Annotated in this window: 92 protein-coding genes, 3 rRNA genes and 1 pseudogene (2 of these 96 only partly in view); 33 read left to right on the top strand and 63 right to left on the bottom strand. The window is 63.1% G+C overall.

The window, feature by feature from the left end; translation table 11 throughout:
• Nucleotides 1–222 carry the 5' end (the start) of a cob(I)yrinic acid a,c-diamide adenosyltransferase gene (locus tag D8W71_RS22795; RefSeq protein WP_121116833.1) on the bottom strand. The gene continues 357 nt to the left of window position 1, outside the view, so 222 of the gene's 579 nt are visible here — the first part of the coding sequence; the start codon lies at nt 220–222; its stop codon lies off the left edge, out of view.
• A gap of 55 nt (nt 223–277) precedes the next feature.
• On the opposite strand from D8W71_RS22795, the gene murA reads away from it, so the two are divergent.
• Nucleotides 278–1,531 carry a UDP-N-acetylglucosamine 1-carboxyvinyltransferase gene (gene murA, locus D8W71_RS22790; protein ID WP_121116831.1) on the top strand — a complete coding sequence of 418 codons (1,254 nt, stop codon included), beginning with the start codon at nt 278–280 and terminating at the stop codon, nt 1,529–1,531.
• Here murA and pdxR read toward each other — a convergent pair.
• On the bottom strand, nt 1,524–2,891 hold the full coding sequence (gene pdxR, locus D8W71_RS22785; RefSeq protein WP_236077577.1) for a MocR-like pyridoxine biosynthesis transcription factor PdxR: 1,368 nt from the start codon (nt 2,889–2,891) through the stop codon (nt 1,524–1,526). The genes murA and pdxR overlap by 8 nt on opposite strands.
• Nucleotides 2,892–2,997: 106 nt before the next feature.
• Between pdxR and D8W71_RS22780 the strand changes: the two genes are divergently transcribed.
• The 5 genes from D8W71_RS22780 (at nt 2,998) to D8W71_RS22760 (ending at nt 11,059) form a co-directional block, all read left to right on the top strand.
• Nucleotides 2,998–3,699, top strand: coding sequence for a pyridoxamine 5'-phosphate oxidase family protein (locus D8W71_RS22780; RefSeq protein ID WP_236077576.1), 702 nt, complete (start codon nt 2,998–3,000; stop codon nt 3,697–3,699).
• Nucleotides 3,700–4,267: 568 nt separating this feature from the next.
• Nucleotides 4,268–5,781, top strand: a 16S ribosomal RNA gene (locus D8W71_RS22775).
• A 346-nt stretch (nt 5,782–6,127) separates the two neighbouring features.
• Nucleotides 6,128–9,289: ribosomal RNA gene (locus D8W71_RS22770) — 23S ribosomal RNA — on the top strand.
• A gap of 141 nt (nt 9,290–9,430) precedes the next feature.
• A 5S ribosomal RNA gene (gene rrf, locus D8W71_RS22765) occupies nt 9,431–9,547 on the top strand.
• The 16S, 23S and 5S rRNA genes sit together here, the layout of an rRNA operon.
• A gap of 630 nt (nt 9,548–10,177) precedes the next feature.
• Nucleotides 10,178–11,059, top strand: a complete 882-nt coding sequence (locus D8W71_RS22760; protein WP_121116825.1) for an alpha/beta fold hydrolase — start codon at nt 10,178–10,180, stop codon at nt 11,057–11,059.
• Between the two features lie 106 nt (nt 11,060–11,165).
• Here D8W71_RS22760 and D8W71_RS22755 read toward each other — a convergent pair whose 3' ends face one another.
• Nucleotides 11,166–14,417 carry a DEAD/DEAH box helicase gene (locus D8W71_RS22755; protein ID WP_121116823.1) on the bottom strand — a complete coding sequence of 1,084 codons (3,252 nt, stop codon included), beginning with the start codon at nt 14,415–14,417 and terminating at the stop codon, nt 11,166–11,168.
• A gap of 241 nt (nt 14,418–14,658) precedes the next feature.
• On the opposite strand from D8W71_RS22755, the gene D8W71_RS22750 reads away from it, so the two are divergent.
• Entirely contained in the window at nt 14,659–16,377 is a 1,719-nt protein-coding gene (locus D8W71_RS22750; protein ID WP_121116821.1) for a metallophosphoesterase family protein, read from the top strand.
• A gap of 17 nt (nt 16,378–16,394) precedes the next feature.
• Here the strand turns inward: D8W71_RS22750 and D8W71_RS22745 are convergent, their stop codons facing one another.
• The 4 genes from D8W71_RS22745 to D8W71_RS22730 all read right to left on the bottom strand — a co-directional run bounded on the left by D8W71_RS22745 (nt 16,395) and on the right by D8W71_RS22730 (nt 22,022).
• On the bottom strand, nt 16,395–17,060 hold the full coding sequence (locus D8W71_RS22745) for an SIMPL domain-containing protein (protein ID WP_121116819.1): 666 nt from the start codon (nt 17,058–17,060) through the stop codon (nt 16,395–16,397).
• A gap of 66 nt (nt 17,061–17,126) precedes the next feature.
• Nucleotides 17,127–20,342, bottom strand: coding sequence for a helicase HerA domain-containing protein (locus D8W71_RS22740; RefSeq protein WP_121116817.1), 3,216 nt, complete (start codon nt 20,340–20,342; stop codon nt 17,127–17,129).
• On the bottom strand, nt 20,342–21,028 hold the full coding sequence (locus D8W71_RS22735) for a hypothetical protein (RefSeq protein WP_236077575.1): 687 nt from the start codon (nt 21,026–21,028) through the stop codon (nt 20,342–20,344). The genes D8W71_RS22740 and D8W71_RS22735 overlap by 1 nt, the downstream gene beginning before the upstream one ends.
• Complete coding sequence (locus tag D8W71_RS22730) at nt 21,018–22,022, bottom strand: endonuclease domain-containing protein (RefSeq protein WP_161965500.1); 1,005 nt, start codon at nt 22,020–22,022, stop codon at nt 21,018–21,020. The genes D8W71_RS22735 and D8W71_RS22730 overlap by 11 nt, the downstream gene beginning before the upstream one ends.
• Before the next feature lie 356 nt (nt 22,023–22,378).
• Between D8W71_RS22730 and D8W71_RS22725 the strand changes: the two genes are divergently transcribed.
• Nucleotides 22,379–23,476 (top strand): DNA polymerase IV, encoded by a 1,098-nt coding sequence (locus tag D8W71_RS22725; RefSeq protein ID WP_121116813.1) that lies wholly within the window; start codon nt 22,379–22,381, stop codon nt 23,474–23,476.
• Here the strand turns inward: D8W71_RS22725 and D8W71_RS22720 are convergent.
• From D8W71_RS22720 to D8W71_RS22600, 25 genes are all read right to left on the bottom strand, one after another.
• Nucleotides 23,434–24,429 (bottom strand): MBL fold metallo-hydrolase, encoded by a 996-nt coding sequence (locus D8W71_RS22720; protein WP_121116811.1) that lies wholly within the window; start codon nt 24,427–24,429, stop codon nt 23,434–23,436. The genes D8W71_RS22725 and D8W71_RS22720 overlap by 43 nt on opposite strands.
• A gap of 128 nt (nt 24,430–24,557) precedes the next feature.
• Complete coding sequence (locus D8W71_RS22715; RefSeq protein WP_121116808.1) at nt 24,558–24,965, bottom strand: CoA-binding protein; 408 nt, start codon at nt 24,963–24,965, stop codon at nt 24,558–24,560.
• Between the two features lie 9 nt (nt 24,966–24,974).
• Nucleotides 24,975–25,367 (bottom strand): DoxX family protein, encoded by a 393-nt coding sequence (locus D8W71_RS22710; RefSeq protein ID WP_121116806.1) that lies wholly within the window; start codon nt 25,365–25,367, stop codon nt 24,975–24,977.
• A gap of 36 nt (nt 25,368–25,403) precedes the next feature.
• Nucleotides 25,404–25,871, bottom strand: a complete 468-nt coding sequence (locus tag D8W71_RS22705) for a heme-degrading domain-containing protein (protein WP_236077574.1) — start codon at nt 25,869–25,871, stop codon at nt 25,404–25,406.
• On the bottom strand, nt 25,868–26,920 hold the full coding sequence (gene mgrA / locus D8W71_RS22700; protein WP_121116805.1) for an L-glyceraldehyde 3-phosphate reductase: 1,053 nt from the start codon (nt 26,918–26,920) through the stop codon (nt 25,868–25,870). The genes D8W71_RS22705 and mgrA overlap by 4 nt, the downstream gene beginning before the upstream one ends.
• 13 nt (nt 26,921–26,933) lie before the next feature.
• A complete protein-coding gene (locus D8W71_RS22695; protein WP_121116803.1) occupies nt 26,934–27,545 on the bottom strand; it encodes a bifunctional 4-hydroxy-2-oxoglutarate aldolase/2-dehydro-3-deoxy-phosphogluconate aldolase in 612 nt (203 codons plus the stop codon).
• Complete coding sequence (locus D8W71_RS22690) at nt 27,533–28,276, bottom strand: IclR family transcriptional regulator (protein WP_121116801.1); 744 nt, start codon at nt 28,274–28,276, stop codon at nt 27,533–27,535. The genes D8W71_RS22695 and D8W71_RS22690 overlap by 13 nt, the downstream gene beginning before the upstream one ends.
• 32 nt (nt 28,277–28,308) lie before the next feature.
• Complete coding sequence (locus D8W71_RS22685) at nt 28,309–29,220, bottom strand: sugar kinase (protein WP_121116799.1); 912 nt, start codon at nt 29,218–29,220, stop codon at nt 28,309–28,311.
• Nucleotides 29,213–30,718: a tripartite tricarboxylate transporter permease gene (locus D8W71_RS22680; protein ID WP_121116797.1), complete on the bottom strand. Its 1,506-nt coding sequence runs from the start codon at nt 30,716–30,718 to the stop codon at nt 29,213–29,215. Before D8W71_RS22680 ends, D8W71_RS22685 begins: the two co-directional genes overlap by 8 nt.
• Nucleotides 30,715–31,224, bottom strand: a complete 510-nt coding sequence (locus tag D8W71_RS22675; RefSeq protein ID WP_121116795.1) for a tripartite tricarboxylate transporter TctB family protein — start codon at nt 31,222–31,224, stop codon at nt 30,715–30,717. Before D8W71_RS22675 ends, D8W71_RS22680 begins: the two co-directional genes overlap by 4 nt.
• The gene (locus D8W71_RS22670) at nt 31,221–32,183 is read right to left on the bottom strand and encodes a tripartite tricarboxylate transporter substrate binding protein (RefSeq protein ID WP_121116793.1); all 963 of its coding nucleotides are present in this window, start codon (nt 32,181–32,183) and stop codon (nt 31,221–31,223) included. The genes D8W71_RS22675 and D8W71_RS22670 overlap by 4 nt, the downstream gene beginning before the upstream one ends.
• A gap of 165 nt (nt 32,184–32,348) precedes the next feature.
• Entirely contained in the window at nt 32,349–33,407 is a 1,059-nt protein-coding gene (locus D8W71_RS22665; RefSeq protein ID WP_442972063.1) for a YbfB/YjiJ family MFS transporter, read from the bottom strand.
• 141 nt (nt 33,408–33,548) lie between these two features.
• Complete coding sequence (locus D8W71_RS22660) at nt 33,549–33,956, bottom strand: VOC family protein (RefSeq protein ID WP_121119781.1); 408 nt, start codon at nt 33,954–33,956, stop codon at nt 33,549–33,551.
• 70 nt (nt 33,957–34,026) lie between these two features.
• Nucleotides 34,027–34,896, bottom strand: a complete 870-nt coding sequence (locus D8W71_RS22655) for a sucrase ferredoxin (RefSeq protein WP_236077573.1) — start codon at nt 34,894–34,896, stop codon at nt 34,027–34,029.
• Entirely contained in the window at nt 34,893–36,152 is a 1,260-nt protein-coding gene (locus D8W71_RS22650) for a cupin domain-containing protein (RefSeq protein WP_121116786.1), read from the bottom strand. Before D8W71_RS22650 ends, D8W71_RS22655 begins: the two co-directional genes overlap by 4 nt.
• Nucleotides 36,149–36,403, bottom strand: a complete 255-nt coding sequence (locus tag D8W71_RS22645) for a BatC protein (RefSeq protein ID WP_121116784.1) — start codon at nt 36,401–36,403, stop codon at nt 36,149–36,151. Before D8W71_RS22645 ends, D8W71_RS22650 begins: the two co-directional genes overlap by 4 nt.
• A 118-nt stretch (nt 36,404–36,521) precedes the next feature.
• Complete coding sequence (locus tag D8W71_RS22640) at nt 36,522–37,118, bottom strand: hypothetical protein (RefSeq protein ID WP_121116782.1); 597 nt, start codon at nt 37,116–37,118, stop codon at nt 36,522–36,524.
• An 83-nt stretch (nt 37,119–37,201) separates the two neighbouring features.
• Complete coding sequence (locus D8W71_RS22635) at nt 37,202–38,038, bottom strand: methylamine utilization protein (RefSeq protein WP_121116780.1); 837 nt, start codon at nt 38,036–38,038, stop codon at nt 37,202–37,204.
• Between the two features lie 27 nt (nt 38,039–38,065).
• Nucleotides 38,066–38,374: a biphenyl 2,3-dioxygenase gene (locus tag D8W71_RS22630; RefSeq protein WP_121116778.1), complete on the bottom strand. Its 309-nt coding sequence runs from the start codon at nt 38,372–38,374 to the stop codon at nt 38,066–38,068.
• A complete protein-coding gene (locus D8W71_RS22625; RefSeq protein ID WP_121116776.1) occupies nt 38,371–38,709 on the bottom strand; it encodes a cupredoxin domain-containing protein in 339 nt (112 codons plus the stop codon). The genes D8W71_RS22630 and D8W71_RS22625 overlap by 4 nt, the downstream gene beginning before the upstream one ends.
• Nucleotides 38,710–38,719: 10 nt before the next feature.
• Nucleotides 38,720–40,285: a multicopper oxidase family protein gene (locus D8W71_RS22620; RefSeq protein WP_121116774.1), complete on the bottom strand. Its 1,566-nt coding sequence runs from the start codon at nt 40,283–40,285 to the stop codon at nt 38,720–38,722.
• Nucleotides 40,286–40,305: 20 nt separating this feature from the next.
• Nucleotides 40,306–41,619: a hypothetical protein gene (locus tag D8W71_RS22615; RefSeq protein ID WP_121116772.1), complete on the bottom strand. Its 1,314-nt coding sequence runs from the start codon at nt 41,617–41,619 to the stop codon at nt 40,306–40,308.
• On the bottom strand, nt 41,616–42,299 hold the full coding sequence (locus D8W71_RS22610) for a methylamine dehydrogenase light chain (protein WP_121116770.1): 684 nt from the start codon (nt 42,297–42,299) through the stop codon (nt 41,616–41,618). The genes D8W71_RS22615 and D8W71_RS22610 overlap by 4 nt, the downstream gene beginning before the upstream one ends.
• A gap of 31 nt (nt 42,300–42,330) precedes the next feature.
• Nucleotides 42,331–42,942: a redoxin domain-containing protein gene (locus D8W71_RS22605; protein WP_121116768.1), complete on the bottom strand. Its 612-nt coding sequence runs from the start codon at nt 42,940–42,942 to the stop codon at nt 42,331–42,333.
• A 27-nt stretch (nt 42,943–42,969) separates the two neighbouring features.
• On the bottom strand, nt 42,970–43,572 hold the full coding sequence (locus D8W71_RS22600; protein WP_236077572.1) for a MauE/DoxX family redox-associated membrane protein: 603 nt from the start codon (nt 43,570–43,572) through the stop codon (nt 42,970–42,972).
• A 303-nt stretch (nt 43,573–43,875) separates the two neighbouring features.
• Here D8W71_RS22600 and D8W71_RS28445 point away from each other — a divergent pair, with 303 nt between their 5' ends.
• The 4 genes from D8W71_RS28445 (at nt 43,876) to D8W71_RS22585 (ending at nt 46,626) form a co-directional block, all read left to right on the top strand.
• Entirely contained in the window at nt 43,876–44,013 is a 138-nt protein-coding gene (locus tag D8W71_RS28445) for a hypothetical protein (protein WP_442971990.1), read from the top strand.
• Between the two features lie 3 nt (nt 44,014–44,016).
• Nucleotides 44,017–45,375, top strand: coding sequence for an APC family permease (locus D8W71_RS22595; protein WP_442971989.1), 1,359 nt, complete (start codon nt 44,017–44,019; stop codon nt 45,373–45,375).
• Nucleotides 45,376–45,476: 101 nt separating this feature from the next.
• The gene (locus D8W71_RS22590) at nt 45,477–46,175 is read left to right on the top strand and encodes an IclR family transcriptional regulator (RefSeq protein ID WP_268959875.1); all 699 of its coding nucleotides are present in this window, start codon (nt 45,477–45,479) and stop codon (nt 46,173–46,175) included.
• Between the two features lie 19 nt (nt 46,176–46,194).
• The gene (locus D8W71_RS22585; RefSeq protein ID WP_121116762.1) at nt 46,195–46,626 is read left to right on the top strand and encodes an EVE domain-containing protein; all 432 of its coding nucleotides are present in this window, start codon (nt 46,195–46,197) and stop codon (nt 46,624–46,626) included.
• 59 nt (nt 46,627–46,685) lie between these two features.
• On the opposite strand, the gene D8W71_RS22580 is transcribed toward D8W71_RS22585, so the two are convergent.
• Nucleotides 46,686–46,973, bottom strand: a complete 288-nt coding sequence (locus D8W71_RS22580) for a hypothetical protein (RefSeq protein WP_121116760.1) — start codon at nt 46,971–46,973, stop codon at nt 46,686–46,688.
• A gap of 13 nt (nt 46,974–46,986) precedes the next feature.
• Nucleotides 46,987–48,693 (bottom strand): sodium:solute symporter family protein, encoded by a 1,707-nt coding sequence (locus D8W71_RS22575; protein ID WP_442971988.1) that lies wholly within the window; start codon nt 48,691–48,693, stop codon nt 46,987–46,989.
• A gap of 168 nt (nt 48,694–48,861) precedes the next feature.
• On the opposite strand from D8W71_RS22575, the gene D8W71_RS22570 reads away from it, so the two are divergent.
• Genes D8W71_RS22570 through D8W71_RS22555 form a run of 4 tightly spaced genes read left to right on the top strand, consistent with a single transcriptional unit; the run spans nt 48,862 to nt 54,140 of the window.
• On the top strand, nt 48,862–49,644 hold the full coding sequence (locus D8W71_RS22570) for a DeoR/GlpR family DNA-binding transcription regulator (RefSeq protein ID WP_121116758.1): 783 nt from the start codon (nt 48,862–48,864) through the stop codon (nt 49,642–49,644).
• The gene (gene galT, locus D8W71_RS22565) at nt 49,641–50,723 is read left to right on the top strand and encodes a galactose-1-phosphate uridylyltransferase (protein ID WP_121116756.1); all 1,083 of its coding nucleotides are present in this window, start codon (nt 49,641–49,643) and stop codon (nt 50,721–50,723) included. Before D8W71_RS22570 ends, galT begins: the two co-directional genes overlap by 4 nt.
• Nucleotides 50,720–51,814: a galactokinase gene (locus D8W71_RS22560; protein WP_121116754.1), complete on the top strand. Its 1,095-nt coding sequence runs from the start codon at nt 50,720–50,722 to the stop codon at nt 51,812–51,814. Before galT ends, D8W71_RS22560 begins: the two co-directional genes overlap by 4 nt.
• Before the next feature lie 49 nt (nt 51,815–51,863).
• Entirely contained in the window at nt 51,864–54,140 is a 2,277-nt protein-coding gene (locus tag D8W71_RS22555; protein ID WP_121116752.1) for a helicase-associated domain-containing protein, read from the top strand.
• Nucleotides 54,141–54,210: 70 nt separating this feature from the next.
• Here the strand turns inward: D8W71_RS22555 and D8W71_RS22550 are convergent, their stop codons facing one another.
• The 3 genes from D8W71_RS22550 to D8W71_RS22540 are packed head-to-tail and all read right to left on the bottom strand — an operon-like array spanning nt 54,211 to nt 57,113.
• Nucleotides 54,211–55,014, bottom strand: coding sequence for an ABC transporter substrate-binding protein (locus D8W71_RS22550; RefSeq protein WP_236077570.1), 804 nt, complete (start codon nt 55,012–55,014; stop codon nt 54,211–54,213).
• A 46-nt stretch (nt 55,015–55,060) separates the two neighbouring features.
• On the bottom strand, nt 55,061–55,693 hold the full coding sequence (locus D8W71_RS22545) for a hypothetical protein (protein ID WP_121116748.1): 633 nt from the start codon (nt 55,691–55,693) through the stop codon (nt 55,061–55,063).
• Nucleotides 55,694–55,736: 43 nt separating this feature from the next.
• Nucleotides 55,737–57,113 (bottom strand): NAD-dependent succinate-semialdehyde dehydrogenase, encoded by a 1,377-nt coding sequence (locus D8W71_RS22540; RefSeq protein ID WP_121116746.1) that lies wholly within the window; start codon nt 57,111–57,113, stop codon nt 55,737–55,739.
• A gap of 193 nt (nt 57,114–57,306) precedes the next feature.
• Between D8W71_RS22540 and D8W71_RS22535 the strand changes: the two genes are divergently transcribed.
• Nucleotides 57,307–58,599 (top strand): DUF4185 domain-containing protein, encoded by a 1,293-nt coding sequence (locus D8W71_RS22535; protein ID WP_442971987.1) that lies wholly within the window; start codon nt 57,307–57,309, stop codon nt 58,597–58,599.
• A gap of 18 nt (nt 58,600–58,617) precedes the next feature.
• On the opposite strand, the gene D8W71_RS22530 is transcribed toward D8W71_RS22535, so the two are convergent.
• The 10 genes from D8W71_RS22530 to D8W71_RS22485 form a co-directional block, all read right to left on the bottom strand.
• Nucleotides 58,618–59,376 (bottom strand): GolD/DthD family dehydrogenase, encoded by a 759-nt coding sequence (locus D8W71_RS22530; RefSeq protein ID WP_121116744.1) that lies wholly within the window; start codon nt 59,374–59,376, stop codon nt 58,618–58,620.
• 94 nt (nt 59,377–59,470) lie between these two features.
• On the bottom strand, nt 59,471–60,511 hold the full coding sequence (locus D8W71_RS22525; RefSeq protein ID WP_121119773.1) for a substrate-binding domain-containing protein: 1,041 nt from the start codon (nt 60,509–60,511) through the stop codon (nt 59,471–59,473).
• A gap of 47 nt (nt 60,512–60,558) precedes the next feature.
• A complete protein-coding gene (locus tag D8W71_RS22520) occupies nt 60,559–61,578 on the bottom strand; it encodes an ABC transporter permease (protein WP_121116742.1) in 1,020 nt (339 codons plus the stop codon).
• Entirely contained in the window at nt 61,575–63,143 is a 1,569-nt protein-coding gene (locus tag D8W71_RS22515; protein ID WP_121116740.1) for a sugar ABC transporter ATP-binding protein, read from the bottom strand. Before D8W71_RS22515 ends, D8W71_RS22520 begins: the two co-directional genes overlap by 4 nt.
• Complete coding sequence (locus tag D8W71_RS22510; RefSeq protein WP_121116738.1) at nt 63,140–64,195, bottom strand: zinc-dependent alcohol dehydrogenase; 1,056 nt, start codon at nt 64,193–64,195, stop codon at nt 63,140–63,142. Before D8W71_RS22510 ends, D8W71_RS22515 begins: the two co-directional genes overlap by 4 nt.
• On the bottom strand, nt 64,189–64,953 hold the full coding sequence (locus D8W71_RS22505) for an SDR family NAD(P)-dependent oxidoreductase (protein ID WP_121116736.1): 765 nt from the start codon (nt 64,951–64,953) through the stop codon (nt 64,189–64,191). The genes D8W71_RS22510 and D8W71_RS22505 overlap by 7 nt, the downstream gene beginning before the upstream one ends.
• A complete protein-coding gene (locus D8W71_RS22500; protein WP_121116734.1) occupies nt 64,950–65,993 on the bottom strand; it encodes an NAD(P)-dependent alcohol dehydrogenase in 1,044 nt (347 codons plus the stop codon). The genes D8W71_RS22505 and D8W71_RS22500 overlap by 4 nt, the downstream gene beginning before the upstream one ends.
• Nucleotides 65,990–66,622 (bottom strand): hypothetical protein, encoded by a 633-nt coding sequence (locus D8W71_RS22495; RefSeq protein WP_121116732.1) that lies wholly within the window; start codon nt 66,620–66,622, stop codon nt 65,990–65,992. The genes D8W71_RS22500 and D8W71_RS22495 overlap by 4 nt, the downstream gene beginning before the upstream one ends.
• Nucleotides 66,619–68,103 (bottom strand): xylulokinase, encoded by a 1,485-nt coding sequence (xylB, locus tag D8W71_RS22490; RefSeq protein ID WP_121116730.1) that lies wholly within the window; start codon nt 68,101–68,103, stop codon nt 66,619–66,621. The genes D8W71_RS22495 and xylB overlap by 4 nt, the downstream gene beginning before the upstream one ends.
• The gene (locus D8W71_RS22485) at nt 68,100–68,741 is read right to left on the bottom strand and encodes an SIS domain-containing protein (RefSeq protein WP_121116728.1); all 642 of its coding nucleotides are present in this window, start codon (nt 68,739–68,741) and stop codon (nt 68,100–68,102) included. Before D8W71_RS22485 ends, xylB begins: the two co-directional genes overlap by 4 nt.
• Nucleotides 68,742–68,870: 129 nt before the next feature.
• On the opposite strand from D8W71_RS22485, the gene D8W71_RS22480 reads away from it, so the two are divergent.
• Complete coding sequence (locus tag D8W71_RS22480; RefSeq protein WP_121116726.1) at nt 68,871–69,818, top strand: sugar-binding transcriptional regulator; 948 nt, start codon at nt 68,871–68,873, stop codon at nt 69,816–69,818.
• A 70-nt stretch (nt 69,819–69,888) separates the two neighbouring features.
• Here the strand turns inward: D8W71_RS22480 and D8W71_RS28095 are convergent, their stop codons facing one another.
• The 3 genes and pseudogenes from D8W71_RS28095 to D8W71_RS22470 all read right to left on the bottom strand — a co-directional run bounded on the left by D8W71_RS28095 (nt 69,889) and on the right by D8W71_RS22470 (nt 70,922).
• Nucleotides 69,889–70,140: a DUF3253 domain-containing protein gene (locus tag D8W71_RS28095; RefSeq protein WP_236078118.1), complete on the bottom strand. Its 252-nt coding sequence runs from the start codon at nt 70,138–70,140 to the stop codon at nt 69,889–69,891.
• A gap of 15 nt (nt 70,141–70,155) precedes the next feature.
• A pseudogene (locus tag D8W71_RS28090) lies at nt 70,156–70,284 on the bottom strand (DUF2256 domain-containing protein); the annotation flags it as partial.
• A gap of 20 nt (nt 70,285–70,304) precedes the next feature.
• Nucleotides 70,305–70,922: a TetR/AcrR family transcriptional regulator gene (locus D8W71_RS22470; protein ID WP_201265164.1), complete on the bottom strand. Its 618-nt coding sequence runs from the start codon at nt 70,920–70,922 to the stop codon at nt 70,305–70,307.
• Between the two features lie 86 nt (nt 70,923–71,008).
• On the opposite strand from D8W71_RS22470, the gene D8W71_RS22465 reads away from it, so the two are divergent.
• Nucleotides 71,009–72,361: a cytochrome P450 gene (locus tag D8W71_RS22465; protein WP_121116722.1), complete on the top strand. Its 1,353-nt coding sequence runs from the start codon at nt 71,009–71,011 to the stop codon at nt 72,359–72,361.
• Here the strand turns inward: D8W71_RS22465 and D8W71_RS22460 are convergent.
• From D8W71_RS22460 to D8W71_RS22440, 5 genes are all read right to left on the bottom strand, one after another.
• Complete coding sequence (locus tag D8W71_RS22460; RefSeq protein WP_121116720.1) at nt 72,354–73,217, bottom strand: alpha/beta fold hydrolase; 864 nt, start codon at nt 73,215–73,217, stop codon at nt 72,354–72,356. The two genes, D8W71_RS22465 and D8W71_RS22460, sit on opposite strands and share 8 nt — an antisense overlap.
• 126 nt (nt 73,218–73,343) lie before the next feature.
• Nucleotides 73,344–73,640: an antibiotic biosynthesis monooxygenase family protein gene (locus D8W71_RS22455; protein WP_121116718.1), complete on the bottom strand. Its 297-nt coding sequence runs from the start codon at nt 73,638–73,640 to the stop codon at nt 73,344–73,346.
• A gap of 83 nt (nt 73,641–73,723) precedes the next feature.
• Nucleotides 73,724–76,132 carry an ATP-dependent Clp protease ATP-binding subunit gene (locus tag D8W71_RS22450; RefSeq protein WP_121116716.1) on the bottom strand — a complete coding sequence of 803 codons (2,409 nt, stop codon included), beginning with the start codon at nt 76,130–76,132 and terminating at the stop codon, nt 73,724–73,726.
• A gap of 193 nt (nt 76,133–76,325) precedes the next feature.
• Nucleotides 76,326–77,198 carry an SCO6745 family protein gene (locus D8W71_RS22445; protein ID WP_121116714.1) on the bottom strand — a complete coding sequence of 291 codons (873 nt, stop codon included), beginning with the start codon at nt 77,196–77,198 and terminating at the stop codon, nt 76,326–76,328.
• Between the two features lie 27 nt (nt 77,199–77,225).
• Nucleotides 77,226–79,493, bottom strand: coding sequence for an ATP-binding cassette domain-containing protein (locus tag D8W71_RS22440; protein ID WP_121116712.1), 2,268 nt, complete (start codon nt 79,491–79,493; stop codon nt 77,226–77,228).
• Nucleotides 79,494–79,630: 137 nt separating this feature from the next.
• Between D8W71_RS22440 and D8W71_RS22435 the strand changes: the two genes are divergently transcribed.
• Complete coding sequence (locus tag D8W71_RS22435) at nt 79,631–80,152, top strand: DUF2231 domain-containing protein (protein ID WP_236077569.1); 522 nt, start codon at nt 79,631–79,633, stop codon at nt 80,150–80,152.
• Nucleotides 80,153–80,154: 2 nt separating this feature from the next.
• Here the strand turns inward: D8W71_RS22435 and D8W71_RS22430 are convergent, their stop codons facing one another.
• A complete protein-coding gene (locus D8W71_RS22430; protein WP_121116708.1) occupies nt 80,155–81,024 on the bottom strand; it encodes a TIGR03619 family F420-dependent LLM class oxidoreductase in 870 nt (289 codons plus the stop codon).
• A 212-nt stretch (nt 81,025–81,236) separates the two neighbouring features.
• Between D8W71_RS22430 and D8W71_RS22425 the strand changes: the two genes are divergently transcribed.
• Complete coding sequence (locus D8W71_RS22425; RefSeq protein WP_121116706.1) at nt 81,237–81,830, top strand: TetR/AcrR family transcriptional regulator; 594 nt, start codon at nt 81,237–81,239, stop codon at nt 81,828–81,830.
• A gap of 1 nt (nt 81,831) precedes the next feature.
• On the opposite strand, the gene D8W71_RS22420 is transcribed toward D8W71_RS22425, so the two are convergent.
• The 4 genes from D8W71_RS22420 to D8W71_RS22405 form a co-directional block, all read right to left on the bottom strand.
• The gene (locus tag D8W71_RS22420; RefSeq protein ID WP_121116704.1) at nt 81,832–82,518 is read right to left on the bottom strand and encodes a TerD family protein; all 687 of its coding nucleotides are present in this window, start codon (nt 82,516–82,518) and stop codon (nt 81,832–81,834) included.
• Between the two features lie 75 nt (nt 82,519–82,593).
• Nucleotides 82,594–83,259, bottom strand: a complete 666-nt coding sequence (locus D8W71_RS22415) for a response regulator (RefSeq protein WP_121116702.1) — start codon at nt 83,257–83,259, stop codon at nt 82,594–82,596.
• A complete protein-coding gene (locus D8W71_RS22410; RefSeq protein ID WP_161965499.1) occupies nt 83,253–84,128 on the bottom strand; it encodes a sensor histidine kinase in 876 nt (291 codons plus the stop codon). The genes D8W71_RS22415 and D8W71_RS22410 overlap by 7 nt, the downstream gene beginning before the upstream one ends.
• Nucleotides 84,129–84,526: 398 nt before the next feature.
• On the bottom strand, nt 84,527–85,456 hold the full coding sequence (locus D8W71_RS22405; RefSeq protein WP_153275427.1) for a UbiA family prenyltransferase: 930 nt from the start codon (nt 85,454–85,456) through the stop codon (nt 84,527–84,529).
• Between the two features lie 223 nt (nt 85,457–85,679).
• Between D8W71_RS22405 and D8W71_RS22400 the strand changes: the two genes are divergently transcribed.
• The 12 genes from D8W71_RS22400 (at nt 85,680) to D8W71_RS22345 (ending at nt 112,892) form a co-directional block, all read left to right on the top strand.
• The gene (locus tag D8W71_RS22400; protein ID WP_153275426.1) at nt 85,680–85,862 is read left to right on the top strand and encodes a hypothetical protein; all 183 of its coding nucleotides are present in this window, start codon (nt 85,680–85,682) and stop codon (nt 85,860–85,862) included.
• A gap of 89 nt (nt 85,863–85,951) precedes the next feature.
• Entirely contained in the window at nt 85,952–94,519 is an 8,568-nt protein-coding gene (locus D8W71_RS22395; protein ID WP_121116694.1) for an AMP-binding protein, read from the top strand.
• Entirely contained in the window at nt 94,516–95,430 is a 915-nt protein-coding gene (locus D8W71_RS22390; protein ID WP_121116692.1) for a TauD/TfdA family dioxygenase, read from the top strand. The genes D8W71_RS22395 and D8W71_RS22390 overlap by 4 nt, the downstream gene beginning before the upstream one ends.
• Nucleotides 95,427–97,490, top strand: a complete 2,064-nt coding sequence (locus tag D8W71_RS22385) for an AMP-binding protein (RefSeq protein WP_161965498.1) — start codon at nt 95,427–95,429, stop codon at nt 97,488–97,490. The genes D8W71_RS22390 and D8W71_RS22385 overlap by 4 nt, the downstream gene beginning before the upstream one ends.
• Nucleotides 97,487–101,812 (top strand): non-ribosomal peptide synthetase, encoded by a 4,326-nt coding sequence (locus tag D8W71_RS22380; protein ID WP_121116688.1) that lies wholly within the window; start codon nt 97,487–97,489, stop codon nt 101,810–101,812. The genes D8W71_RS22385 and D8W71_RS22380 overlap by 4 nt, the downstream gene beginning before the upstream one ends.
• On the top strand, nt 101,809–103,422 hold the full coding sequence (locus tag D8W71_RS22375) for a cyclic peptide export ABC transporter (protein ID WP_121116686.1): 1,614 nt from the start codon (nt 101,809–101,811) through the stop codon (nt 103,420–103,422). Before D8W71_RS22380 ends, D8W71_RS22375 begins: the two co-directional genes overlap by 4 nt.
• A gap of 49 nt (nt 103,423–103,471) precedes the next feature.
• A complete protein-coding gene (locus D8W71_RS22370) occupies nt 103,472–103,672 on the top strand; it encodes an MbtH family protein (protein ID WP_121116684.1) in 201 nt (66 codons plus the stop codon).
• Nucleotides 103,672–104,997, top strand: coding sequence for an aminotransferase class III-fold pyridoxal phosphate-dependent enzyme (locus tag D8W71_RS22365; protein ID WP_121116682.1), 1,326 nt, complete (start codon nt 103,672–103,674; stop codon nt 104,995–104,997). The genes D8W71_RS22370 and D8W71_RS22365 overlap by 1 nt, the downstream gene beginning before the upstream one ends.
• Nucleotides 104,994–106,814 (top strand): non-ribosomal peptide synthetase, encoded by a 1,821-nt coding sequence (locus D8W71_RS22360; protein ID WP_161965497.1) that lies wholly within the window; start codon nt 104,994–104,996, stop codon nt 106,812–106,814. The genes D8W71_RS22365 and D8W71_RS22360 overlap by 4 nt, the downstream gene beginning before the upstream one ends.
• Nucleotides 106,808–108,976 (top strand): MMPL family transporter, encoded by a 2,169-nt coding sequence (locus D8W71_RS22355; RefSeq protein WP_121116678.1) that lies wholly within the window; start codon nt 106,808–106,810, stop codon nt 108,974–108,976. The genes D8W71_RS22360 and D8W71_RS22355 overlap by 7 nt, the downstream gene beginning before the upstream one ends.
• 69 nt (nt 108,977–109,045) lie before the next feature.
• Nucleotides 109,046–110,524, top strand: coding sequence for a serine hydrolase domain-containing protein (locus D8W71_RS22350; RefSeq protein WP_121116676.1), 1,479 nt, complete (start codon nt 109,046–109,048; stop codon nt 110,522–110,524).
• 130 nt (nt 110,525–110,654) lie between these two features.
• Nucleotides 110,655–112,892: an NADP-dependent isocitrate dehydrogenase gene (locus D8W71_RS22345; protein WP_121116674.1), complete on the top strand. Its 2,238-nt coding sequence runs from the start codon at nt 110,655–110,657 to the stop codon at nt 112,890–112,892.
• 226 nt (nt 112,893–113,118) lie between these two features.
• Here D8W71_RS22345 and D8W71_RS27420 read toward each other — a convergent pair whose 3' ends face one another.
• The 3 genes from D8W71_RS27420 to D8W71_RS22325 form a co-directional block, all read right to left on the bottom strand.
• The gene (locus D8W71_RS27420) at nt 113,119–113,715 is read right to left on the bottom strand and encodes a hypothetical protein (RefSeq protein ID WP_153275425.1); all 597 of its coding nucleotides are present in this window, start codon (nt 113,713–113,715) and stop codon (nt 113,119–113,121) included.
• Entirely contained in the window at nt 113,706–114,320 is a 615-nt protein-coding gene (locus tag D8W71_RS22330) for a hypothetical protein (RefSeq protein ID WP_121116668.1), read from the bottom strand. Before D8W71_RS22330 ends, D8W71_RS27420 begins: the two co-directional genes overlap by 10 nt.
• A gap of 209 nt (nt 114,321–114,529) precedes the next feature.
• On the bottom strand, nt 114,530–115,343 hold the 3' portion of the coding sequence (locus D8W71_RS22325; protein ID WP_121116666.1) for an adenylate/guanylate cyclase domain-containing protein. The gene runs 2 nt beyond the window's last position; the window shows 814 of its 816 coding nt (coding positions 3–816); only part of the start codon is in view: it crosses the right edge, with 1 base visible at nt 115,343; its stop codon occupies nt 114,530–114,532.

The following is a 115,343-nucleotide window of genomic DNA, read 5'->3' as shown; positions in this document are numbered from 1 at the left end:
GCCGGCGTCGAACAGATCGCTTTGAACAGTGCGGATGACCTCGACGATGTTCTCCGGTGGATTGCCAAGGGCAAGAACAACTCCCAAGCTGGCGTTGGTTTCGTCGCAGTCCGCGTACGCGACCACGCGTACGTCGTTCTTCGGTACCCGGGAGAAGTCGCTCAGCCCTGTCGTCCCGTCATCGCCGGTGCGGGTGTAAATCCGAGTCAAGTGCACAGCCATGGCGCTACGGTACCGCTCGGCTGGGACCGCACGAGCCTGGCTACGCTGTCGAACTGTGAGTGAACGCTTTTTGGTATCCGGTGGTAACCGACTCGTCGGCGAGGTGTCGGTCGGCGGTGCGAAGAACAGCGTCCTCAAGCTGATGGCTGCTGCCCTGTTGGCGGAGGGGACCAGCACCATCACCAATTGCCCCGACATCCTCGACGTCCCGCTGATGGCGGAGGTGCTCCGAGGACTCGGATGCGATGTGGTTCTCGAAGGATCGGTCGTGCACATCACGACGCCGGCAGAACCCAAGCATCACGCCGACTTCCCGGCGGTCACGCAGTTCAGGGCGTCGGTGTGCGTCCTCGGACCGCTCGTGGCGCGGTGCAGGCGCGCCGTGGTGGCGTTGCCTGGTGGCGACGCGATCGGATCGCGCCCGCTCGATATGCATCAGTCGGGTCTTCGTCTGCTCGGCGCTACCAGCGAGATCCAGCACGGTTGCGTCGTTGCCGAGGCAGAAGAGCTGCGAGGAGCGAACATCCGGCTCGCGTTCCCGTCGGTGGGGGCCACCGAGAACATTTTGATGGCTGCTGTTCTTGCCAAGGGTGAGACGGTCATCGACAACGCAGCCCGCGAACCGGACATCGTCGATGTGTGCAACATGCTCAACGAGATGGGAGCTCAGGTCAGCGGAGCCGGCACGTCGACGTTGACGATCAAGGGTGTCGCGGCCCTGAAGCCGACGACGCACAGAGTGATCGGTGACCGAATCGTCGCGGCGACGTGGGGTATCGCTGCTGCGATGACGCGCGGTGACGTTCGAGTTCGAGGCGTCAATCCCAAGCATCTGTCGCTGGTGTTGGACAAGTTGCGTTCGGCGGGATCGGAAGTGACGTCGGAGGCCGACGGCTTCAGGGTCGTGCAGCACGAGCGACCGACGGCCGTCAACTTCGCGACGCTTCCGTTCCCCGGATTTCCGACGGACCTTCAGCCGATGGCAATCGGCCTCGCTGCCGTGGCGAACGGTACCTCGATGATCACCGAGAACGTGTTCGAGGCTCGGTTCCGCTTCGTCGAGGAGATGATCCGTCTGGGTGCGGATGCCCGAACCGACGGACACCATGCGGTGGTTCGTGGCGTTCCCCAGCTATCGAGCGCTCCGGTGTGGTCCTCGGATATTCGAGCGGGCGCCGGACTGGTGCTCGCGGGTCTCTGCGCGGACGGCGTCACCGAGGTGCACGACGTCTACCACATCGACCGTGGCTACCCCCGGTTCGTGGAGAACCTGACTGCCCTCGGCGGAAGTATCGAACGAGTCAGTTGACGGACCGGAGTGCATCCGTCAGGACGTCCAAGCCGTAGGCGAGCTCGTCCTCGGAAACCGACCCGTACCCGACGATCAACCCCGTGACGGGGGAGTCGGTGCGAGTCGATTCCGCGAGGGTGTCGATGTCGACACCTTCAGCAGCCGCGCGGGCTGCAACTGCGGTTGCGACGCCGGGGTCGAGAAGCAGAGTGGTGTGCATTCCTGCGCCGACTCCGCGGAGCTCTCCGAATTCGGCCAGTCTCGCAGCCACGCGGCGGTCGCGTTCTCGGTAGAGCCTGCGGGCTGCCCGGACCGTTCTGTCCCATTCGCCGTCCCGGAGCAACGATGCGGTGGCGTGCTGGACGGGGAGTGACGGATAGTCGCCCAGATCAGTTCTGACGTCGACGATCCGATCGAGCACGTGGCGCGGCGCGACCAGCCACCCGATCCTGATTCCACCGCCCAGCGTCTTCGCTACAGTTCCGAGGTAGACGGTGCGGTCAGGTGCGAGTTCTGCCACGGTCGGCAAAGGCGCTACGCCGTAACGGAATTCGGAATCATAGTCGTCCTCGATGATCATGAGGTCACGTCGTCGGGCTACGTCGGCGAGCGCGCGACGGCGGCCGACAGGTAGCAATCCGCCGGTCGGATATTGATGTGACGGGGTCACGTACACGGCCCTGGTGTTGCTCGGTGCGCGGTTCAATTCGTCGATGACCATGCCGTCGGCGTCGACGGAGACATCGTGAACCGACCAACCCCAGCGGGTGGCTGTGGTGGTGGCGACGCGGTAACCGGGGTTTTCGTGTGCAAGCCCCGGAGAGGACGAGGAATCCGCGAGGGCCGGAAGCGCGAGGGCCATTCCGTGCATGCTCCCGGTGGTGATGATGACCGACTCAGCATCGGTTTTAAGACCTCGAGCGCGTCCGAGCAGGTCGGCGACCGCAGCTCGGAGGTGCGGCTCGCCGCGAGGATCCGGGTATGACTGAGGGGGTGGAGCGGTGCCGACCTCACGCCACGCGCGTCTCCATGCCGCAGAGACCCTCGGTGAAACCCACGGGGTGCCGGTCGCCAGCCGAACCCTTCGTTCGGGAGTGTGCGGGGTCGAGGCGGCGGATCGTGTGGGTCGGGAGGTGACGGACCGTTCTGCCGGGATGCGGCGGACGTAAGTTCCTGCCCCGTGCCGAGCGTCGATCCAACCCTCTGCGGTCAGTTGGTCGTATGCATTCTCGACGTTGGCGCGTGCGACTCCAATTTCATCGGAAAGCGCTCTGCTGCTGGGCAATCGAGCGCCGAATTCGATATGCCCGCCGTCGATTGCCGCACGAATACAGTCGGCAATCTGCACTGCAAGTGTGCGCCCTGCTGAACGATCCACCGAAATGACTAGCGAAGACGGCAGCATTGCGTTCTCCAATTGGCCTAGTGGTCTGACGTCTGAATGGCCCACGACACTAGGCCAATTGTCGTCGATGATACCGAGTGTGAGTAGCGAAACGAGTAGCGAAACGAGTAGCGAACTGTCACCCACTGAGCGGACGACGATCAAACGCGGGCGTGCTAGGTCGCGTTCCGACAGGGCCGAGTTGGTCGATGTGCTGGCGTCGGCGCGAATCTGCCACCTGGGAGTGACGGTGGACGGGACGGTCAGAGTGCTGCCGACGGTGTACGGCGTCGACTTCGACGGTCCCGACCTCGACGGGACTCTCTACCTGCACGGCTCGGTTGCTGCACGGAGCCTGGTCCAGGCGCCGGATCTCGAGATTTGTGTGACCGTCACGGTGCTCGACGGGTTGGTGCTCGCCCGCTCTGGTTTCAATCATTCGATGAACTACCGAAGCGCGGTCCTACTCGGCCGCCCGAGAGTGGTGACCGAAGACGCCGAACTCGGTCGCGCGCTCGACGCGATAGTCGACCAAGTTGTCGAGGGCAGGAGTAAGCACCTTCGATCGCACACCAAGAAAGAACTCGCAGCGACGGTGGTCCTCGCGTTGCCGTTGTACGAAGCGTCGGTGAAAGCGCGCAGCGGGGGCCCTGAGGACGATGATCGCGACGTGGCCGCCGGTGGTGTGTGGGCGGGTGTGGTTCCGGTGTCGGAATGTCTGGGCGAATCGATTGCAGCAGACGATCTGACGCCCGAAATCGCTGTGCCCCAGCATGTTCTGGCACTATCAGGCGGGCGCTGACGGAAGTATGTCGGGCGTCACACTGGGCGACTTCTGTCGCGCGGCGCTGTCCGGCGGAACGTGACGTGCCCTCACCTGGGCGAATTCGAACGGCGGACCGTTCTACCTGCCGATTTGCGCGTGCCCCTCTGCTCGCGTAACTTTTGTCGAGTCAGAGCGACACGGACACCGACCAGGTCTTCACGGACATGGCAACGAGGTTGTACGGAGTAGCTGACAGAGCATAGTAAGACAGTCTTTCCCCCAAGAGTCGGGCCTTGCGTCCGAGACCAAGCTGGGATAGGCTGGAACAGTTGCCTCGGGCACCTTGAGAACGTGGTTTCCTTGTGTGTTCGGTGTGTGCGTGTTCTTTGAGAACTCAACAGTGTGTCGATGAATGTCAGTGCCGAATGTTTTTGGTGCTCATGCCTTTCGGGGTGTGGGTGTGACATCTTCTTGCTTCATTCTTCCCGTCTGGGGTGAGGAGATATTTTGTTTTGCTAGTTGAGTTTTTTTGCTAGTGATTTGGCTCTTTTGGTTTATGACTGATTAGGTGGTGCCTTTTGGGTGCTGCTGATATCTAGAGTCTTTTACGGAGAGTTTGATCCTGGCTCAGGACGAACGCTGGCGGCGTGCTTAACACATGCAAGTCGAGCGGTAAGGCCTTTCGGGGTACACGAGCGGCGAACGGGTGAGTAACACGTGGGTGATCTGCCCTGCACTCTGGGATAAGCCTGGGAAACTGGGTCTAATACCGGATATGACCGCATGATGCATGTTGTGTGGTGGAAAGCTTTTGTGGTGCAGGATGGGCCCGCGGCCTATCAGCTTGTTGGTGGGGTAATGGCCTACCAAGGCGACGACGGGTAGCCGACCTGAGAGGGTGACCGGCCACACTGGGACTGAGACACGGCCCAGACTCCTACGGGAGGCAGCAGTGGGGAATATTGCACAATGGGCGGAAGCCTGATGCAGCGACGCCGCGTGAGGGATGAAGGCCTTCGGGTTGTAAACCCTTTCAGCAGGGACGAAGCGTGAGTGACGGTACCTGCAGAAGAAGCACCGGCTAACTACGTGCCAGCAGCCGCGGTAATACGTAGGGTGCGAGCGTTGTCCGGAATTACTGGGCGTAAAGAGTTCGTAGGCGGTTTGTCGCGTCGTTTGTGAAAACCCGGGGCTCAACTTCGGGCTTGCAGGCGATACGGGCAGACTTGAGTGTTTCAGGGAGACTGGAATTCCTGGTGTAGCGGTGAAATGCGCAGATATCAGGAGGAACACCGGTGGCGAAGGCGGGTCTCTGGGAAACAACTGACGCTGAGGAACGAAAGCGTGGGTAGCAAACAGGATTAGATACCCTGGTAGTCCACGCCGTAAACGGTGGGCGCTAGGTGTGGGTTCCTTCCACGGGATCTGTGCCGTAGCTAACGCATTAAGCGCCCGCCTGGGGAGTACGGCCGCAAGGCTAAAACTCAAAGGAATTGACGGGGCCCGCACAAGCGGCGGAGCATGTGGATTAATTCGATGCAACGCGAAGAACCTTACCTGGGTTTGACATACACCGGAAAGCCGTAGAGATACGGCCCCCCTTGTGGTCGGTGTACAGGTGGTGCATGGCTGTCGTCAGCTCGTGTCGTGAGATGTTGGGTTAAGTCCCGCAACGAGCGCAACCCTTGTCTTATGTTGCCAGCGCGTTATGGCGGGGACTCGTAAGAGACTGCCGGGGTCAACTCGGAGGAAGGTGGGGACGACGTCAAGTCATCATGCCCCTTATGTCCAGGGCTTCACACATGCTACAATGGCCAGTACAGAGGGCTGCGAGACCGTGAGGTGGAGCGAATCCCTTAAAGCTGGTCTCAGTTCGGATCGGGGTCTGCAACTCGACCCCGTGAAGTCGGAGTCGCTAGTAATCGCAGATCAGCAACGCTGCGGTGAATACGTTCCCGGGCCTTGTACACACCGCCCGTCACGTCATGAAAGTCGGTAACACCCGAAGCCGGTGGCCTAACCCCTTGTGGGAGGGAGCCGTCGAAGGTGGGATCGGCGATTGGGACGAAGTCGTAACAAGGTAGCCGTACCGGAAGGTGCGGCTGGATCACCTCCTTTCTAAGGAGCCTCTTCTCGCTCGGACCGTCACACAGGTGACGGGGAGTGAGACAGAAACCGTTTCGGATGCATACGTCATCCGGCGGTGCTCACGGGTGGAACACTGACAACGAGACATCGCGTATCGGTACGTCTTCAATGATGTACTGGCGGCGTCTATATCGGCATACTGTTGGGTCCTGAGAGAACACGCGAAAGCATGTTTCTTTCAAGGCAAGACATATACAGGTGGGAGATCGTATCCCTATCGCGGAATGGTGGTGACATTGTTCTGGTCTGATGGATGCATGTTGGTTTTCTGCGTGTGTGTTGTTTGAGAATTGCACAGTGGACGCGAGCATCTTTGTTGTAAGTAATGAAGAGCGTACGGTGGATGCCTTGGCACCAGGAGCCGATGAAGGACGTAGGAGGCTGCGATAAGCCTCGGGGAGCTGTCAACCGAGCTGTGATCCGAGGGTGTCCGAATGGGGAAACCCAGCACGAGTGATGTCGTGTTACCTGCACCTGAATATATAGGGTGTGTGGAGGGAACGTGGGGAAGTGAAACATCTCAGTACCCACAGGAAGAGAAAACAATTGTGATTCCGTGAGTAGTGGCGAGCGAAAGCGGAGGAGGCCAAACTTTGTGCGTGTGATACCCGGCAGGGGTTGCGTATGGAGGGTTGTGGGGGTTTGCTTTGTCGATTCTGCCGGATCGGCCGACAGTTAGAAATCATGGTGTTAGTCGAAGTGGTCTGGAACGGCCTGTCGTAGAGGGTGAGAGTCCCGTAGACGAAAATACTGTGACTGTTGTAGTGGATACCCAAGTAGCAGCGGGCCCGTGAAATCTGCTGTGAATCTGTCGGGACCACCCGATAAGCCTGAATACTCCCTGGTGACCGATAGCGGACTAGTACCGTGAGGGAAAGGTGAAAAGTACCCCGGGAGGGGAGTGAAATAGTACCTGAAACCGTGCGCTTACAATCCGTCAAAGCCTTCGAGTGACTTGTCACTGGGGGTGATGGCGTGCCTTTTGAAGAATGAGCCTGCGAGTTAGTGGCATGTCGCGAGGTTAACCCGTGTGGGGTAGCCGTAGCGAAAGCGAGTCCGAATAGGGCGTATCACCGTTTGGTGTGTAGTGGCGTGTTCTAGACCCGAAGCGGAGTGATCTACCCATGGCCAGGTTGAAGCGACGGTAAGACGTCGTGGAGGACCGAACCCACTTAGGTTGAAAACTGAGGGGATGAGTTGTGGGTAGGGGTGAAAGGCCAATCAAACTCCGTGATAGCTGGTTCTCCCCGAAATGCATTTAGGTGCAGCGTCACGTGTTTCTCATCGGAGGTAGAGCTACTGGATGGTCTAGGGGGCTTACCGGCTTACCGAAATCAGCCAAACTCCGAATGCCGATGAGTGAGAGCGTGGCAGTGAGACTGCGGGCGATAAGGTTCGTAGTCGAGAGGGAAACAGCCCAGATCGCCAGCTAAGGTCCCTAAGCGTGTACTAAGTGGAAAAGGATGTGGGGTCGCGAAGACAACCAGGAGGTTGGCTTAGAAGCAGCCACCCTTGAAAGAGTGCGTAATAGCTCACTGGTCAAGTGATCCTGCGCCGACAATGTAGCGGGGCTCAAGTACACCACCGAAGCTGCGGCACTCACACAATAGCCCGCATTGTTCCTACGGGGATGATGCCAGGTGTGTGGGTGGGTAGGGGAGCGTCGTGCAGCCGTGGAAGCATCGGAGTGATCCAGGTGTGGAGGCTGTGCGAGTGAGAATGCAGGCATGAGTAGCGAAAGACGAGTGAGAAACTCGTCCGCCGAATGACCAAGGGTTCCTGGGCCAGGTTAATCCGCCCAGGGTGAGTCGGGACCTAAGACGAGGCCGACAGGCGTAGCCGATGGACAACGGGTTGATATTCCCGTACCCGTGTGAACGCGCCCATGGTGAATCAGTGATACTAACCACCCTGAATCTGCGTGACCGATCTCTTTCGAGAGTGAGGCGTGTGGTGGATGCGTGGGACCTGATCTGGTAGTAGCCAAGCGATGGGGTGACGCAGGAAGGTAGCTGGGCCAGTCAGTGGTTGTACTGGTGTAAGCCTGTAGGGCGAACGGTAGGCAAATCCGCCGTTCACATAAGCCTGAGAGGTGATGCGTAGCCGATTGAGGCGAATTCAGTGATCCTATGCTGCCGAGAAAAGCCTCTAGCGAGCTTTCACACGGCCCGTACCCCAAACCGACACAGGTGGTCAGGTAGAGAATACTAAGGCGATCGAGATAACTATGGTTAAGGAACTCGGCAAAATGCCCCCGTAACTTCGGGAGAAGGGGGACCTCGTCCGGTGATCACTCTTGCAGTGTGAGCTGGGTGGGGTCGCAGAGACCAGTGAGAAGCGACTGTTTACTAAAAACACAGGTCCGTGCGAAGTCGTAAGACGATGTATACGGACTGACGCCTGCCCGGTGCTGGAAGGTTAAGAGGACCGGTTAACTGCCCTCGTGGTGGTGAAGCTGAGAATTTAAGCCCCAGTAAACGGCGGTGGTAACTATAACCATCCTAAGGTAGCGAAATTCCTTGTCGGGTAAGTTCCGACCTGCACGAATGGCGTAACGACTTCTCAGCTGTCTCAACCATAGACTCGGCGAAATTGCATTACGAGTAAAGATGCTCGTTACGCGCGGCAGGACGAAAAGACCCCGGGACCTTCACTATAGCTTGGTATTGGTGTTCGGTTCGGTTTGTGTAGGATAGGTGGGAGACTGTGAAGCGGTGACGCCAGTTACTGTGGAGTCGTTGTTGAAATACCACTCTGATCGTATTGGATACCTCAACCTCGGACCATGATCTGGTTCAGGGACAGTGCCTGGTGGGTAGTTTAACTGGGGCGGTTGCCTCCTAAAATGTAACGGAGGCGCCCAAAGGTTCCCTCAGCCTGGTTGGCAATCAGGTGTCGAGTGCAAGTGCACAAGGGAGCTTGACTGTGAGACTGACAAGTCGAGCAGGGACGAAAGTCGGGACTAGTGATCCGGCACCGGCATGTGGAAGCGGTGTCGCTCAACGGATAAAAGGTACCCCGGGGATAACAGGCTGATCTTCCCCAAGAGTCCATATCGACGGGATGGTTTGGCACCTCGATGTCGGCTCGTCGCATCCTGGGGCTGGAGTAGGTCCCAAGGGTTGGGCTGTTCGCCCATTAAAGCGGCACGCGAGCTGGGTTTAGAACGTCGTGAGACAGTTCGGTCTCTATCCGCCGCGCGCGTAAGAAACTTGAGGAAGGCTGTCCCTAGTACGAGAGGACCGGGACGGACGAACCTCTGGTGTGCCAGTTGTTCCACCAGGAGCACCGCTGGTTAGCTACGTTCGGAAGGGATAACCGCTGAAAGCATCTAAGCGGGAAGCCTGTTCCAAGATGAGGTTTCTCACCCCCTCGAGGGGGTAAGGCCCCCCGGCAGACCACCGGGTTGATAGGCCAGAACTGGAAGTCGGGTAACCGATGCAGGTGACTGGTACTAATAGGCCGAGGACTTACCACAAAGAAGCTACGCGTCCACTGTGCAATATCTGAAACAACACACGAAGTGTATTTTCGGTACACAACTAGATAGAACCAAGAACGAACACACAATTGTGTGTGTCTCCGACTTCGGTTCGCTCGTGACACTGTTTCACAGAGTTACGGCGGCCATAGCGGAGGGGAAACGCCCGGTCCCATTCCGAACCCGGAAGCTAAGCCCTCCAGCGCCGATGGTACTGCACTCGACAGGGTGTGGGAGAGTAGGACACCGCCGAACACATATTCCAGAACACCCCCGACCACCATGGTCGGGGGTGTTCTGCATTCCACAACTAATTTCCGCGCCCCACCAACACATTCCGCAGTCGACGACTCCCCAAGTGCTCCGCATTCCAGCAGTGCCTCAAGTGGCGAGCACCCGAGTGATTCGTGCGCATCCGGTCCCGAACACCGGACCGCCACATGCCAGACGCTCACCCACATGCCAGACGCACCGGCAAGAGCTAGCACCTCACCGTGCACCTGACCATTGGCGTGCATCTCGAATCAGGAACGTCGCCCCACCACGGATCCACCCCCACGATGTACGCGCAACACCCTCCCCAGCGCACATTACGAGGGTAAATCCACCCAGACGTACGCCGCCGGTCGCCGAACAACGGATCTACTCCCACGATGTACGCCCACACCCCCCCGACACCACACAACACGAGGGTAAATCCGCTCAGACAGACCACCCGCACCCGCTCGGGATCGCCGACTCCCTCCCAAGTGTTCAACCAATCCGTCTGCACCGCGCGCAGCGATCCGGTTGTGACGGTAGGTTCACCCGATTCGGACGATGCGTGAACAGCCGTAGGAAATTACGTTTGCTATCGACCGTCGATGTTGTAGGAGGAGTCGAGTCATGGCTGAGCTGGCAGATGTGAAGATCACCGACACTGCGCGCGGACCTATCGAGTACGCGATCCGCGGGACTGGCGTCCCAGTGTTGGTTCTGCACGGTTCGCCAGGAGGAATCGACGCGGCCGAAGCCATGTCGCGATTCCTCCCAGTCGAGGAGTTCCAGGCGATTCTGTTGTCTCGTCCGGGTTATCTGGGCACCGAATTGGGGGATCGGCTCACACCGACCGATCAAGCTGACCTATACGCTGCGCTGCTCGACGACCTTGGAGTCGACAAGGTCGGTGTGCTCGCATGGTCCGGAGGAGGTCCGTCTGCGTTCGCGTTCGCAAGTCGGTACCCCGGCAGGACCCATTCTTTGGTAGCTGTTGCGTGTCTGAGCGATCAGTGGGTCAATCCGACTCCCGACTTTTCCTCGCGCATCTTCCAGACGACCAGAATCGGTGACTGGCTCATGAAAAAACTCGTCGCCCATCAGCCCTTGCAAGTGATCCAGGGTGCGGTGTCCGACGAGAGTTCGCTCTCCGGCGAAGAGTTCGACGAACATGTCAAGTACATCGAGTCCGACGAGACCAAGAAGCAGTTCGTGCTCGATATGGCTCTCACCGCGTCGCAGGTCGGCAGTCGCAAAGCAGGATGGGACAACGATCTGGTCCAGTTCGCCAAGAGTTCCGATCCGGGGTGGGGAGCCATCGGTGCTCCGACGCTGCTGGTGCAGGGCACCGCAGACTCAGATGTATTGCCGGAGAACAGCGAGAAGGCGCATGCCGGTATCGCCGGCTCCGAGCTCCTGACGTTGGATCGCGGTACGCACTTCGCGTTCTACACTCATCCCGAGTCCGACTCGGCTCAGGCGAAGGCCATCGAGTATTTGCGCCGTACGTAACCACGGGTCGCGGACGACTCGCCGACACAAGTCGTTCCCTACTGCAGGATTGGGGTTTCGACTCGAGCCATAGGTCGTGTGTAGCGCGGCTCCCGTCGAACACCGATCACGCGAGCAAGGCGCGTATGTCGTCTGCGGTCAGGCCACCTGCGAACGAGCCGCCGTCGTCCATAATGCTGGAGAACAGCTTGGCCTTCCTCTCCTTCAATTCCATTACCTTCTCCTCGATGGTGCCTGTGGCGATGTAGCGGTGCACGAACACGGTTCGAGTCTGACCGATCCGGTGTGCACGATCCACGGCCTGTGCTTCGGTAGCGGGATTCCACCATGGGTCGAGGACGAAGCAGTAGTCGGCTTCGGTGAGGGTCAGCCCGACGCCGCCCGCCTTGAGGCTGATGAGAAAGACCGTCGCACCGCCCGTCCGAAACTGCTCGACCGCGGAGGCGCGGTCGCGGGTGGACCCATCCAGGTAGGCAAGCGAGATCCCTTCCGCTTCCAGTCGAGTGCGAATCTTCCCGAGAAACTTCGTGAACTGGCTGAAGACCAGCGCGCGGTGGCCACCCCGGACGACTTCGGTGAGACTCGAGACGAGTTCCTCGATCTTGGCGCTGGGAATGTCGTCGTGCAGCGGTTCGACGAGCCCGACGTCGAGACTGAGTTGCCGTAGGACAGTCAGTGACCGAAGGATGACGATGCGGTTGCGTTCGAAATCGTGGAGCAAGCCGAGAATTTTCTGCCTCTCACGCGCGAGGTGCGTCTCGTAGATCCGGCGATGGCGCGGGCCCAGCTGCACTTCGACGACATTTTCCTGCTTGGCCGGAAGATCCTGTGCCACGATCTCTTTGGCTCGGCGGAGAACCCACGGCCGAATACGGCGTCGGAGAGTGGCGAGCGCGGTTGCGTCGCCGGATCGTTCGATCGGATGTCGGTAGACGTCGCTGAACTTCGACGCCGAGGGGAACAGGCCAGGCGCCGTGATCGACAAAAGCGACCACAACTCCATGATGTTGTTTTCCATGGGGGTACCAGTGATCGCGAGCTTGAACGTCGTCTCGAGTCGCCGCACGCACTGGTAGGACTTGCTCTTGTAGTTCTTCACGTACTGGGCCTCGTCGAGTATCAGTCCGGCCCAGGCGATTGCGTCGAAATCCTCGAAGTCGAGCCGAAAGACCGTGTACGACGTCACGACGACGTCTGCATCCGCGGCGATGGACGCGAGCGATCGACGGCGTTTTGCTCTGGTGCCGAGTGCGGTAGCGACGGTCAGTCCTGGTGCGAACTTTGCTGCCTCGCGCGCCCAATTGTGGACGACGCTCGTAGGCGCAACGATCACGAACGGTGACGTCGAGTCGCCGCATTCTTTCGCCTTCGCAATCATTGCGAGGGTTTGTATCGTCTTTCCCAGACCCATGTCGTCGGCGAGTATGCCTCCCAGTCCGTGCTGCCACAGGAAGTAGAGCCACGAGAAGCCGCGGAGTTGGTAGGGGCGCAGTTCGGCGCGAAAGTTCGAAGGAGGGGTGTGATCCATGGCTGAATCCATGTTGGACAGCGCAACGACTTGTTCCTGCCACACACGGGCCTGACTGCTCACCACGCCGAGCTCGGCCAACTCCTCCCAGAGCGAGGCTTGGTAGCGATTGATGCGTAGGGGCTCGTCAGGCTTGTCCTGCAATGCGCGCGCTTCCTCGACCAACGTGCGGAGCGTGTCGAACGCGGGGTTGTCGAGCGAGAAGAAGCGTCCGTCGGAGAGAAGCAGGTGCCGAGCTCCACGGGCAATTGCAGTGATGACCGTTGCGAACTGGACATCGGCACCGTCTATGGTCAGGACTACCCCGAGGTCGAACCAATCGTTGCTGCCCTCGATAGCGTTGGTGGACAACGAAATCTGTACGTCTTCGGTGACGTCACGGAAATCAGGCAGCTCGCCGACAATGTCTACGTGCACGTTGTCGTACGCCTCGAGCAGGGGGAGGGTTTCGGCGACGAACAGCGCAGCGGCAGTACCCGAGACCGTGAATGCGCGAAATTCTCCGCCGAGGGCAAGTTCATGGCCGAGGATCGAGGACACGGTTCGGAGGAGGCCGAGTTCGGCCGCCGAGTCGCGGGCTGCGTTGTCCGGTGTACCGGAGCCTGCCTCGAAGTCGAACTCGGTGTCGTCGACGAAGTATCGCCAACGCGCCGTCACATCGAGGGTTCCAGCCCCGTCATGGGCAACTACGAGGTGAAATTCCGGGCCGGCAATGACCGGCGGGTGGTAGGTGCCGTCGGACGAAACCACGGTGGAACCGCGTGTCAACGCGGGCAGGTACCGCGTTGCGAACGACAGCCGATCCGGTGCGGGGATGCCGACGCGAGCGGATGCGACTGCTCGCAACATGTGCGGTACCGACTTGGTCAGCTGCGCGAGTCGGAAGGAACCGCTTCGTGGGTCGTACGGTTCGTCGTCGTTCCAGAACACGATGCCCGAACCGTCCGGGCCGAGGAAGTACCTTCGGTCGGCAGGTATCACGTTGCCGTCGACGATGATGCGACCTTCGATCTCCAGACTGTCTGTTCCGGTGATGTCCACTTCGAACTGCGCCGTCGACGGCCACGGAACAGTGCCACCGACACCCCGTGCGTCGATGAGCGGCACATCGCATTCACGGAGGTCCGCCATCAGATCCCACAGCAGTCGACCTGAGATGCCCGCGAGGTCGATCGAGTCGGAATGACTCGTGTGGAAGGTGTGGGACGCTCGCCCGTAGATGCGCATGTGGTGGAGCGCATTGAGCTCGCGGAGCACGTCGACCTTCTTGGTGCCTCCGTCCGACGCGTACGGAAGCGAGTTCCACGAAATTCCCTTGGTCGTCCAGGCTCCCGAGGAAGTGGCCAGCACAGGACGTGCAAGCAATTGGACGGCATTACCGAGTTGCTCCGGAACCTCGAACCGCAGTCGGAGACCGATCGTCGGGGTTCGTCGAACAGGGGCGACTACTCGGTCGTACAGCAGCGGAGCGAGTGCGGTCGCCCAGTGTTCGTCCGGGCCGAGCGGGTTCGGAACGGAGTCGATGGAGTCTGCCTGCGCCTGCAGCAGCACTGCCACGACATGTTTGCAATTGAACACCACGGGGCAGTTGCACTGCCCGAAGCCCAGTCCGACCATCCGGCCGTGCTGAACCGTCATCGACACCGTCGTCGAGTAGGGGGTGGCGCGGTTACCAGTCACCGACGCGGACACGGTCGAGTCTTTGTCGTTCCATTGGAGGTACCCGACGCGACCCTCGTCGAAATAGCGCCGGCCTCGTGCGAAGGTGTCGGCCCCGAATCGTTGTTCGTGGGACGTCAGGTCCAAGTCGTGCATCGATGGCATCGTCATGGGCGGCGATGTTAAAGGGGCCCACCGACAGGAAAAGCGCGCCGTTCGTGCAGGTCACAGACGCACCCCGTCTGGGTGATTCGGAAGTCGTAATGCAGCCGAAGCGGATTCGGGACGAGGCGGAATCTCCCAGTCCCTTTGGTCCTCGTTCGTCCCGTTCTTCAGGCCTGTTCACCCAGGGTTCATCGCGGCGTCGGCCGTACGCGTGTGCACCGACTTCTGTCGACGCAACAGTGACGTCATGCCGATCAATCCGCGAGGAGAAACCGTCGCCACCGGGGTTCCCGAGGCCACCGCCGCCGAGATGACGATGGCCGAGCAGCATGATTGGCATCGGTCATTTCTCCGTCGAAATCCGGTGTCACGCAGGAATTTTTTGGTTGGGTCGGCAGCGACTGCGGCGATCGCGGCCGTCGGAAATGTACGGTGGGCCGGTATTGCGTACGCCCAGGATGCTCCGCTTGCAGTCGGAGGTCGACACACCTCTTTCGGAGCGGATTCGGCGTCCCAGCTGCGCTTTTCGGCGCAATTGTCACGCAATCCGGGGGTGACCGGAGTGTTCCTCGATCACGGTCCCACCCCGGCGCTCGGTGCGACGACGGCGGCCGAGGTTCGCAATCTCGTCAGCCAGGTCCCGCAGACAGACGGCGGTATCCTCGGCGCCGAGCAGTTCTACGTCCACGTGCCCGTCGACGGCTTGGCCCCGAAGACCCCGCACTTCTATCGGTGGCGCACGAACGACGGCTACGTCAGCGATGTGCAGACAGTGTGGACTGCATTGCCGCCCGGTCGACATGCTCCGTTTCGATTCACGATGATGGGCGATCAGGGTGTCGACGAAACACCGAGCCAGCCAGCGGGTCTCAAAGCCGGCGACTACGACGACCTGTACTACAAGCCAGACAACGAACCTTCCGTCCGTCATGCCGCGAATATCGTGAAACAGATTGCAGCAAGCCGACCGGACTTTCACGTGCTGGCCGGTGATATCGCGTACGCGGATCCATCGGGTGCGGGCCTCCCGCCGCAGTTCGCGCCCAGTGGCGTCACCCCGCCGAAGGGATTCGACAAATTCAACCCGTTCGTGTGGGACGGATACTTCGCAGCGATCGAGTCCAGTGCAGCGACGACTCCGTGGTTCTTCGCCACCGGCAACCACGACATGGAGGCGCTGTACAGCCCGAACGGATACGGAGGACACGCTGCGCGCTTGGACCAGCCCGAAAACGGGCCTGCAGGTTGCCCTTCGGTGTATTCGTTCGTGTACGGAAACGTCGCAGTCCTTTCGCTCGACGCCAACGACGTGTCTTACGAGATCAAGGCGAACACCGGCTACAGCGGGGGTAGGCAGAACTCGTGGGTCGAGCAGACCCTGGCGAAGTATCGAGCTGATCCGAATGTCGACTTCATCGTCTGCTTCTTCCATCACTGCGCCTATTCGACGACCGAGGCGCACGCAAGCGACGGCGGAGTACGCGACGCGTGGACGGCACTGTTCGACCGCTACGAGGTCGATGTGGTTCTGCAGGGACACAATCACGTGTTCGAGAGGACAGATCCGATCAGGGCCGGGCGACCGAGCAAAGCTGCGGGGGACCAGTCCGTCGTTTACCCGAAGAACGACGGAACGGTGTACTACACGGTCGGAGGCGGTGGGCGCCCGCGCTACACATTTCAACCCGCCGAGGAGGAGTCGTATCGGGGCAATGTACTGGCGGACAATGCCGTTCCGAACAGCTACGTGTGGAGTCCGGACGGAGAGAAGCAGGACGAAGCGGTCCAGTGGTCGCGCGTGCGATTCAGGAACTACTCGTTCATCACCGTCGATGTCGTGCCCGGAATTCCCGGCATCGTTCCGAGTGAAATGCGAATCGCAGCTGTAGACGAGTACGGCCGCGAGTTCGACAAGGTCACCTATCGGCGTGACGTGCCGCTCGGAGTGTCGTTCGGTTCGTCGTAGATGCGAGAACGGACAGGTCAGCGTGCTGCGAACCTGGCGTGGACCTCGGCGCGAAGGGTGATGTCCTGGGGTTTGAGCTCGAACCCCTCGTCGGCGGACTTGTATGCGCGCGAGGCGAGCGCGTAGTCCTGGTGGGAGGACGCAGCGACACCGAGGAGGCCCGGGTCGGCGATGGCGAGCGCCGATACGGCTGATCGCCCGATGCTGTGCGCGTAGGCCTCTGCCTTTTCCATCGCGTTGTGCACCGCCAACTGGCGAACGTGCCTCGTCTTCTCAGCGGCGCTCGCCTCGGTCAATGCCCAGTCGAAGTGCCCGACGTCCACGCCGTCCAAGGCCGAGACCGCGTAGACGAATGCATCGATGACGTCGATCTGGCTGAACTCGACGTCGATCGATGCGAGTGCTTGGTAGACGTAGGGGAGTTGTTCACCATCGTGGTTGAACGGCCTGTTGCGCGAATGCCGGACCTGATCGAGCGCCCAGGCGTCGATTGGTCCGTGATCAGCGTTGTACAGCGGGTCGATGAGGCCGGTGAGTTCTCTGACGAGACTGTGCGCCGGTTCGGACGCCGACTCCGCTGAGCGTCCGTCGGTCCGGACGGACAGGGACACTGTGCACCGCTCAGGCGGATACGTGGCCTGGCCCTGGCCGACGACAGTGATTTCGACGGAGTTCGAATCCATGGTCTCGAGTGTGGCATAGACGCTGCCCGACGAGCACCTTGTTCGCTCGCAGGCAGCGTCGAGCCACTAGTCGCGTTTGCCGATCGGCTGGTGCGCCAGCTCGATGACTTCCTCTGTTGTCAGAGGGCTTTTAGGGTGATAGCTCAGGCACAGTGGCGCTTGAATTCGGTTGAAGCCTTCCCCTTCGACCGCCGCATAGAACTGTCCGGTCTTCAACCGTCCGATGTCGGTGGCAGAGCTACCCTTCGCGCGCGCCATCTCTTGCGCGGCATCGATCTGGACAGGGCTGTTCAGGAAACCGAAGAACTGCGTCGCCGCGTTGCCAGGGATGCGATTGTTGAGTCCCTTTGGTGCCTGCGTTGCGAACACCAAGCCGAGACCGTACTTGCGGGCCTGCGATGCAAGAGCCAGCGTGCTTTGCGTGCATGCGGTCATCGCGCCCGACGGTGCGAGCGTTTGCGCTTCGTCCATGACGAACAATCCACCGAGCGGCCTCTCGCCTGCTGGGTTCTTCTTGATCCACGCGAACAACGCCATTTGCAACTGATTGACGAAGCTCTGTCGTTGCTCGTCAGATGGAAGTCCAACCATGCTGATCACCGAAATTCGCGCGCGTTTGCCAGAGGAGGGTGTGAGGAGAAGACCTGGGTCGACGGGGGTTCCATCGCCTCCGAACATCGGGTCGTTCACCATCGACGCCCTCAAATTTTGGGCTATGTCCGCCGCGATCTTCTCCGAGTTCTCCAAATCGCTTATGTATTCCGGCAGTTCGGAAAGCAAATCGATGAACTGAACCAGGCTGGCCCCGGAATTCTGGCCGAAGTGTTCGAGAGCCTGACGGAGAACCGCCTGTGCTTGGCTGGCTTTCGCCGTCTTGCCAGCAATGAGTGCCCTCGGTGCGAGTGTGGCTACCGCTGAATCGATTGCCTCGCCGAACTCGTCGGGATAGCCAGCGACACTGGCGAAGTCCGGGAGTGGTTGAAAGCTGATCGGGCGGCCGGCGGAGCGCCGGGGCGTCCAGACCACCACCTCGGTGTTTCGGTGGTACTCCGCCGCACGTGAGATCTCCGTGCTGTCCCAGTGCGGCGGAGGCGTCGGCCAGGCGAGGCCAAGGCGTGCAAGGTCGTTGTTGGGATCCAACACAATTGCGGACACTCCGCGTAATGCGCATTCCTCTACCAGGCGCCGAATCAGGACTGTTTTGCCCGAGCCCGAACCTGCGAAGATCGCCGTGTGCTTACGTAGCGCTTCCAGGTCGATGGAAAGTTGTCCGTCACTGTCGAGGCGTTTGCCTAGCGGAACGTCTCGGGGGTCGACGACGACCTCAGAGCTGGCTTGCGGGATTTGTTCGTCTGAAATGGGATCGACTTCGTCTGTGTCGCTTTCGGAGCCAGCGTTGACGACGCCGTCGCTCGCCACAGTGTGGTCGTCGGAGCTGGTCTCGTCGACCGTGAACAATCCGGACCCTGTTTCCGTCCGGTCTTCGAGAGCGTCGAGAAGCACCTCGATCGCGTGGGCTGGTCGGCGGGAGGTCAACCAAGCGTCGAGTAGAGGCGAGCCGTCATTCAACATGCCGCTGAGGGCGGACAACGATGCCAGTTCGCCTTCGGTGATGCGCAGAGTGCGGCCGCCGGCCTGCTCGAAGTCGTTGACTGCTTGGGCGGTCTTCGGTCCTTTCGACCACGCGACGTTTCGGATGACGAAGAGTTTGCGGCGGGAAATGCCAGTGTGAAGGCCGGCTGTCGTGCATGCGGCACGAAGCCGGTTGAGTACTGCCACTGCGCTTTCCGACGCGATTGCTCGGAACGCCCAGTGCTGTTCGTCCTCGGTGGCTGGATCCAGCTTCTGACGCAGTCGGGCGTGTAGGGCCGGCTTGGCGCTGGGGAGGTTGTCGAGCGAGTAGGCATCACCGACGTCGCCGAGTTCCTTGATCCACGCCGTCAGTCCTGCCGAGAGCAGCGCTGGAACCAGTTTGTCCTCGAACTTGTGGCTCGTGGGGAGATTCGTGGTGGCATCTTTTTGGAGCTGCTCGAACTTTATATCGAGAAGGGCCAGGTCTGATTCGTTGTCTGTACTTTCGCTGACTCGTTCTTGATCGCCGACAAGGTCGGTCAGTTCGAACACTTCGCCCGCTTCGAGGCAGTGCCGAATGTGCTTGTCCACGTTGATCATCAGCTGACGAGGAGTGATGCCCTCTGCTCCGGCGAACGCTACCTTCGATACTGGCCAGGTCGGGTGGGGTGGCGTGAAGCTGAGATGGGCGTATTTCGGCGCGAAGCGCTTCTCCAGTATTTCTTCGGCGATCGATCCCTTGGGCAGTCCTTTGAGGACGGGAGTGAGGCGGAAGCGGTCGCGTACCGTACGGCTGCCTCGTTCTTGGATCAGCTCCCACACGCTTGGTAGGCAAGCGACGACGGACGCCGTTCGACCGAGGTTCTCACGCAATGACATCAGACCGTGTGCGACTTCCTCGATCACCAGGTTGTCCGATGACTCGATGTCGCTCTGTGCGTTGGTCGAGGATCGCGACTGCGCTAGCAGCGTATCGATCTGGTCGACTGCGAGCACCGATGGGCCAGTGGCGGCGAGCAGTCGTGAGATGTCCCGTACGACTTGTTGGGGCGTCAATATCGCCTGTTGTATTCCCCACTGTTCCCGGCCGCCTGGTTGAGCTTCCTCTATCGACTGAAGGAACGCGTTGCCGATGTCGAGGACGCTCAAATCGTTTGTGGCGTAGAGCGTCAGGGCTCTCAGCGTTGCCTGGCTCTGGTTGACCAAACGCGGATGAACTGCGTGCACGGCACCGACGAACTTGTCCAGAGTCTCCGGGGTGAGTTTGTCCTCACCGATGATCGCTCTGCGTTCTGCCCTCGAGATTCGAGTGATCGAGGCCAGCCGCCATAGAAACAGTTTCAGCTGAGTGTCCTGCTCAGGTGCCGGACGGGTGAGGTCATCCAGCATTCCCACGAGTGTGGTCTGCCAGAAGGTAGTCGAATCAAGTAAACCGATCAGAAAAAAGTAGCCACCACTAGTCTGTACGCGCTCGCGGACCTGACCGAGTAGGTGTGTTTTGCCGGAGCCTGCTGTTCCGCGGAGCGCGACACCGATCGGACTGGCGTCAGCGCTCGCTTCAGCGTCGTCGAACGCTTCCAGCATGAGGTTCAACGCCGTGTCGTGCAGCGAGTGCGCGTGCAGTTCGGACTGAGCGCGCCACACGTCGTCGGGTGTCGGGGCCCAGTTGAGCCGGATCGACCGGAGAGCCTTTCGTTCGAGATCGTTCATTATCCCTCGATCGCAATCAGGTGGACCGGTTGACCGCCGATGGTGATCGCGGCGGTTCGGACCGAATCCACAAGCGCTTTTTGGTTCTCTTCGGCAATGAGACTGACGTCCTCGTCTCGATACATGTCGCCGAGTGCTCTGTCCAGCTTGGGTTTCGGAACGTCGGACAGCGCAAGCCGTATGTCTCGTAGTGTTACCCAGGCACCTTTGCGGGTGGCCTGGGACGTGTAGGCCCGACGGATGCGAATATCGATGGGCTCGTCAGGAGCAGGAGAGACACCTCGGGGGGCGGGGGCTGTCTCCCCGGAACTATCGTCGGCCCGCGGAACCTCAACCGGTACTTCTACTCGGAAGACGTCGGAGGGTCGGAGGTCCGCGCGGTCCAGATATCGCTGAAGGCCGGCGAGCACGGCGTACATCCCCCGGGCTTGCGGAGTGGCTCGCGGTGGAGGCCCGCTTTTGAGTTCACGGGCTGCCTCGGCCCAGCCCTTGTCGGTCAATGTGTGAACCATCGGGCGCCGGCTGGAATCGCTGTCGATCAGTCGAAGCCGGTTGAGTTTGTCCCGGCTTTCCTTCTTCAGTTCAGGACCAATTTCCTTCAGACGAGTGTTCGACGTTTCCTCGGCCTGAGCCATGAGCACAAGGAGGATCAGCCTCTCGGTACCGGTCAGTTCGTCACTCGCCACGGGGTGTCCCTTCGATATGTGCAGCGCGGGACTTCGAGTCCCGCTTGATCTTGATGTACTTCTCGATTGCGGAGACTACAGCGGCCACGTCATCGAGAATTTGTGCGTTGGTGAACCGCAAGACGGCGTACCCCTCCAGTTGCAAGACGACATCTCGCGCGTGATCCCGAGCGAATTTCACTCGATGACGGTGGTCTGCGCCGTCGACCTCGACGACGCATTTTTCCTCAGGCCACCTCAGGTCCACGACGATCCGCTCGTGAAGCGACGTGGCTTGGAATGGCTGGTTCCATTCGCGTCCGGTTGCCCATTCGCAACTCGACAGCGCGCGCTCCAGCTTCTTCTCGGCGGCGCTGCCCGGATGCGGGCGGCCCGCTATAGCAGGGACGTAGATGCGGTGTGTGACTACGCGAGTGTCTGTGTGTAGAGGCCCCGTGAATGGCGTGATCGTTCGAACGTGATCCGAACCCATGTCATCAGGACCGACGATCCACACCGCGAAACCACCGTGGTTGGCCAACCACACGCAGCCTCCCACCAACTGAGCCAGCTGTTGAGGACTCTGGTCCGAATCGACACGCACTACGATCGCAACCGCTTGGCGCGCGTACGTAGCGGCGAGCAAACGTCGTAATCCCTCGGCTCGGGTCTGATCGATGAAGCGACGTCCGAGCGGTCGACCATGCAGTGCAGACTCTGCCATTCCCGCCAGGAAGGGGCCGAAGTGCTCGGACTGAGAGGCGAGGTCGAACGACAATGTTCGGGCCGCGAGGAGATCGAGTCGATTGGGCCCATCCAGATTCTCACCGCCGGAAAGCCATGCAGGAAACAACTGGCGGACTGCTGTTTCGAGGTCGCCGAGGACCGTCGAGACGACTGTGTGCTGTGATCCGATCTCAGAGAGCTCGATCGAAACCACGGCAGGCGCGTCGTCGGGAAGTGGATCGAGAGATGCGGAGATGTGGTGCTCGTCGACGCCGCGCAGCAGTGTCACGCGAGAATCCTGGATATGGGCATACCAACCGGGGCCATGCCGTGAACTCAACGAGACCCCCACCTTCGACTTGATGCGCCCCGATCCGCGTGCCCACACCCTGCGGGGAGGCATTCGAGGCGGCCAGGCCATACGTCGATCACCATTCTGACACGGCCGAGGGCCCTGCGCAGTCAGTGAAATCGGCGCCATCCCTCCGATCTGCACAGACGTCGAAGGCGCACAGCCAATTTCATTCACGTGACCGACTGAAACGTCTTCCGCTGACCCCCGTCGACATCGAGGTTGTGCCGCTGAATCGGCCGATTCGGCGACATAACCTCGAACTCGGCGGGTAGCGGGGGCACAATGACCGCATGACGTTGCCCATGCGCCGACGGTGGGTGCTGCATGTCGACATGGATCAGTTCATTGCCGCCGTCGAGGTGCTGCGCAATCCGGACCTGATAGGTAAGCGGGTGGTCGTCGGCGGTCGGGGTGATCCGACCGAACGCGGAGTGGTGTCGACGGCGTCCTATGAAGCGCGGGCATTCGGTGTGGGGTCCGGGATGCCGCTGCGCGTGGCGGCGAAGAAGCTCCCCGACGCCATCTTCCTACCTGTCGACGGTGAGGCGTACACGGCGGCGTCGAATGTCGTCATGGATGCTCTTCGCAGCCTGGACGTAGTCGTCGAGGTCATGGGTTGGGACGAGGCGTTTCTCGGGGTCGAAACGGAAGATCCGGTCGAATTCGCGCGCCTCGTACACGACACGGTGTTCGAAGCCTCCGGCCTGCATTGCTCGGTTGGCATCGGTGACAACAAGTTACGGGCGAAGATCGCCACCGATTTCGGCAAGCCTCAGGGAATCTACACACTCACAGCAGAGAACTGGTTCGATGTAATGGGGGAGCGCCCGACCGAGTCGCTGTGGGGGATCGGCAAGAAGACCGCGAAAAAGCTTGGCACACTGGGGATCGCGACGGTATCCGATTTGGCTGCAACCGGTGACGAGGTGCTTGCGGCGACCTTCGGGCCCAAGACCGGTCCCTGGATCGGCACCAAGGGTCGCGGCGTCGATCTCTCGCCCGTCTCCGCCGAGCCATGGATCGCGCGCTCGCACAGTCGCGAGACCACGTTTCAACAGGACCTTGCCGATTGGGGCATGGTTACCGACGAAGTGCGTGCTCTGGCGTCGAGGGTTCGCGACGATCTGCTTGCCGAGGGCCGAAAAGCTGTGCGTGTCACGCTGAAAGTCCGGTACAAACCTTTCGAAACCCACACCACCACCGCACCACTCGCGAGTCCCACATTCGATCTCGACGTAATCTCCGATGCTGCGGCCGCACTCGTCGATCGATTCGACCACTCTCGCGAAGTACGGCTGATGGGGGTGCGGCTGGAAATGACTCCGCCAGCGAACCCGCCCGGCACTCAGACTTTGGCGAACACAGCAGGCGAGGAACCCGGAATCTGAGCGACCAGGTTGCGTGTCACCAGATGCCGCAAGTGAGCGGCGGCTTCCGACAGCGCCATGGTCTTTCCCATGGGCGATATATCGGCCCACGGCTTGTACCACTTCATTCGCTCGGCGACCTGCCAGACGGTGATCTCGTCGTCACCGAAAGCTTGGTAGAGGTGGTCGAGTCGATCCTCGTGATGTTCGACGAGTTCGAGTGCGCGGCCGGATACATTGTCGATGGCGATGCCGTGCGCGCCGAGGCCACGCGTGACGTTCATCGACTGCACCCGTCGCAACGAATCCATGAACTCGGCGAGCGCGTCGCGCTCTTCCAAGGGATAGACGAAGTTGCCCACGTGCGGCGTCGTCTTCTGCAACACATGGTCGCCGGTGAACATCACGTCGGAATCGGGCAGGTAGAAGCACACGTGACCGGGAGTGTGGCCTGGTGTGGAGACAACGCGCAGCTCACGTCCAGTCAACGCGATGGATTCACCGTCGACGAGTACGCGATCCGGTGCAGATTCCGGCCCGGTGGGAGCGTTCAGGCCTACCCCGTGCCATGCGGCGATGTCAGCCTCCGACGCACCGGCAGCGAGCATGTTCGTGCGTTCTCGTTCGAGCCACTGCTCGCTCCTGGGGGCGGTCATGTCGGCGAACTGAGAATGATCCGCCTGGTCCATGGCGATCCACGCGCCCGACGCTTCGCGGACGCGACCACACAACCCGATGTGGTCGGGATGAAAATGCGTCAGGACCACGCCCTCGACGTCGGACACAGAGTGACCGATTGCTTCGAGGCCCGAGGTCAGGCCGTCCCAGGCGTTGTCGTCGTCCCAGCCGGCGTCGACCAGCACGAGGCCGCCGGGAGACTCCATGGCATAAACGAGCGTGTGGCCGAGCGGGTTGTTGGTGATCGGTACCGGAATCTGGAATATCCCGTCACCGATCGCAGCTGCGTCGCTCATGGCACACCTCGTTGCTTGGTCCAACTAACCGAGTACTACGCAGTCCATACTGACCGTCTGCTCAGTCGTGCTTTCAGGGGGGTACGGATCGTGCAGGGTCCGCCGATGTGAGGTTCCGGTAAGCAGCGCTAGCGCCGACGCCATTCGATGGCTGGGCACGTGTCCATCACCATCGGTACACCCGCGGCGACGGTTCGATCGAAGGCGGCTTTATCGATGACTCCGAGTTGAAACCACACCGCCTTGGCGCCAACTGCGACCGCCTCGTCTGCGAACTGGCCTGCCGAGTCCGACCGGCGGAACACGTCGACGACATCGATGGCGAATGGTACGTCGGCGAGTGTTGCGTAACCTTGCTCACCTAGAACCGTCGGGGCACTCGGATGAATCGGAACGATACGTTTTCCGCGTTGCTGCAGCAGCGCTGCAATCTCGTACGCGGTGCGGTGAGGGTTGCCGGACAGTCCGACGATCGCCCAGGTCTCGAGCTCGTCGAGCATCAGGTCGACGGACGTCTTTTCCTGCCACGAGGTCATGAGAAAACGCTACACCCGCGTCGACTTCGATCGCCAGGCGTCCGTGCACCACAGGGCCCACAGAATCAACAGGGGTTGAAAGAGGAGTCGGATGCCGCGAGCTGAGTCTGTATCCAGCCCGAATGCATCGGTGTGCGTGAGGAATTGGGAGATGTTGCCGGGGAAGACTGCCAAGAAGAACGCTGCGACGACCCACCCGATCATCGCACGGCGGCGGACGAGGAAGACCAAAGCAAGACCGAGAACGATCTCGACGACGCCCGAGGCGAGCACGACGAAGTCGGCGTCGAGCGGAACCCAGGTCGGCACCTGCGCTTGAAACTCGGAGCGCGCCCAGAACAGGTGGCTCAGGCCCGCGAACACCAGGAACGCTCCGAGCAGAATGCGAGCAGCTGACTTCATGCCTCCATCGTGCACCATGTCGGCGCACCGCGGTGGTCAGAAGTCCCGAGAGTACGCCTTCAGCTGGTCCATCACGAAAGCGTGATCGTCGCGGTGGGGGAGCCCGGATACACCGACGTATCCAACGATCCCGACGCCTCGCACGTTGATCGGCACCACGCCACCCGCTGCAGCGAATTTGTCGGCGGGAAGCCGTGATTGAGTATCGAAGTCGCGGCCGGTCGCGAGGAAGAACTCGAGCACGCCCAGCGAACTACGTCCGTACCGTCTCGCGGCCCCCAACTTACGAGCAAGCCAATGGTCGTTTTCCGGGTAGGCGCCGGGCAGCGCCGCGTGAAACGCGCGCTGTTGGCCATGCATGATCCCGATGACCAGCGGTAGACCTTGCGCCGCGGCAGCATCGCGCATCTGACTGCCGAGCTTCCAGACGTCGTCGTAATCGAAGGTGTCGAAACGCACGGCCTGCTCGTCGGCGGTGACGGCCTCCAAGTCCGGTGTGCTCATGCGGTGGAAGACGCGAGCCAGATGTTCAGTTCGCCGTCTACGGCGAACTGGTCGATCTCGGCCAACTCGTCGTCGGTGAACTCCGGGCCGCGCAGCGCGAGCACACTGTCCGCCAGCTGACTTGGACGGGAAGCGCCCACGAGGACCGACGAAATGTGCGGAGTCCGAAGCACCCACGCCAGAGCCATCTGCGCGAGCGGTTGTCCGCGACGCTCAGCGATCATGTTCAATGCCGAGACATTCTGCAGATTCTTTTTCGAGAGCATGCCGTCGCGCAGAGTTTTTCCCTGTGTTGCACGTGAACCCTCGGGAACTCCGTTCAGGTACTTCGTCGTGAGCAATCCCTGGGCGAGCGCCGAGAATGCAATACACCCCACGCCTTCGTCGGAGAGGACGTCCAACAGTGACGGTTCGCCGTCCTCCACCCAACGGTTCAACAACGAGTACGAGGGTTGGTGGATCGCCAGTGGGGTGCCGAGTTCTTTCAGCAGCCGTGCCATTTCGACAGTTCGGGCTGCGGAGTACGACGAGATCCCGGCGTAACGGGCCTTGCCCGAACGGACAGCGGTGTCGAGCGCACGAGCTGTCTCTTCCAGCGGTGTGTTCGGGTCGTACCGGTGGCTGTAGAAGATATCGACGTAATCGAGCCTCAGGCTGGTGAGGGAATGTTCGAGGCTGCCGAGCAGGTACTTTGCGCCACCGCCGCGGCCGTACGGGCCAGGGAAGAAGTCGTATCCAGCCTTCGTGGATACGACGATCTCGTCGCGCAATCCTGCAAAATCCTCGGACAGGATCCGACCGACGTTCTTCTCCGCCGACCCAAGTGGGGGACCGTAACCATTTGCGAGATCGAAGTGCGTGATCCCGAGATCGAATGCAGCGCGGACGATGTCGCGCTGGTTCTGAATCGGGGTGTCGTCACCGAAGTTGTGCCACATTCCGAGCGAAACCGCGGGTAGCAGCAGCCCGGATCTTCCGACGGGTCGGTAGTCCATAGTGTCGTAGCGTGTCGGCGCCGGGGTGTAGGCGTCGTTGAGGAGGGACGGCATGGCGGTGTAACTCCTATCGAGATACGAAAAGGTCTGTGAGAAGTTCGATCTGGGTGTCGTCTTCGAGCGCGGAACCGACAGCGACGACATGTGCGCCGGCGCCCAGATACTGGGCCGCGTTCCGCGCGTTCATCCCGCCGGTTGCAACGAAGCGCATCGAGGGAAACGGACCCTTCATGGCCGAGAACCAGTCGGGCCCCAGCACGGAAGCCGGGAAAGCTTTGACCCATCCGAGACCGAAGGACGCTGCATTCTGCACGTCTGTGCCGGTGGCGACGCCGGGAAGGTGGGGCATCCCGGCGTCCATACTCGCCTGAGCAACGGCGGGGTCGAAACCAGGCGCCACGGTGAACGACGCTCCTGATTCTCTCGCTGTTACAACGTGTTCCGGCGTGACGACAGTTCCAGCGCCGACGGTCATGCCGCGCTCGCGCGCGGCGTGTGCCACTGCGACCAAGGCGGCCACGGCGGCGGGGGACTGAATGGGTACTTCGATACAGGTAAGACCGGCGTCCCATCCGCGGTGGGCGAGTTCGACGGTTCGAGCGGGGGAGAACCCCCGCAGAATTGCCATCACCGGTGCAGGAGAGAATGCCTGGTCGAACCAGGTGTTCATGGTCTCCATCCGAGCTCCTTCGATACGTTGTCGGTCACTGCGCGTAGATCGGGCAGCAGTAGTTCGAGGGCCGAGAGATCGGCGCGACCCTTGAGGGCGGTAATGGACACGGCGGCCACGACACGATTGCTCGCGTCGCGGACCGGCATCGCAACGCAGTTGACGTAGTCCTCGTATTCGGCGTCGTCGACGGACCACCCGCGTTCGGCGACGACCGCGAGTTCGGAGTCGAAGCGTGCGCGGGAGGTGATGGTCGTCGATGTGTGCTTGTCGTAATCCGCTGCGGCCATGACGGAGTCGACCACATCGGGAGTCTGAAAGGCGAGAATCGCTTTGCTGACTCCGGCTGTATGCAAACACACCGATGCACCGATCTGTGAGAACAGCTTGATCATGCCCGGCTGTTCGATCTTGTCGACGTAGATGATCCGTCGCCCCTCCAAGGCCGCCAGGTGGATGGTGTGAGAGCACAGTTCACCCAGCCCTACGAGGTAGGGCCTGGCGACGTTGGCGAAGTCGAACTGCTCGCGCGCCGCGTTGGCAAGGCCGGCAAGGCGATACCCGACGCTGTACTTGCCGTCGTCGCGTTTACGTGTGAGCCCGTAGTCGGTGAGCGTCTGAAGAACGCGAAGAGCTGTAGACCGGTGTACATCCAGATGAGCTGCGATCTCGCTCTGAGTCCGCGGTGCGATGGCAACGAACTCCAGGATCTCGACGGCGCGTTCCACGCTCTGCGACATTGACTGCTCCTTCGAAAGTGGTCGGGGTCCGGTCAGACATCGAGACCAGCGGCGGGAACGAAATCGTTGATACTCGACAACGCCCGTGCAGCGAGATCATGGCCCATGGACAGGCGTCCGTGCGCATCCTTGCCGTTCGACAGCCCCGACAAGTATCCCGCAGCGAAGGCGTCCCCTGCACCAACAACCTCGACCACGTCCACATCGTGAGCGGCGACGAACACCGACCCGGTAGCCGTGAACTCGGTTGCGCCGACGTCACTGTCCTTCACCACAAGGGTGGCCGTCGGATGACGATCCATGTCCAACATCGTTGCGATCGAACTCGCACTTGTCGTTCCCCACAATTCGGCAGCTTCGTCTCGTCCCACGAACACGATGTCCGCGCGTCGAGCCAGATCGAGTAGGACAGGGGAGGCACGTTCGATTCCCCAGACGCCACGTCGATAATTGACATCGAACGAGACTCGGGTCGTCGACCCGTCGCAGATCTCGAACAACGCCTGCATCATCGCAGCGCACGATTCGGACAGGCCTGGATTGATCCCGGACACATGGACAATGGACACTTCGCGCAGCGGCAACCGCTCGAGCGTTGCCGGCGACATCAGGGACGCGGCGGATCCGCGGCGGTAGTAGTGCACTGTTGTGACGCCGTTGTCGGGATCCTTGAAGTAGACACCGGTCGGGGCGTTGTCGAGCCTGGTGACGTACGAGGTATCTACCCCGTGCGCAGCGATCTCCTCGATGATCCGAGTGCCCAGCGGATCGTTGCCCACATGGCTGGCCCATGCGACGTCGTGTCCTTGCTCGGCCAGGTACAGAGCTACCGTCGATTCCGCGCCACCCATGTGCACGGAGAACAGGTCGGCCGAGACCAGCGGTATCGCATCGACAGGTGCCACCAAGGTCATGGTCTCGCCGATACACAGAATGTCAGGCATCGACGCTGTCCTTCCCCTTGCGTCGAAGGCCCCTCTTCAGGCTGCTGGTGATGTACGGTCCGAGCACTGCGAGTGCGCTGAGAATCAGCAGCCCGAGCGCGATCCCGCTGGTGTAGATGGCCGCTGCACCGTCGATCAGGAATGCGCGGCGGATATTGCTCTCCGCGAGCGGTCCGAGGATGAGCCCAAGGACCAAAGGACCTGCGGGAAATCCGTTGCGTCGCAGCACCAAGCCGAGAAGACCGAAGACCAGCATCAGTCCGACGTCGAACGCGCTGTTCTGTACGGCGTACGTACCCACCATGCAGAACGTGATGATGACCGCCCATAGGTACTTCTGCGGTAGATCGAGAAGCTTGATCACCCCGCGCATACGGACGAGTGCCAGGGCCAACGCTGCGAACGTCGCGAGCAGCATGATCGCGGCGAGGCTGTAGACAAGATCCGGGGAGTCGACGAACAGTGCAGGTCCTGGTTGCAGGCCCCAGATGACCATCGACCCGATCATGACCGCCATGACTGCATCGCCGGGCACTCCGAGAGCGAGTGTCGTGGTGAGAGATCCGCCCATCGTCGCCGTGCTTGCGGTATCCGCAGCGGCGAGGCCTTCCAAGGATCCTTTGCCGAACTTCTCCGGCGTCTTGGACGCACGGCGTGCCTGGTCCCACGAGACGATTCCGGCGATGTCGCCACCTGCGGCGGGGACTACACCGACTACTGCGCCGACGCCGGATCCGATGAGTGCCGGCTTCACGAGCTCGCGTCGTTCAGCCTTGTTGGGCCACCACTTGCCGAGTTGGGTGATCGGAGTGGGAACGAGAGTCGGGTGACGGCTGATCATTTGATTGAAGACCTCGGCTATGCCGAACAGACCGACGATCGCGGCAATGAAGGGAATGCCCGAGCTCAGTTCGTTCAGCCCGAAGGTGAATCGGCCGTCGCCGGTGATCGGGTCTCGGCCGATGGTGCCGAGAAGCAGGCCGAGGATACCGGCGAACAAACCCTTGACAACGCGTCCGCCGGATACGCCGATCATCATCGTCATACCGAACACGACGAGCGCGAACATCTCTGCCGGTCCGAACCGTAGCGCCACACTTGCTATGGGCTGGGCTGCGAAGACGAGAATGCAGATGCCGACGACGGAACCGACCGCGGATACCAACGCCGAACTGGTGAGGGCGATTCCGGCGCGTCCCTGCTTGGCCATCGGAAAGCCGTCGAACGTGGTTGCGATGGACGCAGGTGTACCAGGGGTGTTGATGAGGATCGATGGGACACGATCGCCGAATTGCGCTGCGACGTAGATCGAGAGCAGCACCGACAGGCCCTGAAGCGGTTCGAGCGTGAGGGTGAACCCGGCCGCGAGGGCTACGGCCATTGCGGCCGTGATGCCGGGGACAGCTCCGACCAGTGTGCCGAGCAGAACTCCGACGATCAGACAGACACCGATGCTGGGATCCAGCAGCGCATCGAGTCCTTCGATCACCGCGTTCACAGCGGAACCTGCAGCAGGAGGCCGAAAACCGCCCACAGGATGACTGTGGTTATCACTGGAAACACAACGAGAGCCTTGACTCCTCGACCGCCAGAGATGGCAGTGAGACCGGCGAGCAGAACGACGGTGACTGCCCGGAAATCGAAGTATTGCCAGGCAAACCCGTAAACGACGATCAGAGCAAGTGTCGCGACGAGTGCGAATGCGCCGGCTTTCGTGATGGGCGGTTCGTCGGAGGAGATACGGCTGACGACTGCTTGAAGCAGAAGAATCAGTCCGATGACCACCATCGACACTGCGAGTGCCGTCGGCCACCACCGTGGTCCGAACGATTGCCCAACACGTGCTACAACGATCGCGTTGGAGAAGAAATACACCGCAATACCAAGGGCAACTACGACGAGTCCGATGGCGAATTCGTAGGTCTTGCTGTTGGGCGGTTTTTGCTCGTGCTGTGCGTGTTCCGGTACGTCCGCGGTGCTTACGGCAATGTCCTGGGTAGTCATTCCTGGGCCGCCAGCTGCCCGAATCTGTCCGACTCGCTGTCGACGAACGTGGTCGCCTCGTCAGCCGAGCGGTACAGGGGAAGGTTGCCCCCGGATTCGATCAGTTCGGTGTATTCGGCTGTGCTGGAGGCTGACTCGATAGCATCTTCCAGCCGGGTGGCGACCGCGTCGGGCAGTCCGGTGGGTGCGGCAATGACCGCCCAGCTGCCGATCACGACATCGAGGCCGAGCTCGGTGGCTGTAGGGACGCCAGGCAAGGCCGGTGCTGGATCTTCGGTGAACACGGCGAGGACGCGTAGGCGTCCGTCTGCATGTGCCGGAGCGGTTTCTCCGATTCCTGCAACAACTGCGTCGACCTGTGATCCGACCGCTGCGGTGACCGCGGGCGCACCACCGTCGAACGGAACCCCGGTGAATTCGACGCCGGCGACCCGGCCGAGTTCGAGGGCGCCTGCCTCCCATATGGATCCGGGGCCGGCGTTCGAGACGGTGATAGCGCCGGGGTCGGACTTGGCTGCGGTGATCAGATCGTCGAGGGTCTGGAACGGGCTGTTCGCCGGAACTGCGATCGTGCCCGGTTGTGAGTTGACTTGGCCGAGAAAGTCGTACGCTGCTGGGTCGATCGAGTATCCCTGGTGGCCGAGCAGGCTCACCTCGACAGGGAGGACGCCGATGGTGTAGCCGTTCGCGTCCTGGTCGGCAAGATATTGCATCCCGATCGATCCTGCGCCGCCCGGTCGGTTCTCGACGATCACGCTGACACCGAGGTCGGCTTCCATTTGCTTGCCGAGAGTTCGTGCCGTCAGATCGGTCGCTCCACCTGCTGCGGTCGGGGTGAGCAAGGTGATGTTTCCGCTGGGGAATTCCTCGTCCGAGGACCCGCCTCCAGAACGATCGGCGCAACCGGTCGCAGTTCCGATCAAGATCAACGCTGCCGCGCTGCCGGCGAGGGTGCGCATCTGACGTGTGTGTGAAGTGACCAAGGGTTTGCCTCCGAGTGAATGTGTTGCACTGTGTGCAACACTGTTGCTCTGCGTGCACCTACAGTAACGCACGTGTGACTCGGGGCATAGCAAATCTTTACTTTGGCGCGGATCACATCCTGGGTGACCCGTGTGCGAGCTCTATGCGTGCTGCAACCGTGTAGCGACAACCGCCGCCGTAGTTCCGAGAGCTAGCACGACAGCTGCGACCACGAATGCAACGGTGTAAGAATCGCCGAGGGCAGGCGCCACCACGAGCGGACCGAGCACTTGTCCGACGCCGTAGACCGCGGTCAGGGTCGCAGCGGTTCGTCCGATCGGCAGTCCTCCGGCCGTGGAGAGCGTCATCATCGTGATCCCCATGAAGGTGGCCCCGAACAGCACTGCGGAGACGACGGCCACCGCGGAATTCTCGGTCAACGCAGGTAGCAGCGCCGAGACTGTCTGGAGGGCGAATGCTGCCACGAGCGCGCGGCGCATCTGAACTCGTCGGCACACCGCTTGCCACACGATGGTCGCGGGCACGGCGGCCAACCCGACGACGATCCATACCGCCGGTCCGACGGCCGAATTTCCGTGGCCACCGGCTGCAGCCACGAGGAACGTTCCTACGATGATGTAGCCGAGGCCTTCGAGGAAGTAGGCGATCAGGAGCACGCGCCAGATCTGTCGCTGCCGAGGTGAGGGACCCGAGTCATGTTCGGACAAGCGAGATTCGGCGCGGATTTGCAGCGTCAGAGCTGGAGCGATGAGGACTGCAGTCAGGACCGCTGACGCAATCCATAGCTGCTGCCACGAGAGGTGCTGCGCTGCAACGAGTGTGAGCACGCCCGATGCGGCGATTCCGGCGCCGACGCCACCGAACGTAATGCCGGGGGATGAGCCGATCTGACGTGCCACCGTGCTCGCGCATGCAAGGAACACTGCAGCGCTGGCCAATCCAGCGATGAGACGTAGTGCAGAGAACGCTGGGATGTTGTCGACGAAGGCCATCGCGATCTCACTGAGCACCAGGACGAGTGCCCATGCGCGGAACGCCGCGGTGCTGTTGAGGCCGGGCCGCACTGACAGGAGCACGGCACCCAGAAGGTATCCCGCATAGTTCGCCGTAGCGATGACGGCGCCGCTGCTCGGCGTCACGTTCGCCGAATCGATCATGATCGGAAGGATGGGAGTGAATACAAATCTACCTACGCCCATAGCTGCGGCAAGCCCTGCAGCAGCGGCGATGGATACTCGACGCCCGTCCAGTTCGTTCACTCAGCTAACGGTACCCTCGGCCCTATGTGAACGAAAATACATAGTCCGCTATGTATTTTCGCTCACGTGGCGCGGAGCTGCCTACCCCGAAATGTTGACGAGCCAGTTGATTCCGAACTTGTCGGTCAACATTCCGAAGGTGTCGCCCCACGGGGCTTTGTCGAGGCCCATCGTGTTCTGAGCGTCGACGGCGAGCTTGTCCCAGTAGCCGGTCAGCTCGGCTTCGTCCTCGCCGCTCAGTGAGACGGAGATGTTGTCGCCGACGTTGAGGTTCATGCTGGCCGGTGTGTCGGAGCCCATCAGGGTCAAGCCGCTCGGTGACTCGAGCTGGCCGTGCATGATCTGGTCCTTTTCGACGGGATCATCGCTTGCACCGAAGTCGGCGAAGGTGTTGAGAATCAGTTCACCGCCGAACACTCCCTTGTAGAACTCCATGGCATCCCGTGCGTTGCCACGGAAATTGAGGTACGGATTCAGTCGGGTGGGCATGGTTGTCTCCTCGTCGAAGGGTGCGACGATCATCGTAGAACCTCGCCGACCGGGCCGCGCAGAATTCGACCTAGGCCATGGACACCAGACGATACGTCCGGACGCTCCCGGGTCGCGTAGCGCTACACGTCGTCGTGATGGGTTCGGATACGCCCTCCTCCAGTACGACGGTCACCGAGTGTCGATCGTGGTCGAGGACGATCGTCCAGCGGTTGTGGTCACGGTGAGTCGAAATTGGATGAAGCGTATCGATCCTGTTGTCGCCGAGCATGCGTCGGGCATGATCCTGAGCGACTTGAACCTCGGCGGACAAAGAACTCCGCCCGCGGAGGAACTGAGGTTCGACCAAGCCACGTCGATGGGCATCGACGATCGACGGAGCATCGGACTCGTCGACGTTCCCGTAATACAACCCCTCGGGGAACACGATCATCGTGCCGGCGAATCGGTCTCCGCCCAGATGGGAACACTCCCACGTCAGATCTGCGTATCTATCGGTCAGCGCAGGAATCACCTGACGTCCGCGGACTGCGCAACATTTGTCGTGCAGGCCGTGTGTACAGACCGCCACGATCGGAACGTTCGACGATGTCCCGGACGATCCATCCAGGGGGACGTCGAGTACGTCCGCGGGTGCGTCGACCTCGCCCCAGTGAATACTCGTCGAACCGACCCGGGAATCGACGATGGCCCAGCGCCACCTGCCCTCACCGCGAGCCCGTCCTGGCCGGCGAATGGCGAGAAGACGCATGTCCGCAGACTCCACGTGACGAGCGATGCGGAGGCCCAGTGCAGGATCGAGTGTCTTGTGCGAGTTCAGGAACGCCGAATGTCCCCATGGGCCATCGACTTCCAGCAAGAACCACCGCAACCCGCGTGACCCGCTGCCTGGAAGCGAATCCCCGCGTTCACGCGCAGCGTTGCTGCAGGGCAGTGTCACGACGCGGGGACCACGATGCCTTCGCGGAGGAGACGTCGGGCCACCACGATGGCGCTGTCGGTGTCGAGCCCGACCAGATCTCCGACGCGACAGGGCTTTCCGGTCTGAAGCTGAGCGATCGCATCGGCGGCTTCGATCGGCAGCGAGACGGTCTTTGCACGCAGCGTCAGGTGGATCGTGGTGGAGTCGCGGCTGACCGACGCAGCGAGCCCCTGGCGCCAGACGACCTGGCTGTCGGCCGAGATACCCGTCATGAACGCAACCGTCCGAAGCGGATTCACCGGTTCCGGACGAGTTATGTCGGTGAGCCGCGCGCCAAGTCGTTCCGCGATCGAGCGTTGTGCTGTGGTGTCCCCGCGGAGTTCGTCGAGCAGCGACGCAAGGTCGTCGATGATCCGATCGACGTGAGGCAGTACCGCGTCCGGATCGTTCAGATCGATACCTGCCGGCAGCGGCTGGCGCAGGTCGGCGTCTGTCGCAAGCATGTCGAACACTTGCCGCGCGACGTCGTACCGATTGAACGATGCGACTCCGACTGTGAGATGAATCGTCGTGTCGCCCAGTGCCTCTGCGGAGTGGATCCAGCCGCGGGGTAGGTAGAGCGCGTCGCCGGGTCGTAGGACCGTATCGACCGCAGGGGTCTCACGCGCTCGGTTCTCCACGTCCGATCGCCGGTCTGACCACGGCTGATTCGACAGCGGATGCGTGTGCACGGGCGGATGAAGGATCCACCTCTTCTCGCCACTGACCTGGAGCACGAACACGTCGTGTACGTCGTAGTGAGGTGAGAACCCTTTGCTCGACGCGGGCGTCACATAGGCGTTGACCTGCGCCGGATGGCCGATGTCATCGACGAGGTCTCGCACGAAATCTATGAGCGGTGGCCACAAGCGATGCAGACCTTGCAGCACGAGGGTATGACCGCTGGCGAATGCGGACAGCACAGCTGCCGAATCCAGTTGATCGGTCATCTCTGCGCCGAACCCGCCGGAGGCCGTGAATTCCGACCTGTCCAGAAGTGCACCGTCTTTGGCCATGCGAGCGAATGGTGTACGAACACCTCGGTGCGAGACGAGTTCGTCGACGGCCTCGACGGTCATCAGATCGTCGAAGGACTGGACCAGTTCCCCTGCGCGAGACAGCAGCGGCGCGCGGCCCCAGTACTCCTCGATGAACGTGCGTTCGTCCACCGAGACCAAACGACCGAGCGCGGACCGGTTCTCCGGTCCGCGCTGGTCGGGATGAACGACGCTCAAGCCGTGCCGTCCGCACCGCCGTCATGGCCGTCGGGGTTCGAGCCGCCATCGGCTGGACCTTCGCCGGATCCAGCAGTGCCGTCTGCGCCGCCGTCATGGCCGTTGGGGTTCGAGCCGCCGTCGGCTGGACCTTCGCCTGGGCCCGCGGTGCCGTCTGCGCCGCCGTCGTGGCCGTTGGGGTTCGAGCCGCCGTCCGCCGGGCCTTCGCCGCCGGATCCGCTCGTGGTGATGTCGTCGTCGTTGATGCTCATCGAATGCCTTTCGGTCGACGTAACTGCTTCAAAACGAGGGGCTGCCTCGCTCCGAACACGGATTGACAGTTCGCCGAGCTTTCAAACACTTCTGCACGAGAGAACTGGTTTGTCCGATTCATGGCACGAAGATGGTCGCCGACCGGGTTATGGCCTGGGCAAGATAGGTGTCAGCATCGATGTCGAACGGAGACGAGTCGATGCCGCGCCTGATCGTGTCGAGATAACGATCGGCCGGCGTTCCGCGCTCACGCACCGAGGAACTGGTGACGGTGACAGCTGGCGTTCCGTTGATGTCGGGAAGGCGCAGCAGGGCGTCGTACTTCCCACGGAATGTGTCGCCTTGTGTGTCGATCTGCAGGACTGCGCAGGTCCCCACGGCGATGGAGTCGGGCGCGACGAGAGGTACCGCCTCCACAGCGTTCTCGATTGCTGCGAGGTGGGCGAACTGGCTGTCTTCGATCAAGTAGGCGTGCGCGAGGGATCGTTCGCTGCCGATCTCGGGTGACACGAATGCAGACGAGCCGGTCCATCGCTGGGAAACGCCCGCGAAGTAGAGCGCGTGATCGATCCACAACCAGCGGTCCTCGCTCGGAAGCCCTGTCCACGGCGCAGACGGATGTGCACCGAACGGGCCCGTGGCGTCGGATCCGGTCAGGTAGGAGTGGAACCGTTCGGCCAGCAGATTGGACCCGTAGGAGACGTACCAGATCATGGGTCGAAGTGTAAGGCGCTACGCGCAGGCGAGTAAAAATGCATACCCTGCATGCGTTTTCACTCACCTGCGGCGTTGAGCGCTTAGATCAGTGCTGTGCTTGCGAAGGCAGCGAGGCCGATCAGAACCGCACCTGTCAGAGCTTGAACTCGACGGTCGATGACGCACATCAGAGACAGAAAGCCGGGCATCGATCCGCCGCGGCGGGTGTGAACGATGGCGAGGGCGCTCGGCATGCACCGCCCGAGCGACACCGTCACGAACATTGCCGCGCCCAGCGCGGGCGATCCGGCTGCCGCCACACCAAGCGCCATCAAGTAATACGCACTCGAACGGATATAGATGAGAAATCCCGGCCCGATGATGGCGCCGAACAGGGCCGAGACCTTCCATGGTTCCATGGTGCGGCGCAGGTGCCTGGGCAACTGCTGTCGACGCATCGGCGTCGGCATCCGCACGAGACCCAATTCGTGGAGACCGTAGGCGAGAGCTAGAACCGCCCACACGCCGAACAGAGAGGCGACGGGGACCGATCCCAACACGACGCCGCCGAGTGCGCCAATCGCCCCACCCGTCACCGAACCCGTGGTGATCGACCCGAGTGCGTGCCAGCCAAGGCGACGGACGGGCGTCGAGGACCCCGTGCGGCCTGGTTGCTTCGGAGCGACGACGACGCCCGCTACGGACATGCCACACGTCGACCAGTTGGCGGCAAGTGCTGTGACAGCCCCGGCCGCTACGACGGCTCCAGTCATGCCGGATGCAGCCGTGGGGGAGAGTACCAGCGCGGCGCCTGTCCCGATTGCAGCCGCGGCCGCGACCAGGACTGTGCGAGTTGCGATGCCGACCGAACTCTGCAGGGTCGGTCTGATCTGGGGCATATCGTGTTGCAGCGCAGTGTGATCGATCATTGTTGTCATCTGTTACCTCCTCGGTAGTGGTTCACGTCAGCCGACGTGGACCGTTCCGGACATGTACGGGTGAATCGAGCAGTGGTACTCCACGTCACCCGGCGTGTCGAATGTGAAACGAAAGGTGCTGTCTTCGTTGACACCACTGTCGAACACACCGTCCGCGTGCACCTCATGGAGAAGACCGCCATCGGCGAATTGCCACTCGACGGTGCCCCCGACGGGAATGGACACCTCCTGAGGGTCGAAGCGAACGTTGCTGATGAGTACGGTCGCATCGACCTCGGGTTCGGACGCGCATCCAGCGACGAACAGTAGAACAATCAACGCGACAACAGTTCTCACTCCTCGACGACGACCGTGCCCAGCATCATCGGGTGCGGAGTGCAGTGGTAGTCGAATGTGCCTGCCTCCTCGAAGGTGTAGGAGTAGCTGCCCTCGGTCAGCAACTCGCTCTTGAACGTTTCAGCACTGGATTCGACGACATCGTGAGGCAATCCGTTGTCGTCGAAGACCCACTCGACGGTTTCGCCCTTCTTTATGGTCACCGACGCAGGGCTGTAGCTCATGTTCTCGACACGGACGGTCGCGGCTGGGGTGTCACTCCCGGAATCGCCACTGCAGGCGGTGAAGCCGAGCAGTGACGCCAGTGCGATCGCAAGGACCAGGAACTTCTTCATCGTTTCCCTCTCATCGGATGTACATCAAATTCGCCGTCATTCCGGCTTCGAAGTGATAGGCGTTGTGGCAGTGAAACATCCATTCGCCAGGGTTGTCGGCGTCGAATTCGATGGCGAGCGAACTCCCGGGCAGGACGTTCACGGTGTCCCGGCGCAGCCCTCCGTAGTCCGGCACGGCAAACGTGTGCCCGTGAGTGTGCATCGGGTGCCACATCGTGGACGTGTTGTTCATCGTGATGCGGATGCGTTCACCTTGTTTCATGACGAGTTTGCCTGCGTCGGCCCCGGCCATCGCCCATACGTAGCGATCACCTGCCTGGAGTAGGTCCACCTGGTAGTCGCGGTCCGGTGCCTTGGTGTCGAGCCTCGAGCGGTCGGCGGGCCTCAGCGCACTTTCCAGAACGAGTTCCCGGCTCAATTCGGGGATGGAACCGCCGACGTCGGGATTCGGCATCGGAGCTGAATCGGTACTTCTGAGTACCGTCGACGCGTAGCCCTCACGGCCCTCGACTGCTGCGACCACCGGCCATGCCCCGGATGCGACCGTGACCAGTACGTCGTAGCGTTGAGCCATTCCGATCAGGATGGCGTCCGCCTCGGTGGGGACGACGTCGTAACCGTCGACCGCCACGACCGTCATACGGTGACCCGCGACCGCGAATCGGTAGGGCGTTTCTGCTCCGGCATTGATGATGCGCAAACGCAGGCGGGACCCCGGTGCCGCTTCCACCACTGCGGGATCGTTGGGTGGGCGGCCGTTGATCAGGTGCATCGGATAGGCGATGTGCTGAGTCATACCGCCGAGCACGGCGGAGTCGCCATGCCCGGCAGATGTCAATGCTGTTGCGACGGCGGCCTCGTCGGCACCGACAGGTATCAGAGCTGCCCCGCCGCCGTGACCTGCATGGCCACCGCCGTGTAGGTCGGGGTTGAGCGCAGCCATCACGGCGTCGGGGGTCGTGCCGAGACCGTCGACCCAATCGTCCAGCAGGAGGACGGCATCGGCGTCCGCACCGGTCGCGTCGTTTGGATCCTCGACGATCAAGGCGCCGAACAGTCCGCGGTCGGCCTGCAATCCGGAATGCGAGTGGTACCAGTAAGTTCCAGGGTCCGACGCGACGAAGGTGTAGTCGAAGGTGCCGGAAGGGGCTATCGGATCCTGCGTCACCGGTGGTACACCGTCCATGTCGTTACGGATCCGAATGCCATGCCAGTGAATGCTGGTGTCGCTCGGCAACGCGTTGGTCACCGACGCTCGCAGCGTGTCTCCCGCAGCGAGCCTCAGTTCCGGTGCCACGGCTCCGGTTCCGTAGGTCCAGGTGTTCACCAGCCGGCCGCCCAGGTCGACGGCAGCGAAACCCGCCGCCAGCGCATAGCCGGCCGTTCGGCCGGTCGAACTGCGCGCAGCCTCGGCTGCGGCGACCTCGGGGTCGGTGGCCTTGATGTAGTCGAACTTGTCCGCGTTACCGGATTTAGCGCTGGTGCCGGTGCTGCATCCGGTAACGCCGAGTGCGCCGATTCCTGCCAGGCCGACGCCTGCTGTCGCGAGAGACAGGAAACGGCGTCGGCCGAGCATCAACCGGGGATCCGGTCGAATCACTCCATCACCTCGGGTGTGATCAGACCCGTGACCGGTGTGACCGCGCCGTCGATGTCCACCGAGCTGACCTCAGCGCCGGTCGCGGCATCGAATCCGACCAACTTCTGGGGTGCTTCGCCGTCTACGTCGGCGCCGTCGCCGAGGACGTAGAAGGTCTTGCCGTCGACGCTGTAGGCCATCGACGAGAAGCTCTCGATTCCGATGTCCGCGAGAGTCAATGTGCGAATCGGTGCGAGATTCGCAGCGTCGAACACCACGATCTTCGCGACGGAACCACCACGGGCAGAGTCCGGGTGGACGATGGTGTCGGTGTAGGTGACAGCGAGTCGAGTGGCGTCGGCGTTGATCACGTTCTCCGAGAAACGGCCCGACGGGTCGCCTGCATTGCCGATCGGCTCGACAGTCTCGGTGGGGAGCCCGTCCGATACATCGAACACGAACACGTCGCCGGTCTCGCTTACCAACAGGGCCTTCTTCGCTTCCTCGGCGAACGTGGTCTTGCGGGCGCTGACAAAGTCGTCCGGCAGAACCTTTTCGCGTCCGATCTCAGTGGGCACGCCGTCGTCACCGATGTTGACGTGTAGCAGTTCTCGGGTGTCCTCGCACACGCTGTAGAGGTCGTGTCCGACCATCCAGGTGAACGGACCACAGCCGACGATGCGGATAGCGCCGGATTCCTTGCCTGCCTCCAGGTCGACGACGCGAATTCCGTACAGTCCGTCGTCCCAGCTGACGAAATACTTCCCGTCGGAGGTCACGGCGTTCGAACCTTCGCGGGAATGTACTCGTGCGACGTCGGGTAGTACCGCTTCTTTGGGTTCGAGCAGGTTGCCCGAGTACGTACTGACAGTGAAGTCGGCGGCTCCCCGGGAGCCGCGTGGTCGCCACACCTCGGCCGCGATGATTGCTGGATCGCCGGCGGCGTCGCCGACGAACCCGTGCACGACTGGGTCCCAGATTCCAGGTCCGACGGTGACTCGTGTCGTGACTTCTCCTGTTGCGGGGTCGATTGCGTTGACCGTCATTTCGAGCTTGCCGAAGCCGCCTTCGATGCCGAGGATCTGGTCGGCTCCGATAGGAGTTATCTCGCCGACGTGAAGCGGCTCGGGAATCTCGCCGGTGATCTCCTGATCTTCCTCGCCCAGCCCGATTCCGTCACCGGGAGCGGTGAATTCGACGCTTGGGTAGGTGACTTCGGTGGACGATGCCGACTCCTCTGCGTCATCAGGAGATGAGCTGCACGAGGTTACGGCCAAGAGGGCGGCCAGTGGGGCGACTGCAATTGCTGCTCTGCGGCGGTGCCGTGTCACGAACCTGCACCCACCTTCGGACGTGCTGCGGGACGGGCTTGGCAGTCGGCGCCGACGATCGGAGCCATCGTGCACGTGTACGCCTGGGATTCGTCCGATACACACCAGATGATCTCCTGGTCGTAGCTGCCGCTGACCGGGTTGTACATCGATGCCTGCATATCGGGTTCGCCGCAGAACGCGTTGGAGCAGCTGGGTGCGCCGCAGCAGTCGTAGTACGCGATGAGATAGGTCTTGCCGTCGGCAGGGTTGGTGCAGCAACCGACCCAGAATTCGGCACCGGGCTTCGATCCCGGCGCGCACGTGGTGAGTCCGCCACCTTGGCAAGCGGCACAGGATGTTCCGTCCATCGAACACCAGCGCCAGTAGTCGCATTCTGCAGGGTTGCTGCCGTCGTATTCGGGAACCTGAGGCTCCGGAGTTGGAGCGGAAGGGGTCTCCTGTGCGTATGCGCGTGAGACGGGGAGCGAGCTGACAATCGCTACTCCCGATGCCCCGAGCGTCCAGCGGCCGATCCGAGAGATCATCGATCGCCGCGAGACTCGCTCGGAGAGTTTACGTCCCGATCTACTGGCGAAGCTTCCTCCTCGCCCTGCCATCCATTCCGCCTGTTCGGCCACGACGTTCTCGTCGACGGGATAACGCTGTTCCGTGGGGCTCGTATGCTCGTGATGGTCCATGTGCTCTCCGTTCTTGCTGTGTTGGCGAAAACTATGCGACGACGCGATTCGCGGCGGCCTGAGTGTGAAGGTGCTGAAGGGAAGGTGTGCCGGATTCCATTGCGTTGAGCAAGCTTTCGACCTGCGCCATGTGATTGCACAGTCCCTTGGCTTTGATCTTGCCGTGCTCGTCGAGCATCACGCCGAACGGTGTGGTGCCGACCTGGTAAGCGATCCCGACGTCACGGCCGTCGACGTAGCTCATCTCGCTCCCGATGCCGGCGCCCGCGAGGAATTCGGCGTGCTCTTCCGGGGTGCCGTCGGAGATCATCACGATGTCGATATCGCTCTCGCCCTTGGCCATTGCTTTCATTCCGGGTAGGAGCGACTTGCACGTGGAGCACCCGGGCGCGGTGAACAGCAACAACTGCGGACGATCGCGGTGGCCTGCGACACTGACGGTGCGTCCGACATGATCGGTGAGGCCGTGGAACGTAGGTCCAACCTGTTCGATCTTCGGTCCGGTGTCCATCATGCGCGCACCGAGAGGCCCGAGTCGGACTTGGACGCGGCCGATTTCACGAGCCAGACCCAGAACCATGAGAAGCAGTCCGACGACGGCGGCGGTGAGCAGAACGACCATGGTCGAGAGGAAGACAGTCATGACGAGCAGTCCTTTCGGAACGAAGTGTCAGTAGCGGCTGATGGACGAGACGGCGCGCATCTCGATGGCGGCGTTGGTCAGGTAGTCGTCGATCGGTTGTCGGCCCATAGACATGAATGATCGAACGTAGAGCCCAACACACACGACGGCGACGGCGAACAGACCGATACCTGCGCCTGCGACTCGGTCCAGAACGGCGACGGCGGGCGTGAACGCCGTCGCGGCACTTGCCAGCGCGAAAGCTGCAGCCCGGGCCGAGTGCAGCCACCCGATGTGTTCGATCTCGTCGGCGCCACCTCCGAAGGCGAAGCATCCGCAATCGAGGTCGCGTCTGCCCCGGATCAGATTGACGCTCAGCCCGACCAAGAAGACCGCAAACAGCGCTGCCGCGAGGTATCCGGAGACTCGCGGGGCTACGCCGAGAACGAGCGCCAGCCCCAGGACGATCTCGACCCACGGCAAAAGAGTGCCGGCGATCGAGGCCATGCCATCAGGCAGCACTCTATAGCCGCGGACCACGCGAATCATCCGCTCGCGGTCACGTACCTTCGGCAGTCCGGCCACCAACAGCACCGCACCGACCGCACTCGAAAGAGCTGCCCAGAGCATCCTCGCCCTCGCTTTCGTCACCGACCGACCCGAGGTGTTCGAGTGGTCTCGGCAAATCATGGGAGCGAGATGCGTCGTCGGTGCTTCTCCCGAGTTACGTGATAAGTCGATCGGTGTGGAAACGACTGGCGGGATGTCGGTGCTGGTCAGGGGGTCGCTGACGTCTTCGTGGTGGCGTGTGTCACGAAAACAGCAGCCGTGATAGTCAATTTTTCGAAGAGATTCTCACTTGAAGTAGACACAGCCGTCATCGACGAAACACGGGTGCAACCAGGCAGTCGTACATTTCTGGTGCACGAACCCACCTCGTCACCAGGAAGCGACATGAACACCAACGCGCTCAGCGCAGCTCTACAGCAGGCCGCGCTCACCGAGCGGCCCGCCGACCCAGTGCGCTCACCCTTGAGCGCGCTGGGTCGTAGGCAACTGGCGCCGTTCGATCTCATCGGTCAGTCCATGTAGACGATGGCACCCGCCACATGCATGGTGTTCATCGCACTGTGGATGTCGTCGCCGAGCGGAGGGACGGGCGGGATGCTCGCGATCATCGGGGCAACGGTCGTCATGGCGCTCGTCGCTCTGTGTATCCGGCAGTTCACCTGCAGGCTGGCTGCGTCGGGGTCTTTGTACAGCTTCGTTGCGCACGGGTTGGGGAAGCGCGCGACCCTGACCGCCGGTGCGGCCCTGTTGGTGGGATACGTCGGGGTGTCGATCTCGGTGCTGTCGAACTCGGGTGCCAACCTCGTCAAGCTGAGCGACGAGGTCGGACTTCAGCTTGGTTCCGGCGCGTCGATATTTGCGTGTGTAGTCGTCGCTGCGGCGGTCGGTCTCGTCGCGATTCGAGGTGTTCGCTTCGCGGCTCGGACGATTCTGGTCATCGAGGTGTGCACGATCGTGTTGATCTCGGTTCTCATGCTGCAGACGCCGGTCGAGACGGCGGTCGATGCATCCCCGGCTTCGGCCCCGATCGGTTTCGTCCTCTTTCTGGCGATGCAAACGGTATTGAGCCTGGCAGGTTTCGAGAGCGCAGCTTTTTTCGGGCCCGAGGCACGGAAGCCCTTGCGCACGGTGACGTCGACGATTCTGCTGACACCACTGCTCGTCGGTGCGCTCTACGTTTTCGCGGGATGGGCGGGAATGAGTGGGCACGCAGGCGTTCTCATCGACGCCTATTTCGGCGGCACCGCATCCGGCGCGAGCATGACGCTGGTGCTTGCCGTGAACATCGGAGTGTGTTCGTCATGGATCGCGTCGACGCTCGGGTTTGCGCAGGCGGGCTCGCGATTGTTGTTCTCGATGAGCCTCGAACGGGTCATTCCGGGAATCTTCGAACGCGTGCATCCGCGGTTCCGCACGCCCTACGCCGGCATCGGTCTGTTCGTGATCGCGTCGCTGATCGGATCGTTCTGGCACGACCCGGACCATGCGCCAGGCAACTACGACGTGGTGGTCGAGATTGCTCTGGTCCTCGGATACACGATGGTGGCGGTTGCTGCGCTGCGCTTCCTCGATCGAATCGGTGAACATACGATCGTCACCCGTGCGTGCGGAATCCTCGCTGCAGCAGCGGGAGGAGGTCTGTTGGCGTTCGCCGTCGTCGACACCGGCCGTGGCGGGGCGTGGATGTACCTCGTGTGGTGTGTCGGGCTCGGGGCGTCGGGAGCACTATGGTTCGCAGTCCTGCAGCGATACCGGCCCCGGAGTATCGATGCCATCGGGATTTTCGACAGTGTCGAGACAGAAGATCTGCTGCCCGGCTCGTCCTCGCTGACCGTCGACGGCGACGGTAGGCCGGTTCTCGTCCCGAGCCCTCGCAGGCGGTAGCGGTGGTGACCGGAAGACCCGATGCGCGGAGGGGCGGAACAGGGCGGGCTGAGTCACGGGGCGGAACGGGTACGGGGTTCGGGGGACAGCAGCCGAAGGCTGTGCAGAAGGCATTGGGGATGTTGGAGGCAGTTGCATATCTCGGCGCTGGTGCGACGGCGAAACAGATTGCGGCGCACACTCAGGTTCCTCCCGCGACGGCCTATCGGATGCTCAACTATCTGGTAGCCGATGGCTTCCTCGCCCGGACTCCAGACCTGTCCGGGTTCGCGCTGGGGCGACGAACATCCGAACTGGCCTATGCTGCTTCGGGCTCCGAGGCTGTCAAAACAGTCGCGCAGGTTCTCGACGCCATGCGTGCCGAGACCAGGCACGGGCTCTACGTGACGTCCTTTCGTGGTGGCGCACTGCGTACCGTCGATACCGATCCCGATCATGAAGTCGTGTCCGCGTCGACCATCTTGCGCAATCCCCATGCGCATGCGATCGGCAAGTTGATGTTGGCGTACCGACCGCGCGGCCTGGATGATCTGGACCTCAAGTCGGTCACGGCGCACACCCTTGTCGACGGGTTGGCTTTGCATGCCGAACTTGCGCGCATACTCGCAACCGAGATCTCGTTCGAGAACGAGGAGTCGCGAATCGGCCGAGCAGCGCTTGCTGTTCCGATCCGCGAGGCGAGCTCGAACATCGTTGGCGGCCTCTGTGTGCAGGGGATCGCGGGCCGTGTGTCGCCGGACAACGACCGATTGGTTCAATTCCTCAGGACCGGCGCCGACGAGTTACATGGCCTCATCTGAGTCTTCGTACTATTGGCGGATGACCTCGCACGCCGTGACTCCCCAGACACTCGGCGCCTGGGTGATCAAGTGCAACCCGTCGAAGACCGACCTGGAGCCGATGGTGGCTGCCGGACGAGCACACGAGCACTGGTGCGTTGCAGCCAACTACCGCAGCCGTCTGATGGCTGCGGGGCAGCCTGTTCTGTTCTGGGTGACCGGCGCGCGACATCGCGGTATATGGGGTGTAGGCCGGCTGACAGGGCGCCCGATTTCTGGTTCGGCGACGAAGGTCGGAACAGACATTCCGCTGCTTCGTGAACCGCTAGGTGCGGACATGCTGGCTTCGATCCCCGAACTCGGAGGGCTTGAAGTGTTCCGATCACCCCAGCAGTCCAACCCGTCTTGGGTCGATGTTCGCGAGTGGGCAGTGCTCCGGACGCTCCTCCCTGATGTAAGCGGAAATCCATAGTCCTTCCGATCATGCACAGGGCCCAAGCCTGGCTGCTATGGATTTCCGCTCACATTGGACTATTCCGTCGCTTCTCCGACGACCGCAGGCCGTGCGATGGCCCATCCGCCGAAGATCAGTGCGATGGCGAGCATGACGAGACCTACCCACAGGTTCGCCTCGGTCCCGACGCTCATGTCGACGACGTTGTTCGACGGTGACGAGTGGGTCTTGTTGCCGAACACCGACGGGAACAGGCCCGCCAGCGTCAGCAGGATTCCGTAGATGCCAAGCAATGCACCGATGACGGAACGGATATCGAAGAGCCGGGCGACGAGGCCAGGAGTCTGCTTCTGGGGAGTAGTCATGTTCTGATCCCTATCAGTGGAAGACGATGTTGAGAACGACGACGAGGCCCAATGCGAAGCTCGCCAACGGAACCGGGCGCTTGTACCAAGGGTTGGTGGCGTCCTCCGGGTCGGCGAACATCTCCCGCGGTGTCTCGGAGTACACGAATCCGACGAGTTCCTTCGCCGGTTTCGGCTGCGTGACCATACTGACCCCGATACTCACGATGATGTCGACGATGAAGGCGGCGGACGCTGCGACGAACGGCATGCCTTGACCGGGCAAATTGATCACCCCGACCTCCGACAGCACGAACACGAACACGGCGGATGCAGTTCCGGAGACAAGGCCGATCCAGCCAGCGGAGGCCGTCATTCGCTTCCAGAACATACCCAGGATGAACGTGGCGAACAGCGGCGCGTTGAAGAAGCCGAACAGTGTCTGCAGGTAATCCATCAGGTTGGAGTATCCCGACGCGATCAGCGCGGTGAAGATCGCGAGAATCGTTGCAACGACGGTGGCTACGCGTCCAACCGTGATGTAGTAGCCGTCCTCGCGGTCCTTGACGATGTACTGCTGCCACAGGTCGTAACTGAAGACCGTGTTGAACGCCGAGATGTTCGCCGCCATTCCAGCCATGAACGCAGCCATCAAACCTGCGACGGCGACGCCGAGCAATCCGTTGGGCAGGATGTCGCGCATCATCAACAGCATGGCGTCGTTGTAGGTGATGTCGCCGGTGCCGTTCTCCTTGAGGTTGATCATGTCGCCGATCGCGGAGGCGGCGATCATGCCGGGAACGACCACTACGAAGGGCACCAACATCTTCGGGATCGCACCGATGATCGGGGCGCGCCTGGCAGCGGACATGGAACTCGACGCCATCGCACGCTGAACCTCGACGAAGTTCGTCGTCCAGTAGCCGAACGATAGAACGAATCCGAGGCCGAACACGATGCCCACCACCGACAGGATGGGGGAGTCGAAGCCGCTGAGCGCCTGTCCTGGCCAGGACGAGAGCTGCTCGGTTGCGGAGGCGGTCACGGTGCCGTCGGTAACCGTCGGGACCACCTTCTCCTTCAATCCCGACCATCCGCCGACCTTCACCAGTCCGATGATCGTCAGCGGTACCAGTGCAGCGAGGATGACGAAGAACTGGAGTACCTCGTTGTAGATGGCGGCGGACAGTCCACCGAGGACGGTGTAGGTCAACACGATTGCGGCCGCCACTATGAGGGAGACCCAGAGTGACCAGCCGAGTAGAACTTTCACGACGGTCGCGAGAAGGAACAGGTTGACGCCCGCGATCAGGATCTGTGCGACGGCAAAGCTGATCGCGTTGACGAGGTGGGCCTTGGTGTCGAACCGCTTGCGCATGAACTCGGGAACGCTTCGGACCTTCGAGCCGTAATAGAACGGCATCATGACGATACCCAGGAACAGCATCGCCGGAATGGCGCCGATCCAGTAGTAATGCATGGTCGCGAGACCCAGTTGGGCGCCGTTGGCGGACATGCCCATGATCTCGACGGCACCGAGGTTCGCCGAGACGAACGCGATGCCGGTGACCCACGCGGGTAGGCGTCGACCCGACAGGAAGAAGTCGAGGCTCGTCGACAGCTGCCTTCGGGCGACGTATCCGATCCCGAGGACGAACACGAAATACACGGCAATGAGTACGTAGTCCAGCGCGTTCGTATTGAACGAAAGCACGCCTTCCGCCGCAAGAGTCGACGTCACGCGTCAACCTCCCTGGTTGAGTGAGCTGGCTCACTGGTGTGAGCGATGTGAACACAAAGTAACAGGTTCAAACAATTGCGTACATCCATTCCCCTGATTGCGTCCGTTTCTGTTTGGTAATGTTCGTTTCATCAAGGCCGTCGTGCCCCGATCCAGAGGTAGGTGCCGATGCTGGCAGCCGAACGGCATGCAAAGATCACCGCCGCGCTCCGCAGTGAGGGTGCGGTCAAAGTCGTCGAATTGGCCGAACTGCTCGACGTCTCCGAGATGACGATCAGGCGGGACCTCGACGTTCTCGACGACCGCGAACTCTTGCGCAAAGTCCACGGTGGAGCGATCGCGCGTGGAAACCGAGGCGTTGAGCCGCCGTCGACTGCGAAGGCAGCCCGTCAGCACGCCGAGAAGGTCGCAATCGGCAACGCCGCGTTGGGTGCGGTCGAGGACGGTATGACCATCGCGGTGAGTGCTGGCACCACCACTTTGGAGTTGGCGCGTCTGCTGCGGGGGAGGGCATCGATCACCGTTGTCACCAACTCGATTTCGATCTTCCAGGAACTCACCGGCCACCCCGACGAGCCGAACCCGATCGTGTATCTCACCGGCGGTTCGCGGACCCCGTCGGACGCTCTCGTCGGGCCGATCGCGAACGCCGCTCTCGACGCCTTCAAGGTGGACGCGGTTTTTCTCGGTGTGCACGGCTTCGACATCGAATCGGGTCTGACGTCGCCGAACATGGCCGAAGCAGAGACGAACCGGCGGCTCATCGCGACGAGTCGCCGGCTGTTCGTGTTGGCGGACAACACCAAATATCGCGAAGTGGGCACCAATGTGTTCGGGCGGATGGCGGACGTCGACACTCTCGTCGTCGACGACGGACTCGGCGCCGAAGACCGTGCAGCGCTCACGCCGCACGTGGCGAATATCCTTGTGGCAGAGACGGAGAGGCAATGAACAACGACCCTGTGCGGAGCGCACTCGCCGATGGGCGGGAGATCTTGTTCTACTCGTTGCCGGGCCACGTTGCTCGACCGGTTCCCGACGTGCGGCCCCTCGCCGCACGACCGGCGGCAACCCAGTCCGAGGTCAGGCGGGACCGTCAGACCGGGGATTGGATCGCCATCGCCGCGCTTCGGCAGGACCGCACCTACAAGCCTCCGGCCGATCAGTGCCCACTGTGCCCGTCGCCGGACGGAGATCGCAGCGAGGTGCCCGCCGCAGATTACGACGTCGTGGCGTTCGAGAATCGCTTTCCAAGTCTTTCGCACGCGGGAGACGGTGCACCGGTGTTGGACGCAGAAGCGCTGGAAGGGCCCGGAATCGGGCGGTGCGAGGTCGTCTGCTTTTCCAGCAACCACACAGCCTCGTTCGCCGAATTGGGTCACGAGCACGCCCGGTTGGTCGTCGACGTCTGGCGAGATCGAACGGCGGCGCTGCTGGGACTCGATGGCGTCGAACAGGTCTTTTGCTTCGAGAACCGTGGTGAGGAGATCGGTGTGACGCTGTCGCATCCCCACGGTCAGATATACGGCTATCCGTATCTGACGCCACGGACGGCGTCGATGCTGAGGCAGGCGCGTGAGTTCGAGGAGCTCGAAGGGAGGAACCTGTTCGCGGACATACTCGCCGGTGAGATCGCCGACGGGAGGCGGATCATCTCGCGGGGTGAGCATTTCACCGCATTCGTTCCCTTTGCTGCACGATGGCCGGTCGAGGTGCACATCTACCCGAATCGACACGTGCGCAACCTGACCGACCTCACCGAGAACGAGCTGAGCGGGTTCACCGAGGTCTACCTCGACCTACTCGGCAGGTTCGATCGAATGTATCCTGCTCCGCTGCCGTATATTTCGGCGCTCCATCAGTACCGGTCGGAGGGGGTGCAGGCCGATGGCTACTTCCACGTCGAACTGATGTCGGTGCGGCGATCGGAAACCAAACTGAAGTTCCTGGCCGGCTCGGAGTCCGCCATGGATGCGTTCGTCACCGACGTGACACCCGAGCAGATGGCCGATCGGTTGAAGGCACTATGAACACCTACGAAGCACAGGCGCCCGGCCGAATCAATCTCATCGGCGAGCACACCGATTACAACCTCGGCTTCGCGATGCCCATCGCGTTGGAGCAGCGTACGACGGTGCGATTCGAGCCGGACGACACCGACCGAATCACCCTGCACAGCGAGGAGGAAGGCGATGGTGCGTCGTTCGCGTTGTCCGCAGCACCCGGTGACGTCGACGGCTGGTCTTCCTACGCTGCCGGCGTGGTGTGGGCATTGACCCAGGCAGGTCACCGCGTGGTCGGTGGCTCGATGAAGGTGCACAGCGACGTGCCGATCGGCGCAGGACTGTCCTCTTCGGCGGCACTCGAGTGTGCGGTACTACTGGCTATGAACGCGGCCACCGGCACAGAGCTCGATCGTCTCGACGTTGCGCGTCTCGCTCAACGCGGCGAGAACGACTTCGTCGGCGCGCCGACCGGACTGATGGACCAACTGGCGTCGTTGAACGGTGCTCTCGACCGAGCAATGCTGATCGACTTTCTCGACTCATCCGTAGAACCCGTGGTGTTCGACCTCGATACGCACGGCCTCGCGCTCGTGGTAGTCAATTCCAATGCTGCTCATCAGCATTCGACGGGTGAGTACCGCTCGCGGCGGGAGTCGTGTACGCGCGCTGCCGGCGAACTGGGCGTCGGGTCACTGCGCCAGGTCCAGGGTGTGGACGTGCTCGACCGAATCGGCGACGAGACCGACAGGCGGAGGGTTCGTCACGTACTCACCGAGAACGACCGTGTCCTCGACTGCGCGAAGGCACTGAACTCCAGCGATTTCGGGCGAGTTGGACAGTTGATGACGGCGTCGCACGCATCGATGCGCGACGACTTCGAGATCACCACCGAACACATCGACCTCATCGCCGATTCTCTCGTCCGGCAGGGCGCCCTCGGAGCACGCATGACCGGTGGCGGATTCGGCGGGTGTGTCATCGCATTGGTTCCGTCTGTCGATTCCGAGAAGATCACCGAGGCGGTCGCGTCGGACATCGCGAAGGGTGGTTTCCCGGCGCCGACCATTTTCACAGCGAGGGCAGGCGGAGGGGCATCCCTCCAGCGGAACGAGTGAGCGGTCTTCGGGGAATCATTCGAAGCACTGAGAAGCTACGCTCGTCCCCATGATGTCCGGGTCGATGCGCGCGCTTCGCGACCGTCTTGCGGCCCTGACCACCGTCGAGCTCGCGAGGCTGCTCGAGCGTCGCGATGTGATGCACATTCCGTGGCCTGCGGACCTGGATCAGCTCGCTGGGCGCCTGACGGACCCGACGTCGTTGAGCGAGGCCTTTCTGCGGCTGACGTTGCCTGCTCACGAGGTGCTGGAAGCGATCGCGATGTGCCGTGCGCTCGGTGAAAGTCCGACGCTCGACGCAGTGAGCCGGCAACTCGGTGCCTCGTCCGCCGCGGTGGCGCCCGTCGTCGACGATCTGGCCGCGTTACAGCTCGTCTGGTCGGACGAGACCGGCGCTCTATCGGTGATCACGCGCTTTCCGAGTCTGACGCGGAGTTACGGCCGACCGATCGAGGACTATCTCGACGGAGCGCCCCTCGAGATGTTGCGGCCGATGAGTACGAAGTTGCAGATTCGTGGCGATGGGACGAAAAGCGAAGTAGTGGAGCGGCTTCGGAGCTTCTTCGGTGATCGATCCGCAGTCGAGGCGATTCTCGAAGGCGCTCCCGAGGCCGAACGGGAACTGCTGGAGCAGGCGGCACGAACCGACTCGATGTTGTACCCGCACCCTGTGTACCTACATTCCGACTCGCTCGGTGCGTGGTCGGTGCAGCGTGGGTTCGCGTGGAGGGTCGCCAACGGACCGGTCTCGATGCCGTTGCAAGTCACGCTCGTCCTGCTCGGTGACGATGTGCATCTCGACTTCCACCCCGCTCGGCGGCAGATCGAGACGCGGCCGATCGAAGCCGAACACGTGGAAGCCGAGGCCGGCCGGCGACTTCTCCGAATGGTGGAATTGGTGTCGAACGTGCTCGATGCGGCGCGCACGACTCCGATTGCGTTGATCAAGTCGGGCTCGATTGGCGTCCGCACCATTCGCACACTCGCCAAGGGGTTGTACGCGACCGAGGACGAAGTGCAGCTCGCGCTCGAACTCGCGCTGACCGAAAACCTGCTGGACGTGATCGAGCCTCCACCCAGTCGCGGCCGGAAGAAAACGCCGGTGGAACCGAGCACGTTGGTCCCCAGTGCTTTGGCCGAGCTGTGGCAGGCGTCGGAGGACAGTCGCCGCGCAGGGGCGCTGCTGCAGGCCTGGTGGACCGCAGATTATGTGCCGCTCGCTGTTCACTCGGCGATCGAGGACAATTCCCGGGACATCGGGTCGGACTTTCTTCGCTCGTCGTTGATCGACATTCACGTCGACATCGACGAATCCATATCGGAGTTCGACGACGTGATGGCAATTCTGGACTGGTATCGCCCGAGTATCCGGATCGAGTTTCGGCGGGATGTTCTGCAGTTGGTGCTGCGCGAAGCCGAGCTACTCGGAGTGCTCGCCCTCGGTGCAGCGTCGTCGATCGCGCGCGGCCTGCGATCGGGTGATCCGCTGGCGGCGGCCAGTGGTGTTGTAACACAGGCTCATACGCACGCGACGATCGGCGCGGATCTCACCGCGGTGGTGTTCGGCGCTCCAGGTCCGGAACTGGCGCAGTTCTTCGACAGCGTCGCAGTCCGAGAGTCGACCGGCTCGGCGACGACATGGCGGTTCTCGCAATCCAGCGTGCGGCGTGCCTTCGACGACGGAATGACCCACGACGAGGTGATCGAAGGCTTGACCCGCTACGCATCGGGTGTGGTGCCTCAGACGGTGGACTACCTCGTGAAAGACGTCGCACGTACGCACGGTTCGATGCGTGTCGTGCCACTCGGATGTGTGGTCGTGTCCAGCGAGGAAGCCTTGATCGCCGAGCTGGGTTCGCATCGGCGACTGACGAAACTCGGCCCGATGGTGTTGTCTCGGAGCGTCGTCGGTTTCGCGGCCGAGCCCGCTGTGGTCCTCTCCGAGTTGCGGGCGGCTGGTTATGCTCCGGTGCAGGATGATCCGGGTGGTGCGGTGTCCATTGCCCGCTCACCGACGAGCGCGCAGGTGCGTGAGTATCCGGTAACCGGTGATCCGAACTTCGCCCTGCACGCTGAGTTTCTGACGACCCGACGTGATGTTCCAGCTCACGGTGACCGGGACGTGTGGGGCGCAGTCGGAGGAGTGGCCGATCGACTGATTCGGCGGCGCTTCGCCGCTGGGTTCATGACGCTGATCGAGTACGACGATCGGACCGTCGTGGTCCACAGTGCGCGTGAACTAGGTGAGAAGATCGAGGTCTGGAACGACACCGAGGAGCGCTACCAGACTCTCGAGCCGGCGTCGATACGTTTGCTGGAACCGTAGTTTCAACACTCCAGTGGCACGGTTAAGTGCCCTGAGGGGTACTCAACCGTGCCACTGGGGGCGCAGCCACCTACCTGAGTGCGTCGGCGACGGCCTCCACCTGATCGGCGACGCGAGGGCCCCATCGGCTGGACAGATCTTCGTCCATTACGACGACCTTTCCATCACGGACGGCTGACATCGTGCGCCAGCCGGGCCGAGCGGACACCGATTCCGCTGTCACTCCGCAGCATTGGGAGTCTGCGAGAAAGACGAAGTCGGGATCGGCCGAGATGATTCCCTCGTCGGACATCTGCGGGTAGTCACTGCCCGACCCGTCGGCGATGCTTTTCAGTCCGAACAGACCGTAGATCTGTCCGACGAAGCTCTCGCTGGTGACCGTGTACAGCGTCGTATCGAGTTCGTGGAAATATGTGGAATCAGTTGCGGAGACTGTGGATACAGCGTTGTCGATTCTCGTCCGCATGTCGGCGACGACGCTGTCGCCTTCGGCGTCGTGACCGGTAGCGTCGGCGACGGTCTCGATCTGGGAGTAGGCGTCGTCGATGCTCGTTGCTGCTGGGAGCAACAGAACCGGCACGTCGGCAGCCTGTAGACCTGCAACCAGTCCGTCGATGTCGTCGGATGCGATGACCAGATCGGGGTCGTATCCGATAATCGCTTCGAGACTCGGGGTGTATGCGGACAAGTCGGTCTTCGGTGCATTCACCGGGTAGTCCGACTGACTGTCGACGGCGACTACCTGGTCACCCGCGCCGACGGCGAACAGAGTCTCGGTCGCCGTAGGACTCAGTGACACGATGGATTCCGGTCGATCCGAGACGGAGGCGGTCGGCGTGGACGAACTGCATCCGGACACGACGAGTGCACTCATCAGTACAGAGACCAGGCACGTCGTCCCACGCACCGATGTCACCCTTCTACTCGGCATCGCGAAGCTGCCGATACGCCTCGGCAAGCAGGTCGTAGGCGAGGTCATCGCTGTGATCGGTGGTCTCGGGTGGTCCTTCCGACATGGCCTTCGAGTTGAGGGCGTAGGCGAGATCGTCGAACACGTCGTCTTCGATTTCGAAATCGATGGCGACCTCGTCGGTCAGCAGAGCGCCGATGTCGATTCGCCACGTCCAGACATCGTGCGACGGGTGCGTCCCGCGGGCGGCGGTGACCAGCTCGGTTGCCACGTCGAGCTGGGTATCGGAGTAACCGTCGTGAATCGCGGTGTTGACGGTCATCTCCAGCTCGATCGAGTCGTCCTCGTCGTTGGTGAACTCGGTGACGTACAAGGTTTCGACAGCACCGCAGGCGAGTGCCAGAAGACGCCGTTGGTTGGCTGCGGATTCGGCCACCGGGAGCGCGGTGACCGTCCAACCGTGGCGGTGGGTGTTCGCGGGATCCGAGATCGTGGTGTTGATGTAGTCAGCGACGATGCTGCGAATGTCGGGGTACGCGAGGTGGTCGGACAACTCCCAGAACCGTGTGCGGTGGTCGGGAGAGTCTCCGGTCAAGAGGGTTGTGCGTGCGGCGCGGTCGGACGGGAATTCGAAGCTCGTCATGACTGTCGATCTAACTACGTCGCCGCACGCAAACCCAATGCCACTACTTCTTCGACACTCGGACGAGCTTCTTGTTGACGAATTCGTCCATGCCCCAGGGACCGAGTTCGCGGCCGACGCCCGAGCGTTTGACGCCGCCGAAGGGCAGGCCCGGAAGTGTGGTGCCGTGCTCGTTGACGAAGGCCATGCCGACGTCGAGTCGCTCGGCGACTGCGCGTGCACCTTCGAGGTCGGTGCTCCACACCGACCCGCTGAGCCCGAAGGCGGATTCGTTGGCCAGCGCGATCGCCTCGTCCGCGTCCTTGACCTTGTACACGACCCCGGCAGGTCCGAATAGTTCTTCGCTGTAGGCACGCATGTCAGGAGTCACGTCGGTGAGAAGTGTCGGTTCCACGTACGAGCCGGGTCCGTCGATCTTCTTCCCGCCGGTACGGAGCGTGGCGCCCTTGGCGACGGCGTCGTCGATTTGTTCGACGAGGTTGTCGGCCGCGGTCTGCGAAGACAGCGGGCCGAGGCGAGTGTGCTCGTCGAGTGGGTCGCCCGTCTTGGTTTGCGCGAACGACTCGGTGAGCTTGGTGACGAATTCGTCGTAGTAACGCTCGGTCACGACGATCCTCTTGGCGGCGTTGCAGGCTTGGCCGGCGTTGGAGAGCCTTGCGCGCGTTGCGGATTCGACCGTCGAATCGATGTCGTCGGTGTCGAGCACGATGAACACGTCGGATCCGCCGAGTTCGAGGACGACCTTCTTGAGGTTTCGACCTGCGGTTTCCGCGACCGAGGTGCCCGCGCGCTCGCTGCCGGTCAACGAAACACCCTGCACGCGTGGATCAGCGATCATCTCAGCAATTTGATCGTTGGTCGCGAAGATGTTGATGTAGGCGTCCTCGGGCAGTCCGGCCTGATGGAAAATCTCCTCCATCAGCAGTGCACTCTGGGGACAGTTGGGCGCATGCTTGAGCAGAATGGTGTTGCCCAGCATCAGGTTCGGTGCGGCGAACCGTGCGACTTGGTAGTAGGGGTAGTTCCAGGGCATGACTCCGATGAGCGCCCCGATCGGCTTGCGCTGGACTACGGATTCCTCGGCGCCGGGTACATCGAGTCGCTCTTCTTCGAGAAGAGCAGGCCCGTTGTCGGCGTAGTACTGGTAGATCGCCGACGAAAGCTCTACTTCACCTTTGGCCTCGGCGACCGGCTTTCCCATCTCGAGAGCGATGCTTCGCGCCAGTTCGTCGGCACGCTCGGTGTAGATCTCGGCTACCTTGTGCAAGGTTTCGGCCCGGTGCTTCGGCGATGTACTGCGCCACGTTCGGTACCCGGCATCAGCCGAAGCGAGCGCGCGCTCGACGCCCTGTGCGTCGAGCGACTCGAACTCCTTGACGGTCGTGCCGTTGGCTGGATTGACAGTCTTGTAAGTCGTCATAGTTCTACAACGGGCTGAGGGGGCCTGATTGTTCCGATTCGGGTGAATCGGACACGCTCCGGCTGGTCATCCTCCTTCGGGCGCAACGAAATGTCATCGATGTCATTCCCATGATTCGCGATTTGTCAAGCTCCGACACCCGGTATTTGTTGCGCGTCGTCGAGTTTTACGCAACACTCACCACATCAGTCTCATGAGTAACACGAGTCACACGGACCGGTGGGGAGCGTTGATGCGCGCACGTACTCGACAAATAGCGATGGGTGCTGTTCTGACCCTGGTGGCATCCGGGCTGGGAGTCCTGTCGGCGCCGACAGTCAGTGCGGAGCCGTGCGGCGGCATCGGGGGACCCGGCTCGTCACCGCTGTTCGGGTCTTCGGGCAGCGCGGGTGGGGGGCCGGGGAAGGATCCGCGTGGGCCCCAGGGCCCGCTTCCCGACATACGAGGCAACGCGACGTCGGTGAAATGGGTGACCGGTCCTCTGAGCCCCAACAGCACGTACGACCGCTTCGGTATATCCGGCACCGATCTCGGGATCACGTGGGACAACGGTGCAGGTCAGACGCTGATGGCATTCGGCGACACGTTCGGCAACTGCTCGGTGGCGGGATCACAGTGGCGTAGCAACGTGTTGATGCGGTCCGATGACAAGGATCTGTCCGACGGCATCTCCGTCGCCAACGGGGTTCCTGGGGACCCGAACTCCGGAGCTGTTGTCCAACCAGCTGGTTTCGCGAGCGAGATCGTTCCAAGTCTGGGAGTGGCAGGTATCGAGGACACCGTCATTCCGACGGCCGCGATCGCCATCGGTAAGACGCAATACATGAACTACATGTCGGTTCGCGAGTGGGGCGCACCCGGCCGCTGGGTGACCAACTTTTCCGCGATCGCGACATCGACCGACAACGGTCAAAACTGGCAGACCGCCCGGGAAACCATTCGAATCAACACGAATGTCAGCGTTCCCAACCTCCCCCCTCAAGTCGAGGGCAACAGCGGCAAGTTCCAGATGAACGCCTACGTGGAGGGCCAGGACGGGTACATCTACCAGTTCGGCACCCCGAACGGTCGTTTCGGTGCGGCGTTCGTCTCTCGTTTCAAGCCGGAGGACATCCTGAACCTCGATCGGTACGAGTACGCCCCGCAGAAACCCGGTGACCCGTGGTCGGCGGACATCATCGACCCGAAGCCGGTTGTCACCGAACCCGTCAGCGAACTGTCGGTTGCGTGGAACGACACGTTGAAGCGGTATGTCATGTTGTACGGCAACGAAATCGACCGCACTATCCTGGCTCGTACCGCCGAGAAGCCCGAAGGACCGTGGAGTCCGCCGAAAACACTACTGAACGCCCGTGAGACTGCCGGTGGAATCTACGCTCCGTACATTCACCCGCTCTCGAGCGGTGACGACATCTACTTCACCGCGTCGAGGTGGTCGGACTACAATGTGTTGCTCCTGCGGACGAACGTCGGTGTCCTGAGGTAGGCAACAGCCGGCACTGGTCTACAGAATCGTGTAGCCGCCGTCGACGAGGATGTCCGCGCCGTTGATCATCGACGCGCCCGAAGACGCAAGGAACACAGCAACGCTGGTGACATCGTCGGTTTCTGCGAACCGGCCGACGGGGATTCGGGCCCGGAGCGCGTCTCCCTTGGGGTTCGACCACGCTTCGCGTCCGAGTGGTGTCATCACGACGGTGGGGGAGATGGTGTTGACGGTGACGCCTCGGCCCGCCCACTCGGCCGCCAACACCTTGGTAAGACCGATTACGCCGAACTTCGAGGCGCAGTAGGCCGCATGTTCCTCGATGGCGACGGTCGCCGCCTGCGACGCAATGTTGATGATGCGGCCCGAACCGCGCCCCAGCATCACCTTGCCGAATTCCTGGCACATCAGGAAGGTTCCGGTGAGATTGACGCTCATGGTCAAGTTCCAGTAATCGTCGGTCAGGTCTTCGGCCGGTGCCAGCCGTGCAACGCCCGCGGAGTTGACCAGTATGTCCACGTGGCCGAGGTCGGCGACAAGCGAACTCGCGGCGTGGGCCACCGAATCGCGATCTGCGACATCACAGGTCAGGCTTCGAGCACCGATCTCGGAGGCACGCGCCGCAGCGGCGTCGCCGTCGCGATCGACAAGTACCACCTCGGCACCCTGAGCGATGTACGCGGCACCGATAGCCGCTCCGATTCCGGATGCCCCACCGGATACCACAGCGACCCTTCCGTCGAGAGACAGATCAACAGGCGGGGGCACAGCGGTCATGGTCTCGAAACCTTTCGGGGAAGAATGGGTTTCGAGGCGGGACGGGCCGTGGTGGCGCCGTCCCGCCTCGAAGTGTGTGCGTCGGAAGGTACTACTACTGTCCGGGGATGCCTTCGTTGGCGATGTTGCCGGTCTTCAGGTTCTCCGCGGTCAGCTCGACGAGTCCGTCGAGGAATGCCTGACGATCGGTGACGACATGCTCGATCGCGACGTCGACGTTCTCCTGCGTGATGGCAGGCATGACGTAGACCGGGTCGGTGTCGACGTCTTCACCCTTGGCGATCGCGTTCGCGACGGCGAGGCCTGCGGACAGTTCGACTGTTCCGTTCTGCAGTGACGTGCCGATGAATTCGCCACTCTTGACGGCATTCAGTCCGTCCTCGATACCGTCGATGCCGACGATCGGGACGTCCGTGCGTCCGGCTTCCTTCAAGGCCTGCAGTGCGCCGAGCCCCATGTCGTCGTTCTGCGAGACGACCCCGTCGACCTGATCGCCGAAGCTCGAGAGCCAGTTCTTGGTCTTGTTGACGGCCTCGTCACGCTTCCAGTTGGCAGTGTCCTTGGCCAGAACCTTGATGTCCGGGTACTTGGCCAGTACCTGGTCGATTCCCGCGCCGCGGTTGATCTCACCCGAGCCACCGAGGGGGCCCTGAAGGATGACGATGTTGCCCTTGCCGCCGAGGCGGTCGGCCATCATCTGCATCTCCTGTGCGCCTGCCGCGACGTCGTCGGGCTGCACGTTGCCCGAGATCTGATCGGTCTCGAGCGCGGCGTTGACAGCGATGACCGGAATGCCCTTGTCCTTGGCGGACTGGACCTGAGGCGCAAGCGAGTCGGCCTGTGCCGGAACGACGATGATTGCGTCGACGCCCTGGTTGATGAGCGAGTCGACCTGGCCGGCCTGCACGGACACGTCGTTGCCTGCCGAGTTCCACAGCAACTCGATGTCGTTCGCCGCGGCATAGGTCTCCATGCCTTCCTTGCCTGCGGTGATGAACGAGCTCATGTCGTACACAGTGACGCCGATGCGGGTCTTGCCGTCCTGTGCACTGGTATCGCCTGCGCCGCATGCGGTGACGCCGACAGCGAGCAAGCCGGTGGCGGCCACGGTCAGCACTTTGGAAGTGAACTTCATTGTTTTCTCCAGATCGGTGTTCTTGGGGGTCGAGGGGTTCGGGGCGATCAGACTCTTCGTTTGGACGACCACACGTCGACCGACACTGCGGCGACGATCAGTACTCCCTTGATGACGTCCTGCCAGTAGGCAGGAACAACGAGCAGATCCAAACCGTTGTTGAGAGTCTGAATCATGAACAGGCCGAGGGCGGTACCCCAGATGGTGCCGCGCCCACCCATCAGGCTCGCGCCGCCGATGACAACTGCGGCGATGGCGTCGAGTTCGTATCCCTGACCCAAATTGGGTGGGCCGGAGATCACGCGCGAGGCCAACATGACGCCGGACAGGCCCGCAAGCAGACCGGACAAGGCGTACACGCTGAACAGCACATTCTTGGCATTGATTCCGGCGATCTCGGCTGCAGTTCGGTTTCCGCCGACGGCATAGACGCGCATGCCGTACGCGGTCCGTTTCATCACCACGGCTAGCACGATGATGCCGATGATCATCACGAGAACTGGAATCTGCAGACCGAGAATCTTGGTGTTGGCGATCTCGCCGAACTCTGCGGGCAGTCCGTTGATCGGCGCGCCACCACCGATCACATACGCGAATCCTGAACCGGCTGTGAGCATACCGAGTGTTGCGATGAACGGTGGCACATTTATGCGAGAGACCAGAAATCCGTTGATGCACCCCGCCGCAAGGCCCACGGCCATGGCGACGAGCACCGTCATCCAGATCTGACCGGGGTTCGCTTTGGCGACGGCAGCCGACGCCATGGCGGACACGGCGATGACACTGCCGACCGAGAGGTCGATCCCGCCGGTGAGAATGACCAGGGTCTGTCCGAGTGCGATGAGGGCGAACGGTGCAGCGGCCACGAGGATCGTCTGCAGGTTGTCCACAGTGCCGAATCGCGCACTGCGGTAGGAGAAATACATGATCACCAACAGCATCACGATGACCATGGAATAACGCAGCGCCAGGGCGCCGGCCCAGGCACTCGAGAACCTGCGTACAGGTTCTCCGGTGGTGGCCGAAACGGACGTTTTCGAGTCCGGGTCAGCGACGGGTGTTGTCACTGTTGTGCCTCCTGGGGTGACGACCGCTTGTCGGTCGTGACGGTGCTGCTCGGAGCAGTCGGGTTTCTCGTATCGAGTGCGGTGGCCAGACGGAACACCGAGTCCTGAACTTCCGGGTGATCGAGCGCATCGCGGTCGAGTTCACCGACGAAGGCGCCCTCACGCATGACGAACGCTCGGTGCGAGAGTCCCACGATCTCGGGCATGTCCGAAGATGCCATGACGACGGCCATTCCGCGGCTTGCAAATTCGGTGATGATGCGATAGATCTCGGAGCGGGCTCCGACATCGACGCCACGAGTGGGTTCGTCGAGAAGCAACACATTGACCGTACCCGTCAACCACCGGGCCAGTACTACCTTCTGCTGATTTCCCCCGGACAAAGTGCCCACGCTCTGGCTCAGTCCGCGGCTACGCAACCGAACGGAATCCATTGCACCGCTCACTTCGGAGGCGCGAGATTTGTTTCGGAGCCAGCCCGCGACGCTGAACTTCGAGAGCCTCGGCAGAGAACCGTTGTCCAGCACACTCATCGACAGCACCACGCCGTTGACCTTCCGGTCCTCGGGCACCATGGCCATGCCTGCGGTGATCGCCGCAGCAGGCTTGCCTTTGGGTACCGTTCGGCCGTCGACCTTGATCGTTCCGGACGTCACGGTTCGCATTCCGAACAGAGCTTCGAGAAGCTCGGTCCGGCCCGCTCCGACAAGTCCTGCGAGGCCGACGATTTCACCACGTCGAACCGTCAAGTTCACCGGCTCGGAAGCTCCTGCCACGTGGAGGTTCTCGACTTCGAGAACGACGTCCCCGGTCTCCTTGCCCACCACCGGGAACAGGTTCTCCAGTTCGCGGCCGATCATCGCGGTGACGATGTCGTCGTCGGTGATGTCGGTGAGCTTCTCGTCGGTGATCAACTTTCCGTCGCGCAACACGACGACGCGGTCGGCGATCGCGCGGATCTCGGCCATCTTGTGGGTGGTGTAGACCATGGCGACACCGCGGTCTCGCAGCTGCTGCATGACCTTGTACAGGCCTTCGACCTCGCGCTCGGAGATCGCCGAGGTCGGTTCGTCGAGCATGACGACCTGGGCACCGGTGCGCGCGGCTTTCACGATTTCGATGATCTGCCTCAGTCCGACGGGCAGGCTGCCCATTCGTGCCGAGGGGGAGATGGAGACGTCGAAGACACTGAGTGCTTCGGCTGCGTCCTTGATCATCGCCCGGCGATCGAGAAAGATTCCACGACGCTTCTCGCGACCGACGAACATGTTCTCGTAGACGGTCATGTCGTCGATCGAGGCGAGTTCTTGGGGAACGATCGCCACACCGTGGCGGACAGCGTCACCCGAATCTCCGGACGAGAGCGTGTGTTCCCCGATGGTGACCGTGCCCGTGTCGGCGCGGAGCTGGCCGGTTGCGATCTTCATCAGAGTCGACTTGCCGGCCCCGTTCTCACCGGCCAGCGCAGTTACGGTGCCCGGTTCCAGTTCGAGCGAGATTCCCTTGAGGACGGGAACTCCTCCGAAACTCTTGGTGAGGTCGCGACATTCGAGTAGCGCGGTCATGACGGGTCGCCCACTGTAATCAGCACCTTCACGTGTTCGGGATCGGTCGAGGCTGTGAACGCTTCGGCCGACTGTTCCAGAGGAAATACACCGGTGACGAACTCGTCGATCGGGACTGCACCTTCGGTGAGCATGTCGATTGCTTCCTGCACGTCTTCGCGGACGTACATGAGGCAACCCGCAACTACAATTTCGCGGTCCTGAATGAGATCGAGCGGCACTTCAGTCGCACCTGCGGCCACACCGACGATCATCACCGCACCGCCCTTGTCGACGATGTCGATTGCCTGCGCGACCGAAGATTTGCGGGCAACGCAGTCGATGACGACATCTGCTGGTCCGCCCAACACCTCTATGGCCGACCTAGCGGCGTCTTCGGAGGTGGGATCGAAGCTGCCTATTGCCCCCAGCCTCTCCGCCCGTGCGCGCTTGGAGTCGAGCAGGTCGGCGACGACCACGGTGGCACCTGCGCGGCGTGCGGCAAGAAGGACGAAAAGCCCGATGGGTCCTGCGCCCAGGACTGCGACGCGCTTTCCATCCAGACCACCGACGAGCTTCGCTGCCCGTCTGACGGCGTGAACCGGCGTCGCCAGGGGTTCGATGAGCGCAGCATGCCGGTCGTCGAGGCCGTCGTCGAGCGGAATGACCCGGTCCTCGGCGATGACGAACGCGTCGGTCAGGCCACCGGGCGTCTGGCAACCGAACACCGCGAGTTCGGCACAGATGTTGTAGCGACCAGCCAGACACTGAGTGCATTTGCCACACGCCAGGTTCGGTTCGACGACGACGCGCCTGCCCACGAGGGACTGATCCGTTCCCGGTCCGGCCGCATCGACGACGCCGACAACCTCGTGGCCCGGCCGAAACGGTAGGTCGATGAACGGGTGGCGGCCGTGTGCGGCATGGATGTCGGACCCGCAGATGCCGACGACGGTGCTACGCACGCGGACCTCCCCGGTGCCTGCCGTGGGCGTCGGGACCGTCTCGACGCTGACTCCGTCGATTCCCTCGACGAGGATCCGACGCACGGTCGACTCCTCGGTGATCACCATGCTGTGTAGCCTCCGTCCGCCACGAGGACCGATCCGGTGATGAAACTCGCTGCGTCGCTTGCGAGGAAGACGACGCTCGGCGCGATCTCCTCGGGCATGGCGTAACGCTGCATGGGCGCGTCGTCGATCCAGTACCGCTTGAGGTCGGGGCGGTCGACTGGCGCCATCTCTGTCTTGCAGTAGCCGGGAGCAACGGCGTTGACGCGGATTCCCAGCGGACCCCACTCGGCTGCAAGCGATTTCGTGAGGTGATGCACGGCTGCTTTCGACGCGTTGTACGCGGGTTGCATCTGGGGGCGATTGACGATGATGCCCGACATCGAACCGATGTTGACGATCGAACCCTTGCCTCGTTCCCGCATATGGGCGCCGACGGCAATGCTGCACTCCCACAGTGCCTTGACGTTCAGGTCGAACACGTTGTCCCACTCGCTCTCGGTGACGTCCCAGGAGTCGTTGTGGTAGCAGGTCCCCGCATTGTTGACGAGTATGTCGAGGTGGCCGAGCTTCTCGATGGCCTCGGCCGTCATCGCTTCGATGTCGGAGTGCTTGGTGATATCCGCTGTGATGGCGACGAATTCGTAGCCCTCGGCTGCTGCCTCGGCGACGACCTTGGCGTTGCGTTCGGCACTGCGGCCGGCGATGGCGACGTGCGCTCCCGCTGCGGCGAGACCGAAGGCGAACGCACGGCCGAGTCCCTGATTTCCGCCGGTGACGATCGCTGTTCGTCCGGTCAGGTCGAAGGGATTGTTGCTCATGAAGGCACCACTATCGATTTGAGGCTGGCAGGGTCGGTGTCACTGTCGAGCGCGTCGGCGACGTGCTCGAGGTCGTAGCGTCCGGTGACGAGTCGGTCCAGGTCGATCAATCCCGAGGACACGAGATGGATTGCAGCCGGCCAGGTGTCGGTGTAGCGAAACACGCCGGTGACGGTGATTTCCAAGTTCTGGATATGGCTGATGGGTAGTGGGTAGTTGTCGGCGCCCATGCCGACCAGCACGACACGGCCGGCGGGGCCGACGGCACGAATACCGCTTTGCACTGCGGGGACCGCTCCACTCGCGTCGACGAACGCGTCGACCTGCGGGTTCAGTGCTGCAACGTCCTGGCTCATCGGGTCGATCACTTCGGTTGCACCGAATGTCAGCGCGCGCTCACGTCTGGATTCGACGGGGTCGGAGACGACGATGCGCCCGGCGCCGAAGGCACGAGCGGCTTGAGCGGTGATGATGCCGATCGGGCCGGCTCCGGCGATCAGGATCGACGAACCGGGGACGATGCCCGCCTTACGCATCGTGGTGACTGCAACAGACAGTGGTTCGAGTAGCGCTGCAGCTTCGTCGGACACCGAATCCGGGACCGAGTGGGCGAACGCGGTGTCGATGGTGACGTAGCGGCAGAACGCACCGTCCACGGGAGGCGTCGCGTAGAACTTCATGTCGGGGCACAGGTTGTACCGTCCTGCCATGCACTGGGTGCAGCGACGGCATGGATGCTGTGGTTCGACGGCGACGCGCTGGCCGACGCGGCTCGGATCGACGCCGTGACCGACAGCGACGATGCGTCCGGACAATTCGTGTCCGAGAATCATCGGGTCGTCGACCACGAAGTCGCCGATGCGCCCTTCGCGGTAGTAGTGGACGTCCGATCCGCAGACGCCGACTGCGGCCACCTCGATCAAGACTTCGTGCTGCGCCGGTGTCGGGACCGGTCGGTCCTCGATCTCGAGCGTGCGCACGCCGGTCATCACGCTCGCGCGCATCGACGATGCGGGAGGTGTTGGAGTGGCGGTGGTCATGATTGTCCTTCCGACAGAGAATGTTCGGTGATCGGTAGTTCGGTGATCAGGGCACGGCCGACGACCATCGTCGACGCGCCTGCGGAGCGGCAGCGGGGGACAAGTTCGGGAGTGACACCGCCGTCGACGGCAACGACCGACCGAGCGGAGAACCGTTCCACCAGGGCGAGTCGCTTCGGATCTGCAGCCCCGGACGTTCCCGGTTTCAGGAGCATGACGAGGATTCCGTGGTATCCGTCCACATCCGCGTCGGTCGGCGCAGTGTCGTCGAACTCGTCCCACACGGCTCCCCAGGTTCGTGTACCGCGTTCGACGTGAATCCCTATGGGTAGATAGAGGTCCCCGCAGGCGGGGATATTCGGCAGCAGCGCCTGCACGCCGACGGCCGAGCCGATGAGGTGAATGCCGAGCATGTCCCTCGGTACCGCGGCGGCAAGTTCGGCGAGTTCGTCGTCGTCGATTCCGGTCGGGAGCCCTTCGCCTGGGGCCATGACGTCGACGTGTACGGAGATGTCGGCGCCGACAAGGGCGCGTGCGGCGTCGATCCGGCGGCCAGGCGACGACGCATACACGCTGCCGGCAAGATGCGCTTCCAGCCCCGAGTGCCAGGGGGCGAGCGTGACGCTCATGCTGTGCCTCTTCTGTCGAGGCTGTCCACCGCTGCTGCCTCGGCCCACTGGCGTCGAACCGCCTCGAGGTCACGTCCGGTGTCCCGAGGTTCCACCGTGGTACGCGCGGGGGGTGCCCACCGGGAAGAAAGCTCGACCATGGCGGACGAATCCATCTGTGCGGCAACGGCGGCAGCTTGGACGCACGCGCCGCGAGCGGTTGCCTCATCGGCGTCGGGGACCGTCACGGTGTGGCCGGAAAGGTCGGCCAGAAGCTGTAGCGTGGCGCGCGAACGGGCACCGCCGCCGACCACGGTCATCGGTCCGTCGCACCGGATCCCGAAGGAGCGCAGTGCATCCCGACCCGCCAGCAGCGACAGCAGTGGACCTTCGAGGAACGCTCGGGCCATCTCCTCGCGTGTGGTCGCCGACGTCAGGTCCGACAGCAGTCCACGTGCGTACGGACGATTCGGCGTGCGCTCACCGTCCAGGAACGGAACCAACGTCGGTCCCACGGTCGGACCGGCCGACAGCGCGAGCTCTGCCAATCCAGCGTGGTCGGTGCCGAGGATTCTTGCCGCTGTGTCACCGACGCGTGCGGCGTTGAGCGTGCAGATGAGCGGCATGTATCCGCCGGTGGTGTCGGAAACGCCGTTGACGATGCCTGCTTCGTCGAACACCGGGGAACGTGTCGAGGTGGCGAAAACACCCGAAGTTCCGAGTCCGACGTATTGATCGCCGTCGCTCAAACCGAGACCGAGGTACGCGGCGTGCTGGTCTCCTGCGCCTGCCCCCACGAGTACGGGTCCGGTGATGCCGAGTTCCGTGGCAGCGCGTTCGGTCAGGTATCCGGCTGGTTCCGAGCCGCCGAGAACGGACGGCAACATAGGTAGCCAGTCGCGTGGACCCGCTGCGGCTTCGAGGAACTCGGGGAGCCAGGTATCGGTCGTCGCGTCGAAGTACCCGGTGCCCGAGGCATCCGAACGGTCGGTGACCGCGCGGCCGGTGAGCCGGAACGTCAGGTAGTCGTGCGGAAGAAGGATGCGGCGGGTCGCGTCCAGCACCGATGGTTCGTTCTCGGCAACCCAGGCCAACTTTGCAATGGTGAACGCCGCGGTGGGGAGTGAACCGATGCGGCGCACCCATTCCGGGCCGCCGATGGTGTCCACCAACTTCGCGAGTTGGTCGGCTCCGGTCGTGTCGTTCCACAGTTTTGCGGGCCGGAGCGGTTCGTCGTTCTCGCCGAGCAGGACCAACCCGTGGCACTGCGCGGCGACGGCCATGGCGGCGACCTGCACGTCGCCGAGGGTGCCGAGGGCGGTGCGGACCGCGATGACCAATGCGTCCCACCACGAGCTGGGCTCTTGCTCACTGCACGGAGGGAACGCCGGGGTGTGTGGGGCTGACCCGGACGCCAACAGCGCTCCGGAGTCGGCGTCGCGGACCTCTGCCTTGCACGACTGGGTCGAGGAGTCGATTCCGACGACTACGCGCCGGCTCATAGTCCGACCACCGGTGCGTTGGTCGAGTTCAGGACGTCATCGCGTGTTCCGACGCCTCCCGCGGGATGGGATTCGACGACATCGTGCAAGGTGTGGCCGTTCAACGCCATCGCAACGACGCTGAGGGCGTCGCCCCATGCACCGACTGCGAGGGTGCTGGCAAGCGCGATCATGTTGCCGGGGTCGGCGTCGGGTGCCGTCGCGGGAAGCTCGGCAATATCGGTTGCAGCCCTACCGAGTGCGGAGTTAGCGGCCTCGGTGACGGCCACCACGCGTACACCTCGTGAGACGAGCCGGGTCACGAGATCAGTCAGCTCGGCGGATCGACCCGTCTTGGACAGAGCTAGGACGAGATCGTCGGTTCCGATGGCGCCCATCCCGCCGTGGAGCGCGTCCATCGCCGGCAGATACAGCGCAGGCGTTCCGCACACCGCCAGTAGGTGTGCCAAACGCTCGGCCATGATCCCGCTGGTACCGGACCCGGTGGTGATGACTTTGCCGCTGGTCTCCACGAGTGCGTGTGCGATGCGGACCACGCTCGATTCCACGGCACCAGCCAGCGATTCGACGCCTGCTGCCTCGCGCACCAGGACGGTGCGTGCGAGACGGCGCAGATCCGCGTCGTCGAGCGTGCTCATATGTTGCGCCTCACTGCTCTCATGTTCATGTGACAGGGATCATGCATATATGCGTGCTCGTTTGTCAATGGGCTTGCTCATGTGAGCGAATGTGCCACGATATGCTCGTCGGTGGAGGAAGGTGGGGGGATGTCTCAGGAGCAGGTACTACGCAGGGTTGGGCCCGAGGAGTTGATCCAGCGTGGCCTCATCGCCCGTAGGTACTACGTCGACAATCGAACCCGGGTACAGATTGCGGAGGAGTTCGGACTGTCGCGGTTCAAGGTCGCCAGAATCCTCGAAGAAGCCGTTGCGTCGGGCATGGTCGAGATCACCGTCCATGCACCGGAGTCCATCGACATCGAGCTTTCTCATGCGTTGAAGAAGACCTTCGGATTGCGCATGGCTTTCGCGGTGCGGACCGCCAGCGACGATCAGCAGGTCCTGTGGGATGCGGTGGGACGTGTCACTGCCGACCTCGTCGGCGAGATCGTCAACCCTACCGATGTGCTCGGAATCGACTGCGGCCGAACGTTATCGAGCATGACGACGCATCTGAACACCATCGCCGCGTGTGACGTGGTGCAGCTGACCGGAATGGCGGGCTCGGTCGGCGCCACGTCCGCCGAATTGGTTCGGCGAATCACTGCGCTCGGCGGCGGTCGAGCGTGGTCGATCTACGCGCCTCTCATTGTCTCCGACTCGCAGACGTGTGCGGCGCTGCGAAGCAGCCGAGGAATTCAGGAGACGTTCAGCCACCATGCATCGGTAACGAAAGCGGTTGTCTCCATTGGTGCATGGAGCCCGGGGTTGTCTCAGGTCTACGATTTGCTGACCCCTGCCGAGGCTGACGAATGGAGTGCCCGAGGCGTGGTCGCCGAGTCGTGTGGCCTTCTGCTCGACCGCGACGGTAGGCGAATCGACGGTCTCGACGATCGTCGAATGGGGGTTGCGGAGCAGACGCTTCGAGGGATCGACACCGTCATTGCCATCGTTGCGGGGCAAGCGAAAAGGGAAGCGGTGCTGGCAGTTCTGCAGTCGGGCCTTGTTTCGTCGCTGGTCGTGGACGCAACAACGGCGGCGGGGTTGATTGCGTAGACGCCCAGGCCCAGTGGCGCGGTTAAGTGCGCCAGGCGGCACTTAACTGTGCCACTGGGGGAGCTGCGTGCTAGCGCGTCCAGCGGATCCGGATCGGTCCCTTCGCAGTCGACGGATCCACGACCGAACCTTTCTGCGTGATCTCCACTTCCCCGGCGTCGACCAAACGTCGTGCGGCTTTTCGTACCGGCTCCATCAGATCTCGCCACTCGGTCTCGGACATCGCGCGGGCAACGTCCGACGGGCAGATGGTGGAATCTCTGGAGCGGGCGTCGAGTAGCTCGCGAATCTTGTCCTCGAGCTGCTTGTCCGACGCGGTCACCTTGTGCCGCCTGCAGGCATCACTGCAGTACTTGACGTCATTCCAGTTCTTCTCCCACTTCTTGCGCCACTCGATGCGCCGCCCGCAGGACGCGCACGTCTTCTCCGGCGGCGTCGACTGCTTCGAGCGATGAGCATGGGCCACTTGCTCGACTGTAGCTTTTCTCAGCGGTGGCCGGTGGAGACGAATTGGTGCGTCGCTGCGTCGACGATCTGCTCAGGCGTCACGTCGATCTCGTCGTTCAACCAGGCGATGACCAGTTCGGCGAGGCCGCCGATGAACAGCAGGCCGTTGATCTCCGACTGTTGCTGCGGCCATGCCCGATCGCCGTACAGATCACGAGCCTGCTCGGCGACGAGGTGCGCGAAGTCTCGCATGGACTCTCGGCGATGCGTGCGCAGTGAATCGACCGCCAACGATTCGATCATTGCGACACGACCTTTGCGCCGATCTTCGGTGAGGACCGAGACGAAGGCTGCGATGGCCTGTCGAACCTGCTGCTCGACGGTGTCCGCGGGGGAGTGTAGGGCGGCGAGGGCTGCGGACTTGATCTCCTCCGACACGGCGTCGACCACGCTCCTCAGTAGATCGTCTCTGCTGGTGAAGCTTTCGTAGAAGTAGCGCTCGGTCAGCTTCGCCTGTGCGCAGATCGCGGTCATGGTCGCGCCAGCCGCCCCGGTGGTCGAGAAGACGTCCAATCCGGCTTCGAGCAATCGCGCGCGACGGTCGGCCGCGCGGTCGTCGGCGCTCATGCCCGCGTAGCGACGCGTCGTGGGAGTCATGGGTCGATCTTGACAGATCGAACGGGTGTGACGCAGACTACAGTCAAATCTGACATGGCATCCTGTCAGATAACGGAAGGTGTCCGATGTCGAAGCTCTTGGCTGCTCCACCCGCCGATTCCAACCTCGACGCGGTGTCGGGGGATGGAGGTCTTCCCCTTGTCGGCCACACGCTCGAGTACATTCGCGACCCGCTGGCTCTGTTCAGAAGCCGCTGGGACAAATACGGCGACGTGTCCTGGCTGACCATGGCCGGGCAGCGTTGGATCACTGTCCTCGGACCCGACGCCTGCCAGCAAGTTCTGCAGAACAAGGACAAAGCGTTCGTCAACAGCGACGGATGGTCGTTGCTGATCGGGCCGTTCTTCCACGGCGGCCTGATGCTGCTCGACTCGGACGAGCACATGCGGCACCGCAGAATCATGCAGCAGGCGTTCACTCGGGGGCGTCTCGAGAAGTCGGTCGAATCGTTGAACCCCGTGGTGTCCAGCGGGCTCGACGAGTGGGCGGGGAAGGACGGCTTCACGGTCTATCCCGCGCTGAAATCACTCACCCTCGATGTAGCGACCAGCATCTTCATGGGCGGCGCCGAAGGAAGCGACGACGACGAGATCGCGCTGGTGAACGCCAGTTTCGTCGCGTGTGTACAGGCAGCGACCTCGATCGTTCGCTATCGACTTCCGGGAACCCGATGGAAGCGTGGGCTCGACGGCAGAAAAGTGCTCGACGAGTTCTTCCGGCGGTACCTACCGGCCAGACGCGCGACCGAGACCGACGACCTGTTTTCGGTGTTGTGCCACATCGAATCCGACACCGGTCAACGCTTCACGGACGACGAAGTCGTCGACCACATGATCTTCCTACTCATGGCAGCGCACGACACGTCGACCATCACACTGTCGACGATGATGCAGTATCTAGGGCAACATCCGCAGTGGCAGGACAAGTGCCGGGCCGAGTCGGTGGCACTGGGCACCGAGGCGCCGACGCTGGCGCAGCTCGACGATCTCGAAAGCATCGATCTGGTGATGAAGGAATGCCTGCGGCTCGTGTCGCCGACGCCCGTCGTCGCCCGGCGCGCGGTGAAAGACACCGAGGTGCAAGGGAAATTCGTCCCTGCAGGAACATATGCGTCAGTCGCTCCGCACTTCACGCACCACATGTCGCAGTACTGGCCGGACCCCGAGAAGTTCGACCCCGAGCGGTTCTCATCCGAGCGGCACGAAGACAAGGTGCACCGGTACGCCTGGGAGCCGTTCGGCGGCGGCGTCCACAAATGCATCGGAATGTTCTTCGCGGGTGCCGAGATCAAGACGATCATGCACCATCTGCTGTTGCGGTTCGACTGGAGCGTCGACCCTGATTACGTTGCGCCACTGAACTTCACGTCACTGCCCTTCCCGGAGGATGGGCAGCCCGTGAATCTCCGGCTCAGGTGAGGTGGCTCGTCACCCACCCGATGATATCGGCGGTGACTTCGTGTCGGTTGGTCTCGTTGAGGATTTCGTGGCGGGCGCCCTCGTAGATCTTCACCGTCACGTCGCTGAGTCCGGCTTCGCGGTACCGGGCACCGAGCTGCTCGACCAATTGACCGCCGCCCGCCAGCGGGTCGTCGGATCCAGAGGTGATCAGCAGCGGAAGGTCCGAACGAATCTCCCCGAGCTTGTGCGGATCCGCCAGCTTGTATGCTTCGGTGAACAGCGCAGGAACCGTCGACTCCGGCAGATCGAAACCGCACAGCTCGTCGGCGACATAGGCGTCGACCTCGGATTCGTCGCGCGAGAGCCATTCGTAACCGGTGCGATGTTCGGACGCGCTGTTGAACACACTGAGGTCACCGGCGGGGGCGTCGGCCATGCCGGCAGCGAGGACATCGAGGGTGGTCGATCCGGACAGCACCACACCTTCGTACAGATCTGAACGCTCGATCAGAACATGTTGCGCCGCAAACGAGCCCATCGAGTGGGCGAACAGAAACAACGGGAGATCCGGGTAGTCGTTCAGAAGCTGTTCGCCGAGCTGCTCGATGTCCGCCCACAAGGCTGCGAACCCGATCGAACCGAAATCTCCGGGGGTCTCGGTGATCGTCGCGCCGTGACCGCGGTGATCGGATGCGACCACATGGAAGCCGGCGTCGTTCAGAGCTGTCGCGAACCGGGCGTATCGGCTTCCGTGCTCGGCAAGCCCGTGAGCGATCTGTACGACGCCTACTGCCGGATCGACCGAGGTGGGCCAGGTGTAGGTGCTGACTTCGAGTTGGTCCTGCTTCGAGATGTACGACGCTGCCGTTGCCACGGGTGGATCTCCTTCGACGTTGAGTTGTCCCCTTCATCATCGCTTGAAAGGTCCTTTCATACGTTTGGTTCGTATGAATGGACCATCCAAGCGGTGCCTTGGATGCTCTGCTCAACCAGGACGTGGTCAGGCCACCAGGATGGGAGCGAAATGTTCGACGACTGGGAACGGGTCGTAGAAGTGATGCAGCAGTGCTTTCCACTCCAAGTATTCGCTCGACCCGCGGAAGCCCTCGGTATGCGCTTCCAGTGTGTCCCACTCGACGAGTAGGAGATACACCGCCTGACGCTCGATTCCGCGTGAGAGCCGCAGGTTCACGAATCCTGGCATAGCCGAGATGATGGACTTCGCCGCTGCGAACGCGGCTTCGAACTCGTCGGTTCTCTCAGATGCGACGTGCAACAACGCGTGTTCGAGGATCATCGGCTCAGTATGCGGCGCGGCTGCTCGTATATGCGTAGTCGGCGTGGAAAACCGACTACGCCTATACGAGTGGCGAAGTCACACTATGCGACGTTCAACGCCAATTCGTCGTCCGTGACGTCCACCGAGACGCTGCCGCCCTCGGTGAGAACGTCGTCGAGCAGCAGGTCGGCGATTTTGTCGTCCAGTGCGCGCTGAATCGATCGACGCAACGGCCGCGCGCCGAACTCCGGCTGGTGCCCGTTCTGCGCCAGCCAGTCCACGGCCGAGTCGCTGAAGGTGATCTCGATACCTTTGGCCGACAGGCGTTCCCGACTCTCGGCGAGCATCAGATCCGTGATGCGATGCAGCTGCTCGGTGTCGAGTTTGCGGAACACCACGATCTCGTCGATGCGGTTGAGGAACTCAGGACGCATCTTCTCCCTCAACCTTCCCATCACCCGGTCACGCATCGGCTTCTCGTCCAGTACGCCGGTGTTGAAACCGGTGCCGCCGGACTTGCTCGAGATGATGTCGGAGCCGAGATTGCTCGTCATGATCACCACGGTGTTGCGGAAGTTGACCGTGCGGCCCTGACCGTCGGTCAAGCGACCGTCGTCGAGCACCTGCAGAAGCGTGTCGAAGACGTCCGGGTGAGCCTTCTCGATCTCGTCGAGCAGGATCACCGAGTACGGGTTGCGTCGAACCTGCTCGGTGAGCTGGCCCGCCTCGCCGTACCCGACGTATCCGGGAGGTGCACCGACGAGCCGGCTGACGGTGTGGCGTTCGCCGAACTCACTCATGTCGAGACGAAGCATCTTCTTTTCCTCGCCGAAAAGTGATGCAGCCAAGGCTTTTGCGAGCTCTGTCTTACCGACACCCGTCGGTCCGAGGAACAGGAAGCTACCGACGGGACGGTCCGGGTCGTTCATGCCGGTCCGGCTGCGACGCACCGCCCGAGCGATGGCCTTGACTGCTTCGTCCTGTCCGACGACGCGACGGTGCAGTTCCGATTCCAAAAGGCGCAGGCGTTGCTTCTCCTCCTGAGTCATCTGGCTGGCCGGGATCCCGGTGGATCGCGAGACGATGTCGGCGATGTCCGCGGCGGACACCTCGGGAGCGTCGTCGTCCGACTTCCCGTTCAGCCGATTCTGCAGTGTCGCGACGTCGTCGCGGAGCTGCGACGCCTTCTCGTAGTCCTCGTGCTCGATGGCGGTCGCCTTCTCCGCTTCCAACGACTCGATCTGCTTCTCGACGGCGGCAACATCGATGTTCGGACGGGCGAGTTGCTTGCGCGCACCGGCTTGATCGATGAGGTCGATCGCCTTGTCCGGCAGGAACCGGTCGCCGATGTAGCGATCGGACAGCTCGACGGCGGCCGAGATCGCCTCGTCCGCGTATGTGACGCCGTGGTGCTCCTCATACCGGCTGCGCAGCCCGGTGAGAATGGCCTTGGCGTCGTCGATGCTCGGTTCGGGCACCGTCACAGGCTGGAACCGACGCTCGAGCGCGGGATCCTTCTCGATGTTCGTCCGGTACTCGTCGAGAGTGGTGGCACCGACGATGTGCAGTTCACCGCGAGCGAGTTTGGGCTTGAGGATGTTTCCGGCATCCATGGCACCTTCGGCGCCGCCGCCGGCACCAGCGATGGTGTGCACTTCGTCGATGAACACGATGAGCTGATCCTTGTGGGCGACGATTTCGTCGATCACCGTCGTCAGCCGCTCCTCGAAGTCGCCGCGGTAGCGGGTACCGGCGACCATCGACGACATGTCGAGCTGAACGATCCGTTTGCCTGCGAGGCGATCCGGTACGTCGCCGTCGACGATGCGTTGCGCGAGTCCTTCGACAACGGCCGTCTTGCCTACCCCGGCCTCGCCGACCAGAACGGGGTTGTTCTTGGTTCGGCGCGAAAGGATCTCGATGGTCTGTGCGATCTCGTCCGACCGCCCGATGACGGGGTCGATGCCACCCTCGCGGGCACGCTGGGTCAGGTCGACGCCGTACTTGTCGAGTGTCGGTGTTTCGGAGTTGGACTCGGGTTCCACCGAACCGCCCTTCAGCGCAGTCTGCAGACCGTCGGCGGTGATGCCTTCGGATGCAAGTAGCCGCCCGACGATGTGGTCTTGATCGGCCGCGAACGCGACGAAGAGGTGTTCGGGATCGATGTACGTCGAGCCCAGCGACTGGGCGATGTGGTGAGCTTCGAGAATTGCGGTCTTCAACGTGCTGCTGAGTGCGGTCGCGTTGACCTGTGACTCGCCACGCGACTGTGGGAGCCTCAGCTCCACGGCATCGACGACGGCGGGGGACGGGGCACCTGCGCGTTGCATCAGGCTTTTGGTGGGGTCGGTCTGCGCCATGATGTGCAGAACGTGCAGTGCGTCGAGTTCGGCATCTCCGCGACCTGCGGCGAACGTAGCCGCGTCACCGATGAGCGATTGGGTCGACCTGCTCATCAGGCGGCTGATATCGATGCGACGAGGGCCCTCGGGTCCCAGGTAAGCCGGCATTCGTTCCTCCTACTACAAGGGTTGAGCGTGTTCGACTCAAGTAACGTGCTCGAGACGATATCAATTCCCGCCGACAGAAAATTGCCTACCCCGCGCTTCGAAGAACCCCGAATCCTGCGACTGCCTTTAAACGCACGATGCCCCGCAGACAGCTCGTGGCGTCTGCGGGGCATCGGTGAGAATCGACCGAAAGCTACTTCTTTTTCGTGCCGGGCAGGATCCCGGCGTCGATGATCGCCTTCGAATAGGGGCGGACGCTGAGCACGATGTCCTCTGCGTCGGGCACATCGCGCCAGATGGACGCCGCCAACGCGTCGGTGCGTGCTTCGATGTGGGCGTCGAGGTCGACGCCGTGCTCGGTGAGTGCCTCACCCTTGTCCTGGCGTTCGACGAGCCCGCGCGCGATCAGTCGATCGGCCGCTGCGTCCCATTCTTCGTCCGACCATCCCCTGGTGATCTGCGTGATTCGTTTGCCGAGGACGCGGCGCGACTTCGGGTCGGGGTGGATCGCCTCGTGGAAGACGACGGCCTCTGTCGGGTCGAGTTGGGCGTCGACCAAGGCGGCGAGGTGGCCGTCGCCTCGCCACTCGCGGATGACTGCAATCGAGTGCCACAAGGCAAGGTGCGGGCTGTCCGGCCTGTCCGAGGCGTGCCACGCTGCCGACAAGGTGCGACCGGCGAACACGGCGGTGTCACCGATGTCTCGCAGCCGATTGCCTACCTCGACCAACTTCGGCTCGGAGGCCAGAGAACCGAGCGCGTCTCCCAGAACACGATCGAGAATCGACCACCGCACCTCCGCGATCTTGCCGAGTCCGGCCTCAACGGCCTGTGGCCACACCCGCTCGACCAGCGCGGGATTGAAGTTGTAGAACGCTGCCGCCACGACACTCGCCGGGGTCGGGCCTAGCGGTTCCGCGCGGGACCCTGCATACCAAGCGTGGCCGTCGAGTCCGGTCTCCTCACCCGCCGACTTCAGCAGGGGATTGAAGTAGGCCGTGATGTGAAACGGCTCGAAGGCCGTGTACGCGGTGCGGGCAATGGCGTTGGAGGTGTCGCTGCTCATGATCGTCGAACCTACCCGCAGGTGACGCTAGCGACCCAGGCTCTTGGCCAGATAGACACCTGTGTGCGTGTCCCTGCTCACCAGATCTTCGACGGTTCCGGTGAACACGACCTCTCCGCCGGTGTGGCCGCCATCGGGACCGAGGTCGATCACCCAGTCGGCCGCAGCTACGACATCGAGGTTGTGCTCGATCACGATGACGCTTCTACCTTCGTCGACCATTCCGGACAGCAGCGCGATGAGATTCGAGACGTCCGACGGGTGTAGACCGGTGGTCGGCTCGTCGAGAACCAGGACCGGCGACGAACCCACCAACTCGGTAGCCAGCTTCAGACGTTGACGCTCACCACCCGAGAGAGACGAAAGGTTCTGTCCGAGAGAGAGATAGCCGAGTCCGACGTCGGAGCAGCGATGCAGGATGTCGCGGATCTTCTTGACCTCGAAAAAGTCTTGCGCGTCCTCGACAGACATCTCGAACACGTCGGCAATACTGACGCCGTCGACGGTGTGCCGGATAGCCCCAGGCCGAAACCGTCTGCCCTGGCATGTTTCGCAGGTACTGGATACAGGATCGGTGAAGCCCAGATCGGTGAAAATTATACCGCTGCCCTGGCAATCGGAGCAGGCACCGTCGGAATTCGGGGAGAACAACGACGCCGGTTGGCCTGTCTTTTTAGCGAAGTAGGCTCGGATCGGATCCAGCAGGCCGGAATAGGTTGCAGGGGAGGAGCGCCGAGACCCACGGATCGGTGCCTGATCGATGATCACCGCGTCGGGCGCTACCGAGCGCAGATGACCGTGAATCAGGCTGGATTTGCCCGAGCCCGCGACTCCTGTCACGGCCGTGAGGACACCGAGTGGGATGTCGGCGCTGACGTTGCGCAGGTTGTGGGTGTTCGCGCCGGCGATATGCAGGAAGCCCACGGGTGTTCGGGGTGTCCGCAGCGCCGCATTGTTGCGTCGTAAAGCCTTCCCGGTACGCGTTTCCGCCTCCAGCAGCTCCGAGTAGGTTCCCTCGAACATCACCGTTCCGCCTGCTTTGCCAGCACCGGGCCCGATCTCGACGATGCGGTCGGCGATAGCCATCACCTCCGGATCGTGCTCGACGACGAGAACGGTATTTCCTTTGTCGCGCAACGCAAGCAGCATCTCGTTGAGGCGGTGCACGTCGCGCGGATGTAGTCCGGTGGTGGGTTCGTCGAACACGTAGAGCATGTCGTTGAGCGTCGCGCCGAGGTGGCGGACCATCTTGATGCGTTGTGACTCGCCGCCGGACAGGGAGGCGGTTGCTCGGTCCAGTGAGAGGTATCCGAGACCCAGATCGACGAGTCGGCGCAGCTGCAGCACGATTTCGTCGCGAAGAGTATTCAGATCTCGCAGTTGCCAGCTGCTGATGCGCTCTGCCAGATCCGATACCTGCATCGCGAACGAGTCGGGCAGTGAGAGACCCTCGATTCGTGCGCCGCGAACGGTGTCGTTGTAGCGGGAACCCTCGCAGGCTTCGCACCGGCCGCGGGTGACGATGCGATCGAATGCGATCTTGGCTTTGCCTTTCAGGGCGTCGGCATCCTTGGACAGATAGCTCCGCCTGAAACGAGAGATGATGCCCTCGTAGCTCTTCATGATGGCGTCGGTGTTGACCACCTCGATTTCGCCCGGCTTGGCGTCGAAGAAGATGTGTCGCTCGCGGGCCGAGTACTGCTCGACCGGCACGTCGAGGTCGAACAGTCCCGAGTCTGCGAACACCCGATACGGCCACTTGCCCGGTTCGAAGTCGGGGTGTTTGAACGGTCCCTCCCGCAACGACTTCGACTCGTCGACCAGTTCGCTCATGTCGATCACCTTGGCCTCGCCGAGGCCCTCGCACTCGGGGCACATTCCGGCAGGGTCGTTGAACGAGAAGGCGTTGGAGTACCCGATCGACGGAGTGACCGCGCGTGACCAGAGCATGCGCAACCAGTCGCCGATGTCGGTGATGGTGCCGACCGTCGAACGCGGTCCACCGAACAAGCGCTTCTGATCGACGATGATCACAGCAGACAGGTTGGCGATGAGATCGGCGTCGGGGCGCCCGTACGACGGGAGGAACGTCTGCGCGAACGCCGTGAACGTGGAGTTGATCTGGCGCTGGGCTTCGGCGGCAATGGTGTCGAATACGAGCGAGGACTTACCGGATCCGGATACGCCCGCGAAGACGATGAGTCGGCGCTTGGGTAGATCGAGATCTACATCGTGCAGGTTGTTCTCGCGTGCACCTCGAACGACGATCGTGTTCAACGCTTCGGCAGTGGTCATGTAAGGGCAGTCACCTTTCGAACGGGGTCGTGTGGCAACTTACCGTACGCTGTACGTTTCTGCTTGTTGGTAAGGCAATCCAATCGTTTGCCGCAGTGTTATGGGGGTAGCCGGGGAGCATGAGCCTTCCCGGTGTAATGAACAGTCTCGAAGACGCGTCGTTCCTCGACAAGGAAAGCGACGCTATCAACGGTGTCCTCAAACCCGCGCTGGACAACTCGCTGGTCGGAGGATTGTTGCGTGGGTCTTTCGTCGGCCACCCAATTCATCCAGCCCTGGTCAACGTGACGGTCGGTGCGTGGACGAGTGCGGTTGTCCTCGATATGGCCGGGTCGGAGTCGAAAGCCGCCCAGCGGTTGATCGGCCTCGGACTACTCTCGGCGCCCGCCACCATCGCCACCGGATGGGGCGACTGGTCCACCCGCGGCACGCGCGCACGCCGTGTCGGCATCATTCACGCAGGTGCGAACGCTACAGGTGTATTTCTGTTTCTCGGCTCGTTCCTGCGCCGACGGAACCGAACCGATGGTGTCGCGAAAGGCCTCGCGCTGGCCGGCCTCACGGCGGCCGGCCTGGGCGGTGTCATCGGCGGGCACCTCGCCTACAGCGTCACCGAAGAGCCGTCCGAGCAGTCTGGGATCCCGGCAACGTCGGCGTGAATTCACATCCCGAACGTCTTCGCGGCTAGCTCCGCCAGTTCTAGGTCGTGCTCCGTCGATCGCCGCAGACGCGGATCGCCGGGGTCGGTGTCGAGCACTATCTCTTCGACTCCGAGTTCGGTGAGAAAGTCCACGTCGGAACGGATCTGGTCGATGGTTCCGTAGCCAAGGGGGCGGTTCGGTGACGTGACCTGCGTGTCCACCGGCAAGAAGTACATCCGCGGGACGAACTGCTTTCCAGCACTCAGGTACCTGGTTCCAGAAACGGACAGTTCTCGTGACGGGTGCAGGGGATGCCATGCAGTGCCGAATCGGTTCGTGCGGTCGAGTGCGGCGCGTCCGTTGCCGCCGATCCACACCGGAGGGTGAGGGTCCTGAACGGGACGTGGACCGTTGTGCACCAGGCGTGCGGCGCCATCGGATCCGGGCATGTGCAGAGTATCGGACGTCCACGCAGCCAGGAGAGTCTCCAGCGCGTCATCCGTCAGCGCGCCGCGCCGCTGAAAAGGGACCCCGAGAATGTCGAATGCTTGTCTCGCCCAACCGACGCCGACGCCGACGATCAAGCGTCCTCCGCTCAGTCTGTCGATTGTTGCCGTGGCGTGGGCCAGATGTGCAGGATGGCGGTGGCTCCCGATCAGGACCCCGCTGCCGAGCCGAATTGTCGTCGTCGATGCGGCAAGCCACGACAGCGTCGCGAGGCATTCGTAGAACGGAGCGGGCGAGCGGCCGTGTGCGTCGTCGGTCAACACGACGTGATCGGACAGCAGGATTGCGTCGAATCCGACGTCCTCGGCGGTGCGCGCCCACGCGAGGATGCCGTCGGGATCGATGTCGGGGCCGAAGTTGGGGAGGTTCAATCCGTACTTCATGGGATCAGCAGTACCTTTCCTCGGACGCCGCCAGCTGCGATGAGTGCATGTGCGTGAGCCGCTTCGTCGAAGCCGAACGTGGGCCTCCCGTTGCGTCGATCACGATGGCTTTCATGTCCAGTCCTCTCCTCGGTCCGCCGAAGCCTACGGCATTCGCATATCGATCGCTACAGGAGTAATGTGCGGAAGCGGCGCGACAAGAGGAGTTACGGATGGCAGGCGTACGCGGGCAAGGTCGAAAGTTCGACGTCGACTCCGCTCTGGAGAATGCGATGTTCGCTTTTTGGGAGCACGGCTACGAAGCGACCTCTGTATCCATGCTGACCTCGGCGATGGGGATCAATCCGCCGAGTCTCTACAGCGCGTTCGGCGGGAAAGAGGGACTGTTCTTCGCCACCGTCGAACGCTACAACGCCACCCGGGGCGACTTCATGGCCCGCGCCTTCGCAGAGGAGGAGAAGGCCGCGGCGCTGGTGCGGCGGATCCTGTTCGGTGCCGCCGAGCACTATTCCGACGAGTCGTGCCCTGGAGGGTGTCTCGTGATCAGTGCCGCGGTGACGGTGTCCGATGCGAACAAGCACGTAGCAGAGAGGCTGCGAGACATGCGCAATGCCAACATCGCGCTTCTGTCCGAGCGAATCGCTGCGGATAGAACTGCGCGTGACGACGGTTCGCCCTCGGAGCAGGCGGAATTCGTCGGCGCGGTCATTCAGGGTATGTCGCAGCGCGCACGGGACGGCGCTGATCGGGTCCAGCTCGAGCGCGTCGCGAAGAGGGCCCTCGGTGCGCTCGAGCTGACGTCCTGACCTATTTGCGCCCCGCGGCCCACTTCATGCCCCAGCCGTACTTCTTGTCCAGGTCCGACTGGCTGCCCTGGATGTACTCGACCTGACGGGTGACGGTGACGCCTTGTTTTCCGCTCTCCAGCAAAGCAATTGCGCAGATGCGAGCGGAGTTGTTGTCCGAGTCGAGCTTCACTTCCACCTGCGGGCCGGACGTCGGGAACAGCGTTACGACACCGTCGACGGCAGCCCAGTTGGGTGCACCGTCGTAGATCATCGCGAAAATGAGTATGCGCTTGAACAATTCGGGTTTACCGAGGTCGATGTGCATGTTCTCGCCGCCACTGACGGTGCCGGAGCGGTCGTCGCCGTCGAGTGCGATGTACGGCGCGCGGTCGAGCGCACCGAAGCTGTTGCCGAGGGCCTGTATGACGCCCTTCGAACCGTCGGCGAGTTCGTACAGGCACCCCAGGTCGAGGTCGACGCCTCCGGTTCCGTACGACGCTGCCGCAAGCTTGGCGAGGAACCCTTTCTTCTTCGGCGCGGGCGCGGCGGCACCGGTCGACCAGTTCAGGTTGACGCGCATGGCGCCTTGCTTTTCACCGGCTTTCGTCAGGCTGACAGACGGCGCTGCCTTGGACAGCGTGACCTTGCTCAGACTCACCACAGGTGCTGCTGGGGTCGACGGCTTGCGGGTGTAGTCGATTGCCATGCGAAGCCTTGTCGTTCGATTGTCCAGATTGTTCCGTTCAGCGTACCTGTGTGGCTTTACCCATACAGGCTGGTGTCACCAATCTTTGGCGAGGTCGTACGCCGAGGCTTTTCGGATGCAGTCGACACGGGAGACGGCTCCCAACTTCGCGAAGATGTTGGTCAGGTGCCGTTTGACCGTGGACTCGGTGATACCGAGTTCTCGTCCGATCTGTTGATTCGATCTGGCCTGAGCAACCAGTCCGAGAACCTCGATCTCGCGCGGTGACAGTGGATGCTCCGGTTCGGGGGACTCCGCGAGCGCAACCCCGATCGATTCGCGCGACGTCGACAACAGGATGTTACCCGGGCTCTGCTGGACGGAATGCAGTCCGGCGATCAGCTGATCGCGGGCGACAGTCTTGGCGAGAAACGCAGACGCGCCTGCGTCGAGCAGGTCGCGCAGCATCTCCGAGTCCTGATGCATCGAGAGGATGACGATCGCAACCGAAGGTGCCCGATCGCGGATCGCGGTCACGACGGCTCGCGCGCCAGGTCCCGGCATCTCGATGTCGAGCACGGCAATGTCGGGAATCAGGTCGGCGACGACCTCGATGGCACTCGCACCGTCAGGGCACTGAGCCACGACCTCGAACGCAGGATCGGTTTCGATCAAGGCGGCGAGTCCGTCACGAAAGAGCGTGTGATCGTCGGCCAGCACGACGCGTGCCGGGCGTAGGCCGGTCTGCTCCTGCGTCACCATTGTCTGCGTCCCGAGCCGTCGTGAAGCGGAAGCAGTAATTCGACGGTGGTGCCGGCCCCAGGGTCTGCCGTGATGGTGGCGCGCCCGCCGAGAAGGGTCGCACGCTCCCGAATCGATGCGAGGCCTCCGACCGTCTTGATCGCCGTCACCGCCCCCACGTCGAAACCGCAGCCGTCGTCTCGGACGACGGCCCGAAACCGATCGTCCTCGGTGACGAGTTGGACCGTCACCGATGTCGGCTTCGCATGGATGACGGCGTTGCGTACAGCCTCTCGCAGCAAGATGTAGACCTCTTGCTTGACCTCGTCGAGGAGGTTCGGCGCACCTCCCGATACGGTCACCGCTGTGCTGGTTCCCTCGGGCACCGTGGTGTCCAGGTACGACGCCAGTGCCTCGCTCAGGCCCTGTTCGCTCACTCGGACCCACAGATCCGCCGAAACCTGCCTCGTGCTGTCGAAACTGGCCTTGATCGACGCGCGTGCGGTGGCCAGATGGTTCTCGGCACGGCCCGGATCGCGTGAACGATAGTGGTCGAAAAGGTCCAGCTGTTGCAGGGCTGCGCCCATTCCATGGGCGATGCGGTCGTGTAGGTCGCGAGCGATGCGACTGCGCTCGTCCTGCTGCGACGACAGCAGCTTGGTCAACAGAAGATTGACGTAGGGAATCGACCCGACCGCCAGCCTGCCCTGGATTTCACGCTCGAGTGCGATACCCAGTTCGACCTGGGTTCTGGAGCCGTCGGCAGTGTCCACAGCCTCGACCAGGATGGGGAACAGCGCCTCGAACATCAGCGATGCCGCGTGGAGCGATTGGGTCGGGTGGACGCCCGAGCGCGCACGTTGTTCTCCGAGGTCTGTGCTGGGATCCATTGGTGGCCCTATGGGCGCGCCGCTCGCCGGTGCCAGAAACGACGTCGCTACCGTTCGCACGACAGCATCGGCCTGGTGAACAAGTTGTTCTTGCATCGCAGGATCTGTCAGGGCCGGGCTTGCCGAGCGATCGAGAAGGACCGTATAGGCCGCTGTCGCACGCTCGATCAGTCGATTGGAATCGACGTTCACCTGTGTTCTGCCCCCACCCTCGGATACCTGCTGTCGATCTCTCGTCGTGGTACGCGAGGCTCCACGCCGAGCGATCCTGGTCGCGCCATGCTAGCCGCAAATACAGACCGGTAGGTGTCCAAGAAGCGAAAAGAGCCCCGTCAGCGTGCCGAGCGGGGTGTAGAAGTTAACCGACTGTTGGGTTCGAGTTCACCGTGCGGGGATCGTCACACCGAAATGCAGATCGCCGCAACGTGCGTGCCGTACTGGGTGAGCATGAACGTGCGATAGGCGGTGCGCGGGTTGCGCGACGACAACCCCGGGACGAGGGCGCACCGAACGAACGCGCACGCACCGACCACGAGCATCAGAGCAGGCACGATCAGCTCGGGCGCTTCGGTCAGCACGCCGATGGAGAAGCCGATCGAGACAACCATCGCGGCGGCGGCTGCGACGTGGAGCGATCCACGTTCGCTCCACATCGCCAGCGTGCGTCGACCCATCCTGCGATCACCCTCGACGTCCGAGACGTCTTTCGAAATTCCCCCGACACCCATCCATGCGGACAAGGCGGTCGCGAACAGCACACCGGCCGCCGAGAAGGTGAGGTCTGCAGCCGCGACGGCCGCCGAGTAGGTCAGCAGGCCGCCTCCGATCACGGACACCTGCACGCCCCAGACGCTGCGTTTGAGTGGTGCCGGGCCGGCGGAATAGAGATACCCGAGAATCAGCATGGTGGCTGCGGCAACGAACGTGAGCTCGTCGCCCACCAGGCACAGGCTCAGCCCGGTGGAGGATAGAACGACGACGAGCACGCGGGCGGTGTCGACGCCGAGGGCTCCGGAGGCGATGGGTCGCGTTCCACCGTTGAGGCGATCCCCCGCGCGGTCGGTGATCCCGTTGAGGAGGTAGATGGACCACGTGACGCACAGCCAGCCGGCGCAGCAGATCGCGACGCCGACAAGGTCCGGCACGGCCCGCGGGTCGAGCGACGCCACTGCGACCACTGCAAGGATGCGCAGCTGGAAGATGATCTGAACCGACGGTCGTGCCTCGGCCCACGCGAGTCCGATGGCTGTCCGTACCAACAGGGTGCCGCGGCGGGGTACCTCTGTCTCGTCGTCGATCGAGCGGACAACCCCGTGTGTGGTGACCATGATTCGATCGTTGCTGCCCGACGGTCGTACGTCTATGGCGCGAGGGTCGTATGCCACTACAACTTTGGTCGTAGTGGGCGTTGCACCTTGGCCGCATTCTCATTGGCAACGCTCGGTTTCGTCTCTAACTTTTGAAGTGCAACACCGCAATCGACGGAATCGGAACCTCGGCGGCCTTACAGCATGCCGCTGAACCGCAACAGATCATGAAGGTGGAATGCTCGTGAACACGGACTACGTGTGGTTGGCACTCGGATGGATGGCGTTCATCGCGATCATCGTGGTGGTCGTCGTCGTGGCACTGGTTGTGCTCGTACGCGGTCGCAGCAACGGCGACCGAGCACCGCACGCGCACAGTCCCGAATCCCGTCCTGCGTCTCCCGCGGAGGGTGAGACCAAGGCCTGACCCGCCTCGACACCGAAGAAGCCGTCCGAAGACAACGCGCGTCACGCTCGTGCGGCGATGACGCCTGCCCACAGGGGAGTACCGACGAGATGAAGCGATTGACCGCCGCACAGTCGGCGATGTTGTTCGACCAGATCGCGGCACCCGCGACGGTCGGAAACAATGTGGTGGCGTCGATGATCGTGACGAGCGAGGCGTCGGTGTCGATGCATCGGCAGGCATGGTTGGACGCGCTGCATCGGCATCCGGTTCTGACGAGCCGAATCATCGGTCACGACGACGGTTTTCGATTCGACACCGCCGAAGGCAACGTGTCGGTGGACGTGACTGCGGTGACCGATGTCGGCGACCGGCACGTGCGCGCCGAGCTCGCTCGTGTGGTCACACAGCCGTTCGATCTGTTCGCCGGCCCACTGGTTCGAGCCGCGGTCCGTACCGATGGCCGCAGGTCGGTCGTTGCGCTCGTCGCTCACCACGTCCTCATCGATGTAGCGAGTGCACCCATGATCCTGAACGAGTACTTCGCGCATCTTCGCCGGGCGGAGCATGGTGAGCTGGGTGGATTGATCACTCCCGGAGCAGATTTCGACGAGTTCGTCGACGCAGAGCAGCACTATCTGCTCTCGGCGGACGCCGACGTGGATCGTTCCTACTGGCGAGAGTTGTTGGCTGGTCATTCGCGTGATCCTCTTGCCGGACTGCCTGTGTCGAACGGTCCGGGCCTCGATCCGCTCGAGCCCTACGTCAGATTCGAGACGGATCCAGGCGCCGCGGCGGCGCTCCGATCACACGCCCGCGCTGCGGGGGTGTCGCCGGCATCGGTGTTTCTGGCGGCCTACTTGCGCGCGCTCGCTGCGGTGGGCGGCGACGGACATGGCGACCTCGCCGTCGGTTTGCCCGTTCTGCACCGCGACGAGCGGCACTCGACCACACTTGGCAGTTTCACTCAGTTGGCTGTGGTTCGCGCGGAGGTCGGCGGACGTTTCGACGAGGACATTCTGCGGGCCGGAGGGGCGCTCGCAGGAGCGAAACGTCATGGTCGTCTGCCCTTGTCGGAGATCGCCAAGTTCTCGGACGATCCGTCGAGTCTGACCAGGACCACATTCTTGTACGAGCCGTCTCATCTGGGTTTCGGTACCGCGTTCGTCCTCGGGGACGACTGGGAGTTGGACATGTCGGGGTACATCGGCACCCCGTACCCCGTTCCGTCCCAAACAGGCCAGTTCGACCTCCGCTTCCAGGCGGGCCTTGTCCACGGCCGATACGTGTGCGCAGTGCATTTCGGCCCCCACATGCGCGTAGCGGCAACGCTCGTCGCCGAACACATCTGCGAAGATCTGAGAAACCTGGCCCACACTGGCACAGTCGATTTCGTGGCCCCCGGCGTCGGCGGATCGGGTTGGACGCACCCCGCATCCCGCTCGGCTTCGCCGGGAATGCAGCGTGCTGATGACGTCGTCGCACGGATCGGTGAGGTTGCCCGCGACCGGCCAGGCGATGCGGCGGTGTCGACCGAGGCATCGTCGACGAGCTACGGCGAACTGTGGTGCTCCGCAGGCGCACTCGCGCGCACTCTGCGTGGACGCCGCGGCGAGCTGATCGCAGTGGTGATGCCGAAGAATGCCGACGCGATCGCAGCGGTCGTAGGAATCATGTTGTCGGGCAACTCGTTCGTCGTCGTCGACCCTTCCTACCCGCCTGCGCGTCGCAGTCTGATGCTCGAGGGCGTGGCCGGCGTGGTGGTACATCCTACGACCGTGGCCGCAGTGCCCGAGTCGTTCCGCGGCCTCGTGGTCGAACACTCTGCAGCGTCCGGTGAGGTCGGCGCACCAGTGCCCGACGCCGCACCGCCCCTGCGTGCCGCGTACGCGGTGTACACGTCGGGATCGACCGGCAGGCCCAAGCGTGTTCTGGTCGGACGCGACGAACTCGCTCGATCCACGGCGGCACGAGACACCGTGTACTCGGCCGAGCCGCAGCGTTTCCTGCACTTGTCCTCGCTGTCGTTCGACAGTGCGTACGCCGGGCTGTTCTGGACACTCGCGCGAGGCGGGGAGCTCGTTCTGATCGACATGGGTCAGCCGCGGTCGACGTCGGAACTGGCCGAGGTAATCGAGACCCGCGCCGTCACGCACCTGCTTGCGATTCCGTCACTCCACGACGCATTGCTCGACGAAGCGGATCGCCTTCGGTCGCTCGCGCAGGTGATAGTGGCGGGCGAGGAATGCACCGAGGCTCTGGTTCGCCGCCACCACACCGAACTGCCCAGTGCCGCGCTGACCAACGAGTACGGACCATCGGAATCGGCCGTGTGGTCGACGGCAGATCACACGAGCATCGACGGTCCCGTGACCATCGGGCGCGCGATACCGGGTATCGGCGTTCGTGTGGTCGACGAGACCGGGCAGCTGGTTGCGCCGGGAACCGCTGGTGAACTGCACGTTTCGGGCACCTTGGCCTACGGCTACGACGGTGACCCACGGACAACGGCCGACAAGTTCAGGCCCGACGCCTCGTCCAGTGACGGCGGCCGCGTGTACGCGACCGGCGATCGCGTGCGGGTAACCGCGGACGGACGCCTGCTGTTCGACGGGCGCGTCGACGAGCAGTTGAAGATTTCCGGCTTTCGCGTCGAACCGCGCGAGGTCGAGGCACTTGTTCGCCGTATCTGCGATATCAGCTGTGTCGCAGGGGCAGTCGCTGGGCCCGGCGGTCGACGCGACCTCGTCGTTGCGGTGGTCGAGGACACGTTCGCCGGACTCGACGTGGATGCGCTACTGGTCCGCATCCGCGCCGAGGTCCCCGCGCACCTTGCCCCGCGGAACATCGTGTCGGTCCCCGAGATACCCCGAAACGTCAACGGCAAGATCGATCGTCGCGCCGTGGCAGAGCAACTTGCCGCAACGGAACCCCTCACCGAATTCGAGACCGCTCCGACCCTCGGCGACGAACGAGCCCCCGCCACCGCAGTCGTGGTCGACGCGGTCCGCCACGCGCTGTCCACCACAGTCGATGCTGCACGCTCGTTCCTCGACCACGGAGGTGACTCCATCGCGGCAATGCGCGTGGTGGGGTACCTGCACCGGCGTGGATTGACACTGTCGCCGCGCGATTTGCTGACGCCGACGCCGCTGTCCGAACTCGACCCCGCTGTCGATCACCGCTCCGTGCCGACGCGCGCGAAGTCGGCCCGACTCGGCGACTCCAGGCCGACGACCCGGGCGCAGCGCGCGATGCTGTTGCAGACCTCTCGAGCTCCGTCGTCCGGTGTCTACGTCGAGCAGCTTGTTCTCGATCTCGTCGGCGACGTGGATGCGGTACGGCTCGCCGCGGCGTGGCGAACTGTGTTCACCACGTTCCCGATTCTCGGCGCGCGCTCCTCCACTCCGCCCTACGAAGTCCTCGAGACCGGCCGGACCGAGGCTGTGCCGATTGTCGTACGTGAGCATTCGGTCGACTGGGCGAGCGAACTCGCCGACGATCGCAGTCGCGGATTCTCGCTGGACGACGACACGCTTTCCCGCGTGCTCATCGCACCGGGCGCCGCGGGGATTCGTATTCTGTGGACCCACCACCACGCAGTCGCCGACGGGTGGTCGCTCCCGATCGTGCTCGGTACCCTCGCCGCCGCGTACCGGGGTGAGAACACCCTGCAGCCCCAACACGGGTTCGCAGAACTCCCCGTCGCGGACACCGTCGTACATCGCAGCGCAGCTTCGCCGTTGTTGGACCGGTTGCCGCATCCTGCCGAGGCGGAGGCCGTCGGCGCTGCTCGGACACACACGATCGAGATGCTCGTGGACATCGACCTCCTCGCGGACCGGTACGGCGTCACCACCGCCGCGCTGGTCAACATGGTCTGGTCCCTCGCGCTCGCTCGGGCATTCGGCACGCGCACCGTCGAACACGGCATGGTCAGCAGTGGACGAGACATCGGTACCCCCGGCATGGAGTCGGCCGTCGGCATGTTCGTCCGCATCGACCCGATCGCTGCCACATGGTCCTCCGGCACGACGATCGCCGACCTCGGGGCCCATGTCGCCGGGCAGGTCGCAAGCGCGATCGACGGACCGATCGCCACGGGATGGACTCCGGAGACCCTCGTGGTCGTGGAGAACTACCCGATGGACCCTTCGGTTCTGTCCTTCGGCGACGGTATCGAGACGGCGGCCGTGGACCTCGTCGAACAAACCGAATTTCCACTGGTACTGCAGTACCGACAGTGGCCTGCACGTGTGTGCCACCTGCACGTGGACACAGCCCGCGTCCCCAGCGCCGCCGCGGACGCACTGGCGAACGGTGTTCGATCGATCCTGACGACCTTGGCGACGGCACGAGCCGACATCTCGGTCGAGGAGATGTTCTCGCGCCCCGAAGTCCATGCACCGACCGTTCGGGCCCGGCCCCGCCCGGTCGTCGAGCGGATCGCCGATCACGCCCGCCTCACCCCGCTACGCCCCGCACTGGTCCATGCGGGCACCACGACGACGTACGCCGAACTCGATTCCGCACGCGGTGATCTGGCCCGGGGCCTGCACGACGCCGGAGTCGCGCCCGGCCATGTCGTCGCGATCCGTTCAACCGCGGATGCAGCGCTCGCTCCACTTCTGCTGGCAGTCCTGACCGTCGGTGCAGCATGGATTCTGATCGACGACGACCTGCCACCCCGGCGCGCCGACATCATGCTCGCCAGGTCGGGTGCGCACTGGACGCTCGACCAAGGACACGAGCCAGTTCGAACCGATTCCGCCCTCCCGCCCGCCGGTGCTGCCTCGCTCCGCGCTGCGATGTCGTTGTCGGATCTGGCGTACCTGATCTTCACCTCGGGGACGACCGGGGAACCCAAAGCAATTGCGGTGAGCCAGGATGCGCTTGCGGCGCACCTCGACGGGATCTGTGCCCGGTTCGGCTACGACTCCTCGGATTCCGTGCTCGTGTTCGGGTCGGTGGCGTTCGACGCGTCACTGGAACAACTCTTCGGCGCACTCGTAGTCGGTGCAACCGCCGTGAGCCGGCCCAAGGACATCGTCGATCCGGCCGATCTTGCGACATTCCTGTCCGAACACGACGTCACCGTGTTCAATCCGCCGACGGGGTACTGGACCCAGTTCTTCGGCCGAGCGCTCCCTGCGTCCATCCGTACCGTCGTCGTCGGAGGCGAGGCGTTGCCCGCCTGGGCCACGACGGTCGACGGCGAGGTGACGTTGTGGAACGCGTACGGACCGACCGAAGCCGTCGTGACCGCCCTGACCCACAGGGTCACGTCGGGCGACACCGACCCGCTGCCGATCGGATCTCCGCAATCAGGCCGCGGCGCAGTGCTTCTCGGACCCGACCTTCTACCCGTTGCGGACGGTGTTCTCGGTGAGATCTGGCTGACAGGCATTCTCGCCACCGGATACATCGGCGATGCGCGCGCAACTGCCGATGCGTTCCGACCCGATCCCGACGCGCCGGGAAAAAGGATGTACCGCACCGCTGACCTCGGCTTTCGGCGCGCAGACGGCGAGATCGTGTTCGCCGGCCGTGCCGATCGACAGGTCAAGGTCCGTGGCTACCGTGTCGATCCGGCCGAGATCGAAAGCGCGGCAGTAGCCGTCGACGGTGTTGCCCGCGCACGGGCAGTGCTCATCGCACCGAGCGCACACGTCGCAGCGCGGCTCGAGTGCGCGGTGGTGACGGACGGTTCCGGCCTCGACGCGCACACAGTTCGCGCCGCGATGGGACGGGTTCTTCCCGTACACCTCATGCCCTCACGTGTGCATGTGGTGTCGGAGTTGCCGCTGACCCGTACCGGGAAGGTCGACGACGACGCACTGCGCACCGCCGTCGCGGCCGTGAACGAGTCCGAGGGCGACCCGGGAGACGCCGCAGACGTCGACGGTATCGTGTCGGCGGCGATGCGTGACGTGCTCGGCGACATCGATCGCTCGACAGGATTCGTCTCGGCCGGCGGAGATTCGCTTCGGGCACTGGAGCTCTCGGCGATCGTGCGTCGAAGCGGTGTGGTGCTCGACGTACAGGTAGCGCTCGCCGACGGGACGATCGACCAACTCGTTGCCACTGCCACCGTCGACCCCTCGGTGGTATCCGACGGTTCGCAACCGGAACGTTCTCGTCTGCTCCCTCCAGCCGTGCACTGGTTCCGCGAGCGGGTCTCGCAGACTCCGGTGTCGACGTGGAACATGGCTGTGCGGTTCGAACTCGACGGTCTTCCGGACAGCGCGGTCACCGACAAGGCAGTGCGGAGCGTTCTCGACGTTCACCCGATGCTGCGTGTCCGTCTGGACGAGAAAGACGCAGTGCGCGAGTTCGTCCTCTCGGACACATGCCCGGTTGTCTACTTCTTCGACACCAATGCCGCGGAGACGGAGAGGGCGTGCACGAGGGTCTTCAACACGTTGTCGACGCGAGTGGGGATGGACAACGGCACGCCGATCGGTTTCGGCTTCGTTCGTGACATGGAGACCGGGCGCACCAGCGTGATCGTTCTCGCCCACCACTTCGTCATGGACGTCGTGTCTCTCCAGATCGTCGCGGGTGATCTTCTCGAAGCGCTTGCACACGCGGCTGATCCACACTTCTCGCTTCCCCCGGAGCGCACCAGTGTTCACGAGTGGGTCCAGTGGCTCGCGTCCGACGCCGGTACGGCGGCGGCACTCGAGGCGTACCGCGCCGCCTACCGCGGATTGCCGGAACGACCCGCGGTCAGCGAACACATCGATCCCGGACTCGAGGGTGAGGCCGGCGTGACGGAGCGGGCCGTGTCTGCGGCGACCGTCTTTGCGGCCACTTCTGCACTCGGCGCGACCATCGAGGAACTGTTGCAGTCGGCCGCGGCAACCGCGCACACCGCGACCACGGGTGTGAATCCAGCGGTGCTCGAGGTCGAAACCCACGGACGTGAACTCGGTGCGGACACGATCGATCTGACTCGAACCGTCGGCTGGTTCACCAGCCTGTCCGCCGTCCCCGTACACGCCGACAGCGCAGATGCGCAGATCGCCGAGATTCGCGGGCGTCGGCGCTATCTGGGCAGTGCTGGGCAGCTGACGGGCACGCTGCGGTACGTACTCGGCGCTGATCCGTCACCGGTGCTGCATCCGGAGGTGGGTGTGAACTACGTCGGCCGCCTCGACGACGAAAGGGCCGGGTCGATGCGCGCGTACGGATCCGGACGCCTGCGTGCATCGGGGACTCCGCGGCCCGTCGCCGTTCAGATCGATGCCTGGCTGCGCGGCGACGAGTTCGTGGTGTCGGTCGAGCATGTCGACGCCGAATCCGCCGAATGGACTGCCGATGCGATCGTTGCGGCGTTGAACGACGCAGGCCGTGCCCGGCCGGTACCGGTGGCGACGGGCGTGTGCGAGGTCGATCTGCGCGGGAACACCCTCGACGACATCCTCACGGCTGCAGGCGGAAACGTCGAGGCCGTCGCGCCGCTCACCGAGGTGCAGGAAGCTATGTACCTTCGCAGTGACTCCGATGCGGACGCCGCGTACGTCGAACAGATCGTGCTGGCACTTCCTGAGGGAACCGACGCCGCACGACTGCGAGATGCCGTCGAATCCGCAGGCACAGCGATTCCGCTATTGCGCGGAGTGATCACCTGGGAAGGTCTGGCGGATCCGGTCCTAGTCGTACCTGCGTCTGCATCCGTGGCAGAGGTGGTCGATCGGGTCGATGCGAAGTCGGAAATTCGTGCGGTGGCGGACGGTTCTGCGCTGTTCCGCGCGAGCATCACCTCGTCGACTCTCGTTCTCACCTTCCATCACCTCGTGGCGGACGGATGGACTACTCGAATGCTGGTGCAGCACATTGACGATCGGTACGCGGGTCGGCCGGTGCCGACCCGCCCCGACCGCCGCATGCTCGATCACATGGTGGCATCGGCCGGCCGAGAACGATTCCCCTCGCTCGACCGATCGGCCGCCGTACTGCTGCCCGCGCTGAATGCGCCCGTGGCCTCCGGGACGCCAGGTAACACGGATCTCACCCGTGTGGTGCATCCGGACCGGGCACGAGACATCCGGCGCGCCGCCGCACGGCACGGGGTGACTCTGGCATCGCTCGCCCACGCGGGCTGGGCACTTCTGCTCGCCGACGGCATCCGACGCGTACGGTTCGGCAGCATCGGCCAGCGTCGCCCCACCGGCCACGACGATGCCCCGGGAATGTACATCGAGGCACGCACTCTCGATCTCCGTGTGCCCGCGGGCGTCGATATCTCCGAGCTGCTCACTGCGACACACCGCGCCCTGCAGAGCGACGGTGGCACCTCGCCGGAGCCCGGGGCGCTGGTGACCGTCGGGACCGGTGCGATGTACGAATCCGCCGTCATCGTCGACGACGTTCGCGGAACCGGCTCGGCCGCAGAATTTCTGGGGCGTCCAGTCCAGGTCGTGTCCAGCCGCGAACGAACCGGTCTGGCACTGACGGTCTCGGTGCTCGATCGTGGAATCGTCGACGGTGTCGAGGTCACGCTCAATTGCGACACCGCGCACGTATCCAAATCCGACGGGCACCGCATCCTCGAGGACTACATCGAGATTCTCCTGACTCTCGCACGCGAGCAGCCCGGTGACGCTGGGCCTGCAGACAGAACCGACGTACCGACCGATCCAGCTGTCGAATCATCACCGAGGAGCAATCGATGACCATCACGAGCACGGCCGTTCGCGTCGGCACGGACGCGGCGGCATGGACCGAGAACAACCTCGACGAATTGCGCGGAATACTCGCCGATACCGGTGTTCTTCGCCTGCAGGGGCTGGGGGAGTCGGTCGCACAGTTCGACGCGATCACCACCGCCGTCACCGGATCCGAGCCACTCGAGTATCAGGGCGGTGCGACGCCGAGGACCAGGCTCGACCGCAACGTCTACTCGTCCACCGACTTCCCCTCCGAGTACGCAATCGACCTGCACTCGGAGATGGCGTACGCGCCGACGTGGCCTCTGCACCTTGCCTTCTGCTGCGTGCAACCGTCGGAGACGGGCGGTGCTACTCCGCTTGCCCCAACCCGCGACATTGCCGAGCGGCTACCCGGCCGTCTGGCCGACAAGCTTGCCGCACATGGTATTCGGTACCGACGCGCGTTCAGCTCGATGCTGGGCATCGACTGGCGGAGTGCCTACGGCGTCGAGAACGTCGACGAGTTGACCGAAGAGGTGTCCGCGCGCGGAGAGACGCTGGAGATCGTCGACGACACCGTCTCTACCTGGTGGACGCTGCCTGCATTTCAGACGGTCGACGGCGAGCAGTCCTGGTTCAACCAAATGGTGGCCTTCAACGTCAGAACGCTCCCACCGGGCGTCCGCGACGACCTGCTGCTCGTCGTCGGCGAGGAGGGGATACCGAAGAACACGTTGTTCGGAGACGGAACCCCCTTCGACGACGGCGACGTCGCTGCAGTGCGCGACGCGGTCGACGCGGTGTCGCTCGCGATTCCATGGAACGAAGGGGATCTGACCATCGTCGACAACCGACGGTTCGCGCACGGTCGTCAGCCGTTCACCGGATCCCGTCAGGTGCGGGTCTGCATGACAGGAGAGGGGACCTGGAGATGAGCACCCATACAGAACTTTCGGGCCGACTGGCCGGCTCGTGGCTGCGCACGCACTCCCGATCGGAAGGCGTCGCTGCCACCGTCCACGATGCGGAGCACAGCGTCGTGAGCGACGCAGTGCGCGACGCCCTCGAGCTGTTCGTGCTCGGTGAGCAGCCGGTCGAATCCCCGCGTGTACACGGCACCGACACAGGCTGGGTAGCCGAGATCGACGGACTGGTCGTCACTGCCGATGCCCACCACGTCGTAGTCGATGCAACACGGGGCAACCTCCATCTCGATCCGCTCGTCGCGGCCTCGATCGCGCGGGAGACAGCGCGCAGGCTCGGCGCCGATATCGCCGAGGACGAGCAGGTGCCCGAGGCCGAACCGCTCGAACATCGCGACGTCGTCGATCGTATTCGGGGGCACGCCGTCACCTTCGGGCATCGCACCGCAGTTCGGCTCGAGAACAACTCCATCGACTACGCAGAATTGGTAGCGGCCGCGGAGAGCCGCGCCGATGTGCTGGACCAGGCGCATGCCGGTGAGCACGTCGTGGTGCGCTTCGATCGATCGATCGACACGGTCGTGAACCTACTCGGCGTCCTCGTCTCAGGTCGCGCATACCTGCTGCAGTCCGCGCGGGACGACTCCGGTTACGCCTCGACCGCAGCTCGATTCGTATCCGCGCATGCTGCATTCAGTGGAGACCGCATAGTCCGCGGCACTGCCGCCGCCTACGTGCAGTTCACGTCTGGGACGACAGGAACGCCCAAGGCCATTGTGGTGGAGCGAGCCCAGCTCGCGGCCTACTGCGCATTTCTCGAAGCCGAGGGACTGTGCGGACCGGACATCACGATGCCCACTCTCAGCGCGCCGGAGTTCGACGCGATCGTCAAGCAGATCTGGGGTCAGCTCGCGGCGGGCGGAACGGTCGTGTTGACCGAGACCGACGACGTTCTGCGTGAGATCGAAACAGCCACAACCGTTCCCGATGTCGCCATCAACACCGTTCCCACCGTGTGGCGGCAATTCCTCGATGTGGCAACACATCTGTCGATCGCGACGCCGGGCACCCTGCTGCTCGGAGGCGAGGCCCTGGATCCCGACCTCGTCGAGCGCACACGGGCGGTGTGGCCCAGTGTACGAATCGTCAACCTGTACGGGCCGTCGGAGTGCACCTCCAACGCAGTCTGGTTGCGGGAGGTCGACAACGGACGCGATCGAACGGCCATCGGTGACGCCATTCGCGGATCCGGTGCACTCGTTCTCGACGAGAATTTCGATCCCGTTCCCTTCGGAGCCGTCGGGTCACTGTTCGTCACCGGTGACAGCGTCTCGCGCGGCTACCACGGTGACCCGCGAAAAACTGCCGCGGTGTTCTTGCCTGCCGACACGGCTGTGCCGGGTGCGCGTATGTACGCGACCGGTGACCGCGTGCGGGCGACCACGGACGGTCTCGTCTACCTCGGACGCGAGGACGCCCAGGTCAAGGTCAACGGGGTGCGTGTCGATCTGGAAGCGTTGCGCAGCGACCTCGTCGGACTGGACGGGGTCGGTGGTGCTGTCGTTCTGGCCGGAGAGGGCGGCGTCGACATCGTCGTGGAGTCGCCGGACGAATCGGTTCTGGTCGCGGTGCGCGCTCACATCGCCGAGAACTGGCGCCGAGAACTGGCGGCGAGCCGAGTGCGTCGCGTCGAGTCGATTCCTCGTACGGCCACCGGCAAGGTCGACGCATCCAAGCTGGCAACCGACGTGACCGATAGTGTCGAATTGTCCGCCCAGGTCCAGTCCACCGATGCGGCCAACCCGCCGCACCGGGTGCTCGAGATCATCTGGGGCAACGTGCTGGGGGCCGAGAACCCACGTCGGGCCACCTCCATTTCCGCCCTCGGCGGAGATTCGATGAAACAGCTCAAGCTGATTGCGCTCTACCGGCGCATCCTCAAGGTCGACGTCTCGCTCGAAGACTTCCGTCAGCGGGACAGTCTCGGCGATCACGAGGACCTCTTGCTGCAGCGCGTCGATCGTGCGCACCTCGACCTCGTCGCGGGCTCGCTCGAAAGGACAGGTCGGTGAGCGACCTCGATCTGCTTCTCGCTGCCGCCGACGCCTCGCCGAGCCGGCCTGCCGACATCCCGGCAGTGTCACCGAGTCCATATCAGGAACGCCTGTGGCGAGCGCATCTCGCGGCACCCGATACCGCCTACTCGGTGCCGGTGGTGTTCGACATCGACGCCAGCGCAGCGGAGGACGTGATCGCCGCGATCGCTGCGGTACTGCGTGTACGGGACGTCTTCGCCACTCGAATCGTCGATGCCGAGAACGGCTTCGTGCTCGCGGCCACCGAGGAGGTTCGCCCCGAGATTCGCGACTTGGACGGCACGGACAACGCAGCTGAATTGGACGCCGCCACCGAAGAGATTCTCGGGCGGCCATGGACCGACGGACCCCTGGTTCGGGTAGCGCTGCTGCGTCGTGCGGGCAATCTCGCCAGGGTCGTTCAGGTATTTCATCACGCGGTGATCGACGGCCATTCGGTGTCACTGCTCGTCGAGGACATTGCTCGTGAGCTCTCCTCACCGGGGCACGCTGCGCGGTCGCACCCGGTGCGCTATCACGACGTTGCTCGCGTCCGCCCCGAGTCGTCGGCGTGGTGGCGTGCGTACCTGGCCGCAGTGCCTCATCGACAGGCGCGACGGCTCGCGGCGACCGGAGCGCCGATCGTCACCCGCCGCGGCGTCACGAGCACGGGTGCCCCCGATTCCGCAGCCTGGCTTGCCGCCGTTGCCGTGACGCTGTCGAGGATGCTCGACGCTCGTGTTCTGTGCCTGTCGGTCCCGCTGGCCAATCGCCGCGAGCTCGAGGAATTCGATGTGGTCGGACCGTTGGTCAGCACCGTCCCGCTCGTGATCGAGGTCGCTGAATCGGACACCGTCGGGAACGTTCGTCGACGCATCGAGCGACTTCTCGCCGACGCTGCCGCTAACGCCGACGTCGATCTGGCGTCCGTGTACGCCGATATCAGGCGCGAGGATCCCGAATTCTGGCTTCCCACCGACATTTTCGTCAACATCCAAAGCGCGGATCGGTCCGCGATCACCCTCGGTGATGCTGTGGCGTACCCGGTTGCCGTGCATACCGGTGAGATGAAAGCGCCGTTGACGATCAGCATCTCGGCCACCGCCGCACCCGAGATACAGATCGAATCGGCCCTGTCCGGATGGTCGGCGGTGACACACGACGGCGTCCGGGATGTGCTCGAGGCAGTCGTTCGGGCAGACTCGGATACCTCGATCGCGGACGTAGTCGTCGGGCCGACCGGGGCACCCGAGATACTTCCGGCCTCCGATACGAGCATCGTTGCAGAGTTGGTGCGCGCAGCCGACACCGAGCACACTGTGTTGGTCGCACCCGACCGCACACTCACCCATACCGAACTCGCTCGTGAAATACGAGGTAGGGCAGCCATTCTCGTCGAGAACGGAGTCGGAGCCGGTGACTCCGTGTTGCTCTCGGTCGAACGGGACGCGGCGTTCGTGAGCTGGGCAGCCGCGATCATGGCACTCGGCGCCGCGTACGTACCCGTCGACACCCGACACGGCGCAGCACGCTTGTCCGCGATCGCGCAGCAGTCCGGTGCCCGTCTCGGCGTGCTGTCGGACGCATCGGTCGCGCCGGAGGATCTATGGATCCTCGATCGCGCTACAGCGCCGTCGGAGTTGAGTACCGCTCTCCCCGAGCTCGATTCGACACTTCCGGCGTACGTGATTTTCACCTCCGGTACCACCGGCGTACCCAAGGGCGTGCCCGTCACCCACGCCAACCTACTTGCCTTGCGCGACGCCACCACGACGTTGATCGAGCCCGGCGACATCGTCTCTGCAGTGCACGCCTTCACCTTCGATTTCAGTGTGTGGGAACTGTGGACGGCTCTGTCTCGGGGGGCACGCGTGGTGATGTACGACGACACCGTCGTGCGAGATCCGTTCGTGCTTGCGGACCGACTGCGCGAGGACCGCGTCACAGTGTTGTCGCTGACCAACACCGCGCTGGGTTCACTGCTCGCGGCGCGCCCCGACCTGCCCTCCGTACAACGCGTCGTTCTCGGCGGCGAGCAGGTCTCGTCCGCATACGTGCGGCAGTGGTTCGACACCATCAGTGATGCGGCCGTCGTCAACATGCTCGGCGCCACCGAGACGACAGTGCACACGACCCGCCGGTTCGTCACCGCAGCCGATCTGAATTCGCCGACTGTGCAGGTAGGGGAGCCGCTCGCGCACCTCGATGTGGTGATCGTCGACGACAACGGGCGAGCGCTACCGAGGGGAGTCGCCGGCCAGATCACTGTACGCGGGGCAGGTCTGGCCCTCGGATACCTCGGCCGTGGCGCTCTGACGGCGTCGCGATTCGTACCGGACCCGTTTCCGGGCGCCCTGCCCGGTGCCCGGCTCTACCTCACAGGCGATCTCGGACACTGGCTCGCACCGGGTGAGCTGCAATTCGAGGGCAGGATCGATTCGCAGGTGAAGGTACGAGGGCACCGCATCGAGGCATCGGGCGTCGAAACCGTTCTCGAACAGTCACCCGGTGTGCGGCGAGCATGCGTGGTCGCACACGAGAACCAGCTGCTTGCGTTCGTCGACAGCGACGAGTTCGACGCCGGGGAGCTGCAGTCGGCAGCTGCGGCCAGCCTCGCCGCGTACGAAGTGCCCGATCGAATCCACCGAGTGCGTTCGTTCCCGGTCACGGTCAACGGCAAGCTCGACCGCCGGATCGAGTCGTTACTTGCCGCTGCCGGTACCGAGGACGAAAAGCTCTCCTCGGCCGGATCGTTCGAGAGTGTGGTCGAGAGGGTCCTGGGCGACCGAGTCGTCGATCTCGATCGATCGTTCCTCGCCAACGGCGGTGATTCGATTCTCGCGGTGCGCCTCGTCAGCGATATCAGGGCACGCGGAATCGACCTCGGCGTCGGAGATGTGCTGGGAGCAGCCACCCTACGGTCGATCGGTGAGCTCGCCGCGGCCCGCGCCCCGCAGGTAGTGGCGGCCGACGTCGCCATCGCACCGTTCGAGCTGATCGAAAGCTCGGTTCGCGACGCGTTGCCCTACGACATCTCCGACGCATACCCGCTGTCGGCGGCGCAGGAGGGGATGTTGTTCCACATTCGCGCCGATGCGTCCGTGGGGGTCTACCACAACACTGTCAGCATCCGGATTCGCGGCGGACTGGAGCCCTTGGCGTTTCGAGTCGCCCTGGCCGATGTGATTCGCCGACACGAGGTGTTGCGTACGTCGATCGACGAGTGGAGTGCCATGGAGCCACTACAACTCGTGCACCGACACGCCTCGACTCCGTTGACGGTGGTCACCGTCGGTGCGGACGCCGATCCGGACGTTGTCATCGACGATCTGGTTGCGCAGGAGCGTGTTCGGCCGTTCGATCTGGAGCGGGCTCCGCTGTTTCGCATCACTCTGGTCCGGGTTGCGCCGGGGGAGGATCAGCTGATCATCAGCGACTCCCACGTCGTGCTCGACGGCTGGAGCTGGACGTCGACCCTCGCGGAGATCATCGATCGCCACAACGCGCTTCGCCGTCGTGATCCGAACTACGATGCCAGTATCACCGCGGTGCCGGTGAAGTTCGTCGATTTCGTTGCGGCCGAACAGCATGCGCGGACTTCGCAGGACACCGCCGATGCGTGGACGGACCACCTGCGCGGAGTTCGTCCCCGCGTCGTTGCCGACGTCGGCGCAACCGGTGCGCGTGCAATGCAACGGACCGAGTTCGACGCCGCAGCACTCGGTCCGCGCGCAGAGAGTGCAGGACTGTCGGTCCGCCACCTGGCGCTGGCCGTGCACGTTCGCGCAATGTCCGAGGTGTTCGGCGCCGCGGAGATCGTCACGGGCGTCACGTCCAACGGCAGGCTGGAGCGTGAGGGCGGTATCGACGCACGGGGAATGTTCCTCAACATGATTCCCTTGCAGTTCTCCTCACTCGACGATCCGATCGCGGCAGCCGAGCACATTGCGCGGACCGACGCGGCAATGGTGCCGTACAGGCGACTGCCGAACGTCGACATCACCGCTCTGGCAGGCAAGGGGCCGCTGTTCGACTTCGGATTCAACTTCGTGCGGTTCCATCGTCTCGCGGAGGTCGAGAAAACCCACACGTTCGGGTCGAAGGACACCGATTCCCATTTCTCGCAGGAGGATACGGATTTCACACTCATGGCGACATTCTCGATCCATCCACCCGAGCATCGCCTCGCGCTGATGCTGATCGTCGACACCGCACGTGTCTCGCCCGCACGGCATCGCAGGATCGTCGACGCGTACAACGCCGCACTTCGGTGGGCGACCCAGCCGGGAACCGAGGACAGAGGAGAGACAACGCAATGAAAAACTTGCTTGCAGTATTACTTCGGGGTGGGCGGGGAATATCCGTCCTCGCCGTGGTCGCCGGGATCGTCACCGGCGTGGCCACCATCGCGATGGTGGCCACGATCACCACGGCCGTCTCGACCGACAGCGGCCTCGGCGCGCTCCCGCTGTTCATCGGTGCGGCTGTGCTGGTCCTGCTGTCGGGCGCGCTCGCGTCGAACGCACTGGTCCGGGTCACTCAGCGGTCCGTGGATCGGTTGCGGACCAAGCTGGTCGACGACCTTCTCGCGATTCCGCTTCGCCGGTTCGAAGCGTTTCGCACCTCCCGCGCGACTGCGGTCCTCACCGAGGACCTCGCGGCGGTCGGCCAGGCGGTGCAGTCGCTTCCGCTGCTCCTGATCAACTCCGTGATCGTGATCTGCGCACTCGCGTACGTCGGGATCCTGTCGCCGATCGCACTCCTCGTCCTGGTGGCGGTCATCGTCGTCGGTGGGAGTGCATACGCGTTCGCCAACGGCAAAGCGGGCGTGCACATGACCCGTGCGCGTCAGGCACAGGACGGTTTGCACGACTCCTACCAAGCCATCACCCACGGCTTCAAGGACGTCAAGCTCAGTGCCCGCCTCCGCCGCTCACTCGTCGACGACGATCTACGCACGCATTCCGCGCGGTATGCCGACAGCGTGGTCAAAGGATCCACCGTCAGCCTCGTCACCGGCTACTGGGGCCAGATGCTCTTCCTTGCATGCGTGGGTGCAGTCGCGTTCGGCGGTGATGCACTGGGTATTCCGGCGCAGGATCGCATCGGCGTCGCCCTCGCTGTTCTGTACCTGAACACTCCGTTGGTCACGGTGCTCAACATCGGTCCGGTGCTCTCGCGCGCCGTCGTTGCGCTACGCCGCATCGAGGAGGTGGCCACGCTTCGAGAGGCGACCGAGACGGCGCAGGTGAACGATCGCCCGTCGGTGGTCGACGAGATCGGGGTCGACGCAGTGCGATTCGCCTACGCCACCGACAATCCGGGTGAATCCTTCGCCATCGGGCCGGTGTCCCAGCGATTCACCCGCGGTTCGATCACATTCCTGGTCGGTGGAAACGGCAGCGGCAAAAGCACTCTCGGGCGCATTCTTGCCGGGCTGTACACGCCGGACGGCGGCGCAGTCACCGTCGACGGTATTCCGTTGTCCCCAGAGCTCACCGTCGCCTACCGCGAGAACGTCTCGGCCTGCTTCGCCGATTCCTACGTCTTCGGGCGTCTTCGATCCGACGAACCCGAAGTGCTCTCGCGGGCTCGGTACTGGCTCACCGAACTCGGACTCGACGACGTGGTCGAGCTCGACGGCGACCGGCTGCTCTTCGACGGTCTCTCCAGTGGCCAGCGCAAGCGCCTCGCGCTCGTGGAAACGCTCGCCGATCCTCGCGACGTCGTCGTACTCGACGAGTGGGCCGCCGAACAAGACCCGGAGAACCGTCATCGCTTCTACACCGACATCCTTCCTCGCATCCGCGACGAAGGCCGCATCGTGATCGTCGTGACCCACGACGATCGCTATTTCGACCTGTGCGATCGCCTCGTGAAACTCGAACGAGGTGCACAGGTGCTCACCGAACTACCAGCACATCACTGACACCACACGCTTGACGAATCGGACACTTCTGACGAGGGGAAGAAGGATCATGCAGAACAACACTTCCGAATGGACCGTCGTACGCAACGACGAAGAGCAGCACTCGATCTGGCCGGCGGACAAACCGTTACCGCTCGGGTGGACGAGCATCGGATTCTCCGGTGATCGCGACGAGTGCCTCGACCACATCGAGCAGGTGTGGACCGATATCCGCCCTTTGTCCCTACGCCGCGCGCTGGGGGTGGCGTGATGACCGTTCTCGAAACCGCGTCCGGGGTTCCGGCGCACTTGACCGACACTCTCGTCGGCGACTTCCTTCCGATGACGATCGACATCGAACGCTCTGCCGGCTCGTACCTGTGGGACGAGTCGGGTGGCCGTCCGGTTCTGGACATGGGGATGTTCTTCTCCTCGTCCCCTCTCGGGCACAACCCGACTCCGCTGACCCACATGCAGGCCGAACGTAAGTTGCTGGCGGCAGCCAAGATGAAGCCGTCGAACCCGGACTTCGCGTCACGGGTGCTCGCTGATTCGGTGGCGACCTTCCGGCGCGTTCTGATGCCGGACGAGCTTCCGCACCTGTTCTTCATCGACGGCGGAGCGGCAGCGGTGGAGAACGCGCTCAAGGTGGCGTTCGACTGGAAGTCGCAGCGCGCCGCGGTCGCGGATTCGGATCTGCAGGCACTGCATCTTCGGTGGGCGTTCCACGGACGAAGCGGATACACGATGTCGCTGACCAACACCGACCCGAACAAGACAGCTCGGTTTCCCAAGTTCGACTGGCCACGCGTCGAGGCTCCTGCCCGCGGTGAGGACGGCGGCGACGATCCGGATCGCGGATCTCTGAGTGAGGCCGAGCAGCGGACGCTGGCCGAGATCGAAGCACTCCTCGTCGCCGACGGTGACCGCATCGCGTGCTTCGTCTACGAGCCCATTCAGGGAGAAGGTGGTGACCGTCACCTGGGAGCGGCATTCCTGAGGGCGGTCGAGAGCCTGTGCATCACCCACGACGTGCTGACCATCGCCGACGAGGTGCAGACCGGCGGCGGCATCGTCGGAACGCGTTGGGCTCACGAAGCGCTCGGTCTTCGGCCCGACCTGGTGGCGTTCGGAAAGCGTCTTCAGGTGTGCGGCATCATCGGTGGGCGGCGTGTGGACGACGTGGAGACCAACGCGTTCGCCGTGCCGGGTCGGATCAGCTCCACGTGGGGCGGCTCTCTCGTTGACTTGGTGCGCTTCGGCCTGCTCTACGAGTCCATCGCACGTGAGGACACCATCTCGCGGGCAGCCAGGTTCGGCTCGTACCTACGAGCAGGTCTCGACGACATCGTCGACACCTCCGCAGGCAGGGCCACCGCCGCACGTTCTCGTGGACTGTGGGGAGCAATCACGTTGCAGACCAAAGAGCTCCGCGACGCCGTTCTCGCGACCGCGCTCGACGACCATGACACCGTGTTGCTTCCGTGCGGAACTCGCTCGGTTCGGTGGCGGCCTTCGCTGCTGGTGACGGAGCAGGAATTGTCGCTTTCGTTCGACGCAGTCCGCCGCTCGCTGGTGACGGTGGCGCACTCGTGAGCGTCCTCGTCGACGAACTCGTCCTCGACGGTCTGGAGGCTCGATTCGGCGATCGGCCCGTGCACACGTGCGTCGATGCAGATCTGGGAGCCGAGATGCTGCGGCACCGCGTCGAACTCGTTCGCGATGCACTCGCAGCCGCAGGCGTAGGTCGAGGTCACGTCGTCGCGATCAAGGGACGACGCGACTCCTGGCTGCTGCCGACGTTGCTGGGAATTCTGCAGGCGGGTGCGGCGTACGCCGTTATCCCGTACAACAGCCCGGAGTCCGTCGAGAAATCGCTCTTGCTCACACTCGACCCGGCAGCGGTCGTGGTGTGGGAGGGGCTGATCCCTTCGACCTGGAACGACGCACGTGCCGTGCAGCTAGCCGACTCGGTGTCGTTGAGGGTCGGGTCCCCGGTTCCTGCGGGCCCGCCGCAGCGTCGTCTCGACGACCCGGCCTACGTCATTGCGACGTCGGGCACCTCGGGCACCCCGAAGGCAGTTCTGGTGCCGCACAGGGCCGTTCTCGCGTTCCTCGACGCCGCGCGCGACGTCGTCGAACCGACTGAGGACGACGTCGTCGCCGCACGCTCGTCCGCTGCGTTCGATCTGTCGGTCTGGGAGTTGTTCGCATCCGTATCGGCCGGTGCGACAGCAGTTCTCGTGGTCGAGAACGTCGCTGCCGACACCGCGCGGTTCCACGATCTGCTCGTGGAGACCGGAGCGACGGTACTTTCGACGACTCCGTCGGCGGCATACCAGCTCGGTTCGCACGACGAGGCGGTCGGAGGCGGACTCGCGCTGCGACGCCTCCTCGTCGGCGGCGAGGCGTCCGATGGCGGCAGGCTCGCCGATGTCATGACGGCACCCTCGTTCGCGGAGTGCCGCCTCGACAACTGGTACGGCCCGACCGAGGTGACTGTGTCGTGCACCGGCGGTGAACTCGTCGGCGACGACCTGGCGGGATCCGAGACACCGATCGGCGGCGCACTTCCCGGTGTCAAGGCAGTCGTGCTGCCCGACGACGCGGCGACGCCCAAGGGCGGCCAACTCGCCGTCGGGGGAGATCAGCTGGCGCACGGCTATCTCGGCAATCCACGTGCGACGGCGGCAGCGTTCGTCCCTGATCCGGACGGCGACGGGGATCGGCTGTACCTGACCGGCGACATCGTCTCCACCGACGAGCACGACCGGTTCGTGTACCACGGTCGGGTCGACGGCCAGGTGCAGTTGCGGGGCTACCGTCTCGAACTCGGCGAAGTGGAACGAGTTCTGGCGTCGCAGACCAACGTTCGGTGGTGCCACGCTCTCGTCGGCGGGACCGACGAGGACGTCCTGATCGCCTACTTCGCCACGGTCGGTGACGACGCGGTCGATCGCGCCGAATTGTGGTCACAGCTCTACCGCCGTCTACCGCGCCACGCGGTTCCCGCTGCGCTCGTCGCCGTCACCGAAGTTCCGGTGACGGTGGGGGAGAAGTTGAACGTCGCGGCACTTCCTGCGCCGGTTGTCTCCGACTTCGTAGCGGGGGAAACAGAAGGTACCGCCGCGGAAACGGACACCGAAGAGCGGTTGCTCGTGCTGTGGCGATCGCTCCTCGGGGTGGAGAACATCGGTACCAATCATCACTTTTTCGCGCTCGGCGGACACTCGCTGCTCGTCGCGCGGCTGGTCAACGGCATCGCCCGCGAATTCGGGGTGCGATTGCAGTTGGCGGACGTAATCGAGGGACTGACCGTGCGCGAGATCGCGTCGGTCATCGAGAAGGAAATCGATCGTCGACCGGTGGGTGCTGCGGCGTCCGGCGGAGGACGGGAGGAGATGTCATGGTGAGCACGAGAACGATCACGACACCGGGGGGCGGGCCACAGGCAGGCGAGCCGCCGAAGTCCGGCGGAGTACTCGAAAGGCTTGCCGGTATCGCACGATGGAGCTACCGGCATCGTCTCGCGGTGATCGCGGGATGGCTTGTCGCACTCGTGCTGTCCGCGGGCGCCTACCTCACGCTGGGAATGTCGGAACTGACCCCGGCGGAAGGCTTCGTCGGTGAGTCGGGGTCGGCAGAGCAGCTCGAGACCTCCTCGGATTTCCTCGCCTCGAGGACGGAAACGATTCTCGTCGACGGGGGTTCGGCTCAGGAGTCGGACCGGATCGCCGACGAGCTGTCCTCGGCGCTCGCGGGCACTGCGGAAGAAACTCCGGAAAAGTTGACGGCTACCACCGGCGATCAGCGTGTGCTGCAGGTGCTTCTGCCGGAGCAGCAGGCTTCGCCCGCCGAGCGCGTGCAGGGCATCGACTCCGCGATCGAGGGTGCACTGGCAGCCAACCCGGGCGCGACCATCGCCGCGACGGGGCCGATCTCGGTGCAGGCCGATGTCACCACGACGTACGGTGAGCGCCTGTCGTTGCTCGAAATGCTCAGTATTCCGGTCACGGCTGTCGTGCTGTTCGCTGTCTTCGCGGGTTTCGTTGCCACCGCGATTCCGCTGATCACGGGGATCAGCGTCGTTGCTCTCGCAATCCTCTGGAGCGGTCCTACCTCCCTCGCGGTGCCGATGGAGAGCAACCAGATGAGTGTGATCCTGTTGATGGGTCTGGCTCTGGGCGTGGACTATTCGCTGTTCTTTGTCCGGCGTGCGCGCGAGGAATACGCACGTTCCGGTGATGCCGACGCCGCTGCCCTGATCGCCGTATCGACCACCGTGCGTTCGGTCCTCGTGGCGGGGCTGGTGACCGGCGTATCGGTCATCGCAGCGTTCCTCACCGAATCGCCGATATTCCATTCCCTCACGCTCGGCATCATTCTCGTCGTCATCGCAGCCATGCTGGCCTCCATTACCCTGCTTCCCGCGCTGCTCGGCGCAGGCCGCAAGCGTGTGGTCAAGCAGTTGTTCGGCAAGGCGCCGTCGGCGGACACGGACACCAGGGGATTCTGGGGGCGTCTCACCGGTACGGTCGTGCGCCGTCCGGTCGCTGCGGCGATCGCAGGGTTGATCGTGCTCGTTGCGTTGGCGGCACCCGTTGCCGTGATGAAGTTGCAACTGCCCGGCACCGACAGCATGCCGCGCACGTTCGAGACATTGCAGACTCTCGACACGGTCTCCGAACAGTTCCCGCTCTATGGCGTCAGCCACACGGTCGTGACGGAGACCGGCGGTGACGTAGCGGGAGCAAGCAGCACCCTCGAGCAGATCGCCGAGAATGCCTCGTCGGCGCCGGGATTCGACGGTCAGGTGCGAGATGTTCAGGTCTCCTCCGACCAGTCCGTCGTCCGCATCGAGATCGGAACGGACGCGGACGGTATCGACTCCGATGCGGCCAAGCAGTCTCTGACTGAGCTGCGCGAGAACATCGTTCCGCAATCCGCCGGGGACCGTGAGGTGCTCGTCGGCGGCGAGACCGCCGTCAGCGTCGACATCTCGGAATCGACGTCCAGGGATCTGCTGATCGTCATCCCGATCGTGCTGTTGGCGTCGTTCGCATTGATCTTCCTCGCGTTCCGCAGCATCGGGTTGGCCGCGCTCAGTGTCGGTCTCAACTTGCTCTCGGTCCTCGCGTCGTACGGAATTCTGGTTCTTCTCTTCCAGTTCGGTTGGGGTGCACCCGTCTTCGGTTCGGAGTACGTGGGACCAGTGGTGACGTTGCTGCCCGTGATGATGCTGGTGATCCTCATCGGACTGTCGATGGATTACCACGTCTTCATCCTCACTCGGGTGCGAGAGGCGTTCGGGCAAGGGCTCGACGTCGACGCTGCCATCGCGCAGGGCGTCGTCCGGTCCGCACCGCCGGTCACTGCCGCAGCTGCGGTCATGGTGGTCATCTTCGCGATGTTCACGTTGCTGCCGACGCCCGAGATGAAGCAGCTCGGTGTGGGACTCGCCGCGGCTGTTGCGCTCGACGCGACCGTTGTTCGTGGCATTCTCGTACCCGCAGCCCTGCGACTGTTGGGCGCGGGCGTCTGGCGACGTTCGCTCGCGGGGACGAGCAGTCACTAGTCACGAACTGGGCGCCATGGTGTCCCCGATGGTCTTGGTTTCGGTGCGGGTCGAGAGGAGTTGGCAACGATGGTGACAGGTGTACGACGGGCGCTCGTGGGGGTGCTGTCGGTTGTCGCGTCGGTCGGGCTCGCCACGGGTTCGGCTGCCGCGGCCCCTGACGCCCATTCGCAGCCGGCCGCCCACTCGCAGCCTGACGCCGACTCGCAGCCGGCCGCCGAGCTGCAGGAGTCCATCGACACCTGGGCGTCGGACATCGGCGCTCCCGGCATGACCGCGCAGATCGTCGATCTGGACGGTGTGGTGGCAGAGGCCTGGACGGGCGTCGACGGGCGAGGTGCGCCCGTCGACGCCGCCACCACGTTCGTCTGGGGATCGGTGTCCAAGCAGTTCACCGCGGCCACCGTCGTCGGTCTGGAGCGAGAAGGCGTCATCGACGAGCAGACGCCGGTGTTGGAGATTCTGCCGCAGGCCAAGGACATGCTCGGCGACCCGGCTACGACCGTCGGCGACCTCGTTCATCACACCAGTGGTCTCCCGCACGACATCACCGTGACCGACGACTGGACCCGTCGGGAATCGGCGAGCGACGCAGTGGCGAGCATCGCGAAGCCCACGGGCACCTCCGAACGGGGCACCTTCCAGTACTCGAGCCTGAACTACCTCCTGTTGCAAGCGGTGGTCGAGCAGACCACGCATGGCTCATTCGCCGACGCATTGACCGCAGAGGTGCTGGAGCCGGCCGACGCGACCGCCACTGTCACCGATCCCGACGTGTACACCCAGGACGTTCCACCGGGGAACGTGCCGTTCTTCGGCTCGGCCAGGCCGATCGACGTCGGCGTCGATTCGGCGGGGCTCGGGTACGGCTACCTCGCCGGCTCGATCGACGACCTCGGCCGCTATGCATCGTGGCGCCTGGGGGAGTTGAAGAACGGCGAGGACCGGGTGCCCGAGGTGGACACCGGTCAGGGCACCGAATACGGCGACGGGCTCTTCCACGAGAACATTGCCGGTCAGGACGTGTGGTGGCACTCCGGCGCGGTGCCCGGGTATTACACCTACGTGGCGCTCGTCCCGGGGCAGGACAAGGCGGTCGTGCTCGCCACCAACCGGTACGGAGAGATCGAAGCCGAGCGTATCGCTGCCGTCGGCAGGAACGTGACGACGCTCGTGCTGGACGGGTCGACGAGCGAATTGCCGTCCTCGCTTGCGTTCACCGTGCTCGGCGTACTGCTCGCGATCGTCGCGCTGCTCGTGGTTCTCATCGTGTGGGTCACCACCCGCTTGTTCACGGGTAGGACACGGGAGCGGTCGCTGGCCGGTGCCGCCGTGCGGATCGTGATCACCGCGCTACTCGGTGGAGCCGTACTCTTCGGCGCCTATATCGGGGTGCCGATGCTCGTCGGAGCGTCGCTGTCGGTGATGTGGTTGTGGGCGCCCGACGTGACGTTGGTGTTCTGGATTCTTCTCGGAACTGTGTTCTTGGCGTCTGCGCTGGTGGTCACGAATGAGGTCGTGAACTACAGCAGATTTCGGCACAGGTAGCGCTGGAAAACCTCTACTCGTCGGTAACTTCGCGAGATCGACCTCTGCCCCGCACAGCGCCGCGTCGGACGATTAAAGTTGGACGTGAACGTATCCAAAAGACGACGTTGAAACTGAGGCAAAGGCGAATATGACAGCGAAGCAGCCCACCATCATCTACACATTGACCGACGAGGCGCCGATGCTGGCGACTCACGCATTCCTGCCGGTCATACGTGCATTCGCCGACGCGGCCGAGATCAACGTCGAGTCCAGTGACATCTCGGTTGCCAACCGCATCCTCGCCGAGTTTCCCGATTACCTGAACGAAGATCAGCGCGTCACCGACAACCTTGCCGAACTGGGTCGTCTGACGCAGCTGTCCGATACCAACATCATCAAGCTGCCCAACATCAGCGCGTCCGTTCCGCAGTTGCTCGCCGCGATCAAGGAACTGCAGGACAAGGGTTACGCGATCCCCGATTTCCCGGGCAACCCGAAGACGGACGAAGAGAAGGACATCCGCGACCGCTACACCAAGTGTCTGGGCAGCGCGGTCAACCCTGTTCTCCGCGAAGGAAACTCGGACCGACGCGCGCCGAAGGCCGTCAAGGAATTTGCGCGCAAGCACCCGCACAGCATGGGTGAATGGTCCCCGGCGTCGCGTACGCACGTCGCACACATGCGGCATGGCGACTTCTACCACGGCGAGAAGTCGATGACCGTCGAAGGTGACCGCGAGGTCAAGATGGAGCTCATCACCGAGAGCGGCAAGACCACCGTCCTGAAGGAAAAGGTGTCGCTCACCGACGCTGACGTCATCGACTCGATGTTCATGAGCAAGAAGGCGCTCATCGAGTTCTACGAAGAGCAGATGGAAGATGCCTACAAGACCGGCATCATGTTCTCGCTGCACGTCAAGGCAACGATGATGCGGGTCTCGCACCCGATCGTCTTCGGCCACGCGGTGAAGGTCTTCTACAAGGACGCCTTCGCCAAGCACGGCGAGTTGTTCGACGAGCTCGGCGTCAACGTCAACAACGGTCTGTCGGATCTGTACAGCAAGATTGAGGCTCTTCCCAGCGCACAGCGCGAGGAGATCATCGACGATCTGCACAAGTGCCACGAGAAGCGCCCCGAGCTCGCGATGGTCGACTCCGCGCGCGGCATCTCCAACTTCCACTCCCCGAGCGACGTGATCGTCGATGCGTCCATGCCTGCCATGATCCGCACCGGCGGCAAGATGTGGGGCGCCGACGGCCGTCCGAAGGACACCAAGGCTGTCAGCCCGGAGTCCACGTTCTTCCGGATCTACCAGGAAATGATCAACTTCTGCAAGACCAACGGTGCGTTCGACCCGACCACGATGGGCACCGTCCCCAACGTCGGTCTGATGGCACAGAAGGCAGAAGAGTACGGCTCGCACGACAAGACCTTCGAGGTTCCCGAGGGCGGCGTCGCGAACATCACGGACCTGGCGACAGGCGAAGTTCTGCTGACTCAGGACGTCGAAGAGGGCGACATCTGGCGCCTGTGCATCGTCAAGGATGCGCCGATCCGTGACTGGGTTGCACTTGCAGTTCGTCGCACACGCGAGTCCGGAATGCCGGTCGTCTTCTGGCTCGACCCGTACCGCCCCCACGAGAACGAGCTGATCGGCAAGGTGCGCAAGTACCTGAAGGATCACGACACCGAGGGTCTCGACATCCAGATCATGTCGCAGGTCCGCGCTATCCGGTACACGATGGAACGCCTCATTCGCGGGCTCGACACCATCTCCGCGACCGGCAACATTCTGCGCGACTACCTCACCGACCTGTTCCCCATTCTCGAGCTCGGTACTTCCGCCAAGATGCTGTCGATCGTGCCCCTGATGGCCGGCGGCGGACTGTACGAGACGGGTGCAGGCGGATCTGCGCCCAAGCACGTCAAGCAGCTCATCGAGGAGAACCACCTTCGTTGGGATTCGCTCGGTGAATACCTTGCGCTCGCCGTGAGCCTCGAGGATCTCGGACGCAAGACCGAGAGCACCAAGACGACCTTGCTCTCCAAGGCACTCGACTCGGCAACCGGCAAGCTGCTCGAGAACAGCAAGGGACCCTCACGCTCGACCGGCGAACTCGACAACCGCGGAAGCCAGTTCTACTTGGCGCTGTACTGGGCCCAGGAACTCGCAGAGCAGACCGAGGACAAGGAGCTGGCCGAGCACTTCGCCGGGCTTGCAAAGACCTTGGCGGACAACGAGGACACCATTGTCGAAGAGCTGGGCAAGGTCCAGGGCGAACCAGTCGACATCGGTGGGTACTACTACCCGGACCCCGAGGTCACCGCTGCCGTCATGCGTCCGTCCAAGACGTTCAACGACGCCTTGGCGGCTTTCCGCGCGTAGGTAGTTGGTTGCCGGCGAGTTGGGTCTCGCTCGCCGGCGGTTCTGCGGGTGCCCCGATCGCCGGCGGTTTTGGGGGTGCCCTGATCGCTTGAATGGTCCATTCATGTTGTCTGTCAGCATGAATGAACCGTTCAAGCGGTGGTCGGGATGTTCGCTCATCGCTTGAAAGGTCCATTCATACGTTTGGTTCGTATGAATGGACCATTCAAGCGATACCCGGGACCCGTCAGAACTGCCGAGCCTCCTGCATCGACAGGACGAATCCGTGGCCGAGCCCATTGGTGCAGCTCATGCCGGATTCCCTTGACGTACAGGTGATGTCGTCGAATGTGATCGAGCGTTCATAGGGCAGTACCTGCGGGAACTCGATGCTGAACACTCCCTGGTTGAAGCACAAGGGAGTGACCGTGTCGTTTTGCATCACGAAACCCTTGCTCAGTTGGTCGACGGTGAACGTGGGGTTGACGCAGTTCGCGCCGTCCGGAACTGGTGCGGTTCTTGATTGGCACCCCGATTCGAAGGTCTTCGTCGCCAACCTGCAGCTGATCTGACCCGTCGGAGATTTCCACGCGACGCCCCCGCCGTTGTCGTCGAACACAGCTGGGTCGACGGGTGTGACCGGTGCGGATGTGCTTGTGCTGGTGAAAGACTTGCTAGCAGAGGGCGTCTGCGTGAGCGACGGTGGCTGCGCTGTCGTGGCCACTGTGACCGTCGCTGCTACCGGGGGATTCGTCGGGTCGGGCGTGTCGCTTCCGCATCCTGCCAACGCTGCAGCCGCGAATACGACGGCAACGATCGATGCGATCGAAGTCCTCAGTTCCATGTAGCCTCCTCCTTGGACAGAACGAAGCCGTGTCCGCCGCCTGCGTCGCAGACCATCGCAGCCTCTCGGGATGTGCAGGTGAATCCGTCATAGCTGATGGAGTGGTCGTAGGGCAGGATCTGCTTGGGGTCCCCGCCGAATACGCCTTGGTTGAAGCATGTAGGCGTCACCTTGTTCGGAGCGAGGAAGAAGCCTTTGGTGAGTTGATCGATCGTGAAGGTGGGGTTGGTGCAGTTCGCCCCGGCTGGAACGGGAGCGTCGTTCGCTTGGCACCCGGAGGAGAACTCGCCTTCCGTGATGTGGCAATAGATGTTGCCCGACGGCGACACCCAGGCAACTCCGGCGCGGCTCTCCATCGGGAAGTCGGCAGGATCGACTGCGGTTATCGCGATGGGCTCTTCCGTTGGTGCATTGGAAGTTTCGGTGCTCGTCGGCGGCGCGGCAACGGCCGGCTGGGACGCAGTGGTCGTTGTGACGCCGGGGGATGCGACGCCGGGGGATGCAGTCGAGATGGGCGCCGCGGTGGGGTCTGCGGCGTCGTTCTGACTTCCGCACGCAGTGAGCGCAGCCAGTGCGGCCACGACGATGAACGTTCTTCGCATCATTGAGCGACTCCCTGTTGGGGGCGGATGGATCAGAAGGCGACGTTGGCGCCGCGCCATTCGGCCATCCTCACCGGTGGATGCCGAGTGCATCACCTCTCGTAAGGGAATCGGAGGCTGCCGTAGCGGCGTTAGCGCGTTTCACGTCACGACCCCGTCACGAATCGGTGTACGGGCCGATCCGCGGCATGTGCACGAAAATACATACCCACCTATGTATTTTCGTTCACGGTGCGCGGAGCGCAGTCCACCGGATACAGCGCGAAGCTACCGCGCATCCCTTTCAGTTCGACCTCGCGCGGTGTGCCGAGGTCGATGTCGTGCGCCCCTCTGAGCGCCTGGCGAACAGGTTCGCTGACGAGAATCTCGCCGCCGTCGGCTTGGCTGGCGACACGTGCGGCCATTGCGACGTTGAGCCCGAAGAGGTCGTCACCCCGTCGCACCGAGCTGCCGACGTGAACGCCCATGCGCACGCGGATCCCGCTCCACTTCTCGGGGTTCTCTCGCAGAGCTTCCTGGACGGCGATGCCGCTGCGTACAGCTTCAGTGGGGTCGGAGAACGCGATCATGAAGCCGTCGCCTTGGTTCTTGATGACGTGGCCACCGTGGTCCACGACCTGCTTGGTGATCATGCGATTGTGTTTCTCCAGCAGCTTGAGCCACCCGCGATCGCCGAGCTCCTGGTTGCGTGCCGTCGAACCTTCGATGTCGGAAAAGACGACCACGACATCACCGTCGGCGGTGATGCGTGCTAGGTCGGGACGCTCGACCTGCGCCCACCCTGCGAGATCCTCGACGGAGTTGCGTACGGTCGCCCCGAAGCCCTTCTGAATCAACGAGTCCGTCGCGTTGAAGGCAGTCCGGACCGCGAGCGGAACCAAACCGCGGCGACGACGGGGCGTATCGGCACGAGCTCGTTCGAGCGCGGCTCGTGTGTTCTTCAGCTTCTTCCGCGAGACGATGAGCAGCACTCCGAGCGCAACGATGACAGCGAGCTCTACACCGGCCGCGATAATCCACAGGGTC

The sequence above is a fragment of the Rhodococcus sp. P1Y genome (genome assembly GCF_003641205.1).
Taxonomy (GTDB): domain Bacteria; phylum Actinomycetota; class Actinomycetes; order Mycobacteriales; family Mycobacteriaceae; genus Rhodococcoides.
The sequence above is the reverse complement of the archived record's forward strand: the minus strand, read 5'-3'. Positions and strand labels throughout refer to the sequence as shown.

Coding starts and splice junctions, on each gene's coding strand:
- D8W71_RS22540 (WP_121116746.1), bottom strand. CDS start 57,113: ATGACGACTTACAAGACTGTCAATCCAGCCAACGGCACGACCGTCAAG.
- D8W71_RS22690 (WP_121116801.1), bottom strand. CDS start 28,276: ATGTCGCAGAGCGTGGAACGCGCCGTCGAGATCCTGGAGTTCGTTGCC.
- D8W71_RS22580 (WP_121116760.1), bottom strand. CDS start 46,973: ATGACTACTCCCCAGAAGCAGACTCCTGGCCTCGTCGCCCGGCTCTTC.
- D8W71_RS22705 (WP_236077574.1), bottom strand. CDS start 25,871: ATGAGCACACCGGACTTGGAGGCCGTCACCGCCGACGAGCAGGCCGTG.
- D8W71_RS22450 (WP_121116716.1), bottom strand. CDS start 76,132: ATGCCGGCTTACCTGGGACCCGAGGGCCCTCGTCGCATCGATATCAGC.
- D8W71_RS28445 (WP_442971990.1), top strand. CDS start 43,876: ATGAACACCAACGCGCTCAGCGCAGCTCTACAGCAGGCCGCGCTCACC.
- D8W71_RS22720 (WP_121116811.1), bottom strand. CDS start 24,429: ATGAGCGACGCAGCTGCGATCGGTGACGGGATATTCCAGATTCCGGTA.
- D8W71_RS22605 (WP_121116768.1), bottom strand. CDS start 42,942: ATGACTGTCTTCCTCTCGACCATGGTCGTTCTGCTCACCGCCGCCGTC.
- D8W71_RS22695 (WP_121116803.1), bottom strand. CDS start 27,545: ATGGAGACCATGAACACCTGGTTCGACCAGGCATTCTCTCCTGCACCG.
- D8W71_RS22740 (WP_121116817.1), bottom strand. CDS start 20,342: ATGAACGATCTCGAACGAAAGGCTCTCCGGTCGATCCGGCTCAACTGG.
- D8W71_RS22640 (WP_121116782.1), bottom strand. CDS start 37,118: ATGATCTGGTACGTCTCCTACGGGTCCAATCTGCTGGCCGAACGGTTC.
- xylB (WP_121116730.1), bottom strand. CDS start 68,103: ATGAGCCGGCGCGTAGTCGTCGGAATCGACTCCTCGACCCAGTCGTGC.
- D8W71_RS22545 (WP_121116748.1), bottom strand. CDS start 55,693: ATGACGAGCTTCGAATTCCCGTCCGACCGCGCCGCACGCACAACCCTC.
- D8W71_RS22440 (WP_121116712.1), bottom strand. CDS start 79,493: ATGACCACTGCCGAAGCGTTGAACACGATCGTCGTTCGAGGTGCACGC.
- D8W71_RS22500 (WP_121116734.1), bottom strand. CDS start 65,993: ATGACCACCGCCACTCCAACACCTCCCGCATCGTCGATGCGCGCGAGC.
- D8W71_RS22745 (WP_121116819.1), bottom strand. CDS start 17,060: ATGGATTCGAACTCCGTCGAAATCACTGTCGTCGGCCAGGGCCAGGCC.
- D8W71_RS22365 (WP_121116682.1), top strand. CDS start 103,672: ATGACCGTTCTCGAAACCGCGTCCGGGGTTCCGGCGCACTTGACCGAC.
- D8W71_RS22405 (WP_153275427.1), bottom strand. CDS start 85,456: ATGGTCACCACACACGGGGTTGTCCGCTCGATCGACGACGAGACAGAG.
- D8W71_RS22515 (WP_121116740.1), bottom strand. CDS start 63,143: ATGACCGCGCTACTCGAATGTCGCGACCTCACCAAGAGTTTCGGAGGA.
- D8W71_RS22355 (WP_121116678.1), top strand. CDS start 106,808: ATGGTGAGCACGAGAACGATCACGACACCGGGGGGCGGGCCACAGGCA.
- mgrA (WP_121116805.1), bottom strand. CDS start 26,920: ATGCCGTCCCTCCTCAACGACGCCTACACCCCGGCGCCGACACGCTAC.
- D8W71_RS22625 (WP_121116776.1), bottom strand. CDS start 38,709: ATGAAGAAGTTCCTGGTCCTTGCGATCGCACTGGCGTCACTGCTCGGC.
- D8W71_RS22760 (WP_121116825.1), top strand. CDS start 10,178: ATGGCTGAGCTGGCAGATGTGAAGATCACCGACACTGCGCGCGGACCT.
- D8W71_RS22675 (WP_121116795.1), bottom strand. CDS start 31,224: ATGACTACCCAGGACATTGCCGTAAGCACCGCGGACGTACCGGAACAC.
- D8W71_RS22685 (WP_121116799.1), bottom strand. CDS start 29,220: ATGCCTGACATTCTGTGTATCGGCGAGACCATGACCTTGGTGGCACCT.
- D8W71_RS22525 (WP_121119773.1), bottom strand. CDS start 60,511: ATGAAGTTCACTTCCAAAGTGCTGACCGTGGCCGCCACCGGCTTGCTC.
- D8W71_RS22645 (WP_121116784.1), bottom strand. CDS start 36,403: ATGAGCATCAACGACGACGACATCACCACGAGCGGATCCGGCGGCGAA.
- D8W71_RS22390 (WP_121116692.1), top strand. CDS start 94,516: ATGACCATCACGAGCACGGCCGTTCGCGTCGGCACGGACGCGGCGGCA.
- D8W71_RS22610 (WP_121116770.1), bottom strand. CDS start 42,299: ATGGACCATCACGAGCATACGAGCCCCACGGAACAGCGTTATCCCGTC.
- D8W71_RS22670 (WP_121116793.1), bottom strand. CDS start 32,183: ATGCGCACCCTCGCCGGCAGCGCGGCAGCGTTGATCTTGATCGGAACT.
- D8W71_RS22665 (WP_442972063.1), bottom strand. CDS start 33,407: ATGGGCGTAGGTAGATTTGTATTCACTCCCATCCTTCCGATCATGATC.
- D8W71_RS22485 (WP_121116728.1), bottom strand. CDS start 68,741: ATGAGCACGCTCGACGACGCGGATCTGCGCCGTCTCGCACGCACCGTC.
- D8W71_RS22535 (WP_442971987.1), top strand. CDS start 57,307: ATGAGTAACACGAGTCACACGGACCGGTGGGGAGCGTTGATGCGCGCA.
- D8W71_RS22455 (WP_121116718.1), bottom strand. CDS start 73,640: ATGATCCTCGAACACGCGTTGTTGCACGTCGCATCTGAGAGAACCGAC.
- D8W71_RS22505 (WP_121116736.1), bottom strand. CDS start 64,953: ATGAGCAACAATCCCTTCGACCTGACCGGACGAACAGCGATCGTCACC.
- D8W71_RS22555 (WP_121116752.1), top strand. CDS start 51,864: ATGATGTCCGGGTCGATGCGCGCGCTTCGCGACCGTCTTGCGGCCCTG.
- galT (WP_121116756.1), top strand. CDS start 49,641: ATGAACAACGACCCTGTGCGGAGCGCACTCGCCGATGGGCGGGAGATC.
- D8W71_RS27420 (WP_153275425.1), bottom strand. CDS start 113,715: ATGGAACTGAGGACTTCGATCGCATCGATCGTTGCCGTCGTATTCGCG.
- D8W71_RS22420 (WP_121116704.1), bottom strand. CDS start 82,518: ATGGCAATCGACTACACCCGCAAGCCGTCGACCCCAGCAGCACCTGTG.
- D8W71_RS22585 (WP_121116762.1), top strand. CDS start 46,195: ATGACCTCGCACGCCGTGACTCCCCAGACACTCGGCGCCTGGGTGATC.
- D8W71_RS22480 (WP_121116726.1), top strand. CDS start 68,871: ATGTCTCAGGAGCAGGTACTACGCAGGGTTGGGCCCGAGGAGTTGATC.
- D8W71_RS22560 (WP_121116754.1), top strand. CDS start 50,720: ATGAACACCTACGAAGCACAGGCGCCCGGCCGAATCAATCTCATCGGC.
- D8W71_RS22570 (WP_121116758.1), top strand. CDS start 48,862: ATGCTGGCAGCCGAACGGCATGCAAAGATCACCGCCGCGCTCCGCAGT.
- D8W71_RS22430 (WP_121116708.1), bottom strand. CDS start 81,024: ATGAAGTACGGATTGAACCTCCCCAACTTCGGCCCCGACATCGATCCC.
- D8W71_RS22510 (WP_121116738.1), bottom strand. CDS start 64,195: ATGGTGATCACCGAGGAGTCGACCGTGCGTCGGATCCTCGTCGAGGGA.
- D8W71_RS22425 (WP_121116706.1), top strand. CDS start 81,237: ATGGCAGGCGTACGCGGGCAAGGTCGAAAGTTCGACGTCGACTCCGCT.
- D8W71_RS22620 (WP_121116774.1), bottom strand. CDS start 40,285: ATGCTCGGCCGACGCCGTTTCCTGTCTCTCGCGACAGCAGGCGTCGGC.
- D8W71_RS22435 (WP_236077569.1), top strand. CDS start 79,631: ATGAACAGTCTCGAAGACGCGTCGTTCCTCGACAAGGAAAGCGACGCT.
- D8W71_RS22395 (WP_121116694.1), top strand. CDS start 85,952: ATGAAGCGATTGACCGCCGCACAGTCGGCGATGTTGTTCGACCAGATC.
- D8W71_RS22710 (WP_121116806.1), bottom strand. CDS start 25,367: ATGAAGTCAGCTGCTCGCATTCTGCTCGGAGCGTTCCTGGTGTTCGCG.
- D8W71_RS22750 (WP_121116821.1), top strand. CDS start 14,659: ATGCCGATCAATCCGCGAGGAGAAACCGTCGCCACCGGGGTTCCCGAG.
- D8W71_RS22345 (WP_121116674.1), top strand. CDS start 110,655: ATGACAGCGAAGCAGCCCACCATCATCTACACATTGACCGACGAGGCG.
- D8W71_RS22465 (WP_121116722.1), top strand. CDS start 71,009: ATGTCGAAGCTCTTGGCTGCTCCACCCGCCGATTCCAACCTCGACGCG.
- D8W71_RS22660 (WP_121119781.1), bottom strand. CDS start 33,956: ATGCCCACCCGACTGAATCCGTACCTCAATTTCCGTGGCAACGCACGG.
- D8W71_RS22530 (WP_121116744.1), bottom strand. CDS start 59,376: ATGACCGCTGTGCCCCCGCCTGTTGATCTGTCTCTCGACGGAAGGGTC.
- D8W71_RS22755 (WP_121116823.1), bottom strand. CDS start 14,417: ATGACGATGCCATCGATGCACGACTTGGACCTGACGTCCCACGAACAA.
- D8W71_RS22330 (WP_121116668.1), bottom strand. CDS start 114,320: ATGATGCGAAGAACGTTCATCGTCGTGGCCGCACTGGCTGCGCTCACT.
- D8W71_RS22445 (WP_121116714.1), bottom strand. CDS start 77,198: ATGAGCAGCGACACCTCCAACGCCATTGCCCGCACCGCGTACACGGCC.
- D8W71_RS22725 (WP_121116813.1), top strand. CDS start 22,379: ATGACGTTGCCCATGCGCCGACGGTGGGTGCTGCATGTCGACATGGAT.
- D8W71_RS22385 (WP_161965498.1), top strand. CDS start 95,427: ATGAGCACCCATACAGAACTTTCGGGCCGACTGGCCGGCTCGTGGCTG.
- D8W71_RS22595 (WP_442971989.1), top strand. CDS start 44,017: ATGGCACCCGCCACATGCATGGTGTTCATCGCACTGTGGATGTCGTCG.
- D8W71_RS22495 (WP_121116732.1), bottom strand. CDS start 66,622: ATGAGCGTCACGCTCGCCCCCTGGCACTCGGGGCTGGAAGCGCATCTT.
- D8W71_RS22415 (WP_121116702.1), bottom strand. CDS start 83,259: ATGGTGACGCAGGAGCAGACCGGCCTACGCCCGGCACGCGTCGTGCTG.
- D8W71_RS22370 (WP_121116684.1), top strand. CDS start 103,472: ATGCAGAACAACACTTCCGAATGGACCGTCGTACGCAACGACGAAGAG.
- D8W71_RS22635 (WP_121116780.1), bottom strand. CDS start 38,038: ATGACAACAATGATCGATCACACTGCGCTGCAACACGATATGCCCCAG.
- D8W71_RS22375 (WP_121116686.1), top strand. CDS start 101,809: ATGAAAAACTTGCTTGCAGTATTACTTCGGGGTGGGCGGGGAATATCC.
- D8W71_RS22410 (WP_161965499.1), bottom strand. CDS start 84,128: ATGGATCCCAGCACAGACCTCGGAGAACAACGTGCGCGCTCGGGCGTC.
- D8W71_RS22350 (WP_121116676.1), top strand. CDS start 109,046: ATGGTGACAGGTGTACGACGGGCGCTCGTGGGGGTGCTGTCGGTTGTC.
- D8W71_RS22550 (WP_236077570.1), bottom strand. CDS start 55,014: ATGAGTGCACTCGTCGTGTCCGGATGCAGTTCGTCCACGCCGACCGCC.
- D8W71_RS22715 (WP_121116808.1), bottom strand. CDS start 24,965: ATGACCTCGTGGCAGGAAAAGACGTCCGTCGACCTGATGCTCGACGAG.
- D8W71_RS22470 (WP_201265164.1), bottom strand. CDS start 70,922: ATGACTCCCACGACGCGTCGCTACGCGGGCATGAGCGCCGACGACCGC.